This is a genomic window from Roseibium sp. AWQ4_254 (assembly GCF_056161025.1).
In genome coordinates, this window is record NZ_JBSWYH010000006.1 from 57135 (window position 1) to 171132 (window position 113998).

The 113998-nt window shown below is 60.2% G+C and carries 106 protein-coding genes and 2 pseudogenes (2 of these 108 only partly in view); 62 read left to right on the forward strand and 46 right to left on the reverse strand.

Annotated features, from left to right (window positions below):
* Positions 1 to 626: the end of a helix-turn-helix domain-containing protein gene (locus ACXAIC_RS06060; RefSeq protein WP_475174720.1), read on the forward strand. The gene continues 841 nt to the left of window position 1, outside the view; only the last 626 of its 1467 coding nucleotides appear in the window; its start codon lies off the left edge, out of view; its stop codon occupies positions 624 to 626.
* Between the two features lie 24 nt (positions 627 to 650).
* Here ACXAIC_RS06060 and ACXAIC_RS06065 read toward each other — a convergent pair whose 3' ends face one another.
* The 5 genes from ACXAIC_RS06065 to ACXAIC_RS06085 are packed head-to-tail and all read right to left on the reverse strand — an operon-like array spanning position 651 to position 5466.
* The gene (locus ACXAIC_RS06065) at positions 651 to 1337 is read right to left on the reverse strand and encodes an aspartate/glutamate racemase family protein (protein ID WP_475174722.1); all 687 of its coding nucleotides are present in this window, start codon (positions 1335 to 1337) and stop codon (positions 651 to 653) included.
* 1 nt (position 1338) lies between these two features.
* The gene (locus tag ACXAIC_RS06070; RefSeq protein WP_475174723.1) at positions 1339 to 2178 is read right to left on the reverse strand and encodes an ABC transporter permease; all 840 of its coding nucleotides are present in this window, start codon (positions 2176 to 2178) and stop codon (positions 1339 to 1341) included.
* Between the two features lie 2 nt (positions 2179 to 2180).
* Positions 2181 to 3128 carry an ABC transporter permease gene (locus tag ACXAIC_RS06075; RefSeq protein ID WP_475174726.1) on the reverse strand — a complete coding sequence of 316 codons (948 nt, stop codon included), beginning with the start codon at positions 3126 to 3128 and terminating at the stop codon, positions 2181 to 2183.
* Positions 3125 to 4417, reverse strand: a complete 1293-nt coding sequence (locus tag ACXAIC_RS06080; protein WP_475174727.1) for an ABC transporter substrate-binding protein — start codon at positions 4415 to 4417, stop codon at positions 3125 to 3127. The genes ACXAIC_RS06075 and ACXAIC_RS06080 overlap by 4 nt, the downstream gene beginning before the upstream one ends.
* A gap of 59 nt (positions 4418 to 4476) precedes the next feature.
* On the reverse strand, positions 4477 to 5466 hold the full coding sequence (locus tag ACXAIC_RS06085) for an ABC transporter ATP-binding protein (RefSeq protein WP_475174728.1): 990 nt from the start codon (positions 5464 to 5466) through the stop codon (positions 4477 to 4479).
* Positions 5467 to 5717: 251 nt separating this feature from the next.
* Here ACXAIC_RS06085 and ACXAIC_RS06090 point away from each other — a divergent pair, with 251 nt between their 5' ends.
* From ACXAIC_RS06090 to ACXAIC_RS06105, 4 genes are all read left to right on the forward strand, one after another.
* The gene (locus tag ACXAIC_RS06090) at positions 5718 to 6455 is read left to right on the forward strand and encodes a GntR family transcriptional regulator (RefSeq protein ID WP_475174731.1); all 738 of its coding nucleotides are present in this window, start codon (positions 5718 to 5720) and stop codon (positions 6453 to 6455) included.
* Between the two features lie 536 nt (positions 6456 to 6991).
* Positions 6992 to 7426, forward strand: a complete 435-nt coding sequence (locus tag ACXAIC_RS06095; protein ID WP_475174732.1) for a DUF3775 domain-containing protein — start codon at positions 6992 to 6994, stop codon at positions 7424 to 7426.
* Between the two features lie 757 nt (positions 7427 to 8183).
* Positions 8184 to 8309, forward strand: coding sequence for a hypothetical protein (locus ACXAIC_RS06100; protein ID WP_475174735.1), 126 nt, complete (start codon positions 8184 to 8186; stop codon positions 8307 to 8309).
* A 471-nt stretch (positions 8310 to 8780) separates the two neighbouring features.
* Positions 8781 to 9743, forward strand: coding sequence for a heparan-alpha-glucosaminide N-acetyltransferase (locus tag ACXAIC_RS06105; protein ID WP_475174737.1), 963 nt, complete (start codon positions 8781 to 8783; stop codon positions 9741 to 9743).
* A gap of 272 nt (positions 9744 to 10015) precedes the next feature.
* On the opposite strand, the gene ACXAIC_RS06110 is transcribed toward ACXAIC_RS06105, so the two are convergent.
* The gene (locus tag ACXAIC_RS06110) at positions 10016 to 10891 is read right to left on the reverse strand and encodes a phosphotransferase (RefSeq protein WP_475174739.1); all 876 of its coding nucleotides are present in this window, start codon (positions 10889 to 10891) and stop codon (positions 10016 to 10018) included.
* Between the two features lie 73 nt (positions 10892 to 10964).
* On the opposite strand from ACXAIC_RS06110, the gene ACXAIC_RS06115 reads away from it, so the two are divergent.
* Together ACXAIC_RS06115 and ACXAIC_RS06120 are read left to right on the forward strand one after the other, a co-directional pair.
* Entirely contained in the window at positions 10965 to 11258 is a 294-nt protein-coding gene (locus ACXAIC_RS06115; RefSeq protein WP_475174741.1) for an Rdx family protein, read from the forward strand.
* Between the two features lie 225 nt (positions 11259 to 11483).
* Positions 11484 to 13967, forward strand: a complete 2484-nt coding sequence (locus ACXAIC_RS06120) for a methyl-accepting chemotaxis protein (RefSeq protein WP_475174743.1) — start codon at positions 11484 to 11486, stop codon at positions 13965 to 13967.
* 213 nt (positions 13968 to 14180) lie between these two features.
* Here the strand turns inward: ACXAIC_RS06120 and ACXAIC_RS06125 are convergent, their stop codons facing one another.
* The 4 genes from ACXAIC_RS06125 to ACXAIC_RS06140 form a co-directional block, all read right to left on the reverse strand.
* Positions 14181 to 14804: a LysE family translocator gene (locus ACXAIC_RS06125; protein WP_475174745.1), complete on the reverse strand. Its 624-nt coding sequence runs from the start codon at positions 14802 to 14804 to the stop codon at positions 14181 to 14183.
* Positions 14805 to 15037: 233 nt separating this feature from the next.
* On the reverse strand, positions 15038 to 15454 hold the full coding sequence (locus ACXAIC_RS06130; protein ID WP_475174748.1) for a carboxymuconolactone decarboxylase family protein: 417 nt from the start codon (positions 15452 to 15454) through the stop codon (positions 15038 to 15040).
* Between the two features lie 2 nt (positions 15455 to 15456).
* A complete protein-coding gene (locus ACXAIC_RS06135) occupies positions 15457 to 15885 on the reverse strand; it encodes a MerR family transcriptional regulator (RefSeq protein WP_475174750.1) in 429 nt (142 codons plus the stop codon).
* Between the two features lie 102 nt (positions 15886 to 15987).
* Positions 15988 to 17562 (reverse strand): ABC transporter substrate-binding protein, encoded by a 1575-nt coding sequence (locus tag ACXAIC_RS06140; RefSeq protein WP_475174752.1) that lies wholly within the window; start codon positions 17560 to 17562, stop codon positions 15988 to 15990.
* 199 nt (positions 17563 to 17761) lie between these two features.
* On the opposite strand from ACXAIC_RS06140, the gene ACXAIC_RS06145 reads away from it, so the two are divergent.
* From ACXAIC_RS06145 to ACXAIC_RS06165, 5 genes are all read left to right on the forward strand, one after another.
* On the forward strand, positions 17762 to 19027 hold the full coding sequence (locus ACXAIC_RS06145; RefSeq protein ID WP_475174755.1) for a SulP family inorganic anion transporter: 1266 nt from the start codon (positions 17762 to 17764) through the stop codon (positions 19025 to 19027).
* Between the two features lie 178 nt (positions 19028 to 19205).
* Positions 19206 to 20765: a diguanylate cyclase domain-containing protein gene (locus ACXAIC_RS06150; protein ID WP_475174756.1), complete on the forward strand. Its 1560-nt coding sequence runs from the start codon at positions 19206 to 19208 to the stop codon at positions 20763 to 20765.
* Positions 20766 to 20851: 86 nt separating this feature from the next.
* The gene (locus tag ACXAIC_RS06155) at positions 20852 to 21754 is read left to right on the forward strand and encodes an HNH endonuclease (RefSeq protein WP_475174758.1); all 903 of its coding nucleotides are present in this window, start codon (positions 20852 to 20854) and stop codon (positions 21752 to 21754) included.
* 147 nt (positions 21755 to 21901) lie between these two features.
* Positions 21902 to 24889, forward strand: coding sequence for an excinuclease ABC subunit UvrB (gene uvrB / locus ACXAIC_RS06160; protein WP_475174992.1), 2988 nt, complete (start codon positions 21902 to 21904; stop codon positions 24887 to 24889).
* 666 nt (positions 24890 to 25555) lie between these two features.
* Positions 25556 to 27046: a hypothetical protein gene (locus ACXAIC_RS06165; RefSeq protein ID WP_475174760.1), complete on the forward strand. Its 1491-nt coding sequence runs from the start codon at positions 25556 to 25558 to the stop codon at positions 27044 to 27046.
* A gap of 316 nt (positions 27047 to 27362) precedes the next feature.
* Here the strand turns inward: ACXAIC_RS06165 and clpS are convergent, their stop codons facing one another.
* The gene (gene clpS / locus ACXAIC_RS06170) at positions 27363 to 27665 is read right to left on the reverse strand and encodes an ATP-dependent Clp protease adapter ClpS (protein WP_475174762.1); all 303 of its coding nucleotides are present in this window, start codon (positions 27663 to 27665) and stop codon (positions 27363 to 27365) included.
* 433 nt (positions 27666 to 28098) lie between these two features.
* Between clpS and ACXAIC_RS06175 the strand changes: the two genes are divergently transcribed.
* The 4 genes from ACXAIC_RS06175 to ACXAIC_RS06190 all read left to right on the forward strand — a co-directional run bounded on the left by ACXAIC_RS06175 (position 28099) and on the right by ACXAIC_RS06190 (position 31681).
* A complete protein-coding gene (locus tag ACXAIC_RS06175; RefSeq protein ID WP_475174764.1) occupies positions 28099 to 28662 on the forward strand; it encodes a chalcone isomerase family protein in 564 nt (187 codons plus the stop codon).
* Positions 28659 to 30008, forward strand: coding sequence for an MFS transporter (locus ACXAIC_RS06180; protein ID WP_475174766.1), 1350 nt, complete (start codon positions 28659 to 28661; stop codon positions 30006 to 30008). The genes ACXAIC_RS06175 and ACXAIC_RS06180 overlap by 4 nt, the downstream gene beginning before the upstream one ends.
* A gap of 70 nt (positions 30009 to 30078) precedes the next feature.
* Positions 30079 to 30435, forward strand: coding sequence for a DUF6665 family protein (locus tag ACXAIC_RS06185; RefSeq protein WP_475174768.1), 357 nt, complete (start codon positions 30079 to 30081; stop codon positions 30433 to 30435).
* 286 nt (positions 30436 to 30721) lie between these two features.
* Positions 30722 to 31681, forward strand: coding sequence for a DUF1402 family protein (locus ACXAIC_RS06190; protein WP_475174993.1), 960 nt, complete (start codon positions 30722 to 30724; stop codon positions 31679 to 31681).
* Positions 31682 to 31729: 48 nt separating this feature from the next.
* On the opposite strand, the gene ACXAIC_RS06195 is transcribed toward ACXAIC_RS06190, so the two are convergent.
* Positions 31730 to 32350, reverse strand: a complete 621-nt coding sequence (locus ACXAIC_RS06195) for an MBL fold metallo-hydrolase (RefSeq protein WP_475174995.1) — start codon at positions 32348 to 32350, stop codon at positions 31730 to 31732.
* Between the two features lie 221 nt (positions 32351 to 32571).
* Here ACXAIC_RS06195 and ACXAIC_RS06200 point away from each other — a divergent pair, with 221 nt between their 5' ends.
* The 7 genes from ACXAIC_RS06200 (at position 32572) to ACXAIC_RS06230 (ending at position 38368) form a co-directional block, all read left to right on the forward strand.
* Positions 32572 to 33669 (forward strand): DUF1176 domain-containing protein, encoded by a 1098-nt coding sequence (locus ACXAIC_RS06200; RefSeq protein ID WP_475174770.1) that lies wholly within the window; start codon positions 32572 to 32574, stop codon positions 33667 to 33669.
* A 758-nt stretch (positions 33670 to 34427) separates the two neighbouring features.
* Positions 34428 to 34706, forward strand: a complete 279-nt coding sequence (locus ACXAIC_RS06205) for a cold-shock protein (protein WP_475174997.1) — start codon at positions 34428 to 34430, stop codon at positions 34704 to 34706.
* A 164-nt stretch (positions 34707 to 34870) separates the two neighbouring features.
* Positions 34871 to 35380, forward strand: a complete 510-nt coding sequence (locus ACXAIC_RS06210) for a GNAT family N-acetyltransferase (protein ID WP_475174771.1) — start codon at positions 34871 to 34873, stop codon at positions 35378 to 35380.
* Complete coding sequence (locus ACXAIC_RS06215; RefSeq protein ID WP_475174772.1) at positions 35377 to 36225, forward strand: 23S rRNA (adenine(2030)-N(6))-methyltransferase RlmJ; 849 nt, start codon at positions 35377 to 35379, stop codon at positions 36223 to 36225. The genes ACXAIC_RS06210 and ACXAIC_RS06215 overlap by 4 nt, the downstream gene beginning before the upstream one ends.
* Positions 36226 to 36322: 97 nt before the next feature.
* Positions 36323 to 36769, forward strand: a complete 447-nt coding sequence (locus tag ACXAIC_RS06220; RefSeq protein ID WP_475174775.1) for a cytoplasmic protein — start codon at positions 36323 to 36325, stop codon at positions 36767 to 36769.
* Between the two features lie 12 nt (positions 36770 to 36781).
* Positions 36782 to 37483 carry a ribonuclease T2 family protein gene (locus ACXAIC_RS06225; protein WP_475174777.1) on the forward strand — a complete coding sequence of 234 codons (702 nt, stop codon included), beginning with the start codon at positions 36782 to 36784 and terminating at the stop codon, positions 37481 to 37483.
* Between the two features lie 231 nt (positions 37484 to 37714).
* On the forward strand, positions 37715 to 38368 hold the full coding sequence (locus ACXAIC_RS06230) for a glutathione S-transferase family protein (protein WP_475174778.1): 654 nt from the start codon (positions 37715 to 37717) through the stop codon (positions 38366 to 38368).
* Between the two features lie 4 nt (positions 38369 to 38372).
* On the opposite strand, the gene ACXAIC_RS06235 is transcribed toward ACXAIC_RS06230, so the two are convergent.
* From ACXAIC_RS06235 to ACXAIC_RS06245, 3 genes are all read right to left on the reverse strand, one after another.
* Positions 38373 to 41552, reverse strand: a complete 3180-nt coding sequence (locus ACXAIC_RS06235; protein ID WP_475174781.1) for an efflux RND transporter permease subunit — start codon at positions 41550 to 41552, stop codon at positions 38373 to 38375.
* 73 nt (positions 41553 to 41625) lie between these two features.
* Positions 41626 to 43179 (reverse strand): efflux RND transporter periplasmic adaptor subunit, encoded by a 1554-nt coding sequence (locus ACXAIC_RS06240; RefSeq protein WP_475174783.1) that lies wholly within the window; start codon positions 43177 to 43179, stop codon positions 41626 to 41628.
* 278 nt (positions 43180 to 43457) lie between these two features.
* Complete coding sequence (locus ACXAIC_RS06245) at positions 43458 to 44132, reverse strand: outer membrane protein (protein WP_475174786.1); 675 nt, start codon at positions 44130 to 44132, stop codon at positions 43458 to 43460.
* 345 nt (positions 44133 to 44477) lie between these two features.
* Here ACXAIC_RS06245 and ACXAIC_RS06250 point away from each other — a divergent pair, with 345 nt between their 5' ends.
* The 9 genes from ACXAIC_RS06250 to ACXAIC_RS06290 all read left to right on the forward strand — a co-directional run bounded on the left by ACXAIC_RS06250 (position 44478) and on the right by ACXAIC_RS06290 (position 53076).
* The gene (locus tag ACXAIC_RS06250; RefSeq protein WP_475174788.1) at positions 44478 to 45497 is read left to right on the forward strand and encodes a calcium/sodium antiporter; all 1020 of its coding nucleotides are present in this window, start codon (positions 44478 to 44480) and stop codon (positions 45495 to 45497) included.
* 66 nt (positions 45498 to 45563) lie between these two features.
* Entirely contained in the window at positions 45564 to 47603 is a 2040-nt protein-coding gene (gene uvrC, locus ACXAIC_RS06255) for an excinuclease ABC subunit UvrC (protein WP_475174790.1), read from the forward strand.
* A 130-nt stretch (positions 47604 to 47733) separates the two neighbouring features.
* Positions 47734 to 48843: an endonuclease/exonuclease/phosphatase family protein gene (locus ACXAIC_RS06260; protein ID WP_475174793.1), complete on the forward strand. Its 1110-nt coding sequence runs from the start codon at positions 47734 to 47736 to the stop codon at positions 48841 to 48843.
* Between the two features lie 220 nt (positions 48844 to 49063).
* Positions 49064 to 49642 carry a thymidine kinase gene (locus ACXAIC_RS06265; RefSeq protein ID WP_475174999.1) on the forward strand — a complete coding sequence of 193 codons (579 nt, stop codon included), beginning with the start codon at positions 49064 to 49066 and terminating at the stop codon, positions 49640 to 49642.
* Between the two features lie 243 nt (positions 49643 to 49885).
* A complete protein-coding gene (locus ACXAIC_RS06270; RefSeq protein WP_475174795.1) occupies positions 49886 to 50179 on the forward strand; it encodes an HlyU family transcriptional regulator in 294 nt (97 codons plus the stop codon).
* Between the two features lie 100 nt (positions 50180 to 50279).
* Positions 50280 to 50852, forward strand: coding sequence for a CDP-diacylglycerol--glycerol-3-phosphate 3-phosphatidyltransferase (gene pgsA / locus ACXAIC_RS06275; protein ID WP_475174798.1), 573 nt, complete (start codon positions 50280 to 50282; stop codon positions 50850 to 50852).
* Between the two features lie 59 nt (positions 50853 to 50911).
* Positions 50912 to 51163, forward strand: coding sequence for a molybdopterin converting factor subunit 1 (moaD, locus tag ACXAIC_RS06280; protein ID WP_475174799.1), 252 nt, complete (start codon positions 50912 to 50914; stop codon positions 51161 to 51163).
* Between the two features lie 3 nt (positions 51164 to 51166).
* Positions 51167 to 51655 (forward strand): molybdenum cofactor biosynthesis protein MoaE, encoded by a 489-nt coding sequence (locus ACXAIC_RS06285; protein WP_475174801.1) that lies wholly within the window; start codon positions 51167 to 51169, stop codon positions 51653 to 51655.
* Between the two features lie 107 nt (positions 51656 to 51762).
* Entirely contained in the window at positions 51763 to 53076 is a 1314-nt protein-coding gene (locus tag ACXAIC_RS06290) for a multidrug effflux MFS transporter (RefSeq protein WP_475174802.1), read from the forward strand.
* An 84-nt stretch (positions 53077 to 53160) separates the two neighbouring features.
* On the opposite strand, the gene ACXAIC_RS06295 is transcribed toward ACXAIC_RS06290, so the two are convergent.
* Positions 53161 to 54063 (reverse strand): branched-chain amino acid aminotransferase, encoded by a 903-nt coding sequence (locus tag ACXAIC_RS06295; RefSeq protein WP_475174804.1) that lies wholly within the window; start codon positions 54061 to 54063, stop codon positions 53161 to 53163.
* Between the two features lie 244 nt (positions 54064 to 54307).
* Between ACXAIC_RS06295 and ACXAIC_RS06300 the strand changes: the two genes are divergently transcribed.
* The 3 genes from ACXAIC_RS06300 to ACXAIC_RS06310 all read left to right on the forward strand — a co-directional run bounded on the left by ACXAIC_RS06300 (position 54308) and on the right by ACXAIC_RS06310 (position 57085).
* Positions 54308 to 54853 carry a MarR family winged helix-turn-helix transcriptional regulator gene (locus ACXAIC_RS06300; RefSeq protein WP_475174806.1) on the forward strand — a complete coding sequence of 182 codons (546 nt, stop codon included), beginning with the start codon at positions 54308 to 54310 and terminating at the stop codon, positions 54851 to 54853.
* A gap of 128 nt (positions 54854 to 54981) precedes the next feature.
* Positions 54982 to 55680: a response regulator gene (locus ACXAIC_RS06305; protein WP_475174809.1), complete on the forward strand. Its 699-nt coding sequence runs from the start codon at positions 54982 to 54984 to the stop codon at positions 55678 to 55680.
* 100 nt (positions 55681 to 55780) lie between these two features.
* Complete coding sequence (locus ACXAIC_RS06310) at positions 55781 to 57085, forward strand: ATP-binding protein (protein ID WP_475175002.1); 1305 nt, start codon at positions 55781 to 55783, stop codon at positions 57083 to 57085.
* Positions 57086 to 57207: 122 nt separating this feature from the next.
* Here ACXAIC_RS06310 and ACXAIC_RS06315 read toward each other — a convergent pair whose 3' ends face one another.
* The 5 genes from ACXAIC_RS06315 to ACXAIC_RS06335 all read right to left on the reverse strand — a co-directional run bounded on the left by ACXAIC_RS06315 (position 57208) and on the right by ACXAIC_RS06335 (position 60528).
* Positions 57208 to 57579, reverse strand: a complete 372-nt coding sequence (locus ACXAIC_RS06315) for a tRNA-binding protein (protein ID WP_475174811.1) — start codon at positions 57577 to 57579, stop codon at positions 57208 to 57210.
* A 140-nt stretch (positions 57580 to 57719) separates the two neighbouring features.
* Positions 57720 to 58409, reverse strand: a complete 690-nt coding sequence (locus ACXAIC_RS06320) for a TetR/AcrR family transcriptional regulator (protein WP_475174812.1) — start codon at positions 58407 to 58409, stop codon at positions 57720 to 57722.
* A gap of 185 nt (positions 58410 to 58594) precedes the next feature.
* Positions 58595 to 59416 carry a pyrroline-5-carboxylate reductase gene (gene proC, locus ACXAIC_RS06325; RefSeq protein WP_475174815.1) on the reverse strand — a complete coding sequence of 274 codons (822 nt, stop codon included), beginning with the start codon at positions 59414 to 59416 and terminating at the stop codon, positions 58595 to 58597.
* Positions 59413 to 59913 carry a type III secretion system chaperone family protein gene (locus ACXAIC_RS06330; RefSeq protein WP_475174817.1) on the reverse strand — a complete coding sequence of 167 codons (501 nt, stop codon included), beginning with the start codon at positions 59911 to 59913 and terminating at the stop codon, positions 59413 to 59415. The genes proC and ACXAIC_RS06330 overlap by 4 nt, the downstream gene beginning before the upstream one ends.
* Positions 59914 to 60261: 348 nt before the next feature.
* A complete protein-coding gene (locus tag ACXAIC_RS06335) occupies positions 60262 to 60528 on the reverse strand; it encodes an accessory factor UbiK family protein (protein WP_475174820.1) in 267 nt (88 codons plus the stop codon).
* A 205-nt stretch (positions 60529 to 60733) separates the two neighbouring features.
* Here ACXAIC_RS06335 and lgt point away from each other — a divergent pair, with 205 nt between their 5' ends.
* The 11 genes from lgt (at position 60734) to ACXAIC_RS06390 (ending at position 72856) form a co-directional block, all read left to right on the forward strand.
* Positions 60734 to 61567, forward strand: coding sequence for a prolipoprotein diacylglyceryl transferase (gene lgt, locus ACXAIC_RS06340; RefSeq protein WP_475174821.1), 834 nt, complete (start codon positions 60734 to 60736; stop codon positions 61565 to 61567).
* Positions 61564 to 62652 (forward strand): class I SAM-dependent methyltransferase, encoded by a 1089-nt coding sequence (locus tag ACXAIC_RS06345; protein WP_475174823.1) that lies wholly within the window; start codon positions 61564 to 61566, stop codon positions 62650 to 62652. The genes lgt and ACXAIC_RS06345 overlap by 4 nt, the downstream gene beginning before the upstream one ends.
* Before the next feature lie 79 nt (positions 62653 to 62731).
* A complete protein-coding gene (gene pgeF / locus ACXAIC_RS06350; protein ID WP_475174826.1) occupies positions 62732 to 63502 on the forward strand; it encodes a peptidoglycan editing factor PgeF in 771 nt (256 codons plus the stop codon).
* Positions 63503 to 63535: 33 nt separating this feature from the next.
* Positions 63536 to 64693, forward strand: a complete 1158-nt coding sequence (locus ACXAIC_RS06355; protein ID WP_475174827.1) for a M24 family metallopeptidase — start codon at positions 63536 to 63538, stop codon at positions 64691 to 64693.
* A gap of 93 nt (positions 64694 to 64786) precedes the next feature.
* Positions 64787 to 65311, forward strand: a complete 525-nt coding sequence (locus tag ACXAIC_RS06360) for a hypothetical protein (protein WP_475174828.1) — start codon at positions 64787 to 64789, stop codon at positions 65309 to 65311.
* Between the two features lie 229 nt (positions 65312 to 65540).
* Positions 65541 to 66473 (forward strand): ribose-phosphate pyrophosphokinase, encoded by a 933-nt coding sequence (locus ACXAIC_RS06365; protein WP_475174830.1) that lies wholly within the window; start codon positions 65541 to 65543, stop codon positions 66471 to 66473.
* A gap of 213 nt (positions 66474 to 66686) precedes the next feature.
* Positions 66687 to 67691 carry a BMP family protein gene (locus ACXAIC_RS06370; RefSeq protein ID WP_475174832.1) on the forward strand — a complete coding sequence of 335 codons (1005 nt, stop codon included), beginning with the start codon at positions 66687 to 66689 and terminating at the stop codon, positions 67689 to 67691.
* Between the two features lie 101 nt (positions 67692 to 67792).
* Positions 67793 to 69406 carry an ABC transporter ATP-binding protein gene (locus tag ACXAIC_RS06375; RefSeq protein ID WP_475174834.1) on the forward strand — a complete coding sequence of 538 codons (1614 nt, stop codon included), beginning with the start codon at positions 67793 to 67795 and terminating at the stop codon, positions 69404 to 69406.
* Positions 69403 to 70485: an ABC transporter permease gene (locus ACXAIC_RS06380; protein ID WP_475174837.1), complete on the forward strand. Its 1083-nt coding sequence runs from the start codon at positions 69403 to 69405 to the stop codon at positions 70483 to 70485. Before ACXAIC_RS06375 ends, ACXAIC_RS06380 begins: the two co-directional genes overlap by 4 nt.
* On the forward strand, positions 70482 to 71426 hold the full coding sequence (locus ACXAIC_RS06385) for an ABC transporter permease (RefSeq protein WP_475174840.1): 945 nt from the start codon (positions 70482 to 70484) through the stop codon (positions 71424 to 71426). Before ACXAIC_RS06380 ends, ACXAIC_RS06385 begins: the two co-directional genes overlap by 4 nt.
* A 137-nt stretch (positions 71427 to 71563) precedes the next feature.
* Positions 71564 to 72856: an amidohydrolase family protein gene (locus tag ACXAIC_RS06390; protein ID WP_475174843.1), complete on the forward strand. Its 1293-nt coding sequence runs from the start codon at positions 71564 to 71566 to the stop codon at positions 72854 to 72856.
* A gap of 81 nt (positions 72857 to 72937) precedes the next feature.
* Here the strand turns inward: ACXAIC_RS06390 and ACXAIC_RS06395 are convergent, their stop codons facing one another.
* Both ACXAIC_RS06395 and ACXAIC_RS06400 read right to left on the reverse strand, forming a co-directional pair.
* Complete coding sequence (locus tag ACXAIC_RS06395; RefSeq protein WP_475174845.1) at positions 72938 to 75064, reverse strand: methyl-accepting chemotaxis protein; 2127 nt, start codon at positions 75062 to 75064, stop codon at positions 72938 to 72940.
* Between the two features lie 152 nt (positions 75065 to 75216).
* On the reverse strand, positions 75217 to 75786 hold the full coding sequence (locus ACXAIC_RS06400; protein ID WP_475174848.1) for a hypothetical protein: 570 nt from the start codon (positions 75784 to 75786) through the stop codon (positions 75217 to 75219).
* Between the two features lie 352 nt (positions 75787 to 76138).
* Here ACXAIC_RS06400 and ACXAIC_RS06405 point away from each other — a divergent pair, with 352 nt between their 5' ends.
* The 4 genes from ACXAIC_RS06405 to ACXAIC_RS06420 all read left to right on the forward strand — a co-directional run bounded on the left by ACXAIC_RS06405 (position 76139) and on the right by ACXAIC_RS06420 (position 79745).
* Complete coding sequence (locus ACXAIC_RS06405) at positions 76139 to 76789, forward strand: MOSC domain-containing protein (protein ID WP_475174849.1); 651 nt, start codon at positions 76139 to 76141, stop codon at positions 76787 to 76789.
* A gap of 210 nt (positions 76790 to 76999) precedes the next feature.
* A complete protein-coding gene (locus ACXAIC_RS06410) occupies positions 77000 to 77623 on the forward strand; it encodes a 50S ribosomal protein L25/general stress protein Ctc (protein WP_475174852.1) in 624 nt (207 codons plus the stop codon).
* 106 nt (positions 77624 to 77729) lie between these two features.
* Entirely contained in the window at positions 77730 to 78488 is a 759-nt protein-coding gene (gene pth, locus ACXAIC_RS06415) for an aminoacyl-tRNA hydrolase (protein WP_475174853.1), read from the forward strand.
* A gap of 240 nt (positions 78489 to 78728) precedes the next feature.
* A complete protein-coding gene (locus tag ACXAIC_RS06420) occupies positions 78729 to 79745 on the forward strand; it encodes a ribonuclease T2 family protein (RefSeq protein WP_475174855.1) in 1017 nt (338 codons plus the stop codon).
* 54 nt (positions 79746 to 79799) lie between these two features.
* Here the strand turns inward: ACXAIC_RS06420 and ACXAIC_RS06425 are convergent, their stop codons facing one another.
* Both ACXAIC_RS06425 and ACXAIC_RS06430 read right to left on the reverse strand, forming a co-directional pair.
* Positions 79800 to 80420, reverse strand: coding sequence for an OmpA family protein (locus tag ACXAIC_RS06425; protein ID WP_475174858.1), 621 nt, complete (start codon positions 80418 to 80420; stop codon positions 79800 to 79802).
* A 20-nt stretch (positions 80421 to 80440) separates the two neighbouring features.
* A complete protein-coding gene (locus tag ACXAIC_RS06430; protein WP_475174859.1) occupies positions 80441 to 82081 on the reverse strand; it encodes a DUF4384 domain-containing protein in 1641 nt (546 codons plus the stop codon).
* A gap of 279 nt (positions 82082 to 82360) precedes the next feature.
* Between ACXAIC_RS06430 and ychF the strand changes: the two genes are divergently transcribed.
* From ychF to ACXAIC_RS06450, 4 genes are all read left to right on the forward strand, one after another.
* Positions 82361 to 83461 carry a redox-regulated ATPase YchF gene (gene ychF, locus ACXAIC_RS06435; RefSeq protein ID WP_475174862.1) on the forward strand — a complete coding sequence of 367 codons (1101 nt, stop codon included), beginning with the start codon at positions 82361 to 82363 and terminating at the stop codon, positions 83459 to 83461.
* Positions 83458 to 84141, forward strand: a complete 684-nt coding sequence (locus ACXAIC_RS06440; protein WP_475174864.1) for a fumarylacetoacetate hydrolase family protein — start codon at positions 83458 to 83460, stop codon at positions 84139 to 84141. Before ychF ends, ACXAIC_RS06440 begins: the two co-directional genes overlap by 4 nt.
* Positions 84142 to 84316: 175 nt before the next feature.
* Positions 84317 to 86092 carry an SLC13 family permease gene (locus ACXAIC_RS06445; protein WP_475174866.1) on the forward strand — a complete coding sequence of 592 codons (1776 nt, stop codon included), beginning with the start codon at positions 84317 to 84319 and terminating at the stop codon, positions 86090 to 86092.
* Between the two features lie 195 nt (positions 86093 to 86287).
* Positions 86288 to 87307 (forward strand): 1-aminocyclopropane-1-carboxylate deaminase, encoded by a 1020-nt coding sequence (locus ACXAIC_RS06450; RefSeq protein WP_475174867.1) that lies wholly within the window; start codon positions 86288 to 86290, stop codon positions 87305 to 87307.
* Between the two features lie 378 nt (positions 87308 to 87685).
* Here ACXAIC_RS06450 and ACXAIC_RS06455 read toward each other — a convergent pair whose 3' ends face one another.
* A complete protein-coding gene (locus tag ACXAIC_RS06455) occupies positions 87686 to 89011 on the reverse strand; it encodes a hypothetical protein (protein WP_475174868.1) in 1326 nt (441 codons plus the stop codon).
* Positions 89012 to 89133: 122 nt separating this feature from the next.
* Positions 89134 to 89312, reverse strand: a pseudogene (locus ACXAIC_RS06460) (integrase core domain-containing protein); the annotation flags it as partial.
* On the opposite strand from ACXAIC_RS06460, the pseudogene ACXAIC_RS06465 reads away from it, so the two are divergent.
* The 3 genes and pseudogenes from ACXAIC_RS06465 to ACXAIC_RS06475 form a co-directional block, all read left to right on the forward strand.
* A pseudogene (locus tag ACXAIC_RS06465) lies at positions 89304 to 89393 on the forward strand (NAD-dependent epimerase/dehydratase family protein); the annotation flags it as partial. The pseudogenes ACXAIC_RS06460 and ACXAIC_RS06465 overlap by 9 nt on opposite strands.
* 157 nt (positions 89394 to 89550) lie before the next feature.
* Positions 89551 to 90009, forward strand: coding sequence for a MaoC family dehydratase (locus tag ACXAIC_RS06470; protein ID WP_475174871.1), 459 nt, complete (start codon positions 89551 to 89553; stop codon positions 90007 to 90009).
* Positions 90006 to 90491, forward strand: coding sequence for a MaoC family dehydratase (locus ACXAIC_RS06475; protein ID WP_475174873.1), 486 nt, complete (start codon positions 90006 to 90008; stop codon positions 90489 to 90491). The genes ACXAIC_RS06470 and ACXAIC_RS06475 overlap by 4 nt, the downstream gene beginning before the upstream one ends.
* A gap of 38 nt (positions 90492 to 90529) precedes the next feature.
* Here ACXAIC_RS06475 and ACXAIC_RS06480 read toward each other — a convergent pair whose 3' ends face one another.
* The 14 genes from ACXAIC_RS06480 to ACXAIC_RS06545 all read right to left on the reverse strand — a co-directional run bounded on the left by ACXAIC_RS06480 (position 90530) and on the right by ACXAIC_RS06545 (position 105585).
* Entirely contained in the window at positions 90530 to 91009 is a 480-nt protein-coding gene (locus tag ACXAIC_RS06480; RefSeq protein WP_475174876.1) for a GNAT family N-acetyltransferase, read from the reverse strand.
* 9 nt (positions 91010 to 91018) lie between these two features.
* Positions 91019 to 91681 carry a 5,6-dimethylbenzimidazole synthase gene (gene bluB / locus ACXAIC_RS06485; protein ID WP_475174878.1) on the reverse strand — a complete coding sequence of 221 codons (663 nt, stop codon included), beginning with the start codon at positions 91679 to 91681 and terminating at the stop codon, positions 91019 to 91021.
* Between the two features lie 6 nt (positions 91682 to 91687).
* Positions 91688 to 92236, reverse strand: a complete 549-nt coding sequence (locus ACXAIC_RS06490; protein WP_475174880.1) for an adenine phosphoribosyltransferase — start codon at positions 92234 to 92236, stop codon at positions 91688 to 91690.
* Between the two features lie 128 nt (positions 92237 to 92364).
* The gene (locus ACXAIC_RS06495) at positions 92365 to 93246 is read right to left on the reverse strand and encodes an S-methyl-5'-thioadenosine phosphorylase (RefSeq protein ID WP_475174883.1); all 882 of its coding nucleotides are present in this window, start codon (positions 93244 to 93246) and stop codon (positions 92365 to 92367) included.
* A 127-nt stretch (positions 93247 to 93373) separates the two neighbouring features.
* A complete protein-coding gene (locus ACXAIC_RS06500; RefSeq protein WP_475174885.1) occupies positions 93374 to 94213 on the reverse strand; it encodes a cytochrome c1 in 840 nt (279 codons plus the stop codon).
* A 29-nt stretch (positions 94214 to 94242) separates the two neighbouring features.
* Entirely contained in the window at positions 94243 to 95508 is a 1266-nt protein-coding gene (locus ACXAIC_RS06505) for a cytochrome b (protein ID WP_475174888.1), read from the reverse strand.
* A 25-nt stretch (positions 95509 to 95533) separates the two neighbouring features.
* The gene (gene petA, locus ACXAIC_RS06510; protein WP_475174889.1) at positions 95534 to 96097 is read right to left on the reverse strand and encodes a ubiquinol-cytochrome c reductase iron-sulfur subunit; all 564 of its coding nucleotides are present in this window, start codon (positions 96095 to 96097) and stop codon (positions 95534 to 95536) included.
* Positions 96098 to 96565: 468 nt separating this feature from the next.
* Positions 96566 to 98404: an ABC transporter ATP-binding protein gene (locus ACXAIC_RS06515; RefSeq protein ID WP_475174891.1), complete on the reverse strand. Its 1839-nt coding sequence runs from the start codon at positions 98402 to 98404 to the stop codon at positions 96566 to 96568.
* A 2-nt stretch (positions 98405 to 98406) separates the two neighbouring features.
* Positions 98407 to 98835, reverse strand: coding sequence for a hypothetical protein (locus ACXAIC_RS06520; RefSeq protein ID WP_475174892.1), 429 nt, complete (start codon positions 98833 to 98835; stop codon positions 98407 to 98409).
* 384 nt (positions 98836 to 99219) lie between these two features.
* Entirely contained in the window at positions 99220 to 99951 is a 732-nt protein-coding gene (locus tag ACXAIC_RS06525) for an EAL domain-containing protein (RefSeq protein ID WP_475174894.1), read from the reverse strand.
* Positions 99952 to 99964: 13 nt separating this feature from the next.
* Positions 99965 to 101086, reverse strand: a complete 1122-nt coding sequence (locus ACXAIC_RS06530) for a diguanylate cyclase domain-containing protein (RefSeq protein ID WP_475174897.1) — start codon at positions 101084 to 101086, stop codon at positions 99965 to 99967.
* Between the two features lie 562 nt (positions 101087 to 101648).
* Positions 101649 to 102968 carry a methyl-accepting chemotaxis protein gene (locus ACXAIC_RS06535; RefSeq protein WP_475174900.1) on the reverse strand — a complete coding sequence of 440 codons (1320 nt, stop codon included), beginning with the start codon at positions 102966 to 102968 and terminating at the stop codon, positions 101649 to 101651.
* Positions 102969 to 103189: 221 nt separating this feature from the next.
* Positions 103190 to 103591: a DUF2177 family protein gene (locus ACXAIC_RS06540; RefSeq protein WP_475174903.1), complete on the reverse strand. Its 402-nt coding sequence runs from the start codon at positions 103589 to 103591 to the stop codon at positions 103190 to 103192.
* An 86-nt stretch (positions 103592 to 103677) separates the two neighbouring features.
* Positions 103678 to 105585 carry an ABC transporter ATP-binding protein gene (locus ACXAIC_RS06545; protein ID WP_475174906.1) on the reverse strand — a complete coding sequence of 636 codons (1908 nt, stop codon included), beginning with the start codon at positions 105583 to 105585 and terminating at the stop codon, positions 103678 to 103680.
* 109 nt (positions 105586 to 105694) lie between these two features.
* Between ACXAIC_RS06545 and ACXAIC_RS06550 the strand changes: the two genes are divergently transcribed.
* Both ACXAIC_RS06550 and hemF read left to right on the forward strand, forming a co-directional pair.
* Entirely contained in the window at positions 105695 to 106165 is a 471-nt protein-coding gene (locus ACXAIC_RS06550) for a tRNA (cytidine(34)-2'-O)-methyltransferase (RefSeq protein WP_475174908.1), read from the forward strand.
* A gap of 44 nt (positions 106166 to 106209) precedes the next feature.
* A complete protein-coding gene (hemF, locus tag ACXAIC_RS06555; protein ID WP_475174911.1) occupies positions 106210 to 107136 on the forward strand; it encodes an oxygen-dependent coproporphyrinogen oxidase in 927 nt (308 codons plus the stop codon).
* 12 nt (positions 107137 to 107148) lie between these two features.
* On the opposite strand, the gene ACXAIC_RS06560 is transcribed toward hemF, so the two are convergent.
* From ACXAIC_RS06560 to ACXAIC_RS06580, 5 genes are all read right to left on the reverse strand, one after another.
* The gene (locus tag ACXAIC_RS06560) at positions 107149 to 108153 is read right to left on the reverse strand and encodes an HD-GYP domain-containing protein (RefSeq protein WP_475174913.1); all 1005 of its coding nucleotides are present in this window, start codon (positions 108151 to 108153) and stop codon (positions 107149 to 107151) included.
* A 191-nt stretch (positions 108154 to 108344) separates the two neighbouring features.
* Positions 108345 to 109589 carry a CCA tRNA nucleotidyltransferase gene (locus ACXAIC_RS06565; protein ID WP_475174915.1) on the reverse strand — a complete coding sequence of 415 codons (1245 nt, stop codon included), beginning with the start codon at positions 109587 to 109589 and terminating at the stop codon, positions 108345 to 108347.
* Positions 109590 to 109592: 3 nt separating this feature from the next.
* Entirely contained in the window at positions 109593 to 109853 is a 261-nt protein-coding gene (locus tag ACXAIC_RS06570) for a DUF6111 family protein (RefSeq protein ID WP_475174917.1), read from the reverse strand.
* Positions 109853 to 110503, reverse strand: coding sequence for a CoA pyrophosphatase (locus ACXAIC_RS06575; RefSeq protein WP_475174918.1), 651 nt, complete (start codon positions 110501 to 110503; stop codon positions 109853 to 109855). Before ACXAIC_RS06575 ends, ACXAIC_RS06570 begins: the two co-directional genes overlap by 1 nt.
* Before the next feature lie 96 nt (positions 110504 to 110599).
* On the reverse strand, positions 110600 to 111199 hold the full coding sequence (locus ACXAIC_RS06580; RefSeq protein ID WP_475174921.1) for a DUF1285 domain-containing protein: 600 nt from the start codon (positions 111197 to 111199) through the stop codon (positions 110600 to 110602).
* A 273-nt stretch (positions 111200 to 111472) separates the two neighbouring features.
* Here ACXAIC_RS06580 and ACXAIC_RS06585 point away from each other — a divergent pair, with 273 nt between their 5' ends.
* The 3 genes in view from ACXAIC_RS06585 to ACXAIC_RS06595 are tightly spaced (at most 29 nt apart) and all read left to right on the forward strand, a layout consistent with a single transcriptional unit that may run on beyond the window.
* Entirely contained in the window at positions 111473 to 112492 is a 1020-nt protein-coding gene (locus ACXAIC_RS06585) for an AAA family ATPase (RefSeq protein ID WP_475174924.1), read from the forward strand.
* Positions 112493 to 112521: 29 nt separating this feature from the next.
* Positions 112522 to 113445 (forward strand): DUF58 domain-containing protein, encoded by a 924-nt coding sequence (locus ACXAIC_RS06590; RefSeq protein WP_475174927.1) that lies wholly within the window; start codon positions 112522 to 112524, stop codon positions 113443 to 113445.
* A 4-nt stretch (positions 113446 to 113449) separates the two neighbouring features.
* Positions 113450 to 113998, forward strand: the beginning of a protein-coding gene (locus ACXAIC_RS06595) for a DUF4159 domain-containing protein (RefSeq protein WP_475174930.1). 2265 nt of this gene lie beyond the right edge of the window; the window shows 549 of its 2814 coding nt (coding positions 1-549); its start codon is at positions 113450 to 113452; its stop codon lies off the right edge, out of view.

Below are 113998 nucleotides of genomic sequence, written 5' to 3' on the forward strand. Positions count from 1 at the left end.
CCTATGACGACTTCCTGCGCACAGCCACAAAATGCCGGCACGACATCCAGTTTCTCGCCAACCACATGGATGCCAGCATCGAGACCGTCTGCCACCGGCTATCGACCCTGCAGCGCCCCGGTGCAAAGGGACTGCCGTTCTATTTCGTCAAGATTGACCGGGCCGGAAATGTCGTCAAACGACACAGCGCCACACGCTTTCAATTCGCGCGGTTCGGCGGCTCCTGCCCGCGCTGGAACGTGCATCAGGCCTTTGAGCAGAATTCAGGAAAATTCACAGCCCAAGTCGCCCAGATGCCCGACGGCGTCGAATATCTCTCGATTGCCACCAGCATCACCAAACACCAGGCCGATTACCATACGGGCGAGCGCCGCTATGCCCTCGGGCTCGGCTGCGAGGTGAAATATGCCGATGCGATTGTCTATGCGGACGGGCTGGCGGTGACCGAAACGGCCTCGCCCGAGCCCATCGGCGTCAACTGCCGGATCTGCCCCAGAGATGACTGCGACCAACGCGCCTTTCCCGCGATCGGCAAGGAGCCCTTCATCGATCCCGCTCAGCGCGGTATCCTTCCTTACCGGGTGAAGGAAGCCGAGCAAAAAACACTCGGGAAAATGGACGGCTGAACGTCCTTGACCCAAACGGAGACTCTAGCGCACGTCTGCCGGAAGCATCACCTCTGCCAGACGGACCGCCGCCGAAACCCCATCGACAACCGGCACCCGAAATTCCCGGGACAGCGCGCCGGCCAGACCAGCCATGCCCGCACAGCCAAGGGCAATCGCCCCGGCGCCATCCTTTTCAACGGCTGCGGCGATTTCACCGCGCAATTTACCTAAGGTTGCCTCGCTGGCCTCTTCCAGTTCCAGGACCGGAATGTCGGAGGCCCGCACGCTTGCGCAGCGCGGGGCAAGGCCCTGGACCTGCAGATTGTGCGTCAGAACAGGCAAGGAGACCGAGAGGGTCGTCACAACGGAAAACCGCTCCGCCTGCAGCGCGGCCAGGTGATAGGCCGCCTCCCCGATCCCCAGAACCGGAATGGACAGCGACGCCTTGAGATCCCAGAGCCCGGTGTCATCGAAACAGGCAATCACCAGTGCATCATAGCGCTGGCCGGAGGCGAGCGCTTCCCCCACCAGCGCAAACAGTCCGGGCAATGCCGCAGCCCCATCTTCCGGACCCTGAATGGCGGCGGGTCCCGACGGCGGATTGATGGCCGTAATCCGCGTGCCTGGCCCCGCCGCCGCTCGGGCGGCCTCCCCGATCTTGCCGGTCATGGAAACCGTTGTGTTCGGGTTGATGATCAGGATGTGCCGGCTGCCAGGCGCCCCAACCATCTCAGACCAGCCCTTTGCCCGCATCCGATCCCTGGCGTGCCTGCCGCCGGCGCAACAGCGCAAAGCCGGTCAGGAACGACCCGATGATCAGAAGCGAAAACACGGTGGTCAGCGTGCCGAGCGCATAGAGAACAGGCGACGTGACATTGGTGGTCATGCCGTAGATCTCAAGCGGCAGCGTGTTGTAGGACCCGCTGGTCAGAAGCGTTCTGGCAAATTCATCATAGGACAGCGTGAAGCCGAACAGGGCGACCCCGATCAGCATGGGCGCGATGATCGGCAGCACCACATGCCGCACGGTCTGCCAGGAGCTGGCCCCAAGGTCGCGCGCGGCTTCCTCATAGGATTTGTTAAACCGGTTGAAGACGGCAAACATGATCAGCAAGCCAAAGGGCAGCGTCCAGGTCAGCTGCGCTCCGAAGCCGGAGGTCGCCCAGTGCACTTCCCAGTCCAAAATGTTGAAGATCAGACCCACCCCGAGCGAGACCAGAATGGAGGGAATGATCAGACTGGCCACGATAATGTAAAACAGCAGGCTGGATCCGCGGAACCGGTTGCGGAACGCCATGCCGCCCATCACCGAGACCACAACAGTGACCAGCATAACCATAAGCCCCAGTGCAAGGGAGCGCCGGAACGACCCCCAGATGTCGCCAACCGCCTGCTCCTGAAACAGGTCATAGAACCAGTGCAGCGACACCCCGTTCATGGGGAAGGTCAGCCCGCCATTCGGCCCCTGGAAGGACAGAATGCCGATGGTGACCACGGGCCCATAGAGAAACAGCAGGAACAGGGCAAAAAAGGCAGCGAGCACATAAAAGGAGCGGCTTCGTTTTTCCATTCTCACAGCTCCTTCCGAATGTCGACAAAGCGCATCATGATGCCGATCATCAGCAGCACGGTGCACAGGAGCACGACGGAAGACGCCGCTGCAGCCGGGTATTGCAGCAGAGAAATCTCGTTGGAAATGATCCGCCCTACCGATGCGCTCTGGCCGCCCGACATGTGCCGGACGGTGATGAAATCGCCCATAACCAGCGTGACCACAAAAATCGAGCCGATCATGATGCCCGGTTTTGCCAGCGGCAGGACCACATTCACAAGGATCTGAAATCCGCTTGCGCCCGCATCCCGCGCAGCTTCGATCAGGGATTTGTCGATGCGCATCATGGTGTTGAAGATCGGCACGACCATGAACAGCGCATAAAGATGCACAAAGGCCAGAACCACGGCAAAGTCGGAATAGAGCAGCCACTCCAGCGGCGCGTCGATCACTCCGAGTTCAAGCAAGGTGGAATTGGCAATGCCGTTGCGCCCCAGAAACGGGATCCAGGAAATCATCCGGATGATGTTGGAGGTCCAGAACGGTATCGTGCACAGCAAGAACAGCGCGATCTGCATGGGCAGGGTGCGCACATGAAAGGCCAGGAAATAGGCCACCGTGAAGCCGATGGCGGTGCAGAACACCCAGGTCAAAGCCATGAATTTCATGGTCTTCAGATAGGTTTTCCAGGTGACCGGGGATGTCAGGTGGAAGACATAGTTCTCGAAGATGAAGTCGGGAAAAAACGACCACTCGTTGTAGTTCCAGAAGCTGACCACAACGATGATCGCGATTGGCAGCAGCAGAAACAGCCCCAGAATGCCGACCAGCGGTGTGACCAGCAGCCAGCTCACACGCTCCGCCCGTTGTGCCGGATCAAGGCGGCGGCGGGCCGGTTTGGCCGGACCGGACGAGGGGGCCCCTGCCCGGCTGTCCGCCGGGCAGGTTTCGACATGCGCTTTTGTCATGCTGCGATGAACTCGTTCCATTTGCGGACCATGTATCGGTTTTCGTCCATGACCGCGTTCCAGCAGGCCACAGCACCCATGCGGTCGTAGAAGGAGCCGCCATCGCGCACGGCACCGGCTTTTTCCATGACATCTCCAAACGGGTTGACGATGTCCTCGGTCGCCGCCTTGCCCTCGAACCAAAAGCCCCATTCATTGTCGGACATGTAGTTCTTGGAGGTTTCCGGCACGGCGGAATAGTAGCCCTGACGCATCAGGAAGCCGCCGACCCAGCCGTCGAGATACCAGTTGATATATTCGTAGGCCGCCTCCAGCTCCAGGCCGGACAGGTTCTTGGACAGGCCCAAACCGCCGCCCCAGGACCGGTAGCCTTCCTTCAGGGGCTGATAGACACAGGGGATACCCTTGGAACGCACAGCGGTGATCGCCGGGGACCACATGGACTGGATAACCACTTCGCCGGACGCCATCAGGTTGACGCTTTCGTCAAACGACTTCCAGAACGCGCGGAACTGGCCATTCTTCTTGGCTTCGGTGAAGATCGCCATGGTCTTGTCGATCTCTTCGCGGGTCATGTTGCCCTTGTCGCCATATTTGATTTCACCCATGGCCTCACAGACCATAGCCGCATCCATGATACCGATGGAGGAAATGTCGAGAATGGACGCCTTGCCTTTGAATTCCGGGTTCAAAAGTTCCGTCCAGCTTTCAATCGGACGGCCGATCAGGTCCGGCCGGATGCCAAGCGTATCGGCGTTGTAGATGGTCGGGATCAGGGTCATCCAGCCGGTTTCTTCCGTGGCAAAGGTTTTGCCGTCCGGCCCATCGACGAAGCCGACCGTGTGCGGGGCCGTGCCCTGGGCGATGGTGGACTCAGGCGTCAGCTTGCCGTTTTTGAAAATGCCGACGATCTTGTCGTAATTCTTGATCTTGGACGTATCCATCGGCTGCAGGTTGCCCGCACCCCAGACCTTTTTGCAGATCCAGTATTCAATGTCGGCAATGTCGAAGCTTTTCGGCTGGGTGGCCGCCCGCTGGGTGACGCTGTCACTGTCGAGCGCGGTCATTTCCAGTGTGAAGCCGAGATCTTCCTTCACCTTCGTGGCGACTTCATTCAGGTTCGACACCCCGGTTCCGAACTGGCGCAGCGTGACGTCCTTGATATTCTGCGCCCAGATGGTCGGAAATCCTGTCATGGCTCCGGAGCCAAGCGCGGCGCCGGCAGCCGCCGCACCGCCCTTCAGGATGCTGCGGCGGCTGACGCCCTTCCCGTTTTTCATATCTGTCATGACTGTTACTCCTCGTCCCTTTGAAGGTTGTGCCCTTGTCCCGGGCAGTACGGCAGCGCTCAAGCCGCCAGATTGTGCGCATCTTCCGGCTTCCAGGAGAGGAAGACGGTCGCGCCAATTTCGATCGGATCGTTGAAAAAGATCTGGTCCGGCAGGGCTGCGGTCAGATCTCCCAGAGCGGGTGAGCTGACGGCCACATTCACCGAAGAGCCGAGATATTCCACATCGCGGACACTGGCCTCATAACTGCCACTTGCGCCTCTCGACGTTTCGACACTCAGACGGTCGGCACGGACGGCGACAGCCCCCCCGTCCACCTGGAGCACATTGTGCCCCCCGATGAAGCGTGCGACGAATTCCGTTTCCGGCGTATTGAAAACGTCCTTGGGCGGTCCGGCCTGCTCGATATGGCCACCATTCATGACGATGATATCATCTGCCAGCGCCAGGGCCTCATCCTGGGAATGGGTAACATGAATGAAGGAAATGCCGAGACCCCGCTGCAAGCGCTTCAACTCCAGCCGCATCCGGATGCGCAAAAATGGATCAAGCGCCGACAGGGGCTCATCCAGCAGCAGGACGGAGGGTTCGGTGATCAAGGCCCGCGCCAAAGCCACCCTCTGCTGCTGGCCGCCGGACAGCTGGGACGGCAGCCGCCCCGCATAATCCACCATGTCGACCAGCTCCAGGCGCTCCAGCGCCCGCGAGCGCCGGGTGGCCTTGTCCACGCCGCGCATTTTCAAGGAAAACGCCACATTATCGGCCACACTCAAATGGGGAAACAGGGCATAATTCTGGAACATCATCGCCGTACCGCGCTTGGCTGGCGGCAAATCCGTGATGTTCTGCGCTCCCAGCAGAATATCTCCGTCGCTGACATGTTCATGACCTGCAATCATGCGCAGGGTCGAGGACTTGCCGCAGCCGGACGGTCCAAGCAGGCAGGAATAAGTCGCCGCCTTGAACCGGTGATTGATCGCATCAACGGCAATGGTGCCGCCATAGCGCTTGGTTGTTGCAACAAGTTCGAGATTTTCAGTCTTGGCCATGAACACACTCTTGGAACCGCAGTATCCCGAGCGTGTTTGCACGTCGCGTGCCAATCTAAAAAAAACGCCGTTTCTTGCGATTTCGAACCTTTAGCGCCACCAGTGACCCCAATTTCGTGCGCAAAAAATAGTCAATTTACATACAGCCTGACCAAAAATTGTATACGATCTGATTTGCGATCGAACACAGTGACCTGTATAAATTTCTAGAATACCTTTCACCTGATCCTGTTCCACCCAATGATATTCAAATGGTCAGATCACTGACAGATCCTTCCGGCTTTGGAGCCGCTGCGACGGACGAGACCTTTCAGCTCCCGCCGGGCCGCACACTCGATATTTGCCTGAAACTGCATACGGCCATTCTGGAACACCGGCTTGCCCCGGGCATGAAACTGTCGGAGGACGAAGTCGGTGAGATTTACGGGGCCAGCCGGACCGTCGTGCGCGCAGCGCTGCAGGCGCTCGCCCATTCCGGCCTGGTGACGATTGCCCGTAACAGGGGCGCCTTTGTTTCCCGCCCCAGCATTCGCGAAGCCCAGGAAGTGTTCGAGGCCCGCGCCCTGATCGAGCCACGGATTGCCCGGCTTGCCGCCGAGGCGGTCAAGGCGCCGGATCTGAAAAAGCTGAAACAGCATATGGATGCGGAACATGCCGCACTGGCCTCCGGCGACAAGGGCAAGGCGCTTGCCCTTTCCGGCGCGTTTCATATTGCCATTACCGAGATCGCGGACCAGCAGGTTCTGTCACATATGGTGCGCTCTCTCATCTCCCGCTCGTCGCTGATCATCGCTCTTTACTGGCGCCGGGCCGACACAACGTGCGAGAGCCACGCCCACCATGCCCTGCTGAAAGCCTTTGCCGACAAGGACGGCGCTGCGGCGGAAGAGATCCAGAAAAGCCACATCATCGACCTGCATTCCGGCCTGGACCTGCGCGAAGCAAAACAGCCCAACTCCTCGCTCGCCGATGCGCTGAAAGCCGGCTGACATCCTGTGCCAGCACCCAAAGCGCCGGGCTCCGGTAAGGGGCCACGGCCAAGATTTATGGCCCAAAGTGTGTGGCCCCAGGGGCGAAGCCAAAAGGGCGCGGAGCGCAGCCCCCCGCGGGCTTAACGGCACGTCCAATCACGCAGCTTGAGTGGAAAAGAGGACCCGGGCCCACGCCTGTCGCGTGAGCACCGGGTCTGAAGTGCCCGGTCCGCCCCGGTAGCCGACATTCCTGTCTTTGCCCGCCCCAAAAAAAGCGCAAAACGCTTCCCCGTGAAACGTAAATACCTTAGGGGCCCGATAGGGTTTGATGCGGGTCAAGGACAGAAAAAATTTCGTCGGACAAGTAAAGCAAGAGCGGTATGCCCCTGCAAGAGACTTTGCCAGGGCGACGTTCACCTGTCCGTCAATTAACTCGATCCGAGTTTAAATATAAGAATTTCCGTGGATAACCTTGGGGAAAGTTTCGAGATGGCGAATGAAAAGGAAATCGCTTGATGACCATTGCCAACAGAGAAATCAGGACCGATAAAGAAATGGCAGGAATGTCGGAGGCGGCCATGGAACTGAACCTTTCTCTTTCGGCGGATACGATCCGCATGCTCGTACAGAAAACACGCGCGGCCGCATCTGTGATGCGCGACACATTCGAGGATGGCCATGAGGGCGAGGTTGAATTTGATGCCGAAACGCTTGAGGAAGGCCACAATCACGACGGCCTGGCCGAAGAAGAAAATGACGACCTGTCCGATGAGGAAGTGCGCGAGCTGATCGAAGACCTCAACGTGGATGAAGCTGCCGAACTGGTGGCGGTTGCCTGGATCGGCCGCGGCGATTTTGAGGCCGAAGATTTTGCCCAGGCCACCAACGAAGCCCGCGAACGCGCTGTCGGCTCGACCGCCACCTACCTGCTTGGGATTCCCCTTCTTGCCGACTATCTGGAAGCCGGGCTCGACGCTCTGGATCTCTAGAGTCCAGCCCTTGGGCTGGCAGAAGCGTTCGTCCGGACTGCAGTGAGAGACCGGCACTGGAGACAGAAGAAAGGTCTTGTCTTCCGGTACCTGCGTTAAAATACGGTCCCCGGCATCACATAGGTTGAAGTCAAGATCCGTTCCGCATGTCAGGAGCAGTCCTTTTTGTGGCGCTTCGAAAAGAAATGCCCCCCCATCACACTCAATGGCGCATTTCAGGTGGTCACCACCCGGTGCGCAAAACACATCGGTTTTCCGGGCCAGTCTCTTTCCTGGTGCAGGTCGTGACCTGGAAAAGCCACGGCATGAGAGCGTTCCGCGGTGTCGCGCGACCTGGACAATGCGCCACATCGCCCTGCGACACGCACCTTGCTGAACGCTCTCATGTCGCAGTCGAATAGGGCCTCATACCAACCTCAATAGATAGAAAGGGCTGGCGTCTGGCCCCTCCGTGGCTCGCCCTATATCTGCCCCCATCCGTGATGGAAACCCCACACCCCGGAACAAACCGCCCTGGCACACAAGCCTGCGGCCCGCAGAGAAGGAAAGCGGCCTCGGGCTGCCCCCTCCGAGCAGTAGATAACGCTCCGCATCCAATAGGTTGCAAAGGTCAACAGGCAAGACGTTGTTTTGTCGGATACTCCACACCTGAATGTTTTTCTTGGGAAAACAAAAGCGGAGACCATTTCTGATCTTTTCGAAGACCACAATTTGTCTCACTGTCGCCCCACTTCATGGTGGTAGGGAGTTGAGGGCAATGCTGCAAGATCCAGCGAACCGCGATGCGTTTACCGCACACCGTCCGTCTCCATGGCCCTATGTGGGCGCTATGATCGGGGCGACCGCTCTGATTACGGGCTTGGTCATGGCCTTTGGCAGCTGATACCGGGCACAGCATTTCAAGCGCCTGTTCCTGTAGCGCTCAAGCGCGGGGCAGCCCCGGCCCGGAGAAATGGGGAATGCCCATTCAGGCACCTTTTTGCTGCCGCCCGGGTTACGTCCCCAATACCCATCGCAACTGATAGGGTCCGTTCAGATGGGTCTCTATCACTTGAGTTGGGTATGTCCCCTGCTTTCATGCGGCCTTGAGTGCATGCCGCCCCGCCCAGAAGATAGCCTTTTTTCGCTGTTCGGGACCGGAAACCTGCCAGGGTTCCCGCACTCTCACGCCATGAAAAGACCCATTTCGTCTGCGACCTGACAGCGTGTTATAAATCCGTCCCTGAGAGCAAGGCGCATCGTATCGGGTTTGCCTTTCGCTGCCTGAAATCACAGGTTTCAACGCGAAAGACAAAACGGTTTGAATCCATATGAACGCGGCATGCTTGAGCCCACAGATCAGGAAAACCTGAATATGCCAACAACACGTTTGGCCGTGCCGGATCTGGCCCGCGGTCTCGCCGTCGTTGCCATGGTGATCTATCACCTGTCCTGGGATCTTTACTGGTTCGCCTTTGTCGACTGGCCGGTCGCGCAAGGGCCGGGCTGGCGCGCCTTTGCGGCCATGATTGCAGGCAGCTTCCTGTTTCTAGCCGGGTTCAGCCTTGATCTTGCTCATCACCGGTCTCTCCGCTGGCACGCCTTCTGGCGCCGTTTTGCAGTGATTGCGACGGCAGCCGCTGCCGTCTCGCTAGTCACCTCCTTTACATTCGGCAGTAGCTATGTCCGCTTCGGCATCCTGCATTGCATCGCCGCCAGCAGCCTCATCGCCTTGCCCTTTCTGCGCTGGCAGCTCCTGCCAGCGCTGGCAGGTGCCGTGTTCTTTCTGACCCTGCCTTTCTGGGCAAGCTCGTTTATATTCAATGGCCAGCTCTGGCTCTGGACCGGACTGGGCACTCCGGACTTTGGCAGTGTCGACTATGTGCCCCTTGCCCCCTGGACCGGTGTCTGCCTGTCCGGGCTGGCCGCCTCCAAAGCCTGCAGGCGCTTGGCTCTCTGGGACAAGATTTCAGCGCTCGCGTTTGAGGGCAAGGCGGGCCGCAGCATCCGCTTTCTCGGCCGGCATTCCCTGCCGATCTATCTGCTGCATCAGCCGCTGCTTTATGGCCTTGTCTGGAGCCTGTCCCTGCTCGCCCCGCACCATGACCGGGCCGCAGATGCTTTTGTGCAGAACTGCTCGGCCAGCTGCCAGGACACGCTGGGAGCGCCGGATATCTGCGAAGAGGCCTGCAGTTGCACCCTCTCCTTTCTGGAAGCCGACGGCACCTGGACCCTGCTGACATCAGACCCCGCCAATCAGAACCTCAGATCCCGCATGAACGAGCAGTACAAGGCCTGCCTGGCCGACCCCGCCATGCGGCCGCCCATTGTCGACTGATATCAACCTCAATAGATAGAAACCCATCTGATGGCGCTTGTCCGGATTGGCCGGCAAGGCGCGTTGCGCAGGACGGCCTGGTTGGCCGTTCAAGCGGCGCAACGCAGTCCGGCGGGCCGGAGCAGGCCACCGAGGCCGTGTTTGAGGACTGTTCAGCTGCGTCCCAGGTTTTGAACGATAAACCATATCGCCCTGCAACCGGCTCCTTGCCGAACAGTCCCCAAACACGGTCAGATCGGTTCCTATCTATTGAGGTTGGTATGAGCTGGGCTTTAAAAGGAGTCCAGATGCGACAGCGCCCGATCCCGCCGCAACCGCGCAAAGGTGCGGAAATCAGTCTTGGCACTGCCCTTCATGAGTTGCTCATAGGCCCAGAGCGCGGAGACCGTATCCGCCAGGGCCTTCATCAGGGTAAGTCCGAGTGGTGCCGGGACCTGCCCGCCGCCCGACCGGTACCCGGCCAGAAACCGTTGTTCCTCCGCTTCAGAAAAGCCATGCTCCAGAGCCGCATAGGCCAGGTCCCAGGCCGGGTCCGCCATTCCGGAGTACTCCCAGTCGATCAGCCACAGGGCCTTCCCGCTCGAAAGGCAGTTCCCCGGTGAAAGGTCTCCGTGACTAGGCACGAGGATCAGCCCACCGTCTTCTTCTCTTTTGTCTTCCGCTTTCAGGCGGACCTCCCGCAGCGCTCTGACAAGCGGAGCGATATCTGCCGATAAATCGGAGAATGGTGCAAGGCTCTCGATCTGCCGGTCTATGACGACATCGGGCGCCAGCCTGCCCTGGAACGGAACACCGGAGCCATGCAAACACGCCAGAACCGCCCCCAGCCGAACCGGCAGTTCAAGACCGGAAGCTTCCTGCGGCTCAATAGCCTGCGTCAGCAAAATTCCCGCTTCCGGACTGCAAAATAGCGGCGGCAAGGCAATCCCAAGAGCCACGGCCTGACAGATATTCTGCGCCTCAGCAAACCGGTCCACCATTCCGGCCGTTTCGGCCCGGGGCAAGCGCAAAAAGAACGCGCCCCTTTCCGACGTCAAACGGTAGACCCGGTTGCTCAATCCGGCCTGGGGCACTGCTGCTTCGACAAACCCGCATGTCTGCGCAAGCTCTGGATAGCTCTCAAACGCGGAAAGCAAAGCGGCAGACACACCGTCTGGTATTTTGGTATCGAAATATGGCACAAGCGCCGTGCTTCAATTCTTTACAAAAAGGTCAGACCCCGTGTCCGACAGTCTGAAACCCCATATCACCATCACCTATTGCCGCCAATGCAATTGGCTGCTGCGCTCCGCCTGGATGGCCCAGGAGATCCTGAGCACCTTCTCAGAGGAGGTGGGCGCCGTTTCACTTGTGCCGGGAACCGGTGGAATCTTTACAATCTCCTGCAACGGGGACCTCTTGTGGGAGCGCAAGGTGGATGGTGGCTTTCCCGAGGCCAAGGTCCTAAAGCAAAGGTTGCGGGACCGGCTCTGGCCCGACCGGGATCTGGGACACGCCGACCGGCCCTCAGACTGACAACTTGGAGGGCCGGATAGGCGCTGCCTCCCACGATCTGAGCAAAGGAACTCTCCACTCAGGGCTTCTCCTATCCGCAACCCGGAAGTGCAAAATTTTTCAGCGGCCCCTAGGTAATTTGCACAAAAACTCAACTCTTTAAGCAAAGATATTTGAGGTTTCTTCGGCTCTTGTTAAAGATTTAAGATAAGACTCCTTCGCGCCTCAGGAATTCGGAGCCGTTGAATGAAGTCCTCTCCAAACCTCTCTGCGACCACCGGACCGCAGAGGTTCTTTTTTGACTGGTCGATCAAGAAGCAACTGCAGATTGGCTTTGGCGCCCTGCTGATTTGTACCATCGGTGTTGGTACGAGCGGCCTCATTGCCGCGCTTAAGGTGCAGGACTCCGTAACCACCGCCAAGACCGCCAACGAGCTTCTTGGCCGGGTTCCCGAACTCTTGACCACCGCACAGTCCTTTGGCCGGTCTGGGGCCGGCGAAGACGCGGCTCAGGTCCGGTCCAAGATTGCGGACCTCTCCGGCGACGTGGACCGGTTGGCAGCCACCGGCCTTGGCGCGGCGGCCAATCTGGGGACAATTGTTGCTGAGCTGAAAGACAGTTTCCGGACCTTGGAGCAGAACCGGGACAGCCGGGACAAGGCCATCGACCAGCTCGGCTCGCTGACAGAGACACTCGTGGGGACCACGGGCGCTGCAATTGCCGACTACAAGGCACTGGCAACCTACCGGTCTTCAATTGCCATCACCAATGAGGGCAAAATCACCAAGTTGTCCCAGCTCTCACCCCGGCTGGCAAACATGCGCCTTGCGGCCAAAGTGCTGGAACAGGAAGCCGCGCTCTTTGCCAAAACGCCGAACAAACAGACCGCAAAGCTTCTGACCGATCATGTCAAGGGGCTGGAAAAGGATGCCAAGGCCGTCCGGCGTGCTGTAAAGACCAAAGACATCAAGGCCAATGTCAAAAAGCTGACCAAGCAGGCAAAGGCTTTTGAAAAGCAGATCAAGGCCCAGCTCAAGAAGGGCGCTGTCAGCGATGAAGCCTGGACACAGAACCTCAAGCCCGCCGTTGACGGTCTGGCGGCCCTGGCGTCCACAATCGTGGCAGCGACTGAACAGCCGATCAAGGACCTGACCCAGGAACTGCGCCAGTTTGAGCGCGCCAGCGCGGATCTCCGGTTGATGTCGGATCAGACCCAGAGCATCGCCGCCAGCATCCTGGGCCTCAAAAGTTCCTATCTCGACTATCTGAACAGCGGCTCGCAGACTGCGGCCGAGTCGTTTGACACCTATCTGTCCAGCGCCAGCAGCCAGTTGGAAACGCTGGCCAGGCTGATGAACACCAGCCTCAAGGACAGTCAGGACAAGCTTCAGGACGACCTTCTGAATGGCCCGCTGAAAACGCTGGTCAGTGCCGGGCAGGACAGCCTGCCGCTATTGCAGGAAAGCTTTGCCAACGTGGCTTTGGCAACCCAGGAGCTTCAGACCCGTCAGGACGCCTTTTCCAAAGCAGCCGGAAGCTTGACAAAGGAGGCAGAAACGATCAGTGCCTCGTCCGGTGGTACCGCGGTAAACGGCGCAAAGGCGGCCCAACTCCAGATCATCATCTCTCTGGCGCTGGCGCTTGTGCTCGGCATCGCCTTTGTTCTGCTCCTGTCCAGCGCCATCATCCGTCCGATCCGCTCTTTGACGTCAGCCATGCAGAAGCTGGAAAAGGGTGACACGGATCAGACCATTGCTGCCACCCACCGGAGCGACGATGTCGGCCACATGGCCCGGGCTGTTGCCACATTCTGTGAGCGGGAAAAGGAACGCATGCGCCTGGAGGCCGAGACCTCGGCGCGCCAGCAGGACGTTCAGAAGCGCCAGCAGCGGGTGGATGCTCTGGTCTCCGAATTCCGCCAGGATATCGAGGCCGCCCTGTCAACCGTATCCGGCAACATGGAGCAGCTTGACCAAAATGCGGAAATTCTGTCGGAAATCGCCCGCACCACCAGCGGCAAGAGCGAAGATGTCAGCTCCGCCGCCAGCCAGGCCAACGACAATGTCCAGACCATTGCTGCTGCAACAGAAGAACTGAGCACCTCGGTTCAGGAAGTCGGCCGCCAGGTGGAAGCCACCTTGAGCCAAGTTCAGAGCGTGACGGACGCCACCCGGACCTCCAACGAACAGGTCAAGGGCCTGACGGCGGCGGCCGAACGGATCGGCCATGTGGTTCAGCTGATCCAGGACATTGCCGAACAGACCAATCTTCTGGCCCTCAACGCCACCATCGAGGCTGCCCGGGCCGGAGAAGCAGGCAAGGGCTTTGCCGTGGTGGCCTCTGAAGTGAAGTCCCTCGCCGGTCAGACCGCCAAGGCCACCGATGAAATTTCCAGCCAGGTCTCCGAGATTCAGGGCTCGACCAGTGCGGCCGTCCAAGCCATCAGCTCCATCATGGGCATGATGGAAGACGTCAATGACACCGCTGCAGCCATGGCCGCTTCCGTCGAACAGCAGGCCTCAGCCACGGAGGAAATCTCAACGGGTGTCGGCCGCGCTGCCGCCCAGACCAGCAGCGTGACGCAGACAATTGGCGATCTGTCTCAGGGGTCCAGCGAAACCAGCCGCTCTGCGCGGGATGTGGAGGATATCAGCGGCTCGGCGACACGGCAGCTGTCAGACGTCACCCACCGGATTGAACAGTTCCTGCAGGACGTGGCCGCCGCCTAGCGCACGATGCTCTAAAACAGCAAACATTGGCACCAGGCGGCTCCGCGCCGCCTCCTCACCTGCCGTTAATACATAGCGTCATTCCGGCGGCCACTCTCCTGAGCCTATGCCGCAGAAACCGAGCCTATACACCTAGGGCAGCTCGGCACTCCCAAGAGAAAGTCAACCAGGCCTTCGAGGATATGGGCTGCTGCGGGCAGAGGCTGAGCGCCTTTACTGAAGCCGGGCCGTCGCGATTTTCAGGCCCGCTGCAGCGAAGCCGACAGCAAAGGCGCCTTCAAACGCACGGCGCAAGCGAATATAGAGCCGGGTCATCGGCGCGAAGGAAAACAGCAGCGCATAGCCGAAAAAGATGGCTGCACTCTGACAGCCGACGGCGGTAACAACGGTTGCCAGCATGGCGGGACTGGCATCCGCCGGAACACCGAGCGAATAAAGGGCGCCGAAAAACAAAATGGCCTTGGGGTTGGTAATGTGCAGCGCTGCACCGCGCAGGATCAGGGATCTGGCCTCCCCCGCAATGGCCTTGGCTTCGATGTCGCGGGAAGAAACCGCCGACCGAGCGGCCTTGAAGGCGAGATAGAACAGGTAAAGGACCCCTGCATAGCGGATCGTTTCCAGAACCCAGCCATGCGCCAGCATAAGAGCACTGAGGCCGAGAGCGGCGGCAATCGACCAGCTCAAGGATCCGAGCTGGATGCCCGAGGCCAGCAGAAGCCCTGCCTTGCGGCCGCGCCTCATGGACGTTCCTGCAATGGCAAGCGTGGCAGGCCCGGGGCTCGCCACAGCAACAAGCGCAGCAGCCATGATCAGTCCCAGGTTTAACGCGTCCGGCATGGCCCATCCCTCATTTTGCAAGAAATCGGATACCCGTCTCAACTGAGAAAAACCCATCAGATCGGTTTCTACCGGTTGAGCTTGGTTTGAGTAGACAGCCTTTTGCACCGCAATACAATGCCGCCTCAAATGTCGGTCCACGCCAGTAGGCAGCTGCCTTGCAGCGCGCTCGTGACGCGCCCCAAGGCACCGTTGCGGCTGAATTTGCTGAGGGTCTGAACAGACCCTTTGGCTTAGCCGCTCGCAGCCGCTGTGCGGTCAAACACCTCCTGGGCCACATTCAGGCCGTTGATGGCCGCTGGCAAGCCGCCATAGACCGCCATTTGCCAGATGACCTCGACAATTTCCTCCCGGCGCGCCCCGGCCGCAAGAGTATGCTCGATATTGACCGCAAGCTGGGGCCCGGTCTGGCCACCCAGCGCCGTCAAGGCCGCAAGAGTGCAGAGCTGCCGGGTCTTCAGATCGACGATGCCGCGGGCATAGTGCCGGCCATAACCCCATTCGATCAGGCTTTCCGTGAAGCCTGGAACGAGCTGGTCGTATCTGTCCGCCAGAACCGTTTCCAGCTCAGGATTCAGCTGACGCGCCACCTCCCGGCCTTTTTCCAGAACCAGGGAAGCAGAGGTCGCGGCTGCTGTGTCAAGTGTCATTGTCATGTCCTTTCCGGGACCTGGCGCGCGCCGTGTCCGGTCCGGGCACACTGTTCAAAGGAAGGATCAACGGGCTTTCCCGCCTCCATCTCTTTGTAAAGATAGATTTTTTCGTCCAGCACAGCCAGTGTTTCGGTGAGCTTGGCCAAGTCCAGACGCACCTTGTGCCGGTGCGCCTCCAGCATCTGCCGGCGCTCCCTCATGGACGCCGCTCCCATGGTCCTCAGGTCCGCATATTTCAGCCGATTTCTGATGCCCATGCCGGTTGACTTGAGCCGGTCCAGAAAGTCGATCCAGCGCAGGATCGTCTCGTCATAGACACGGCGCCCGCCCGAGTCGCGCAGCGCTTTGGGCAAGAGGCCGATTTTCTCGTAATACCTGAGAGTGTCCGTTGAAAGCCCGGACTTTCGGGCAAGATCACCAATTCGCATACCTGTCTCCGAACAGAACGATCTCAGTCAGATACAGGTTGGAGTGCGCTCCAGGTCAAGCCCGGAACGCACGATCTTTCAAAAAAGGCCTGACGGCGTGGTTCAGGCGAACCACCAGCGCTCGATCGCACGCAGCCCGTCCAAAGCCCAGTTGGCCCCGACCTGTTCAGGATGCTGAACCTTTTCGGAATGGGCCATCACATAGCTGGCGAACATCGGCACGATCACGCCGCCTTCCGTACGCACGAGGTTCTGCATGTCACCATACATCTGGCGGCGCTTGTCCTCGTCCAATTCGGAGCGGGCCGCCACAAGAAGCTCGTTGAACGGTTTGTTGTCCCAGTAGCTGTCATTCCAGGGAGCCCCGGCCGAATACCCTACCGTGAACATCCAGTCCTCGGTCGGGCGGCCGCCCCAATAAACGGCACAAAACGGCTTTTTCATCCACACATCGGACCAGTAGCCGTCATTGGGCTCGCGCACCGGCGTGATGGTGATCCCGGCCGCAGACGCGCTGTTGGCGTAAAGAACGGCCGCATCCACAGACCCCGCAAAAGCGGCTTCCGCAGCCGAAAGGCTGACATCGAGACTGTCCAGGCCAGCCTGTTTCAAATGGTATTTCGCCTTGTCCGGATCATAGGTCGTCTGCTCCAGATCCCCAGCATGGAACCGGTTCGACCGGCCGATCGGATGGTCGTTGCCGACCTCGCCATAGCCAAACAGGATCTTGTCGACCAGTTCCTGCCGGTTGATGCCGTATTTCAGGGCCAGACGGACATTGTTGTCATTGAAAGGCGCAGCGCGCGTATCCATCGCAAAGGTGTAGTGCTGGGTGCCGGTGGTCGACAGAATCGAGACATTGGGCGCGCGCTGGAAAAGGGACACGGTTTTCAGGTCGACCTGATCGATCACATCCACATTGCCGGTCAACAGTGCCGATTGGCGGGCCGCCGGATCGAGGATCGTGAGCAGATGAACACCATCGAAATGCGCCCGGCCCTCTTTCCAGTAATTCGGATGGCGCGTCATTTCAGCGATCACGCCCGGTTCATAGGAGACCACCTTGTAGGGGCCGCAGCCATCGCTGCTGGTCGGGTCCAGTTTGCCGTCCTTGGCCTTCATGATGGGCATGTGATAGTCGGTCACCACAAACGGGAAATCCGCATTGCCCGCCTCCAGCGTCACGACAACGCTGTCGCCTTCCGCTTTAAGATCGGTAATCGGCGCCACAAACGGCTTGATGGCCGACGTACTGTCCTCGCCCCGGTGATAGTTGATCGAGGCAACCACGTCCTCCGGGGTGACCGTGCCACCACTGTGATATTCAACGCCCTTGCGGATCTTGAAGGTCCAGACCCTGGCATCCGGCGAGGCTTCCCAGCTTTCTGCCACCTCGCCGATCAGCGAGCCGTCAGCAGCAACTTCCACGAGATACCCGTGGCGTGCGGTGGCAAACACCTGCACATAGACATTGTCCCAGGTGCCCGGATCATAATTCTCGCTGGTGTTGCCCGCTGCAATGCCGACACGCAAGGTGCCGCCCTTCTTTGGCTGCGCGGCCGCGGGCACGGCGCCGAGGGATCCGGCAAGGGCCGCAGCCCCGAAAGCCGCCGTCCCTTTCAACACGCCCCTGCGCGAAAGTCCGGAAAGAAGAGGGGGAACCTGAGAATGGCTCATCGGGCAATCCTTTTTCTATTGTCGATCACCGCGTTGTTTTTGCACATTAAATTTTTCAGTTCAAATCGCTCTTCCGGAGACAGTTCCCAGAACGCATCCTTTGAGCATCCCGAAAGCGGGTCCCTCATCTGCGGCGTTTTCTCAAAACCCGAAAAAAGCTCTTGCCCCCGGCACCCCGCTAGGCGCTATGGTTCCCGTTATGCGCCAGCCGAAACTTTTCACCACGCTTAAAACCTATTCCAGACGCCAGTTCATTGCAGACCTCACCGCCGGGGTGACGGTCGCCATGGTCGCCCTGCCGCTGAGCCTTGCCATCGCCATTGCCTCTGGCGCACCGCCAGAAAAAGGACTGGTCACAGCCGTTGTGGCCGGGTTCCTGATTTCCGCGCTGGGGGGCAGCCGGGTGCAGATCGGCGGGCCCACAGGGGCATTCATCGTTGTGGTCTTCGGAGTGATTGCCGGGCACGGCTATGACGGGCTGGTGCTGGCCACATTCATGGCCGGCCTCATGCTGCTGGTGGCCGGTTATTTTCGCGCGGGCAACCTGATCGCTCACATTCCGGAGGCGGTGATCAACGGCTTCACCATTGGCATAGCCCTCATCATAGCCACCAGTCAGATCAAGGATTTTCTGGGTTTGGATGTTGCGGCTGTTCCTGCCGCCTTTCTGGAAAAGATCCCGGTGCTATGGGATGCCCGTGCCAGCCTCAACATTTTTGCCATAGCGCTGGCCCTGTTCTCCGTTGCGGGGATTGTGATCCTGCGCCGGGCCGCCCCGCGTTTTCCGGGACTGATCGTTGCGGTCGGGCTTGCATCCGCTATTGCGGCCGCGTTTCATCTGCCCGTCGACACGATTGCCTCCCGCTTCGGTGACCTGCCGGGCAGCCTGCCCTGGCCCGCCCTGCCGGACTGGTCTCTGGAGCGATGTGTGGAGTTGTTTCCGTCCGCCCTGATCATAGCCTTTCTCGCGGGGGTGGAATCGCTGCTCTCAGCCATGGTCGCTGACCGGATGATTTCAGGCAATCACCGGCCGAATGCGGAACTGACGGCCCAGGGGGCCGCCAATATCGGCTCGGCCCTGTTCGCCGGTCTGCCCGCCACAGGTGCAATTGCGCGCACCGCGACGAACGTAAAAGCTGGCGGCAAGACCCCGGTTGCCGGAATTGTGCATGCAATGGTGGTGCTTTTGGTGGTCCTTGTTGCCGCGCCCCTGGCGGGCTATCTCGCCATGCCCGCCCTGTCTGCCCTTTTGCTGGTCACCGCCTGGACCATGAGCGAGCCCCATAAATGGGCCACCTATGCTCAACAGCCGCCCAGCGAACGGCTGCTGCTGGTCCTGACGCTCAGCCTGACAGTTCTCGTGGACCTGACCGTGGCAATCGGCGCCGGGGTCGCCCTCGGACTAGCCCTTCGGTTGAGCCGCAAAACGCCAAATGAAAGCGACTGGACCCCACCGGACAGGTGATTTCTCTTTCAGGCCAACCCCTTACCGCCGCTGCGGGAAATCCGGGCACCCAACAATCAATAACGCTGCGTTAACTTCATTTCCCGAAAGCCTGGCAAATCGTCCTCCTGCCAACAGGATGTTTAGAGCCCGGGGCCAAAGTCGCCAGAACAGCAGACGCGGGAAAACGGACAAAGGCATGGCGGCAGCCGCTCAGGACACCAGCTTCAACAAGATTGACACCAGCGGCAGCGGAACCGGCAGGAAGACGCCTCCCGGGCGCCGGGCGGGCCTGCGCCACCTGGCCTATGGATCCATTGCCCTTCTGATCGCTGGCGGCCTTGCCGCGATGGTCTATCTGTTCCTCAGCACCACCAAAGCGGCCGACACGCTGGCACTCCGCCATGAGCGCGCCCTGGTCTCCGAGGCCCTGACCCATCGGCTTGATCTGGAAGCCCGCAACCAGACCTTCGTGGCGGTGAACGACAAGAGCGCCCGGGAAGTCCAGGTGAACGACGCCATCGACCCACGATTTGCCCGGGAGATTGCCCGGCAGATGTGGCTGGACTTCAACCACGACTGGACCCTGATTGTCGACGGCCGCAACCGGCCGGTCCTCGTTGCCGCCGAGGAGGAGGTGGTACCACTGGACGCGGGCCTGCCAATCCTTGAAACCACACGGGATCTCATTGCCAAGGCCAGGATCGGCTATCAGACAGCCCGCCGCCCGTCTGCCGGGGGTTACAAGATCAGATATGTCGAAAAGGGCCAGCTTGCGCCGATCTATGCCACTGATATCCGCGAGATCAAGGGCCAACCCGCCCTGGTCAGCGCCATGGCCATCGTGCCGGAGAGCCCGCACGTGTCCCTGCCTGACGGCCCACCGGGAGTGATCCTGTCCATTTCCCTGATCGGCCCGGCGCTACTGGCGGATATCGGCACCACGCTGCTCCTGCAGAATTTTGCCTATCAGGCTGAGGCCAGCAGTTCCCCTGCGAGCGTGCCCGTCACAGCCCATGATCAGACCCCGCTCGGTGCCTTTACCTGGACCAGCGAAGCCCCGGGCAGCCGCATCCGTGCAGCCATTGGTCCGATTGCCCTCTGCCTGATGCTCGGATTTGCAGGGATCGGCATCCTGTTTGCCCGCCATCTGGCCCGGAAGTCCCATGCGCTGGAAGTGAGTGAAGAGCACAACAGGCGCTTGGCCACCCAGGACATTCTGACCGGCCTTGCCAATCGCTCATCCTTCCAGGAAACACTGGCCTCGGCGCTCCGGACCTGCGCCACCACGCCCTGTACGGTATTGGCCATTGACCTGGACCATTTCAAGCCGGTGAACGACACTTTCGGCCATGAGGCCGGGGACATGGTGATCCGGCAAGTGGCCCAGCGCATGCGCAAGGTTCTGTCCGGCAAGGCGGTGCTGGCGCGCACGGGCGGCGATGAGTTCATGGCTCTTATGGCGGGTCCCATGGATTCCCAAACCCTGCGCTGGCTGTGCGATGCCCTTGTGGAGGAAATCGCCCAGCCCATTCCTGTCTCCGGCGGCCTAGCCCGGATCGGGGTCAGTATCGGCTGGGCCTGTGCACCGGCCCATGCGGACGCTCCGGCCCATCTGCTCGCCCTGGCTGATCAAGCCCTCTACCGGGCCAAGGAAACCGGCCGTAACCGGGCTGTGAGCATTGAGGATCTTTACCGCTCTGCCAGCGGCGAAGTTCCCGATCAGCCGCAGCCGCACCGCCGGCTAATCCGGACGTAGGGCAGAAAGAAATCAGCGTTCTGGGTTTGACTGGCACAAGCAAACGGATAAACTGAAGCCAGCAGTCCAAAAAATCAAAAGATTGAATGTCTTACGCCGTTTTCTACTACAAAACAGACAGTCCCTATGACGATATCAAGGGTGTCAAACATCACTTCCCCAAGCAATATCTCAAGACGGTCGAGAGCGCTCTTAACGGATGGATCGTTTACTATGGTCCTTTATCAGGCAAGAAGAGCCGCTACTACACAGCGATTGCACGACCGAGAAATCTCGTTCAGGACCCTGACAAGGCAGGCCACTATTATGTCTACTTCGATCAATATTTAGACTTTGACCGGCCACTCAACTATTCGGAAGAGGGTGGATATGAGACAGGTCTTTTCAAACAAGATGGCAAACCGAATGGCGGCAAAATCATAAATGCCATTCGCCGTATCAGCGAAAGTGATTTCGAAAAGCTCATTCAAGCCGGATTGTCTGAAGAGGAGAACTGGCCAGCCCGGACGGATGAGACGGACATTGACGATACTCTCAGTGGCTTTGGAGAAGATGAACAAGCCCCTCTTGAGGGGCCATTTGGTGATCGGCCAATCAAAACATTGCTCGTGAATAAACCTTTTCGAAAAGCCAAATTCCGGCAGAACATTCGAAAAGCGTATGATAGAACATGCGCCTTTACTGGGCTTCGGCTCATAAATGGCAAAGGCCGCCCGGAAGTGGAGGCGGCACATATTATTCCTGTTGAAGATGGGGGAAATGATTCCATTCAAAACGGCATTGCTCTTTCAGGCACCGTTCATTGGATGTTCGACCGAGGTCTTCTAACGTTATCAAATAGCTACGAAATCGTCGCCTCGCGGCATCTCAACTATGACGTTTCGCATCTTTTGCACAAAGACATGAAGGCAAGGGTACCAGATGCTCCAGCCGACAGACCTCACCCGCATTACCTTGAATGGCATAGGCAAAATAAGTTCAAAACTTAAAACCTCCTGACACCTTCCTGTCAGGAGACGGACAGAGAGTTCGGGAAACCCGGCGGAAGCCCGTTCTGCCCCCTTTCCTCGCGCGCGCAACCGGACCATATTGCCGCCATGAGCAAGCGCCCGACCAAATCCCGATCCGATGACAACATGGCCAGCCCTGACGGGTTTGGCGAAGCCCCGCAACAGCCACTCTCCGGTACGCCCCTGTCCGGCTCCATCAGCGACTGGGCAGCGGAGATTGCCGAGGAAGCGGACACAGCTGCTCCCAGGACAAAAACAAAAATCAAGGCCCCGGCTGCGCCAGCGCAGCCCGTCCCCGGAGCGCCGGGAACAGTCAGCCGCACGGCGCGGACCTCCTCACGCGAACGCGAGCGCGCGGGCGGTGACGGAGCGGTTGCCAAAGACGTTCAGGAAGGCCGCAAGGCAAAACTGTCCCCCAAGGGCGCGAAGGCCGCGGGCAAGATCGAAAAACCAGCCAAATCCGCGCGGGGAACATCCATCGGAAAAGCCGACAGCGCGCGCGAACGGGCGGCGGGCGGGCTCAATCCGGTGGCCGGGCTCGACATGTCGCTGGAAGAGGCGGAACAGCTTGAGGCCAAGCTGAAGCAGCACAAGAAGGACAACAAGAAGAAATCGGCGGCGGATGGCCGCTATGGCGATCTCGGCGGCAATCAGGGCGCCACCGCCACCGTGGAGGCTTTGTCGGCCCTGATCGAATCCGGCAATCCCCTGCATAAAAATGGCGAATTGTGGGTGCCGCACCGACCCGAACGCCCGGCCAAGTCGGAAGGGGGCGTCGAAATTGTCCTGAAATCCGACTATGAGCCCCGGGGCGACCAGCCTACGGCCATAGCCGATCTGGTGGAAGGGATAGGCAGCGGCGAACAGACCCAGGTGCTGCTCGGCGTCACCGGGTCCGGCAAGACCTACACCATGGCCCAGGTGATTTCGCGCACCCAGCGCCCGGCCCTGATCCTGGCCCCTAACAAGACGCTTGCCGCCCAGCTATATGGCGAGTTCAAAGCTTTCTTTCCGGACAATGCGGTCGAATATTTCGTCTCCTATTACGACTATTACCAGCCGGAAGCCTATGTGCCGCGCACAGACACCTATATCGAGAAAGAAAGCTCGATCAACGAGCAGATCGACCGCATGCGCCACTCGGCCACCCGCGCCTTGCTGGAACGGGATGATGTGATCATCGTTGCTTCGGTGTCCTGCATTTACGGTATTGGCTCGGTGGAAACCTATACGGCCATGACCTTCGCCATTGAAGTGGGCGAGCGCATCGACCAGCGCCAGCTGATCGCCGATCTGGTGGCCCTGCAATATAAACGCAACGATGCCGCCTTCCAGCGCGGCGCGTTCCGGGTGCGCGGCGACACGATCGAATTGTTCCCGGCCCACTATGAGGACCGGGCCTGGCGCATTTCCCTGTTTGGCGACGAGATCGAGGCCATCACCGAATTCGATCCGCTCACGGGCCAGAAATCCGGCGAGCTGAAAAGCGTCAAGATCTACGCCAATTCCCACTATGTGACGCCCAAGCCGACCCTGAACCAGGCGGTGAAGTCGATCAAGGAAGAGCTGAAGCAACGCCTGGAGGAACTCAATGCCCATGGCCGCCTGCTGGAGGCCCAGCGGCTGGAACAGAGGACCATGTTCGACCTGGAAATGCTGGAGGCAACCGGCTCATGCGCAGGCATCGAAAACTATTCCCGCTACCTGACCGGCCGCAATCCGGGCGAACCGCCCCCCACATTGTTTGAATATCTTCCGGACAATGCCCTCGTCTTTGCCGATGAGAGCCATGTCACCATTCCCCAGATCGGCGCCATGTACCGGGGCGACTTCCGGCGCAAGGCGACACTGGCCGAATATGGCTTCCGCCTGCCCTCCTGCATGGACAACCGGCCCCTGCGCTTTGAGGAATGGAACGCCATGCGGCCGCAATCGGTTGCAGTCTCCGCCACCCCCGGCTCCTGGGAAATGGACCAGTCCGGCGGCGTGTTCGCCGAACAGGTGATCCGCCCGACCGGCCTGGTCGACCCGGTGATCGACATCCGCCCGGCGAGCTCCCAGGTGGATGATCTTCTGGGCGAGGTGCGCGAGATGGCCCAGAAGGGCTACCGCACCCTAGTCACCACCTTGACCAAGCGCATGGCGGAGGACCTCACTGAATATCTGCATGAAAACGGGGTGCGCGTGCGCTACATGCATTCCGACATCGACACGCTGGAAAGGATCGAGATCATCCGTGATCTTCGCCTGGGAGCGTTTGACGTTCTGGTGGGCATCAACCTGCTGCGTGAGGGCCTCGACATTCCCGAATGCGCTCTGGTGGCCATTTTGGATGCGGACAAGGAAGGCTTCCTGCGCTCCGAAACCTCGCTGATCCAGACCATCGGCCGCGCAGCCCGCAACGTGGATGGCAAGGTGATCCTCTATGCGGACAATATGACCGGCTCCATGGAGCGGGCCATTGCCGAGACCACCCGGCGCCGGGAAAAACAGCTCGCCTATAATACCGAACACGGCATCACCCCGGAAAGCGTCAAACGCAACATCGCTGACATTCTCGACAGTGTCTATGAGCAGGACCATGTCACTGTGGATGCGGGTTTTGCCGAGGAAGGTTCGCTGGTCGGGCACAATCTGGCGGCCCATATCGAGGACCTGGAAAAGCAGATGCGCGATGCGGCTGCCGATCTCGACTTCGAGACCGCCGCCCGCCTGCGCGACGAAATCAAGCGCCTGCAGGAAACGGAACTGGCCGTCGCCGACGACGCCATGGCCCGCCAGTCCGATGTCGACGGCAAGACCGGCGGCTTCAAGGGCGACCGCAAATTCGGCGCCGGAGGCACCAAGGCGGGCGCTTCTGGCAAGAAAAAAGAAACCGCCCGCGACCGGGCCCGCGCCGCCAGGGACAAAAGCGCCCTGCCCGCACCGAGCGCAAAGGTCCGCAAGAATTCCCTCGATGAGATGACCGTGGGCCGTACGGAAGTTCCACTCGGCTCAGACGATCCGGTCAAACCCGTGATGCGGGGGAAAATCGGTGCAGGATCTTATGAAGACCCCTCCGAGGAAAAACGACGCCGCGGGCGGCCGAAAAAAAGCGGGCGACCGGGGCAGTAAGACCATCGCACACGCTCTGGCAACGCGTGGTTCCCCGGTCACACCTGTAGGCCAATCCACCTCTCCAGGCGCCGCGGCATTCTTTGTCCTCCATACCCGCCAAACGGCTGCACGCCCCCCCCTTTTCGACCGGCATCCCCGATTATCTGGCTTGGCAGGGGCACTCGCTTCCTGAAACACCCGACAGCGCACGGGGACAGCAGGCGCGTGGCCCGGTGGCTGGCTTTCGGATCACGGCGCTTCTGTGCGGCAATGTCCAATTGACTTGCCCGCCCGCGCCATCATGCTGGCCGGGCGGCCCGGAGCACGGGATCACCGGCCCACCGGAGACCTGGCCGGTCTCCGGTCGCCTCAACAAGATGGGGACCTGACGAAACAGGAGACGGAACACAGTTCCTCACCACCCGCCCGGCTTATATTTCCGTATCGGCAAGTCTTGTCAGAAATTCCAGTGGCCCTGCAACCGCCAGCGCCCAATTCGTTAACCATAGGTTTAAAGGTGGCTTTCAACCGGGGATATTTCGCTTTTTGGGCTCACATATCCAGATATATTCTGGGTGACAGCCCTGCTGAGTCGTTGAATCAGCCCCCTAAAATGGGTTAATAAAGGGTTAAAGTTGCGTAATCCCGCCGGTGCGGCGCCAGCGGGACAATCAGGAGATGATCATGGGCATTTTCTCGAAATCCACGCGTCCCGGCGAAGAGGCGGAGCCAAGGATCGAGACCGGCGAAGAGGCAGCCGACGGCCTGGAGGACATACAGGCATCCGATCAGGGCGGAAATGTGGAGAAGCTGTCCCCTTTCGCGCTGAAAATGCAGGAAAAGATGAACCATCTGGACGGGCTGAAGTCCCGGGTTGGCGGACTGAACCAGATGTTTGATCAAATGGCGGCTTTCGCCTCCGAAAGCCAGACCAGCATCCGCATGATGGCCGAATATATCGAGACCTCCCGCCACAGCGTGGAGACCGAGGTCCGGCTCAAATCCGAAAATGCCAAAATCTCCACAGATCTTCTGGACGCGGAACACAAGGTCAAGTCGCTCACCACCCAGCTGGAAGACGCTCAGGCGGAAGTCCATTCCCTGCGCAAGCGCTCCACGGAAACCCGGACCGCTCTTGAGACGGCGCGTAACGACATCGTGTCGATCCGCGACAACAACAAGAAGATCAATGATGAATACCGGCTGCAAAGTGCCAAACTGGTGGAAGCCAACGCGCAGGTTGCCGAGCTGACCGGAAAGACCAACGATCTGACTGCCAAGCATGAAACCCTGGAAAAGCATGCCGAGAGCCTGAACGAGGATCTTGAGGCCCTGCGGCACCGGGAGAAGGAACTCCAGCAGAACCTGTCCGAAAGCGCCAAGCTGCTGGAAGATGAGGTCCGCAAGAACAACCAGGCGACGAGCGAACTGGAATCCGCCAAGCGCGAGCTGATTGAATTTCGAAACGACAATATCGATCTCAAATCCCATCTGGACGTGGCCAATCAGGAACTGGTCTACGCCAAATCCCGGCTGGAGGAAGAACAGCGCAAACATGACAACGAAGTCTATGCGCTGAATGCGGAAATCGAGAACTTGTCGTCCCAGCGCCGCATCGGCGCCCAGTCGCTGCAGGAAATGGCTCGCGAAAATTCCACGCTAAAAGAGCGTGGCCGCGATCTTCTCAAACGCATGCAGGAGATCGAGCATCTTCTGGACAGCGCCCAGAAGAACCACGAAAAGGACCGCAACGAGCTGATGGCGACCACCGCCAAGCTGAGGGAGGTCAACCTGCGATACAATTCGGCCCTGACAGACCTGAACCACCAGCGCAACCAGAACCAGAAATTCGCCGACAATCTGGAAGATCTGGTGGAAGAGAACAAGCGCCTGCAGCGCTACAAGATCCAGGTGGACACGGCCAACGAACAGATCGTGCAGTTGAAGGCGGTGATCGCCAATTACCAGATGGCCATGGAAGGCCGTGGACCGGCGGAAGAGCTCGGCCTGACCGGCGCCTACGATCCGGCCGCAGACCTTGGCATCACCGAACCACTGAAAAGCGATCCGGCACCGGTCAAGGTGGACACGGATGTGCTGGAAAGCGATGACAACGGGCCGGATGACGATGCCCCCCGCGGCGGTGACGACAAGATCGTCAAACTGCACGACTGATCCAGGGCCGCGCCCGCGCTCCTCTGAGAAAGTCAAAAAAAGACGGCTTGCACCCGCATTTTGCGGTGGTTTGGCTGTTGGAAGCGGGATCTGCGGAGGCTGACGGATCCCGTCGGCCTTCTTCGGGCACTTCATCCTCTTGTCAATCCCGCAAAAGCAGGCCCCGGTGCGCACGGACTGCCCCGGCTTCTCACACGCTGCCGCAAACTGGTTCCCGGCACCCGGCTGCGCTGCAGCCGCAATGGTAAGGAAGAGAGAGGCTGTTGCCGGAGGACGGGACCGCCTGCCAAAGGCTCACAAGATGCCTGCTGAGGCTCTATTCCGGTTCGACGGTGAATTGCAGCGGGTAGCCGAGCTGGCCGGCTGCATCAATCGCCCGGGTGGCCTTGGTCTCGGCGACGTCCTTGGGATAGACGGAGACGACACAGGCACCTTTCTGGTGCGCGGTCAGCATCACGACTTCGGCCTGGGCCATGTCCAGCCGGAACTCCGCCTTCAGGATCAGAACGACGAACTCCCGCGGCGTATAATCATCATTCACCAGAATGACCTTATAGAGCTTCGGCTTCTGAACCTTGGTCTTTCGCTGCAGTTTCGGTTTCAGATCACTGTCGCCCATCGCACTTGTCCAAACTCGCCGCCCGCCCGGTTGCGCGGGATTTTTTTGAAAACACCGTGGCCTGCGGGATCCGGCACGGTCCGGACCCTCAAACACCCCACTCACGCAGTCTCTTGCGTCCATCGGAAATCAGTTGGCGGGCCGCTGCCTTCTCAAAAAAGCAGCACGTCCCCAGGCGCACCTCTTCCGGGTGATGCCCGCATCCAGGTCTAAACACACCGGCGGTGATGGCTGGTCTCTCCTCCGTCCGCCGGGTCAAGGGCAGTATAATGCATCGCAAAATCGAAGAAAACATGACGGTGCCAGATCGGCGGATGACAGGCGCGCCCAAAACCGCTTCCCGGCAAGAAAGACGGCGGTGAGGCGATCCGGCATCGCCGCGCTTGCGTAAGGGTTGGAAAGCTCCACTCAGCCCCAGCCGGAGGGACACGTCATGGGACCGCAGAGCAGACCGATCCAAACACACTGGCCGTTTCTTGCCTTTTTCTGGAGCTTGCTGACCGCAGTCAGCCTGGCGCCCTTGCCTGCCAGCGCGGACCTCGGACCGGCCGCGCGCGTGGTGCCCGCGGCTGAGCTCGTTGGTCAGGGACGGATGACCTATCTGGGCTTCAAGGTGTTTGACGCAGAGCTTTATGCCCCCAACGGCGTCTACCGCGCCTCCGGCCCGTTCGCGCTGAAACTCACCTATCTGCGCAATTTCAAGGGCAAGGACATCACCCAAAGCTCGCTGAAGGAAATAAGGCGGCAGGGCGGTGCATCCAACGCCCAGCTTGCTGACTGGGACAAAAAGATGCGAACGATCTTTCCAGATGTGCGTGCCGGCCAGTCCATTACCGGGGTCCGCGGGCCCAAAGGCAGCACGGTGTTTTATCTCGGCAGCCGCAAGCTCGGCACGATCAGCGATCCGGCCTTCAGCAAACGGTTCTTTTCCATCTGGCTGGGACCAAACACCCGCAATCCGGCCCTGCGGGCCCGGCTGGTCGGGACCGGTTCGTGACAGCAGCGCCCGCAAAGACGGTGCGGGCACATGCCCCGGACCTGCAGGTGGAAACGGCGTCACACGCCAAAATTGGTGGCGTGTCCCTGGCAGCCTACAGCGCCATGGCCTTTCCCCTCGCCTTTGCCGGGCTGCCGATCTACCTGCATGCGCCTGACTTTTATGCTGTGATGCTGCAGGTGCCGCTGACCACCCTTGGCGCGGTTCTCCTTGCACAGCGCCTCGTGGATGCGGTTCAGGACCCACTGATCGGGCGGCTCAGCGACCAGTTCCATCACCAGCGCGGCGGCATCCTTGTCCTTGGGGCTGTACTGCTTGGAGCCGGGTTCTGGATGCTGTTTCACCCGCCCGGCTCTCTCCCGGTTTTGTGGTTCGCGGTCTCCGTCTTGATCTGCACCACCGGGTTTTCCATTGTATCGATCAACTTTCAGGCCCTGGGCGGGCTCTGGAAAACCACTTCTGAGTCCCGCACGAGGATCACGGCCGCACGGGAAGCGGCGGGCCTGATCGGCCTTCTGGTTGCCGCTGCCGCCCCGCCGCTGCTGGCCCGGGCCACCGCCCCCGCTACAGCCTTTCACTGGCTCACCCTCGCTTATCTGCCCCTGCTGGCGCTTTCATTGTGGCTGCTGATCCGGTGGATGCGCTCAGCCTCCCTCGAAACACCGGCCCAGAATGCCAAACCGGTTTCCTGGCGCGGTCTCTTCCGCAACCGGTGGCGGGCCTGTTTCTTCGCGCTGGTGTTCCTCAACACCTTTGCCAGCGCCATCCCCGCCGTGCTGGTGCTGTTCTTCATCCGCGACCGGCTGGGTGCCGAAGCCTATACCGGGCTCTTTCTGCTGATCTACTTTCTGGCAGGTGCCTTTTCCATGCCGATCTGGACCTTTCTGGCAAAGCGCGTTGGAAAGGTCCGTGCCTGGCAGCTGTCGCTGGCCGCCGCCATTGCCACTTTCTGCTGGGCCGCTTTGCTGCAGCAGGGGGATCTTGCCGCCTACGGGCTTGTCTGCGTCCTCTCCGGCCTGGCCCTTGGGGCCGATCTCGCTCTGCCCCCGGCAATGCTGGCCGACCATATTGACGCCGACGGCCGCCAGCAGGATGCATCCAGCCTGTTTTCGGTCATGGCGCTCCTGTCCAAATCTGCCCTCGCCGTCGCCACCGGTCTTGCCCTGCCGCTGCTCGGCCTGTTCGGCTACCATCCGGCGGTCCCGATGACAGCCCAGCTGAATCTTGTCTTGAGCATCAGCTATGCGGGACTGCCCTGCCTGTTCAAACTGATTGCCCTGATCGGCCTTTTGCACTTTGGGCGCAGCCTTGAGCTCCAAAAGTCCGCACCGATGATTGACAGATGACGGGCGGACGCTTTCAATCGCTGCGCCAGACCAGATTTTGACCAGGCCCCATGAGCGCAAGATCCGTCCTATGAGCGTAAGACCACCCCAATTCACCAGACCAGAGGACAAGGACCCTCTGGCTGCCGCCCTGGAACAGGAGATTTTCCGCGAAAAGGCCAGCACCCTGAACCGGCTGACCAAAAGGCTGGAACAAGCGCTGGAGCAGCTGCGCGCAGCCGAAGACGATCCGGACAGCCCGCCGGACCTGCGCCGGGATCGTCTCGCCCAGGCCGGTGAGGCCCTGTGGAACGTGACGATCCAGCGGGAGCTGTGCGGTCTGCGCCGCCACCGGGAGTTCAATGACCATATGGGCGTTCCGGCAGCAGTCAGGGCCTCGATGGGCCCGGCAAACGCTATGAACAAGACCTCAAACAAGAAAATGTGAACCCGGCTTGAGTGTCGGGACACAGCCATCCTGTGACACAGGTCACTTCCTTGTTGATGGAGACTGCCGTAAGGAACAGAAGCAGTTGCATCTTGATTGCGACGGTGCTTTTACAAGGTCTTATCAATTCATGTGTTATTTACTGTTGTGTTCAGTGGACTATCTAAAATCGCCTAGATTGGCGGGCATGAAGGGCACCGCCCGGCTTCCCGCCAAACGATAATGCCAGGCGATGACCAAATAGTATGTGCAGGAAAGCGGCCCCGTGAGACTTTTGCCGATTTTGATGTCCGTCTGTCTTCTTTTGGGGCTGATACTGGCTCCCGCCGGGCTGGACCTTGGCGTGACCCAGCCGGCATTTGCCCAGAAAATCCGCGTGGTTCCGGAAGGCAACCGCTACAAGTCCCAGCCGAAAATTCCCTATGCCTCGGCCCGCCGCACGTCCTCGTCCAAATCGACTTATGATGCAAAGTTCAACAAGGTTCTGGCCGTCCTGAAACGGGACCGGCGGCTGATGGGCTCCATCAAACGGGTAGCCGCCCAATACAGCATTGATCCGATCCATATCGTCGGCGCAATTGTGGGCGAACACACCTATAATTACGACACGCTGGACAGCGCCCAATCCTATTATGTAAAGGCGCTCGCCTATGCCGGGATCAACATTCAGTTCGAACTTAACGGCGAGCATGTGGACGCATTCGTTCAACGGCCACAATTCGACAGCTGCCGCAAGGACCATATCCAGAAAAGCAGCGACCGGCGCTGGACCTGCTATGAAAACGTCTGGAACAGCAAGTTCCGAGGCCGGCGTGTTGACGGTGTCCGCTATCCGAAAAAGAACTTCAACGAGGCCTTTTTCCAGCCGCTCTATGCGGGCCAGAGCTTTGGGCTCGGCCAGTTGAGCCCGCTCACCGTCCTCAAGATGACGGACCGGGTCGCACGCCAGAGCCGGAACCGCAAACTGAGTGCAGCCAACGCCGAGGCGGTCTACAAGGCCACAATGGACCCGAATATTTCACTGCACTACATGGCTGCGATCATTCAGGACGCTATTGCCGCCTACAAGTCCGTCGGCAAGGTGGATATTTCCAGGAACCCGGGACTGACGGCAACGCTTTACAATCTGGGCAATCCCTGGAGCCGCGCTGCCAAGTTCCGCCGCACCGGCAGAGCCTGGCCCCGGGAGAACTACTATGGCTGGCTGGTCAACGACCGGATCGATCAGCTGCGCGCCCTGCTCTGAGCAAAGGGCGCGCCTCGCAGAACCGCCATCCCGCACACCATCATATCCTCAGGTCAGAAACGGGTTTGTCTCCCGCTCGTGACCAAGGCTGGACGCCTGGCCATGGCCCGGCAGGAAGGACACATCATCTCCCAGCGGAAGAAGTTTCTCCTTGATGGAGCGGATCAAGGTTTCATGATCGCCACCGGGCAAGTCGGTACGCCCGATCGATCCGGCAAACAGCACATCCCCCGAAATCGCAAAGCGCAGCTCCTTGGAGAAGTACACCAGATGCCCCGGAGAATGGCCCGGACAATGCAGAACGTCGAAACTGTGCCCGGCGATGTCCAGCACGTCCCCGTCCGCCATCCAGCAGTCCGGGCTCACCGGCTTCACATTGGCAACGCCAAACTGAGCCGCCTGATCCGCCACCCGTTCAATCAGGGGCTTGTCCGCCTCATGGGGGCCTTCCACGGGAACCTTCAGCGCGGCCGCCAGATCAGCCGCCCCGCCCACATGGTCCAAATGGCCATGGGTCAGCACGATCTTTTCAACCGTCACACCGTGTTTTTGGATGGCGTCCTGAATGCGCTCAATGTCGCCGCCCGGATCAACCACAGCCCCGCGCAGGGTCTTCGGGTCCCAGATCAGGGAACAGTTTTGCTGGAAAGGCGTGACGACAATGACCATCACTTGAACGGGCGGCAAGTCTTCCCTGCCAGATTGTGTGGTTTCTTCAGTCACAATCCTCTCCTTCCACACCAACACACCTATTTTGATAACAATTTCGGCACAAAAAAGGGTCGGTATCGTGTTTCTGTATCTTAGCGGCTTCACCTTGCCGCCTGCTTTTCGTACAAGAAGTGTACGCCTCTGAGAAGATGGCACTCGAAATCGGGTCACCGGAGATAATGAAGCTAAAACTGCTTTCCTTTCTGAGTATCGCTGCCGCAGCGCTGTTGCAGATGAGCACGGCCCAGGCGCAACCGGGCCGCAGTTCTCCGGTGTTCCGGGACTGGAGCGTTGACTGCGTCAACACCGGCGCCTGTTACACCTCCTCCTTCACCCGCAGCCAATCTGTCTGGGTCGATGTCAGGATCGTGCGCGACTGGCAGGCCGAAGCCCAGCCGCTGATCCGCCTGACCACCAACACCGAATTGCCGCAGGACGGCACGCTGCGCTTTGATGTGGACGGCACACCGGTGGAAGAATTGCCAATCGAGCAGCTGCGCGAGATGCAGCCCGGCGTTACGGCCCCGGCCGGATTCCGTCCACTCGGCGGGGAAGGCTTCTGGTACCCCTCCGGTCCGGCCTCCGCCACCTTGCTGAAAGCCATGCAGGAAGGCAATGTTCTGACCATCACCCTGCCGGCCGTCGGCGGGTCGAAGCCGATTGCCGTTCCCATTCCGCTGCTCGGCCTGACCGCAAGCCTGCGCTGGCTCGACAACCGGCAAGAGCGCGCCGGCACGGTGGCCGCCATCATCTCCCCCGGCACGGACCCTGCCAAAGATGCGCCCCATGCCCTGCCCATCGTGAGTTCCGACCAGCTGCCGCCGGAAGTCGCCGCCATCTGGTCCGCCAACCGGCTGTGCTCGGAAATCGACCCGGCCATTTTCGCCAGTCTGAATGCGGTCCGGGTCCCCGTGGCCGACAACGCGTCGCTCTATATCATCCCCTGCGGGGCCCCAACCGCCTATAACAGCCCTTACGTCGCCATCCTGTCCGGACAGGATGGAGCTGCCCGTCAGATCCATGTGGCCCGCATGTCCGACAAGGGGCCAATCGCCTCAGACCTGATCTACAACGCCAGATGGTATCCAGCCGACCAGCATCTGGTCAGCTACTTCAAGGGCTCTGGTGTCGGCGAGTGCGGGCTGTGGAACCGCTGGGTCTGGAATGGCAACGGTCTGGTGCTTCTGGAAGAGGCCACACGCAAGACCTGCGACGCTACGGAACCTGACTTGTCCAATTGGTCAAACACCTGGCCTTTAAAAAACGCCGTCGATTAGGCCGCCGCCCAAGGAATTTCTTGCGATTTTGTGCATCCCGCCCTTATGATAGAGCCGCAGCGGCTGGTGCGGGATGCGGCAATTCTGTTTCAACCCGGCCCCAGAATGTTGAGCAGGCGTACAGGGTGCGCCTGGCTGGAAGAGCTCGGCTGTTAAGACGGGTGAGATTGGCGGAGATGTGCCGGAGGGGCACAGAAATTTAGGGTGATTCAGTAATGCACGATGGCGATTCGGACCGGAGGTCGCGTGGTCGGCGCGGCGGCAAGCGCGAGTTTGGCGGTCCGCAAGACTTCGGCAGTGACTTTGGCGGAAGCGATTTCGGTGGTGATTTTGGCGGTGGCCGTGATGGTGGCTACCGGGGCGGACGCGACAACGATTTTGGTGGTGGCTACGGCCGCGACGACAGAGATGGCGGACGTGGCGGCTATGGCGGCGGCGGACGCGGCGGCTATGGTGACCGCGACGGCGGCGGCCGGGATGGTGGACGCGGCGGCTATGGCGGCGGTGGCGGCCGGGACGGCGGGTATGGCGGCGGCGGTGGCCGTGGCGGCTATGGCGGCGGCGGACGGGACGGCGGTTATGGCGGCGGCGGCCGTGGTGGCTATGGCGGCGGCGGACGGGACGGCGGTTATGGCGGCGGCGGTGGCCGGGACGGCGGTTATGGCGGCGGCGGTGGCCGGGACGGCGGTTATGGCGGCGGCGGCGGCGGAGATGGCGACGGGTTCCGGCAGAGTCGGCCGCGCCGCGACGGCCCGCCTGTGGAACGCGGCCCGCGCCAGAACGGCACCGTGAAATTCTTCAAGACGGACAAGGGCTTCGGCTTCATCACCCCGGATGAGGGAGATGCGGATGTGTTTGTGCATATCTCTGCGGTGGAACGCTCCGGCATGGCCTCTCTCGACAGTGGCCAGCGGATCTCGTTCGAGACCGAACCGGACCGCCGGGGCAAAGGTCCCAAGGCGGTCAACCTGCAGGTGATCGAGGATGACGGCAGCGCCCCTGCCGAAGACAGCGCTCCGGCCCCCGAAGACGATTGATCCCTTGCGGAAGAGACCGGCCCGTGCCGGACCGGCAAGATTACAATCCGGACGCGGCGTGGCCGCGCCCGGGCCCCTCCTGAAGCCCGCTTGTGTTTCCCTCCCTTTTCAAGCGCGGTTCCTCTAACTATAAGGTGGGCCTTCCTTCCAATCAGGTGCCTGCCATGTCCTCTGCCTCCGTCCATATCCGCCCCTTTGAACCCGGCGATCTCGGAGACCTTGTGCATTTAAACAATGCAGCTGTTCCCGCCGTGAGCGGCTTGAGCGCCGAAACCATGCTGGACCTGATCAACCAGGCGCTGATCGCCCTTGTGGCCGAGGTTGACGGGTCTCCCGCCGGGTTGCTGCTGTGCCTTGGCGAGGGCGCCGACTATGACAGCCCCAACTATGCTTGGCTGAGCGCGCGCGTCCCGCATTTCGCCTATACTGACCGGATCTTTGTCAGCGAAACGCAGCGCGGGCTGAAAGTCGGTGAGGCCCTTTATGCGGCTCTCTTCCGCCACTTTGCAGGATCGGACCGCAGCTTCCTGTGCGAAGTGAATGAACGCCCGGCCAATCCGGGCTCTCTACGCTTTCACAAGCGCCTGGGCTTTGAAGAGATCGGACGGGCCGACAATGGCGACAAGGCCGTCGTCTACCTGCAACGCACCGCCGAACCTGCCGGCGCCTCATGAACTACCGGCACGCCTATCATGTCGGTAATATCGGAGACGTGCTCAAACACGCGGTCCTCTCCCGGCTGATCGTTTATTTCCAGAAGAAGAACAAGGCATTCCGCCTTCTGGACACCCATGCGGGAATCGGCCGCTACGACCTGACCTCCGAAGCTGCCCTGAAGACCGGCGAATGGCAGAATGGCATCGCCAAGATCCTGGACGCGGCAATGCCGGACGAGGTGGCCGAGCTGCTCTCGCCCTGGCTCTCTGTTCTGCGGGATCTCAACCCGGACGGGAAGCTGTCCGTCTATCCGGGGTCGCCCTGGCTGGCCCGCAAGCTCCTGCGCCCGAATGACCGCCTGACATTGACCGAACTGCATCCGGAGGACGTCAGGACGCTCTCAGATCTGTTTGCCGGTGACCATCAGGTCAAGACCATTCACCTGGACGGCTGGCTGGCTCTGGGCAGTTTTCTGCCCCCCAAGGAAAAGCGCGGCCTTGTCCTGATCGATCCGGCCTTTGAGGCACTGGACGATTTTGAGCGCATGACTGCTGCCGTTCTGACCGGCTGGAAGAAATGGCCCAGCGGCACCTATGCGCTTTGGTATCCCCTTAAGGACATGAAAGCCGTCACGCGCATGCATGGCGCTTTCAAGGAGGCAGGCCTGCGCGATCTTCTGTCTTTGGAACTGCGTGCCGGCAAAAGCGGCCCCGATACAAAAATGTTCGGTTCTGGCATGACCTTGATCAATCCTCCCTACACGCTCGCGGCGGAGATGCACTGCCTGCTTCCTTGGTTCAGCGCCGTGTTGCACCAGGGCCCTGGTTCCGGATGGGCGGTGACGCAGGTGATTGAGGAATAACTGCCCGCCATAGTCATTTTTGACGGAGAGAGTTCTTGACCTTCCGGCCTCGCTCCCCCATCGTCTGTCCCAAAGTTTGCCTCTCGGAGACCATACCGTGCTGATTGCCCGTTTTGCCCGCCTGACCCTGTCCGCATTCGCCGTTGCGGCAGTTCTTGCCACTCCGGCTGCGTCGGAAGAATTCAAGCCGTATTTTTCGTTCAGCGGCAAAAAACGCCTGCCTGATTGCACCGCCTCTTCCGTGACCGGGGCCGTGACCGGGACCGTTTCCCGCGCCCAGAAGTCCTACAATGATGGTATCCGGATTGTCGGAATCGACAATATTCAGGAAGTTGCCTATCAGGCCAACGGCGTGAGCCCGATTGCCCGCCGCTACTGCAACGGCAAGGCCAGCCTCTCAGATGGCAGCTTGCAGCAGGTGCACTACATGCTGGAAGAAAATGCCGGATTTGCCGGTGTCAGCTGGCGCGTGGAAGCCTGCCTGTCGCCGCTCGACAAATGGCATGTCTATGGCGGCGATTGCAGCACCACCCGTCCACATTAAGGCCAGGGCACCATGGCGGTCTCCCGCCGGCAGACTGGTATGAGGGGGCTGCGGCGTTTTGCAAGAAATATCCAGCCCGGAGCCATCCGGGCCGCCATGGTCCTTTTTGCGGGGCTGGCGTGTCCGGGCCTGACCGCCGCAGCAGAGCCCGGCGACTTCGACTTCTATGTCCTCTCCCTGTCCTGGTCCCCAACCTATTGCAAGCAGGAAGGACAACATGCCAACCCGCATCAATGTGATGTGAGCGCACCCCATCGGTTCGTGGTCCATGGTCTTTGGCCGCAATATGAAAAGGGCTATCCGGACAGCTGCCGTGGCCCTCAGCGGATCGGCAAACAGATTGCGATTGGCATGGAAGACATCATGCCCAGCCACGGCCTGGTGTTTCACCAATGGCGCAAACACGGCACCTGCTCGGGGCTCAGCCCGCAGGCCTATTTCGACCTGACCCGGAAGGCCTTTGACAAGATCAGAATCCCCGGCGCCTTCACCTCGCTCACCAAACGGGCCAAGGCCGCGCCCGAGACGGTGGAAAAAGCCTTCCGACTTGCCAATCCGGGCCTGACAAACGCGGCCATGGCCGTCACCTGCTCAAAGGGCGAGCTGGACGAAGTCCGGATCTGCCTGACCAAGGACATCGACTTCCGGTCCTGCAAAACCGTGGACCGGTCCGGCTGCCGCGCCACCAGCCTCTCCGTTCCCCCGCCGTTCTAGGGCAAATTACAATTGAGCGGATTTGACTTTGGCTGCCTGACGACAAAGATCTCAAACGCAAGTGACAAAACGATTTGAAACCGGATCAACGCGGCACGCGCTCATTCCCACCCGCCATCCAGTCAGGGGCCTTGCAAACCGGCCCTGAAAGATCCGCTTCACCATCTGCCGCCAGACGCAGCCTTTAAGAACACACTGCTTCGCGAAACGATACAAATAGGAGGAAAGTCCATGCTCACTCTTCGCTCATCCCTCGCCTCACCTTTCGGTCGGAAGGTGAAGCTCGCCGCTTCCATTCTTGGGCTGAAAGACCGGATCGACATTCAGGACACAGATACCACCGATCCATCAGACAGCATCCGCTCCCAGAACCCGCTCGGGAAAATTCCGGCCCTGGTCCTGGAAAACGCCGAGGTGCTTTATGACAGCGCCGTGATTCTGAGCTACCTGGATTTTCTGGCCGGTGGCAGCAAGATTTTCCCGGCTGGGGAAGCCCGGTTTCCGGTGCTGAGGGACCAAGCGCTGGCCGATGGCATCATGGATGCGGCCCTCCTGCGCGTTTATGAAAAACGCTTTCGGGAGCCATCCTACCGGCACCCGGGCTGGGACAGCTATCAGGCCGAAAAGGTCAAACGGGGCCTTGACCATTTTGAAGCCAATCTTCCGTCAGCCCCGGCAACCGCCGCAGACATCGACGCAGCGGCGATCAGCCTTGCCTGCGCTCTTGGCTATCTGGACCTGCGTTTTGAAGGCAGCTGGCGGACCAGCTACCCGAAGCTTGTGGCGTGGCTGGAGGTCTTTGAAAAGGCCGTCCCGGCCTACGCGGCTTCCAGACAGGAGCCGGCTCCGGTTTCGGACACCGCGCCCGTTATGGAGCTGAAATAGGCCGTCAGGAGCCACCTCCCGGCAAGGAGGCGCGCCCCCGCGCCTTCAACAAGCGCCGCCCGCTGGACACTGCCTGCCCGACATCCCTCTGGACAGCCAACAGCGCAGGTACCAGCAGGATCACCAGAAACAGGCCCACCCCGAGCCCATAGGACAGGGTGATCACGGTAGGTTTCAAAAACTGGGCCTGGCGGCTGGTTTCAAACAGAAGCGGCGCCAGGCCGAACACCGTCGTCGCCGTTGTCAGGACCACCGCCCGCAACCGGTCGCACACGCCGTTGACCAGCGCTTGCCGGAACGGTTGTTTGCGGGCGTATTCATCGATGGTCGTGACCAGAACGATGCTGTCATTGATGATGATGCCCGCCATGCCGATGAAGCCAACCACGGAGAACATGGACAGCGGCACGCCGTGCAGATAATGCCCCCACAACATGCCGATCGAACCGAACGGGATGATGAGCATGATCATCAGGGGCCGGGTCCAGGATTCAAAGATCCAGCACAAGGTCAGGTAAATGCCGGCGAGACAAAGCGCAAACCCGAGCGTAGCATCTGACAGGAACGAGCGCTCCTGTTCCGCCAGCCCGCTCAATTCGCTTTCCACGTCAAACTCGGCCGCAAGCTGCGGCAACAGCTCGTTTTCCAGAAGCGCCGTTACCCGGGCGGCGGCTTCCGGGTCGTCCTCCGAGACATCGCCGCTCACCTGGAGCGTCCGTAGGCCGTCACTGCGCCGCACGGAGGCAAAGCCGTAGCTGCTGTCCACCTTGACGATCTCGCTCAAAGAAACGTAGGCCCCATCCTTGGTGCGGATCCGGGTCGTGGTCAGAAAAGCGGCGTCCGTTTCTTCATCCGGCATCAGCACCTTGACCTTTGCCGTTCTCCGGCCGACCGGGAACTCGGCCACCTCAATGCCTTCCAGCCGGTTGCGCAGGATCCGGGCGACATCATCGGTCGTGAAGCCGAGCGCCTCGCCGCGCGGGGTCAGGGTCAGGTTCAACTCTGGCTTGTCATAGGCAAGTGTATCCTCCAGCGCGCTCACCCCTTCCAGCGGTGCCAGCGCCTGTTTCAGACTTTCCGCAGCCGCTTTCAGGTTCTCCGTCGACGTGCCGTAGAGCCGCACATCAATCGCGTCTCCGCCCGGGCCGGAGCGCTCACCCCGCACCGCCAGCGTTTCCAGAAGCGGCGGGCGGCGGACTTCCTTGCGCCAGTCACCGATGAATTTGAACGCCGAATAGGGCCTGAGATCCGGGTCGATGAGTTCGATGGAAATACCGCCGAGCTGGTCGACATCCTTGGTGTCCGCTCCGGCCAGCCCCCGGCCCGCCGTGCCGCCGACCGTCGACAGGGCAAAGGATACCGGCGCCGTGCCATAGGCCTTTTCATAGCGCTGATTGACCACATCCAGGGCCCGCTCCAGCTCTGCGATCATCGCCTTGGTGTCGCCGCGCTGCGCGCCCGGCATCATGGCAATGCTTGCCGATACGACCGAGCGTTCCGGCGCATTGAAGAACCGCCAGCGCACGCTCCCATCGGCGAAAAGCGACAGGGACAACAACAGAACCATGACCCCAAAACCCAGAACCGGGTATCTCACGGTCAGAATCCAGTTGATGAAACGGCGGAACACGGTTTCCCGGAACCGGACAAAACCCCTGTTGAACAACCGGTTCGGCAGATCGTACCAGCGCGGTTTCCGGCTTGCTGAAAGGGCATGGTTCATATGGGCCGGCAGGATCAGGAAAGATTCCACCAGGCTCGCGATCAGCACCACGGCCACGGTAAAGGGAATGTCGGCGATCAGTGTGCCGAAGCGGCCGCCAATGGCCGTCAGTCCGACAAACGCGATCAGTGTGGTGATCGAGGCGCTGAAGACCGGGGCGGTCATCCGGCGCGCCGCCAGACTGGCCGCCTCGGCTGGCGGATAGCCGCGCCGGTCCAGGAAATCCGCGTGCTCGCCCACAACGATGGCATCATCCACCACGATCCCGAGACAGATGATCAGGGCAAAGACCGAAACCATGTTGAGGGTCAGCCCGAATGCATACATGAGGCCGATGGTTGCGGCCATGGCCACCGGGATGCCCGCCGCCACCCAGAAGGCCGTGCGCGAGGACAGGAACAGGAACAGGAAGGCCAGCACAAGACCGAGGCCGAACAGGCCGTTCTCGATCAGGATGTTCATCCGGTCTATGATGTTCTGCGACCGTGTTCTGGTCAGTTTCACCACCACACCGTCGGGAAGGGTCTTTTGAAACGCCGCCGTCAGCCGCTCAACCTCGCGCTGGATCGAAATCGTATCCCCTTGCGCGCTGCGGTCCACCCGCAAGAGCACTGCAGGCATGCCCTTGTGAGAATAGGCCCGGCCGCTTTCCACACCTTCAGTCACAATATCGGCCACGGAGCGCAGCTGCAGTTTTTCCCCCTGGCTCGGCGCTTTCAGCACAATCGCGCCAAGTTCCTGTTCGCTTCTGCGGGTCTGGCCCGTGCGCAGCCGGGCTCCGCTGCCGCTTACATCCCCGGCCGGGGTCGTTTCCATTTCCGCCGACACCACATCGGCAATCTCGCGCAAGGTCAGATCATGCTTCACCAGCATGGTCTCGCCCACATTGACGCGGATGATCGGATTGGACAGGCCCCGGATCGAGACCCGCGTCACTCCATCCCGGAACAGGATCGTCTGCAAGTCCTCGGCAAACCGGGCCAGCTGATCGATATCAACCGGACCAAAAAGGACGATATCCGTTACCCTGTCCCGGTAGACACTGCGGCTGACCACCGGCTCCTCAATGCCGTCCGGCAGGCTTGAGCGGGCCTGATCGACGGCGGCTTTCACCTCGTCGGTGGCCTGGCCCATATCCCAGCCGTCCTCAAATTCCAGATTGATGGTGGCGCTGCCCTCCCGGGAAACGGACGTGGCCTCATCCACACCGTTGATCGCCAGCATCTGCGGCCCGAGGATTTCCACCACCGAGCGGTCCAGATCCTCCGGTCCCGCCCCCGGCCAGGAGACTTTGACATCCACCTCTTCGCGCACAAAATCCGGAAAGAACTGTGTTCTGATCTGCGTGCCTGCAGCGGCACCCGCCAGCAGCATGAGCACAAGCAGCAGATTCGCGGCCGTCCGGTGCCGCACCATGTAATCCAGAAAAGAGGCAAATCGCGGCCCGCCGGGCGAACGCATTCCACTTCACTCCTCTTGCAAGCTCCCGCAACCGGCCCAACTGCCGGGCAGTGCGGGCACGGGCTGGCCCCGCTCAACCCTTGCTGCCGGACCGCTGTTCCAGCCGCTCAACCAGCTCCTTCGGCACGCGCGGCGCACTCAACAGTGCCAGCAGGCGTGCCTTGCGGGCCTCCGGCAGGGCTGACTGGTTCAGCTGCGCGATGAGCGCCGCCCGCCGCTGCGGGTCCAGTGTCACCAGCTCTCCAGTCTCCTGATCCCCGGCCTCTTGTTCAGCGGTCCGTTTGCCTTCAGGCCTGTCTATGCCGGGCTGTCGCCCTGTGGCTTCGGCACTCTTGGAAGAACCGGCCGGATTTTGGGAATGGCCGCTGCGGCGCGGCGTCACCTTCAGCCCCTTGCCAAGCTGGGGAAGGCGCTCGCGCACATAATCCGAGCCAAAGGGCACATCCGCCAGCACCACATCATTGCCGGTGCGGCGCAGAACCGTGGCGCGGATTTCCTCAACCCGCTCCCCTTCCCCAATGATCAGCAGCCGCCCGTCCTCGGTGACCGCCGCCGCCGGGACAATGGCAACCCCGGACAATTCCGGTTCTTCAACCGCCACTTTCACAAAGTCGCCCGGGCGCAGAACCGTTCCGGTTTGCAGATCCAGTGCAGCAAAAAGGGTCCGTCCCGCTTCCCCATCCGTTACGATGGCCGCAGCCCGGTCGACCTGACCGGATACGTCCACGGACCGGTTGCCCAATTGGAGGGTCACGGTCACCGGCGCCTTGATCAAAGCCCCGTTTGCATCCAGAAGCCGCGAGAACTCCGACGTGGACAAAGAGAATTTCACTTCCAGCGCGGACGGATCAATCAGCAGCGCTAGGGTTTCGGAGGGGCTCACACGCCGTCCCAGGGTCGCATTCACCTCCGAGAGATAGCCGTAAAACGGCGCTGTCAGCGTGGTCTCGTCCAGCACCCGCCGGGAATCATCCAGGGCGAGCCTTGCCCGCCGGACACTCAGATCCATTCGCTCAATGCGTTTGCGCGCGGAAATGACCGATTGCAGCCGGTTGTTCAAGGCCTGCTCCAGGGAGGCCACCGCCAGTTCTTCGGTTTCCACCTGAACGGCGGTCGAATACCCTTTGTCGCGCAACTGCTGCTGCCGGTCGAGGGCCTGTCGCCGCAGGCCAAGCTGGCGCCGGGCCGCCTCAAGTTCCTGTTCAGCCACACCAATGGCTTCTTCGGCTTCCGCCTTTTGCGCTTCGGCATCCGAAAGCGCCGCTTCGGCGTCAAGCACCTGGAACTCCGCATTGGCCGGGTCAATGCGCAGCAGCAATTCCCCTTCAGCCACCGCCGCCCCGTCCCGGAACTTGGCTGCCACATCCACAAGGCGCCCTTCGGAACTGGCACGCAGCTGCAAGGTCCGCCAGCTTTCCACCTGGCCATAAGCAGTGGTGACAGGCTGAATGGATACAGGGGTCAGCTCGGCTACATTGACGGTGTAGCTGCGTTCGCGCGCGGGGCGCTGGCGTACGGTTTCTTCCGCAGTCAGCGCGTCATAGAACCGATAGGCGCCAAAACCGGCAAAGCCGATCATCACCGCCATCAATGCCAGACCGGCCAGTCCGCGCATCAAAAACCGCATACACCTCTCCCACTCAACCATACCCCGGCCGACCCCGGACGGGCTGACAGGTCATCTAGGGCACCGGGCGCTTATGTGAACGCACCAAGATGCCCGATGCCGTGACGCTGCTCCTTCGGTCAAGAACCGCCTGCGGCGGCCTGAACACCGGCTGATCTAGCACCAGAGCAATGATTTATCATGGAACCGGAGCAATTATCAGAAAAGGTTGTAAGCAGTTGTAACAAAAAACCGGCCCCAGAGGGGGCCGGTCTTTTTGAGATCAGATGGGGCGCTGATCAGAATTTGTAGCCGACACCAAAGCGGACTTGCTGGTTGCTGAAGTCGGACGTGACGCCCGTTCCATTCAGATTGAAGTCCTGATCGCCGAAATCCTGATAGGCATAGTCCAGACGGGCTGTGACATTGTTCGTGACCGCAGCTTCGCCGCCGACCCCCAGTGTCCAGCCAACGGCTGTCTTGCTGTCCTTGTCGCCATTGCCGGACACTTCCAGATCCGCAAGCGCCAGACCACCGGCACCATAGACCAGGTAACGGTTGAAGTTGTAACCGACACGGGCGCGGATATTTGAGTTCCAGTCCGACTTGGACTGCAGCGTCACACCGCCTCCGGATTTGGTTTCTTCCAAATCGGTGAGCGTAAAGTCGGCTTCCGCACCCAGAACCACATTCGGAGTGACCTGGAAATTGTAGCCCGTGTAGAGACCACCGGAGACACCATTTGCATCCGTGTCCAGAGACGCACCGGCTGTGCGGTTGTCGAATTTGCCGAAGGCCCAGCCGAGATTGCCACCAACATAAAGGCCGGTCCAGTCAATGCTCTGTTGAGCAGCCGGAACCGCCTCATATGCGGGAGCCGGGGCCGGCGCCTGTGGAAGATCCGCCGCCCACACCGACTCCGTTCCAACTGTCGCGGCAGTTGCCGCCAGGCCTGCAAGTGCAAGACGTTTCATCAAAGATACTCCAGATCCTCATTGTTCCTACTGAGCTGGCCAAACGGATTGGCCTGAAGAGAAGGACGGTTAAGCCGCGCCCTCACTCTCCCCCGTTCGCAGATATGGAAGCTCTTTGTGGCGGATCGGAAATGAGAATTAGGAGTTTTGGTGACAAAAGCGGGCAACTTTCTGTCCTGGTAAATTGGCTCTTAAGGCTTTTGCAATTTGCAACCCGACACATGCAAAGATGCTTGTCCCCGGGTTTCCCCAACCCAATCTATTGCGTATAAGGCGCGCAACTGACGTGCGCGCCCCCGCCAAACGTTGTACGAGCCGTCGCGAACCCCGAACCGGAACTCTTAGATGCTGTTTGACTATATTAGCCTCGCAGGCGGACTGGTTGTGCTTATTATTGCCGGCGACGTCCTGGTCAGGGGCTCCGTCGGCGTGGCCCAGCGTCTCGGGATTCCCAATCTGGTCATCGGCCTTACCATTGTTGCCTTCGGCACCTCGGCACCCGAACTGGTCATTTCCCTGAAAGCGGCCATGGACAATGCCGCCGGGATCGCAATCGGCAATGTGATCGGATCCAACATTGCCAATGTACTACTGGTGCTCGGCATGCCCGCCCTGATCGCCGCCACCCCGTGCGGGGAAGAGGGCGCAACCCGCAATGCTCTGTTCATGGTCGCGGTCACTGTGGTCTTCATTGCCATGTGTTTTTATCCCCCGATCGGCCTTGGCGACGGCCTCATGCTGCTGGCGCTGCTCGCGCTCTTTCTGGGGGCCTCCACCCTTGTCGCCCGGCGCCACCGGCGGGAACAGAAAAGCATCGCGGCGGCGGCAGCCGGTGCGGCCGTGGCCGACTTTGATTCGGACGACGATGAAGAGGACGCGCTGGACGATGTGGAAGACATTCCAGAATCCGTGTGGATCGCCCTGGTCTATATCGGCCTCGGGCTGGTCGGCCTGCCGCTCGGCGCCCATTTCACCATTTCAGGCGCCACTTCCATTGCAACGGACTGGGGTGTCAGCGACGCCGTGATTGGACTGACCATTATCGCGCTCGGCACGTCGTTGCCGGAACTGGCCACCACCGTTATGGCCGCCATCCGTCAGCAGGGCGCCGTTGCCATCGGCAATGTCATCGGATCAAACATCTTCAATCTTCTGGCCATTATCGGCATCACTGCGGTGGTGATCCCGATTGACGTAACGTCCGAGGTCTTGAAGCTGGATGTCTGGGTGATGCTGGCCTGCGCGGTTCTTCTCACCGTTCTCGCCGGTTGCCGCATCTGCCTCAACAGATTAGCAGGCCTTGCCATGACTGGCGCCTACGCGCTTTATATTGCCATTGTTTATCTGGTCGGCAATATCAGCTGACAGACTGGTGTCACCAGCCGGGATCAAACGCTTCAGAATAGCTGCCTGATGCACTAAATACCTGTCATGCAGGACACATCCGATTCTCCAGACGCGCCCAAAGCTGTTTCCCCTGAAAGCAACGGGGTTCCTGACAGCACCGGGACCCATGACAGCAAGGAAACGCCAAAGGCGAAGCTCAAGGGCGTTGAGGTGATTGCCAATGAGGTCAAGCGTCTGCCCAACGGGCCCGGCGTCTACCGGATGATGGACGAGGCCGGGGACGTGCTCTATGTGGGCAAGGCCCGGAGCCTGAAAAAACGGGTGACCAGCTACACCCGGCTTCAGGGTCAGTCCAACCGGATCATGCGCATGATCCTGTCGACTGCGGCCATGGAATTTGTCGTTACCCGCACAGAACCGGAAGCCCTGCTTCTGGAAGCCAACCTGATCAAACGGCTGCGCCCCCGGTTCAATGTACTGCTGCGCGACGACAAGTCGTTTCCCTATATTCTCGTCACCGGGGACCACGAGGCTGCCGCAATCGTCAAGCACCGGGGCGCCAGAAAGCGCAAGGGCGACTATTTCGGCCCGTTTGCTTCTGCCGGAGCGGTAGACCGGACCATCAACGCGCTGCAAAAGGCCTTCCTGATCCGGACCTGTTCGGACAGCTACTACGAGAACCGCTCCCGCCCTTGCCTGCAATACCAGATCAAACGCTGTGCAGGCCCCTGCACCGGAGAAATCGATCCGCAGGACTATGCCGGGCTTGTGTCGGAAGCCAAGGCGTTCCTGTCCGGACGCAGCCAGCTGATCAAGACCCAGCTGGCCGAACAGATGGAAAAGGCCTCTGCGGATCTGGAATTCGAACGCGCCGCAATCTACCGGGACAGGCTCGCCGCCCTGTCCCATGTTCAGTCCCACCAGGGCATCAACCCCCAGTCGGTCCAGGAGGCGGATGTCTTTGCGATCCACCAGGAGGGCGGCCAGACCTGCGTTCAGGTGTTCTTCTTCCGCACGGGCCAGAACTGGGGCAACCGGGCCTATTTTCCAAAGGCCGACAAATCACTTGAAGAAGCGGAGGTCCTGGAGAGCTTTCTGGCCCAGTTCTACGATGACAAGCCTGCCCCGAAACAGATCCTGCTGACCCATGCCCTTGCCGAACAGGACCTTCTGGCCGAAGCCTTGAGCGAACGCACCGGGCACAAGGTGGAGGTCGCCGTGCCCCGGCGCGGCGAAAAAAAGGATCTGGTGGCCCACGCCCTGACCAATGCCCGCGAGGCGCTTGGCCGCCGTCTTGCGGAGACTTCCAGCCAGGCCCGGCTGTTGAAAGGGGTTGCCGACGCCTTTGACCTGTCCTTCCCGCCCCGCCGGATCGAGGTCTACGACAACTCGCACATCATGGGCACCAATGCGGTTGGCGGCATGATCGTTGCCGGCCCGGAAGGCTTTACCAAAGGCCAGTACCGCAAGTTCAACATCAAGTCGGAAGATCTTGTGCCCGGCGATGACTACGGCATGATGCGCGAAGTGCTGACCCGGCGGTTTTCAAGGCTGCTGAAGGACCACGCACGGGAGGCCGCTCCCACCGCCAGCCCGGAGGCACCCGGAAGAGGGGAAGACACACCGGAGAACGCCTCCGCCCAGGACACGGCACCAGATCTTTCCACTGACATGCCCGCCTGGCCGGATCTGGTGCTGATCGATGGCGGCCTGGGCCAGTTGAGCGCGGCCAGGGAAACCCTTGAAGCCCTCGGCATCACCGACATACCACTGGTCGGCATTGCCAAGGGGCCGGACCGGGATGCGGGCCGGGAAAAATTCGTCATCCCCGGCAGGCAGTCCTTCATGCTGCCGGAGCGCGATCCGGTGCTCTATTTTGTCCAGCGCCTGCGTGATGAGGCCCACCGCTTTGCCATTGGCAGCCACCGGGCCCGGCGCAAGAAGGATATTGTCCGCAATCCTCTGGACGAGATCTCCGGAATTGGCCCCACACGCAAGAAAGCTCTCCTGCGCCATTTCGGCACCGCCAAAGCCGTGTCCAAGGCAGGCCTTGAGGATCTGGCCGCTGTTCCTGGTATTTCCGAAGCCATTGCCCGTCTGGTTTATGACCACTTCCATGAGTAAATTTTAGGCGTTAAGCGCCCCAAACCTGTTTGATGCCGACAGAATCCGGCATCTGTGTTAGGGACGGCTCCAACGTTTATGCCTTCCGGCGTCTCTTGAAAACGCCACAGTTCTCCTGATTGATCCCGCTATGTCTTCTTCCGCCCCTTCGCTCCGCCGGTCACTCCTTGCCCTTTTGGCCAGTCTTGTCTGCTGGGCAGCCCTGTTCGGCGCTGTTGTTTTCAGCGTTCTCGGCCTTGCCGCCTTTGTGGCGCCGGACAACTGGTTTGCGGACAATATGAGCTTCTTTCTGCGCCAGTTCCTCGGCCTTGGCCTTGCGGGCTGTGCCACAGGGCTTGCAGGGCTGTGGCTGCCACACCGCTTCCCAAGGCTTTACCGGGCCGCCTTTGCGCTCACCGTTCTGGTCTTTGCAGCTCTGGCCGGCCTGACAGGCCTGCGCACTCTTGACAACACAGCACGCCTGGAACCGGCCCGGGACGGCGGCAAGCCGATCAAGATCGTCTCGATGAATATTGAGCGCAAGTTCCTGGGCGACAAGGAAGTCACGTCCCTTCTGGAGCGGGAGAAGCCCGATATTGTCGTGATTCAGGAAGCCATGTGGTATCTGCAGAAACGGCGCTGGAACAAGCTTGATCTTGAGGTCGGCAGCGTCGGCAAGAACGGCTTTCCAGGTTACCTGAAGGTCGGAGCCTCGGAAGACCTGGTCATCTACTCCCGGTTTCCCATTCTCAAATCCGCATCACGCATCGTCAAAGGGAAACTGCATGCGGGCGCCAGCGTCATCCATGAGGCTGACCGGGAGCTGCTGCATGTGGTTCTCGACACGGGCTCCGACGCCCTGCATCTGATCGCAGTCCACCCGGACAGTCCGCGCAATCCGGTCCGCTGGGAAAACCGGCGGCTTTATCTGGAAGAAGCGGATATGCTGGTGCAGGACATTCAGGACCAGGGGGCCGATCCTCTGGTGATCATCGGCGACTGGAACACCGCCCCTTGGTCCAGCCGCTTTCAGGATCTTCTGGCCGGCAATAACCTGAAGACCGCCTATCCGGGCGGCTGGCCGCAGACTACCCGGTTCTTCTTCGACTACCGGCTGCACTGGATTCTGGGCGCCCCCGTCGACCAGTTTGCGGTCTCCCAAAACGTGACTGTGCAGAGTGTTGCCGTGGGCCCGGACATCGGGTCGGACCATGTGCCCCTGATTGTCGACCTGGACCTTCCCGCGCAAGGCAAGATTTAGAACATCGGGCGGCAAGCCCTGAAAAAACGGCCCCAGCTGTGGTTTACCGCGGAAAGTATTTGAGCATGGCGCGCGGATTGGGAAAACTGCCCCGGATGTGAAACCGATTCCCAAAGGCAGCGGGCGGCTCTTTGACCGCCGGCAAAAGCCCGACCACTTGAAAGGCACCTCAGCCGGGACCCATGCGAAAGCCGCCCCGGCTGACCCGGAACGCGCATATATGGCCAAACTCTATTTCAACTATTCCTCCATGAATGCCGGCAAGTCGACGGTGCTGCTGCAGGCCGCGTATAACTACAAGGAGCGGGGCATGACCACGCTCCTGCTCATTGCCGCCTTTGACGAGCGGGCCGGAAAGGGGCGGATCGCATCGCGGATCGGGCTGGCAGCGGATGCGGATATCTTTGCCAGCAGCGACGATATTCTGGAACATGTGAAGCGTGCCCATGCGGCCCGGAGTGTGGACGCTGTTTTCGTGGACGAAGCCCAGTTTCTGACCGAGCGCCAGGTCTGGCAGCTGGCGGATGTGTCTGATCAGCTGCGCATTCCGGTCATGTGTTTCGGCCTGCGCACGGATTTTCAGGGGAAGCTCTTTCCCGGCAGCGCCGCCCTTCTGGCCATTGCCGACAATCTGAAGGAAATCAAGACGATCTGCTGGTGCGGCCGCAAGGCGACCATGGTTGCCCGCCTCGACAGCGACGGCCGGATCGTTGAAGAAGGCGATCAGGTCGTGATCGGTGGCAACGAAACCTATGTGTCCCTGTGCCGTCATCATTGGCGGCAGCGGCAGCTCGGGTAACCGCCAGCCTCCTTGGGCTCCCCCGCGGCCCCATGCGGCTTTCTCTTCAGAGCAAATCACGGGTCAGTGGATTTGCGTGCCGCTGCCTGACATCAGGTATTTCAACGCAAACAACAAGACGGTTCGAATCCCCAGAAACGCGGTGCGCTCCTGCCAACCGCCCGGTTCCAAACATGTCTTTGCCCCTTGAAGCGGCCCGCACACGCCCGTAAAAGGGGGCAAATGCAATGGGAGTGGGCGGCAATGCTCGGCAAGATGTTCAAGACGCTGTTCGGGGCGTCCTCAGACAGCGCGGCCAAGGCCGCCTCAAAGACAACCACGGTTGAGCATGACGGCTTCCGGATCATCGCCGAGCCCATGTCCTCCGGCGGCCAGTGGCAAGTTGCCGGCCGGATCGAAAAGGATGTGGACGGGGAGACCAAGAGCCACCGTTTCATCCGCGCAGATGTGATGCCTGGAGAAACAGATGCGGCCAATGAAATGATCCGCAAAGCCAAAATGATGATTGACCAGCAGGGCGATACCCTGTTCGATTGAACGAGGGCCGGAACGTCCGGCAAGGCGGACGGCCCCGACCCCGTCTGCATATCCTACGGCAGCCTGCCCGGCCGGGCCCATTCCACGCTTGAAAGCCGACATGAAACGAAACGTTGCTCTGAGCCTGCCCAATCTCCTGACTTATGGGCGCATCCTGGCGGTTCCCGCTGTTGCCGCCTGTTTTTACTTTGAGGGCGCAACCCCGCGCTGGATCGCGCTCGGCCTGTTTGTGATCGCCGCCATTACAGACTTCTTTGACGGCTATCTGGCCCGGGCATGGCAGCAGCAATCCGCCCTCGGGCGAATGCTGGACCCCATTGCAGACAAACTGCTCGTCTCCGTCTGCCTGCTCATGCTGGCTGCAGATGGCACCATCGGCAACTGGTCGCTGGTGGCCGCCATCATCATCCTGTGCCGGGAAATCCTCGTGTCGGGCCTGCGGGAGTTCCTGGCCGAACTGCAGGTCAGCGTGCCTGTGACCAAGCTTGCCAAATGGAAGACCACCGTACAGCTGATCGCCATTGCCTTTCTGCTGGCTGGTCCCGCCGGAGACACAGTCTTTGCCTATACAACCCTTACCGGCCTGATCGCGCTCTGGCTCGCCGCAACTTTGACCCTATATACGGGCTACGACTATTTCCGGGCCGGGATCGGCCATCTTATCACCGAATAGGCCCGGTCTGCGGCACCGGCCCCCGGTGTCCAGCCACGGCCATGGCCTGAAGGACGCTTATGATTATCCGCTATTTCGCCTGGGTTCGTGAACGGGTTGGCCTTGAGGAAGAGCAGCTTGACCTTCCCGCCAACCTTCAGACCGTTGCCGACCTGATTGCCCATCTCAAAGGCCTGGATGCCTCCCATGAAGCCGCCTTTGAAGACGAAGAGGCCATCCGCGTGGCGCTGGACCAGGAACATGTGGAGCTGGATGCCCCGCTCGGCAGCGCCCGCGAGATCGCGTTCTTTCCGCCCATGACCGGCGGCTGAGCCATGACGGCTGGGGCTCCCGCACACGCCGGCTCGATCACGCCGCTCGTCCGTGTTCAGGCACAGGATTTCAGCGCTGAGGACGAAGCCCGGCGACTGACCGCAGGACGCAAGGATGTGGGCGCTCTGGTGACATTCACTGGGCTCTGCCGGGATGAGGCCGGAACGCTGGAAGCGCTGGAACTGGAACATTATCCGGGCATGGCCGAAGCGGAACTGGAGCGCATCGCGCAAGAGGCGGCGACCCGCTGGCCGCTGACCGGCCTGACCGTGCTGCACCGCTATGGCCGGATTCCGCCGGGCGAAAACATTGTGCTCGTGATAGCGGCCTCCGCCCACCGCCGGGCCGCCTTTGAGGCGGCCAATTTCCTGATGGATTTCCTGAAGACCCGCGCCCCGTTCTGGAAAAAGGAACATCTGGCCGGCGACGGCACAAGCAACTGGGTTGAGGCCAAGCAAAGCGATGACAAGGACGCCGCGCGCTGGACGTGAGCAGCACCACCAAGTATACTCCTGATCGTTGATTGCACCCAAGAAATTTGTGCATTCCTCCCAACAGTTGGCTTGCCCTTCCGCCACCCTGAACTGGTTCCGGCCCCGTGAAACACGAATTGAATTCTTCCGATGCTGCCGCTGACGGACAGCAGACGGTGTCCCCGTCCCAGGCTTCTGCAGAACCTGAAGTGCTGCGCGATCCGGGCATCCCCTTTGCCGAGTTTGTTACCATTATCGCCATGATCATGGCCCTGAATGCCATGGCCATCGATGTGATGCTGCCCGCGCTTCCGGCCATTGGCGAAGCTTTGAACATTGTTGAAGAGAACAATCGTCAGCTTGTGCTCCTGTCCTATCTTGCCGGATTCGGCGGTGCCCAATTCTTCTTTGGCCCGGTGACCGATGCCTTTGGCCGCCGCAGGGTTCTGGTTGGCGGTTTGGCCCTTTACAGCTTGGCCAGTGTGGCGGCGATCTTCGCCAATGACCTGGGCACCCTGCTTGCCTCCCGCACCCTGCAAGGGGTCGGCTGCGCGGCAGCCCGGGTCGCGGTTCTGTCCGTGGTCCGGGACTGTTACACCGGCCGGCGCATGGGCAAGGTGATGTCGCTGGTGATGATGGTATTCATGGCGGTGCCCGTGGTGGCCCCCTCCATCGGACAGGCCGTTCTGCTGGTGGCCGGCTGGCACTGGATCTTCGCCCTTCTCCTGGCTTCGGGTGTCATCATGATGGTCTGGTCTGCGGTCCGGATGCCGGAGACCCTGGCTTCGGAAAAGCGCCGCCCCATGGTTCTGCCGGCCATTCTCAGCGCCTATGCCACCGCCCTCACCCTGCGCGTCAGCCTGGGCTATACGGTCGGAATGGCCTTCATTTTTGGGGGCCTGTTCTCGTTTCTGGCCATGTCCCAGCAGATCTTTGTCGAGATCTACGGCCTTGGCACCTTGTTCCCGCTGGTCTTCGCGGCCATCGCGATAACCATGGCCGTCTCGTCTTTTACCAATGCGCAGCTTGTGGAGGCCCTCGGTATGCGCCGCCTGTCCCACGGCGCGACAGTCGTCTACACAGCCCTCGGGTTTCTCCTGTGGCTGTGTGCAGCCCTCGGACTGGACACGTTCTGGGTGTTTCTTGTGCTCGTGACCCTGACCATGACCAGCTTCGGCTTCATCGGCGCCAATTTCAACGCCATGGCCATGGAACCTCTCGGCGAGATTGCCGGCACCGCCTCTTCCGTGATCGGCACGGTCAGCACCCTGGGCGGTGCTATTCTCGGCTATATTATGGGCCAGTTCTTCAACGGCACAACCCAGCCTCTCAGCCTTGCCTTTTGCCTTTACGGCCTGTGCGCTATGGGCTGTATCCTGTTTGCCGAACGGGGACGGATGTTCCACGCGCTCCATGAGGACCCTGCCCGGCAAGCCTGAAAGACAAAAGGCGGCGCCCCTGATGGGAACACCGCCTTTGACTGCGCGTCTTGCTTTGCTCTTTCGGGAAAACCAGCTTGAAGCTCAGCCAGCAGCCGCCTTGAGTTCAGGCGCATTCGGGCGCACTGCAGCGTCATAATCTTCCATCAAGGTCTTGATGATGTCGCCCACCTGGAAAGAGGTCCCGGCAATCTCGGAGACCGGCGTGACTTCCGCAGCCGTTCCGGTGACGAAACACTGTTCAAAACCGGGCAATTCATCCGGCAGGATGGTCCGCTCGACCACCTCGATTCCCCGGTCGCGGGCCAGAGCGATCACCGTGCGCCGGGTGATGCCATCCAGAAAACAGTCCGGCACCGGCGTGTGGATCTTGCCCTCCTTGACGAAGAACACATTCGCCCCGGTGCATTCCGCCACCTGCCCCCGCCAGTCCAGCATCAGCGCATCCGCGTAGCCCTTGGCCTCGGCCGCATGTTTGGAAATGGTGCAGATCATGTAAAGACCCGCCGCCTTGGCTTTGTAGGGAGCGGTCTTGGGATCCGGACGGCGGTACTCCGCCATGTCCAGCCGGATGCCCTTCAGGCGCTCTTCCGGCTTGAAATAGCTCGGCCATTCCCAGGCGGCGATGGCCAGATGAATGGTGTTGCTCTGGGCGGAAATGCCCATCATCTCACTACCGCGCCAGGCCACCGGGCGGATATAGGCATCGCTGAGTTGCATGCGCTGAAGGGTGTCTTCCTTGGCCGCGTTGATCTCATCCGCGCTCCAGGGGATCTCGAAGCCCAAGGTCCGTGCAGATTCCAGCAGACGCTCTGTATGGTCCTCAGATTTGAAAATCTGGCCGCCATAGGCCCGTTCGCCTTCAAACACGCTGCTTCCGTAATGCAGTCCGTGGCTCAGCACATGAAGCTTCGCATCCGACCAGGGCACAAACACCCCGTCGTACCAGATATCACCACTGAGCTGATCAAAAGGCGTTCCTGCCATGTTTCATCTCCCGCCCGCTCACTGAGCGCTTATTGTTTTCTTGCAACAGACGCAAATAACGCCAAAGGCTTGCGTCAGTTTTGCTGCCGTATCTTTTGCACAGCACGCCAACTATCGGTATCCTGATGGCCGCCGAAACGGTGAACGGATTCGTTTAGCATCAGATGCTTAAAAAAGCATCTTTGAGACCGATCATTTCGTTCGCGGCTGCTGACAAGTAACAATCGACCAGAATTAAGTCAATATGGCTGACGTAAATTTCAAACCGGCCCCGCAGGACACTGACAGCCCGCCGGCCAGCCCGGACCGGACCGGTGACTGCACAGCCCTGCCCCATGACCTGATCGAGCTGCTGTTCTTCGCCTACAAGGATTTTACCGGCGATCCGGATGAAGTTCTGGCCGGGTTCGAATTCGGCCGGGCCCATCACCGCGTGCTGCATTTTGTCAGCCGCAATCCGGGCATCATGGTCACCGATCTTCTGGCCATCCTGCGCATTACCAAGCAGAGCCTTGGCCGGGTTCTCAAACAGCTCGTCGATGAAGGCATGATCGAGCAGCGCGCAGGTCTCAATGACCGCCGTCAACGGCTCCTCTACACCACGGACCGGGGTTTTGAACTGGCGGAAAGCCTGATCCGCCTGCAGCAAAAACGCCTTGAACGTGCCCTAATTGGCTTGCCAGATGGCAGCGAGGAAATCGTGCGGCAATTCCTGCTGCAGATGATTGATCCGGATGCGCGCGCGGACATTCTGAAGCTTGTCAGAAGCCCGTTCCCGCTCAAGGATTGAGCGCCATTCTCCTGCGCAACTGGCTCCGGACCAGTACGCAAAGGGGGCTGCGCAATAAAATGGGCGAGCTTCTTTGTGCGGTTAAAATACCGCTTGAGGCTCAAGCAGATAAGGACGTACCGGCCACCATGAAAGACCCCGTGCCCGACGACAATGCCAACCATATTCTTCTGGTCGATGACGACAAGCGTATCCGGGACCTTCTGTCCCGTCTCCTGAAAGAAAACGGGTATCGGGTCTCCTCAGCGGCCAATGCCGCCGAAGCCCGGACCTGCCTCTCAGGCCTGGAATTCGACCTGATCATTCTGGATGTGATGATGCCTGGGGAAACCGGCCTGGAACTGGCTGCGGACCTGCGCCGGGACAATACGGTGCCGATCCTGATGCTCACCGCCCGGTCCGAGGCCAATGACAGGATCGCCGGGCTGGAGGCGGGCGTGGACGACTATCTACCCAAACCTTTCGAGCCGCGGGAGCTTCTCTTGCGGATTGCCGCGATCCTGCGGCGCGGAAATGCCCAGCCCTCGACGGCAACAGAGGAGATCCGCTTCGGCCCATTTTCCTTCAATGCCTCCCGGGGAGAACTCAAGAACGGCGATGATCCGGTTCGCTTGACCGACCGGGAAAAGCAGATTCTGTCCATCTTTGCCGAACAGCCTGGAGCCACCGTACCGCGCCACAAGATTGTCGGCGGCGACAGTGGTCTTGGCGAGCGGACGGTGGATGTGCAGATCAACCGGCTGAGGCGCAAGATCGAGGCCGACCCCGGCAACCCCATCTATCTTCAGACCGTCCGGGGCATCGGCTACCGGCTGGCCTGCGACTGACCCGCAGGATATGCTCAAACCACCTCCTCTTTTGCGCAAACTTGTCCGGTCCACACCCATCCGGTTACTGCTGCGCGCCTATCGTGCCCTGTCCCGGTTCATGTACCGGATCATGCCCAAGGGGCTCTATACCCGGACCTTCCTGATCATCGTTGCGCCCATCGTGATCCTGCAATCCGTGCTGGTCTTTGTCTTCATGGAGCGCCATTACCAGCTCGTCTCCCGGCGCATGTCGGAGGCGGTGGTGCGGGAGATTGCGGCCATCGTCTATGTTCTGGAGGCCTATCCCCAGGATCCGGACTACGCCAAGATCGAGCAGATGGCGTCCCGGGCCCTTGGCATGTCGACCACCATTCTGCCGCTGGAACCCCTGCCGCCACCTGCCCCGAAACCCTTTTTTGATGTCATCGACAAAGAACTCAGCCTCGCCATCAGCAAGAAGATCGGCAAACCCTTCTGGATCGACACGGTGGGACGCTCACGTTTTGTGGAGATCCGCATCCAGCTGAAGGATTCCATCCTAAGGGTGTTTACGCGGCGCAGTCAGACCTTTGCCTCCAACTCCCATATTTTCCTGGTCTGGATGTTTTCCACCTCCCTGGTCCTGCTGATCATTGCGCTTTTGTTCCTGCGCAACCAGATCCGGCCGATCATCCGCCTTGCCGATGCCGCAGAGGCCTTCGGCAAAGGCCGCACGGTGGACAATTTCCGGGCGACCGGCGCCCGGGAAGTGCGCCGCGCCAGCAGGGCCTTCATCGACATGCGCAGGCGCATCGAGCGCCAGATCGAACAGCGCACCACGATGCTGGCCGGGGTCAGCCATGATCTGCGCACCATCCTGACCCGCATGCGCCTGCAGCTTGCCTTCCTGTCAGACACACCGGAGCGGGACGCCATGCGCAAGGATGTGGACGAGATGAGCCACATGCTGGAGGACTATCTGGCCTTTGCCAGCGGGGATGCGGATGAAGACACACAAACCGCCGACATGGCCCTGCTTCTGGAAGAGCTGGAAGAGGAAGCGGAGATCTCGGGCCACAATGTCAGCACAAGGTTCGAAGGCACATCAGAGGCCGAGGTCAAGCGCCTGTCCATGAAACGCTGCCTGTCGAACCTTGTCACCAATGGCTGCAAATACGGCAACCGGGTCGAGGTTGACGGCCGGATCGAGCGCGGCTGGCTGACAGTCTGTGTGGATGATGACGGCCCCGGCATTCCGGAAGAGGAACGCGAGATTGCATTCCGGGCATTTCACCGGCTGGATCTGGCCCGCAATCAGAACGAGACCGGCAGCGGTCTCGGCCTTGCAATTGCAAGGGACATTGCCCGGGCCCATGGCGGCGATCTTTATCTGGAAGAAAGCCCCATGGGGGGCCTAAGGGCCCGGCTGCGGGTGCCGGCTTAGGCAAATCGCACTTCATCGGATTTGCCTTTCGCTGGCCGACACCGGAGATCACAGCGCAAAGTCAAACAAATTGACCCCACCGGAACGCGGTGCACTCCTGCAATCAGCCGCGTTCTGCATGCTCAGAAAAGCCGCCCGCCGATGGGCACATCCTTGTCTGGGGCCATCAGAACAACCTCCCCGTCCGCGTCCGGCACCCCAAGGGTCAACACCTCGGACATGAGCGGCCCGATCTGGCGCGGCGGGAAGTTCACGACGGCCATCACAAGCTTGCCAACTAGCGTTTCCGGTGTGTAGTGCTTTGTGATCTGGGCGGAGGTTTTCTTGATGCCGAGATCCGGGCCGAAGTCGATCCGCATCTTGTAGGCGGGTTTCCGCGCTTCGGGAAAAACCTCTGCTTCCACAATGCGTCCAACCCGGACATCCACTTTCATAAAATCGTCAAAACTGATCTGCTCGCTCACGGTCTGTCCTCTTTCTTTGAGCCAAACCATGCCCGGACCGTCTTTGAGGTGCAAGGGAGAACCCGGACCAAACCGTTCCGTGGAGATTGCATAGGCCAGGATCAAGCGAGTTTGGCCCAGCCCATCATACCAAGCTCAGTTGATCATGCCCCATTTGACCGCGTTTGGTATTACGCAGGGGCTTCTTCGCCATAGTCGGTGTCGGACGTTTCCTCCTGCCTGTGCCTGCGGCGGCGGCGGCCTGAAGATGCCCGCTTCAGGAACGAGCGCACCCCGCCGGCCAGCCTGTCCAACCCATTCAGGCGCCGCATGAAGGCGGAGCCCTTGTCCAGCTCCTTGTCCAGCTTTGCCATGGTGCGCGGCATGCCTTCATCCGCTTCGTCCAGCCAAACCTCGACGACCCTCGCAAAGGCAATGGCAAGCCCCTGGGAGGCCGCCGCCGCCTTCAGGCCGGACAGCTGCATGCCAGCAGCCATCAGCATCCATTTCTGGGAGCGCACTTCCAGGCGGTTGAACTCCAGCGACAGGGCTGGGTCCCGGCGCGCCGCCCGGTGCAGGGCCCGCACGGCGTCTTTGTGGCCAGCCAGCGCATCTATACGGGTCATCAACACATCAAACAGCCGGTCCCGGGGCGGCTGGTCGTCCATATCCTGATCAAAGTCTTCCAGAACCTTGGTGTCGATCAGATCCGTGAAGGCCATCACAAGGTCGAGCTTGGAGGCAAAGGCAGCACGCATGTCGGCCAGCTTGACCTGAGCCGTGTCAGCCACCAGCGGCAGCGACACGTCCTCATAGGGGTGGTCTTTGAGAAGATCCAGAAAGGTTTGAAAAATCTTCTGTTTGGTCTTTGCGGTTACCATGGGCTGCCTTCCTATGACTTTGTCCCTGAACATAGGAGACAAGACGGCGCGCGGAAAGGGTGACGCTGCGCCGCAGCCCGGCAAAGACTGTGCACTCCGGCGGCATTTTCCGTGCACATCATAAATTAGGCCACTCCCAGACGGCCAGAGAGGCCAGCCGGGAGGAACGCCAGTCAAAGAAGGACCTACTCCTCCGCTAGTTCCCGCGCCCGTTTCACGGCAGCAGCAACGGCTTGGGTCATGACCGGTTGAAGTCCGTCCGGATGCATCAGAACATCGAGCGCTGCGGCCGTTGTGCCATTCGGGCTGGTGACGTTCTGCCTGAGGATGGCCGGATTTTCTCCGGACTGATACATCAGTTCGCCCGCCCCACAAATTGTGGCAACCGCCAGCTCATGGGCAATCTCGCCAGGAAGCCCGGCGGCCTTGCCCGCCTCGCTCAAGGCTTCAGTGAGATAAAACACATAGGCCGGCCCGGACCCGCTGACACCGGTGACAAGATCAATCTGGTCTTCGCTGTCGAGCCAGACCACCTTGCCAACGGCCGACAGCAGTTTGGTTACGTCCTGCTTCTGCGCCTCAGAGACATTTTCCGTCGGGTAGACCGCCGTGATGCCACGCTTGACCATGGCAGGCGTGTTGGGCATGCACCGGCACACCGGAACGTCCCCAAAGGCCGACACAAAGGTGGACACAGGCGTTCCGGCTGCCACCGACATGACCAGCGTGTCCTCCAGCACCGCACTGGCCAGGCTAGGCAGCACCGCCTCCATCATCTGCGGTTTGACTGCCAACAGCAGCGTTCCTGCTTTCAGATCATCCGGGAGGGACGTCACATGGCGGACACCATGGGCTTTCAACAGCGTGTCCATCTCATCGGACAGGCCAGGATCACAGATGACGACGGCGGCCGGGTCAATCCCATCCGCCATCCATCCCGACAGCATCGCTCCTCCCATTTTGCCGGCTCCGACAAGAACAAAAGGACGGTCTTTGGAAAAACTCATGCTTCCCCTGCGGTTTCAAACAAGGCCGAATTCATAGCCTCTGTGGCGGAGTGACCCGCCCAGACGACGAACTGGAAGGCTTGATAGAAACGCTCGCAGTTTTCAAGTGCATTTGTCAGCATGGCTTCAATCTGGGCTGAAGACGCTTCCGCCCCCCCGCTCAAAAGCAGAGACTGGCGGAACATGATGACGTTCTCTTTGTGCCAGAGATCAAAATGCCCCATCCAGAGCTGTTCATTGATCAGGGCAAGAAGGCGCACGATTTCGGTCTTGCGCGGCTCCGTCACTTTCAGATCAAAAGCACAGGCCAGATGCAGCGCCTCGACATCTTCCATCCAGGAGAAGGAGACATGATAGTCGCACCAGCTTCCTCCGAGGGAGATGGTGATCTCGTCCTCGTCCGAGCGTTCGAAAGCCCAGTCGTTCAAGGCAGCTACGGTCTCTATGGTGTCGACGGGATTGCCAGGTCGCTCGAATTCGATCTCGATGAGGCTCATGATGCCTTCTCCCCTTTCGAGCCGGGGCCGAATACCCGATCAGGATAACCGGGTGGGCCGCCGGGATAAGTCCCATGCCGGAGGAGCAAAACGTCCTATGCTGGCTCTTCAAGGTCGCGAACCGGTTCCGTCTTGCTCCGACGAATCCCTGTTAACTTCGAGTATAGGATCAGGAATGTTTTAAGGGATACACATCACTTCGAACAAAAAAGCCAAAACTTGTGGACGACTCGGCCTGTTTTTTCAGCATTCAGCTTAAAAACTTTGCGTTTCCGCCGCGTTTGCCCGTCTTATTTCTGTCATCAACAATCAACAGTTTCCTGTCACACCGCCGTAACAGAACCAGTTTCAAGCCTCTCCGTCCGCAGCAGGAGCCCCCGCTTCCAGCTTTTCAAGCCTTGATTCGAGCTCTTCAATCCGGTCCAGAGCCCGCACGGCCATCTCCTTTACGGCCTCATGCTCTTCCCGGGACACCATGTCCATATCGGACAGGAAGCGTTCGGCCTGCGCCCGGAAGGCGGTTTCCACTTCGCGCCGGGCGCCCTGTGCCACACCGGCGGCATCGGTCATCAGCTTGGCGAAATCATCAAGAAGGCGGTTCGGGCCCTGGGTCATGCAACCCTCCTGTGCGCAAAAGGTTTGTGTTGTGTCAGAGGTATGGGGGAATGGCCGCAACTTCAAGAGCCAATTCCGCCGCAGGCACCGAAGGTCCGCACGCCTGACCCGCGCCGCGCTTGACGGACGCAGCAAGATGGCGCAAGCGTTGCGCCGACCGTTTCCGGCCAGGCTGATCAAGCGGGCCGATTGCAAAGGACCTGCCGTGCCGACTGTTTTTGTTCTGCCCTATCCGGCCATTGATCCCGTCCTCATCGAATTCGGGCCTTTTGCGCTGCGTTGGTATGCGCTGGCCTATATCGCCGGCATCCTGCTGGCCTGGCGCTACATGCGCGCCCTGGTGCTGAACGACAGGCTTTGGGCCGGCGTCAAACGGCCGACCCCGCTCGATCTCGACGACTTTGTTCTGTGGGGAACGCTTGGCATTATCCTGGGTGGGCGGATCGGCTATGTCTTGTTTTACAATCCCGCCTATTACCTGGCCAATCCGCTGGAAGCCTTCGCGGTCTGGAGCGGCGGCATGTCCTTCCATGGCGGTTTTACCGGAACAGTGATTGCCATGCTGCTGTTTGCCTGGCGGCGGGGCTTGTCGGTCTGGACCCTGTTTGACCTGGCCGGCTGCGCTGCCCCCATCGGGCTTTTTTTCGGCCGTATCGCCAACTTCATCAATGGTGAGCTATGGGGCCGCCCGGCCGATGTGCCCTGGGCCATGGTGTTTCCGGGCGCCGGACCGGATCCCCGCCACCCCAGCCAGCTCTATGAGGCCGCTCTTGAAGGGGTTTTTCTGTTTCTGGTGCTGCGCCTTTTGAGCGCCCGGTTTAAATTGCTGCAAAAGCCGGGGTTCATGGCCGGAGCCTTTGCCTGCGGCTATGGAATTGGCCGGTCGGTTGCCGAGCTCTACCGGGTCCCGGACGCCCAGATCGGCTATCTGGCCGGTTTTCTCACCATGGGCATGCTCCTGTCCCTGCCAATGATTCTGGCCGGTCTGGCCGCCATGATCTGGGCCGCCCGCAAGCCTTCCGGGGACCGCACCTCTTGACCGCCCTTGGCGACAGGATCAAGACCCAGATCCGGGCGGATGGACCCATGTCCGTTGCCCGGTTCATGGCGCTCTGCCTGGGAGATCCCAGGTCCGGCTATTACACGGCACGTGAGCCGTTCGGCCGGGCAGGCGATTTCATCACTGCCCCGGAGGTGAGCCAGATGTTTGGCGAGCTGGTCGGCGCAGCCTGCCTGTCCGCCTATGCCAGCATGGGAACCCCGGACACGGTGCGTCTGGTGGAACTGGGCCCGGGCCGGGGCACGCTGATGGCGGACCTCCTGCGGGTCGCAAAGCTCCGGCCGGGCTTTTTGAATGCCGCAACGCTTCACCTTGTGGAAACCAGCCCGCGCCTGCGCGCGCAGCAGCACACGGCACTGGCCAGCGCCCCCCTGCGCCCCGAATTTCATGACACTCTCGACACGCTTCCCGGCGGGCCGGTCCTGCTGGTGGCCAATGAATTTTTCGATGCCCTGCCGATCCATCAGTTCCTCAGGACACAAGACGGCTGGCACGAACGGGTGATCGGCCTCTCCGCCGATGGAGACCTGGCCTTTGGCACCGGCCCGGCCCGTCTTGCCGATGAGCAGATCCCGGCGGCGGCCGCAGACAGTCCGCAAGGCACCATCCTGGAAACCCAGCCGGCGGCCAACGCGATTGCCCAGTCCCTGGGCCAACGGCTGGCCGACCAGGGCGGCGCCGCGCTGATCATCGATTATGGCTATGTGAAAACCGCACCGGGCGACACATTGCAGGCCCTTTTCCGCCATGCTTTTGATGACATTCTTGCCCATCCTGGGGAGGCTGATCTGACGGCCCATGTGAATTTCGAAGGCTTGGCGCAAGCAGCTGAGTGCGGAGGCGCGACGGCGCACCCGCCGCTGACCCAAGCCGATTTTCTGCTGCGCTCCGGGCTTCTGGAACGGGCCGGGCAGCTTGGCGCCGGAAAGTCCCACCAGGAACAGGAGGCCATCCGCGATGCTGTGGAACGCCTTGCCGCCCCCGATCAGATGGGAGAGCTTTTCAAGGTGCTGGCCATCAGTGGCGGGCCTGAGGCTTTCCCTCCGTTTGACAGCACCCCATGATGCCTTCAAGGATCTCAGCCAAGAGACCCGATTCCCCCAAGCCCGCAGCCTGTCGGGGCTTCACTCAGGACCGGTTGACATGATCGAAGCAGAAGGATTGAAACTGGACGGCCTCCGGCACGGCTTCTTTACCCGGGAAGGCGGCGTGTCAGGCGGGATCTACAAAAGCCTGAACATCGGCCTGGGCTCGGGTGACCAGCGCACCAAGGTCCTTGAGAACCGGAGCCGGGTTGCCGGCGCCCTTGGCGTGACCGCCGACTGTCTCGTCTCCCCCCACCAGATCCACTCACCCGATGTCATCATTGTGGAACGGCCCTGGCAAGACGGGGATGACCGGCAGGCGGATGCCCTGGTCACGAACACGCCGGGGCTGGCCATCGGCGTTGCGACGGCTGATTGCGGCCCGGTCCTGTTCGCCGACCCGGAAGCCAGGGTCATCGGCGCCGCCCATTCGGGCTGGAAGGGTGCGATTTCAGGGGTTCTGCAAAATACGGTTGCTGCCATGACCAGCCTTGGCGCGACCCCGCAAAACATCATCGCGGTTCTGGGACCGACCATCTCGCAATCCGCCTATGAAGTTGGCCCGGAGTTCCACATCCGCTTTCTGGAAGTGTTCGAGGGCCATGGGCGCTACTTCAAGCCGTCCGGGCGGGACGGCCATTTCCTGTTCGATCTGCCGGCTTTCATCACCGGCTGTCTGCACGACCTTGACCTTGCCAGCGTCGAGAACCTGAACCTGTGCACCTATGCTCACGAAACCAGGTTCTTTTCCTACCGGCGCACAACCCACCGCAAGGAACCGGACTATGGCCGCCAGATCAGCGCCATCAGCCTGGAAACCGCCCCTTGAACACTGCCCCTTTTCCCATCCGTGAGGACACCCATGGCCCTGCATTTTTCCGATGCCGAATTCGAGACCCGCTTTGACCGGCTGAAAGCCGCCATGGACGCGGAAAAACTGGATGCGATGCTGCTGTTCGCCCAGGAAAGCATGTACTGGCTGACCGGCTACGACACGTTCGGTTTCTGCTTTTTCCAATGCCTTGTGGTCACACGGGACGGGCGCAAAGTGCTGCTGACCCGGTCCGCCGACCAGCGGCAGGCCCGGCACACCTCCAACATCTCCGACATCCGCATCTGGATCGACCGGGGCGCCGCCAGCCCCGTCGGCCAGCTCAAGGATATGCTGTTCGACATGGACCTGCTCGGCAGCCGGATTGGCATCGAATATGACACCCATGGCATGACGGGAAAAACGGCGCTCCAGCTCAATGCCGAACTCACCAGCTTTGCCGATATCGGCGATGCCTCGCAGCTGATCCCGGACCTGCGGGCCATCAAGAGCGCCGAGGAGATCACCTATGTGCGCAGGGCGGCAGACCTGGCGGATCAGGCCTACCACGCCGCCATGGACGAAATCCGTCCCGGTGCAGATGAAGGCCGGATTCTGGCCGCCATGCAGGGCGCGATTTTCGAAGGCGGCGGCGATTATCCCGGCAATGAATTCATAATCGGCTCCGGCCATGACGCCCTGCTGTGCCGCTACAAGGCAGGACGGCGGATCCTGTCCGCGCAGGACCAGATCACCCTGGAATGGGCCGGCAGCTACCGGCACTATCACGCTGCGGTAATGCGCACCGTTGTCGTCGGCACCCCGACCGACCGGCACCAGGAAATGTATGTTGCGGCCCGCGAAGCCCTGGCGGCTGTTGAAACCCAGCTTGTACCGGGCAAGACCTTCGGCGACATTTTCGATGCCCATGCGGAGCGCGTGGATGCCCACGGCCTGATGCAGCACCGGCTGAATGCCTGCGGCTATTCGCTCGGAGCGCGGTTTACCCCGAGCTGGATGGACGCGCCGATGGCCTACCGCGCCAATCCGGCCGAGGTGAAACCCAATATGGTCATCTTCATGCATATGATCTTGATGGATTCGACCACTGACACCGCCATGACGCTCGGTCAGACCTACCTGACCGGTGATGGCGCCCCGGAATGCCTGTCAAAGCTGCCTCTCGACCTGCCGGTCAAGTCAGGCTAAACCAAGATCACTTCTGCGCTCCGACGGCCTGATTTCGCAAGGCTGACGGGGACGCGGCCGACCAGATACCGACGAAGAGAGCCCGATCCTTTCATGCTCGCATACACCAGCAAGACATTTTTTCCGGTCCTGCGCCCTTTGGCAGGCCTTGTTCTTCTCGGGGCTCTTGCCGCCTGTCAGTCCTCCCCCCAGCCGCCCGCACCCGTGTCCGGGCAGGTGTCCACCCCGTCCATTGCCGCGCCCCAGACCGCGGAAGACGGAGTGACCTTTGCATTTGAACCCTTTACCGGGGCGCCCGGCAATATCGCCGACCAATTGTCCGAAATGATCGGACGTGAAGCCCGTTCCAGGAACATCCAGCTGGTCCGCCGGGTTGGTGCCACGGCCACCTACCGGGTCAACGGCTATCTGGCGGCCACCGGGCAGCCTTCAAACGGCACCCTTTTCTATGTCTTTGATGTTGTTGACGCCAATGGCCGCCGCGTGAAACGAATCTCCGGCACCGAAGAGACAGGCGGCGCGTCCGGCGATCCCTGGCAAGCGGTCGGCAACGGCACCTTGTCCCGCATTGCCGCACGCTCCTTGATTGAATTGGAGGCTTGGCTCAACCGTCAATGATATATTTGCCGGTTAAATACCGGCCCGCGTCATGAAAATTCAAAAAAACAGCCGCACAGAGCCTATCTCCTGTTGTGGTCCGGTTGCTTGATTGTTACAACGCCGCCGCCTGCTGGGGGTTGCACGCGACTCTCCGCTTCCGGCACTCGACACGACCTAGGCCTTTTCCGCGTGTTTGCAGCGCCTCTTGCCTGCACACCGGCGTCGCACCAGAAGGGACTTGCGGCTCATGAAGATCGTCGCGGGCAATTCCAACCGAGCCCTGGCTGAGGAAATTTCCAATTATCTGGATGTTCCACTGGCCAAATGCCAGGTCCGGCGGTTCGCCGACCAGGAAATCTTCGTAGAGATTCAGGAGAACGTGCGCGGCGAAGATGTTTTCGTTGTGCAGCCGACCAGCTATCCGGCAAACGACCACCTGATGGAACTGCTGATCATAATCGACGCGTTGCGGCGGTCTTCCGCCCGCCGCATCACGGCCGTCATCCCCTATTTCGGCTATGCCCGCCAAGACCGGCGTGCCTCCGGCCGGACCCCGATTTCCGCCAAACTGGTAGCCAATCTGATCACCGAGGCCGGAGCCGACCGAATCCTGACGCTCGACCTTCATGCCGGTCAGATTCAGGGTTTTTTCGACATTCCGACGGACAATCTGTTCGCCGCCCCGGTCATGACCCGCGACATCAAGGAACGCTATGCGACCGACAATGTGATGGTTGTCTCCCCGGATGTGGGCGGTGTGGTTCGGGCAAGGGCCCTGGCCAAGCGGATCGACGCCCCCCTCTCCATTGTCGACAAACGCCGTGACAAGCCTGGAGAATCGGAAGTCATGAACATCATCGGGGATGTGAACGGCTTCGACTGTATTCTGGTTGATGACATTGTCGACAGCGGCGGCACTCTCTGCAATGCCGCCGAGGCGCTGCTGGCTAAAGGCGCTGAATCGGTGACAGCCTATATCACCCACGGCGTTCTGTCCGGCGGGGCCGTGGCCCGGGTCACCTCTTCCAAGCTGAAGGAACTCGTGATCACGAATTCCATCGAGCCGACCGCAGCAATCACCGCCGCAACCAACATCCGCGCAATTTCCATCGCCCCGCTGATGGGCGAGGCGATCAACCGCACAGCTCTGGAAAAATCGGTTTCGAGCCTGTTCAACTGATCCTGGCATGGTCTCATGGAAACGCCGGAGCTTCCGGCGTTTCCAGATCCCTTGCAGCGCGGCGCACAGCTCTTGCCCGCCGGTTCCTGGACAACTCCTGTCCAGATTTTTCCCAATTGTTCAAAAAACCGCACCCGAGACCCCATGCCCATCTTGTGGGCATGCGTATTATGTGATCAAATTTTGATGCATAACTTGTTCCAGGGGACTCAGATGCTCAATTCAAAACCGTTTTCCGGGCTCCGCAGGGCCCTGCTGTCGGCCGCACTGGCTGTCACAGTCACCACAGGCCTGTCGCTGACACCGGCCACCGCAGAGCCGCTCAAGGTCGCAGCCATCTACACCGTTCCGGTCGAACAGCAATGGGTCAGCCGGATCGACAAGGCGCTCAAAACCGCCCAGGAGCGCGGCGACATCACCTACACCTTCTCTGAAAATGTCGCCAATACCGACTATGAACGGGTGATGCGCGAATATGCCGAACAGGGCATGGACCTGATTGTCGGCGAAGCCTTTGCCGTGGAGCGCGCGGCCCGCAAGGTGGCCGCCGAATATCCTGACACCGCTTTCCTGATGGGCTCATCATTCGGACCGGCCAAGCCGAATTTTTCCGTCTTTGACAACTGGATTCACGAGCCGAGCTATCTCTCCGGCATGATTGCCGGGGCCAGCACCAAGTCCAATGTGATCGGCATGGTCGGCGGCTACGCGATCCCGGAAGTCAACCGGCTGATGAATGCGTTCATGGACGGGGCCACCGCCGTCAATCCGGATGTGAAGTTCCTCGTGACCTTCATCAACTCCTGGTACGACCCGCCCAAGGCCAAGGAAGCCGCCTTTGCCATGATCGACAAGGGCGCCGACATTCTCTACGCGGAACGGTTCGGCGTCTCTGATGCGGCCAAGGAAAAAGGCATTCTGGCCATCGGCAACGTCATCGACACCTCCGCCGACTATCCAGGCACCATCCTGTCCTCCGCATTGTGGCACATGGAGCCGACCATTGACCGGGCCATAGCCGCCGTTCAGGACAAGTCCTTCGAACCGGCCGATTTCGGTCCTTTCAGCTTCATGTCCTATGGCGGCGGCAGCTTTGTTGTCGATGAGACCCTGGCTCCGGCAGACGCGGTGTCCGCAGCGAAGACCAAGGAGCAGGAAATCCTGGATGGCCTTTTCCGCGTCAACGTGAATGACAGCGAACCGAAGTCGACCATGTAAATTCGGGCCCGGCCCGGCACTCCGGCGGCTGACCCTCTCAGCCGCCGGACCGTTTTTTTCCGCCGCCTCAAGCGGCGCTCCGAACCTTTCTGGAGGTCCGCATGACGGGACCCGACACAACCGGCGCCCAAGCGGATGCGGGTGCCCCTCACAAAACGTCCCACGCCCAAGCGAACTCCCGCGGCGATGCGGAGACCGTTCTGAAGCTGGACGGCATCACAAAACGTTTCGGCGCCCTAACGGCCAATGGCGATGTGACCCTAACCCTGAAGCGCGGAGAGATCCTGGCACTCCTGGGGGAAAACGGCGCCGGCAAAACCACCTTGATGAACATACTCTTCGGCCATTACGTGGCCGATGAAGGCCGGGTTCTGGTCGCCCCCGGTGCCGGTGGCCTGAGCGAACTTGAGCCGGGCTCGCCCCATGCTGCGCTGGCAGCCGGGATCGGCATGGTGCACCAGCATTTCACGCTTGCCGAAAACCTCAGCGCCCTCGACAATATTCTTCTGGGCACGGAGCGCCTGTCCGCCCTCACCTCCGCCCGATCCCCTGCCCGCCGCAAGCTGGAAAACCTGATGACCCGCTCGGGCCTCGCCGTGCCGCTGGACGCCCGGATCTCCGAGCTTTCCGTTGGCGAGAAACAGAGGGTGGAAATCCTCAAAGCCCTTTACCGGGAGGCCAAGGTGCTGGTTCTGGACGAACCCACAGCTGTCTTGACGCCTCAAGAATCGGACACCCTGTTCCAGACCCTGACCAAGCTGGCCGCAGATGGCCTTGGTATCATTTTCATCTCACACAAGCTCGCCGAGGTGATGGCCTCCTCCCACCGCGTCGCGGTTCTGCGCGGCGGCCGGAAAGTGGCCGACCTACCCACCGCCGAGTGCGACCTCAGAAAACTGGCCGAACTCATGGTGGGCCACGCAATCGTGGAAACTGTGCGCGAGCCCGGCGCCCCCGGGGCGCCGCTGCTTGTGCTCGACAAGGTGTGTGCCGGGAGCGGCCGCGATGCGCTGCAAGCGATAGATCTGAACCTTCATGCTGGCGAAATTCTCGGTATTGCCGGGGTCTCCGGCAACGGCCAGACCACTTTGGCACGGGTGCTGTCAGGACTGGAACCGGTCACCTCCGGCACGATGACACTGGACGGCACCTCAAGGACCGGAGCCAATGCCCGTACGATGATCGACTGTGGCCTCGCCCGCATTCCCGAAGACCGCCACCATGACGGCATTGTCGGCGCCATGAGCGTGTCGGAGAACCTGGCGATTGAAGCCTTGCGCAAGCCGGAGACCCAGCGCTTTGGCCTGTTGCGCTTTGCCACCATGCGCGCCCGCGCCCGGCGCCTGATCGAGGCCTATGACATCCGCTGTCAGGGGGAAGACAGCCCCGCCCGGCTACTGTCCGGCGGCAATATCCAGAAAATCGTGCTGGCGCGGACCCTGGACCGGGACCCCCTGGTGGTTTTGGCCGCCCAGCCTTCCCGGGGCCTCGATGTCGGCGCGACCTCCGATGTCCACAAACGCCTTCTGGCCGCCCGCAAACGCGGCGCCGGGATCCTGCTGATTTCTGAAGATCTCGACGAACTCATGCGCCTGTCAGACCGTATCGCCGTCATTCACCGGGGCCGCCTCTCCCCGGCAGACACCACCGAAACCCTGGACCGCGGCACGCTCGGGCTGCGCATGGCCGGGCAGAATGGAAGGGACGCCGCATGATCCGGTTCGAACCCAGAGGCCCGGTTCCCGTCTCCCGCATGCTGCTGGTCTCGCTTGCCGCTGCTCTGGCCGCGCTGGTGCTGGCCGCCATTCCAATGGCCTTTGCGGGCCTCTCAGTGGTTAGTGCCTATGGCCTGATGGTCACTGGCGCCTTCGGCTCGCTCTTTGCTTTCACCGAGATGCTGACCCGGGCCACCCCGCTGATCCTGACCGGCCTTGCCGCAGCCGTCGCCTTCCGGGCCAGATTGTGGAATATCGGTGCTGAGGGCCAGCTCTATGCCGGGGCCCTGGCCGCTGTCGCAGTTGGCACTGGTCTGGTATCCGGCCCGTCCTATGTGCTGATCCCGCTCGTTGTTCTGGCCGGGGCTCTGGCGGGCGGGCTGGTGATGCTCGGCCCGACACTTTTGAAAACCCGGCTCGGCGTTGATGAGGTCGTCACGACGCTGCTGCTGAACTTTGTGATCCTTCTATTTGTGCAGATGATGCTGGAAGGTCCCATGAAAGACCCGATGGGCATGGGCTGGCCGCAATCGGAACCGATCCTGGATCAGGCGGCGCTGCCCAAACTCATGGACCGCATGCGCATTCATGCCGGACTGCTGATTGCGCTGGCCGCATCGCTCGGTGTCTATTTTCTACTCAAACGCACGGTTTGGGGCTTTGAAATCCGGGCCGTCGGCGAGAATGCACCTGCCGCACGCCATGCGGGCCTACCCGTCACGGCCACCTTCATCCGTGTGGGGCTCCTGTCCGGGGCGCTTGCCGGACTGGCCGGTGTCGGCGAGGTCGCAGGGCTCAAAGGGTATCTTACGGCAGATCTGTCCCCCGGCTTCGGCTATTCAGGCATTGTGGTCGCCATGCTGGCGGGTCTGTCCCCCATCGGAGTGGTGTTCGCCGCCCTCTTCATTGCCAGCATTTTTGTCGGCGCCGATTCCATGTCCCGCGCCACGGGCGTCTCCAACTATCTAGCAGACCTGATCGTCGCCATGGCGCTCCTGTGTGTGCTCGTCTCCGGCCTGTTCTTGAGGTTCAAGATCCGCATTGTCGGAGCGCCCGGAGCAAAAGGAGCTGCCCAATGACCGAGATCCTCGACATTCTCCTGTCCGCGAATTTCTGGGCGGCAGCCCTGCGCATTGCCACACCGCTGATCTTCGGCGTTATCGGCGCCCTGATCTGCGAACGTGCCGGGGTGCTTAATCTTGGCATTGAGGGCATTTTCACCGCCGGCGCCATGGCGGGCTGGATGGCAGTCTGGCTCGGCGCCGGGCTGTGGGGCGGCGTTCTGGTGGCCGCCTGCGCCGGTGGGCTGTTCGGTCTGATCCATGCGATCCTGACCGTACCGCTTGGCCTGTCCCAGCATGTGTCCGGCATCGGCGTAACGCTGCTTGCCACATCGGCGAGCTATTTCATCTACCGCACGGCCCTGCCGGATGTGTCCTCCCCGCCCCGGATCGAGGCTTTCCAGCCGCTGGACATTCCCGTTCTAAGCGATCTGCCCTTTCTCGGCCCGGCCCTGTTCCAGCAAACGCCCCTCACCTTTCTGGCCCTCGCCCTGGTGCTGGCCGCCGCCTATGTGCTCTACCGCACGCCCCTTGGCCTCGCCATTCAGGCGGTTGGCGACAATCCGGCTGCCGTGGCCTCCCAGGGCCTGTCCGTCTATGCCCTCCGCATGGGCGCGGTGGTGGCGGGATCCGCGATCATGGCTCTGGGTGGCGCATTCCTGACCATGTCCGCCTTTGACGCGTTCTTTTTCGGCATGGTCAATGGCCGGGGCTGGATCTGCATCGCCCTGACGGTGTTTGCCTCCTGGCGGCCGGGCAAGGCTCTGATTGGCGCGATCCTTTTCGGGGCCTTCGACGCCTTTCAGGTCCGTCTCCAGACCGAGATCGGCAGCGTTATCCCCGGGCAGGTGTTCCTGATGATGCCCTATCTTCTGTCCATCGCGGCCCTTATTGTCGTTGCCCGCCGGGCGGACTATCCGCGCGCGCTGCTGGTGCCCTATTTCAAGGGACAGCGCTAGAGGAATTCCACCCAAGGAGAACACCGGCCTTGCGCTGGAACTTGCATGAAAACAACCCGTTGCAACATGTCTCTGTCCAGGCTCGCACCGGACTTATCCAACCCTCCGGCTTTGGAGCTGTTTAGAAAGAGGGCTTTATGAGCTTTGATCTGATTGTCAAAAACGCAACTCTGCCCGATGGCCGGACCGGCATCGACATTGCCTGCCGGAACGGTCGGATCGAGGCCGCCGAGGCCGGAATTACGGCCGAAGCCGGGACACGGATCGACGCTGGCGGCCAACTGGTGTCACCGCCCTTTGTCGATAGCCATTTCCACATGGATGCAACGCTTTCCCTTGGCCTGCCGCGCATGAACACAAGCGGCACCCTGCTGGAGGGCATAGCCCTTTGGGGCGAGCTGAAGGACATCCTGACGGTCGAGGCGGTCGTGGAGCGGGCGCTGAGATATTGCGACCTGGCTGTTTCCCAGGGGCTTCTCGCCATCCGCAGCCATGTGGATGTCTGTGACGACCGGTTGACCGGCGTCAAGGGCCTTCTGGAAGTGCGTGACCAGGTCAAGGACTATATCGACCTGCAACTGGTCGCCTTCCCCCAGGATGGGCTCTACCGTTCGCCGAACGCGGAAAAGAACCTTCTGACCGCCCTCGATATGGGTGTCGATATTGTCGGCGGCATTCCCCATTTCGAGCGCACCATGGAAGACGGGGCCCGGTCGGTCGCCAGGCTGTGCGAAATTGCCGCCGAACGCGGCCTCAGGGTCGACATGCATTGCGACGAGACGGACGATCCTATGTCGCGCCACATCGAGACCCTTGCCTATCACACCCGGCGTCTCGGCCTGGAGGACCGCGTGGCCGGCTCGCACCTGACCTCCATGCATTCCATGGACAATTACTATGTGTCCAAACTGCTGCCGCTGATTGCCGAAGCCGGCATTCATGCCATTGCCAACCCCTTGATCAACATCACGCTGCAAGGGCGCCACGACACCTATCCCAAGCGCCGGGGCCAGACCCGGGTACCGGAACTGCGCGCCTATGGCATCAATGTCGCTTTTGGCCACGATTGCATGATGGACCCCTGGTATTCTATGGGCTCCGGCGACATGCTGGACGTCGCCTCCATGGGCCTTCACGTGGCGCAAATGACTAGCCGCGCCGAGATCCGCTACTGCTATGACTGCGTGACGGCCAACCCGGCAAAGGCCATGGGGCTGGAGGGCTATGGCCTCGCAAAAGGCTGCAAGGCCGACTTCGTTTTGCTGCAGGCCCGCAATACGATCGAAGCCATCCGCCTGAAAGCCACGCGGCTGAGCGTCGTCAAGGCGGGCAAGGTGATCGCAAAGGCGCCTCCCAGGCAGACCCGGCTGGCCCTGGAGGGAAGGCCTGCGAGCGTCGATCCCAGCAGCTACGCCCCCAACGAAGGCTGACACCTGCCATCAACCGGGCGCAAAAAAGGGCAGCGGCTGAACCGCTGCCCTTATATTCCGGTATCTTCTGATCCCTTGCCGTCAGGCGCTGGCCACAGCGTTCAGGAACCGGTCGACACGTTCCCGCAATTCCGTGGTCCGCTCATTCACATCCGTCGAAGCATCAAGGACCTGAGTGGCCGAGGAGCTGGTGACCCGCGCTTTTTCAGAGATTGAAACAATCGTCTGTGCCACGCTTTGCGTGCCCCTGGCCGCTTCCTGAACATTGCCGGAAATCTCGTTTGTTGCCGCGCCCTGCTGTTCGACCGCCGCGGCGATGGTTCCGGTATATTGATCCACTTGGCTCATGGTTTCGGTGATACCGGCAATCGCGTTCACCGCCTCTTTGGTGGCTGACTGAACCTCAGAGATCTGACTTTCGATCTCTTCGGTCGCCTTGGCGGTCTGTGTCGCCAGCTCCTTGACTTCCGAAGCCACAACCGCGAACCCGCGTCCGGCTTCTCCGGCCCTGGCCGCCTCAATGGTTGCGTTCAAGGCCAGCAGGTTGGTCTGCTCGGCAATGGCGGAAATCATGCTGACCACATCACCGATCTGCTGGGCCGCTTCCGCCAGCCCTTCGATCTTGGCATTGGTCTGCTGCGCCGCTTCGCTGCCGCTGCGCACGATCTCCGTGGTCGCATCCACCTGCCGCCGGATCTCATGGATCGAGGCAGACAGTTCTTCAGACGCCGACGCCACAGTCTGAACATTGGTGGAGGCGGTGCCGGAGGCATCGGATGCACTGGTCGCTTCGCCCGCCGTCTCATCCGCAACGCTGTTGAGATCCTGCGCAGCTTCCCGCATCTGTTCGCTGTTCGAATAGACCGCATCCAGCATCTGGGTGACTTCCTGCCGGAAGTCGGCAATCAACGCAGTGACGGCTTCGGCTTGCTGCTCCTGCGTCAAAGCGGCTTCCCGCTGCTCCTGTTCCAGCCGCTCCCGCTCCACCGCATTGTCGCGGAACACACTGACAGAGGCTGCCATTTCGGTGATCTCATCCTTGCCGGACTGCTCTTCAAGCTCGACACTGGTATCACCACTGGCAAGCACATTCATGACCTGGCTCAAGGTCGAAATCCGCCCGGACAGGTTCCGCGCCATCAGCAGGCCGAACAGGCAGGCGACAATGGCGCACACAATCGCAATGAAAAAGATCCAGAACCGCAAGGAGGCGAGCGGCGCCAGCACCTCTGCGGCATCCTGAACCACCACCATGACATATTGGTTGCCAAGCGCGGCGAGCGGCACGATGGCCGCGAACACATCACGGCCCTTGAAATCCGCAAGGCGCGTGAAGGTTTTGCTGCCTCCGAGGGCCGCCGTGACTTCCGGCCCTGTATATTGATCGCTCAGGAGCTCAGAGGTGTCCGCCGTGCGCAAACTGTCATTTTGAACCAGTCCTTTCTGGTTGATCAGAAAGCTGTCTCCGGTCTCTCCAAGGCCTGCAAACTTGCCAAGCAATGTCGTGATCTGGTCCGTAGGGGCTTCATAAACCACCATGCCGATGGTCTTTTTCCCGACCAGGATCGGCGCTGCGAGAAAGCCTGTCGGCTGGCCGTTCTTGGCCGCATAGGGCACCGGATCATAAGACAGGACTGTTGCGTCCTGACCGGCCACAATCTTGTCATAGGCCAGTCCGAGCGGCGTTTGCTGCCAGGTAGCTTCTTTCAGATTGACCCCGAAGTCCCCCATCTTCCGGGCCGTATAGATGACGTCCCCGTCCAGATTCACCAGGAGCAGGTCGGGAAGGCCATTGGCATCTGCAAAGTCGCGCAGAGGTGTGTGATGTTTCGCATGGGCCTTGTCATAAGGCTTGCGGCCCGCTTTCACGAGCTGATCCCGCTCCGCTTCGGGATGCGGGTTGTCGGTGACATAGATCTTCGTCAGCGTTGCTGACGCCTTGTCCTTGTATTTCTTCCAGGCTGAGTCGAACGCGCTGTAGGCTGCCCGCAGCGTCTTGCCCTGGCCATGTCCTTCAAGCGTTTTCAGTTTACCTTGATAAAAATCGATCAGGCTGTCCCTGCGGCTTTCCGCAAGCGCCATCAGCCGTTGTTCCGCCTGCCCGCGAACAGTGTTCGCCCCGGACACATAACTGGCAACCCCCACGCCAGCTGAACACAAAAGCGCTATGCCAAGCACAAGCGCAGGAAGTTTCGCCGCAACTTTCACAGCCGTCTCCTGATGAGACCAACGGATGTTCAACCGGATCCGGTTGACCACCATCTCGTTGATCAAGTTCAAAATGGTAGACAATTTTCGGTGCGCATGACCGCACCACGCGTCAGAGCGGGAAGGCGCGCCTCCTTCCCGCCCGGGCGCTCTCAGAGGTTTTCGACGTTTACACCGAACGTGACCGCCCCGATAGCTTCCCCGCTGTCCGGGTCAACAACCGGAACACTGACCTGGCTTTGCAAGGTCTGGCTGCTCTCATCTTCTTCCAGGTCGCTCACATGAACCGAGCCTTTGCCGACAGAATAGGTTTTCTGCCACTTGGCTTCATCGCCCTGCCAGTAGTCGGAAGTTACGTCACTCTGGCCCACATTCAGCCCCTTGCCATCCATGACAAAGATTTCCGTGAACAGACCGTCGCTGCCTTCCTGAATGTCAGCAAGGTAAACCGAAAGTGGCTTTTCCAGAATGGCATCGATCATCGGCTGATCGACCGCTTCTGCTTCCGCGCGCCACGCCTTGTCCAGCTCGTCGATCTTCGCCTGATCATAAGAGCCGGTTTCACCATTTTGTGCTTTCACAGCAGCAACCACTTCTGCAGAAGAAGCGATTTCGGCAATGCGCTCTGATGCAAGTGTCTTCAGCTCGGCTTCAAACTCATTTGCTGATGCTGCACCGGCAAACAAGAGAACCGCTGCAGTAGTGTAAAAAAAGCGTTTCATTCCTTACTCCCAAGTTTCTCCTCGACAACAGTGGACAAATCCAATTAAAATTATATGTATAAGAAAATAATTAAGTGATATATCTATATTTTTTTGCATGCATAGATTGAAAATATTGTTATTTTTTACAACAGAAATCAAATTTATACTTCTATTAATCAGAAATTCCGCATTGCAATAGGACAGTCCCTAGCCAAAATTTGTTGCATGACGCCTCGATTTTGCGGTATTTCGAATTCAGCTGCGAAGGCAAATGCTTGGCGCTCTTAGGCCTGCACGGCACAGAAGAAGCACAAGGGCCTGTCCGGCACATTTTCCGCCGCCCGCTCCCGGATAGGCAAGGACACCTAAATTGACCGCAACCGCCCACATTCTTGATCTTTATCGAGGCACACCGGAACACCGCTGGGCGGACAAGGCTCCGTCAGCAATCCGCAAGAGCCGCGTTCCGGGGACGGTGGCTCTGTCCCGGGAAGGATTGGAAGGCGACCGTCAAGCTGATCTTGAAGTTCATGGCGGCCCGGACAAAGCTCTGCACTTATATGCTTCGGAGCATTATGAAGACTGGCGCAAGGCCTTTCCCGGTTTTGCGGACATCTTCCAGCCAGGCGGTTTCGGGGAGAACCTGTCGCTCAGCGGAGCAACGGAAGGCAGCTTTTGTATTGGCGACATCCTGGCAGCCGGCCCGGTCCGCCTGCAGATTTCCCAGGGGCGACAGCCTTGCTGGAAACTCAACCTGCACACCGGCAATCCGGCCATGGCGGCCGCGTTTCAAAAAACCGGCAAAACCGGCTGGTATGTCCGCATCCTTGAAACCGGTCGGCTCCAGGCCGGAGACACACTGGAACTTGTCGAGCGCCCCTGCCCCTGCTGGCCTCTTGACGAGGTAATCCTGGCGAGGTTCAATCCCAAACTGGATGTTGCAACCGCAAAGGCCCTTGCCGGTCTCGATGTACTGGCAGAACCCTGGCGTGCTTCCTTTGCCAAGAAGGCCAGGCTCTGACAGGCCACCGCCCGCTGACAGATATCCCCCCTCGCCCCACCCCGCACAGTCAAAAACGGGCGGACGCTTGCATCCCCGGGGCTTTTCAGGTATACGCGCGCTCGCGCCTGCACCCCTGGAGGAGGCGCTTCTGGACCGATCCCGGACACTTTGCATCGCTTTAAGACGCTGGTTCGCCGGTCCGTTACCATACACTCAAGGAGTTTTGCCATGGCTGCCAGCTATGAGCTGAAGGCGTCGGCACGGGACCGGGTGGGCAAGGGGGCCGCACGGGCACTGCGTCGCGAAGGCCTTCTTCCTGCCGTGATCTACGGCGACAAGAAACCCGCTTTGCCGATCACCATTCCGGTGAAGGAAACCACCATCACCCTGCATAAGGGCGGCTTCCTGACCCATATCGGCGTGATCGATGTCGACGGTGAAAAACACCAGGTCATCGCCAAGGACTTCCAGCTGCACCCGGTGCGCGATGATGTCCTGCATGTCGATTTCCTGCGCGTTGCCAAAGGCGCGACGCTCACCCTCGAAGTTCCGGTGCACTTCCTCAACGAAGAAACCTGCCCGGGCATCAAGAAGGGCGGCGTTCTGAACGTTGTGCGCCACACGGTTGAAATGACCGTTCCGGCCGACAACATCCCGGAAGCTCTCGAGCTTGACCTTGCGAAGGCACAGCCGGGCGACAGCCTGCACATTTCCGCTGTGAAACTGCCGGAAGGCTGCCAGCCGACGATCACGGACCGCGACTTCACCATCGCGACCATCGCGGCCCCGGCCGGCATGAAGGACACCGACGACGAAGCGTCCGAAGACGGCGAAGAAGCAGCCAGCGAATAAGCTCTGCTGTTTCCGACACTCTGATTGGAGGCGGCCGACGCCTCCAGTCCCGAGCAGCCGGTTCCGGCTGCTTTTTCATATCCGGTGGTGAGAAGAAGGGTGTGCCATGAAACTGATCGTCGGCCTTGGAAACCCGGGCGCGAAATACGAAGGCAACCGGCATAATATCGGCTTCATGGCCGTCGATGAGATCCACCGGCGCCATTCCTCCTTCCAGCCCTGGCGGGCCCGGTTTCAGGGTCAGGTTTCCGAAGGCCGGCTGGGCAGCGGGAAAGTGCTGCTGCTCAAACCCTCCACCTATATGAACGAGTCCGGCCGCGCGGTCGGCGAAGCGCAGCGGTTCTACAAGCTGGAGCCGGAAGACATTATCGTTCTCTATGACGAACTGGACCTGCCGCCTGCCAAATTCCGCATGAAAAAGGGCGGCGGCCATGGCGGCCACAATGGCCTGCGCTCCATGACCGACCATATCGGCGCAGACTACCGCCGCCTGCGTCTTGGCATCGGCCATCCTGGGGACAAGAAGGTCGTCGCAAATTATGTGCTCGGCGACTTTGCCAAGGCAGACCGGGACTGGCTGGACCCGCTGCTCACCCAGATTGCGGACCATGCGGAGCTTCTGGCCGATGGCAAGGACAGCCAGTTCGCCAACAAACTGACTCTGGCCCTGGATCCGGGCAAAGCGCAGCGCAAGGACAAGCCCCCTGCCCACAAGGACAGGCAAGCTGTGGCGAAAGCAGACAAACCGGCCTCCAAGCCCAAGGGTCAAAGCCATATCCGCCAGGCCCGGCAATCGAAAACAGCCAAACTGCCCAAATCCGGCCCCATGGCCGATATGCTCAAAAAGCTTCTGGGCGGTGACTAAAGCCTGACGTGTTCATGTGATTTCAAACCAGTGTGTGTTGAGCATTGAAGTCTTTGATTTCAGGCCGAGAAAGGCACATCCTGAACGACACAATCTGCTCAGAGGCGCAAGCGCCAGCGGAGCTCCGCCTCAACCAAAACACAATCTAGGCACGAATAATTAGCCTGGCTCGCGTCATAAAATCGTCATCCCGTGGCGTCACGGTTGGACCGTCTCCCTCTTTCTCTGGAGAGAAAACTGATGCGCTTTTTTCTTTTTTCCTTCTTTGTTTCAATGTCTTTCACCTATCCAGCCGCTGCATTTGTCAAGCTGGAGGGCTATTTCATCGCCGAAGACACCTGCGAGGCCTATCAAAGCAAGAACCGGCAGACCAACCCCGGCAGCATCACCACCGTGCCACACAGGGCCTATCCGATGCTCGGCATCAATAAGGAGGGCGGGGATTATTTCCAGGTGCTGATCGAAGACGCTCCGGTCACCACATCCCGCTGGGTCTCCACCGCCTGTGGCCTGCACGCAGTCGCAGCCGGCACTGGAGAGGGACGACAGCCTCCTCCGACGGACGACCTTGTCGAGCAGGACGGGCCGGAATCGGTCGACAATCTTCTCACCTTGAGCTGGCAGCCCGCCTTTTGTGAAATACGCTCTGGCAAGACCGAATGCCGGAACCTGAACAACGGCCTTCTGCCCCACACAACCGGCCAGCTGTCCATCCACGGCCTGTGGCCCCAGCCCAGGAACAAAGCCTATTGCGGTGTGCCGGACAGCGTGAAACAGCTGGACACGCCGGACAGCTGGCAGCAATTGCCTGCGCCGGAGATCGACACGGAGACCGCCGACGCACTCAGCGCCGCCATGCCCGGGACCGCCAGCTTTCTGCATCACCATGAGTGGATCAAACACGGCACCTGCTATCTCGGTGAGGGCGGCGCCGACGAATATTATGATGACACGCTCTATCTCACCCGGCTGGTGAACGAGTCGGATGTGGGCGATCTCTTCTTCAACAATGTGGGGGAGGAAATCACCGGCGAGGAGATCCGGGCCGCTTTTGATGCGTCTTTTGGCGCAGGAACCGGCGAACGGGTTGAAATCAAGTGCAGCCGCGATGGCAACCGCACGCTTGTCAACGAGATCTGGATCAGCCTGAAAGGCAAGATCACGCCCCAGTCCGAACTAGGTGATTTGCTGATGGCCGCGACCCCGAAAAAGATGGGCTGCAAGCGCGGCATTGTTGATCCTGCCGGGCTGCAATAGCCAGCCCGGCCTCCAAGGCCCCGGCCCGGTCAGGCGGCGGCAGGCGTGACGCCGTCAAGACAGCGGCTGAACGTTGATGATCTCTACACGCCGGTTGCGGCCACTGGCCGGATTGTAAGGGTCCACCGGTCGGCTTTCGCCATAGCCGACCGGGAACAGCTGCTGCGGCGCAATCCCGTAAAAGGCGGCCAGGAAATCGGCCACGGTCCGTGCCCGCCGCAAGGACAGGTCGAGATTATACTGGGCCGAGCCCCTCAGATCCGTGTGACCTGCAACCTGGAACCGCATGTTCCTGAGCCGCGGATCCTGTAGCGCGACGCCGAGCGCCTGAAGGGTCAGGATACCGTCATTGGTCAGGGATGCGGAATCAAATTCAAAATTGACCGTCAGATTGATCCGGGGCAACTCCACTTCCGGCGGCAATTCGCCCTCGACGCTGATCCCCCGGTAAGGATGAGGCTCTGGCTCTTTGCGGCGGAAGGACCGGACAGCCGGTTCTGCGGATTTGGGCAGCAGGGCTTCGACAATCTGCTCGCTGGTGACAGTCTGCGCCGCCAGCTCTGAAGAGGTGGAAACAACTGCCAGTCCTCCCGCCACCAGAAGGGTGCAAAGCCAGCCCCTCAGGCTTGACGGCAAGGCCGCTGTCCTGATCTTCCCCGTCAAGAGTTTGCCCATAAGTCTCCCCTTTGCCCGGATCATTCTTCAATCGTCACATGCAAGACCGCCGCCGACATGTCCCTGGGCAGGCTCTGCCTGTCCGGCTGCTCGGCCATTCCGGCCCTCAAAGCCGTCAGGAAAACGCGGTCATCGGCGCCACCGTCTGCGCCTTGCGCACCGGCGGGCAGTTGAAACTGGCCGCCATTTAGGTCTTCAAGGTCTTCCAGCTGGCGGAGCGGACTGCGCGCCGCAATCACCACAATTGCTTCGGTTCCGGCCGGCGGACTGACGGTAAACTTGCGCCGGCCCTGGCGCCCGTCCCCGTAAAGAAACGCTTCACCGGCCCTGGCCTGCTCCCGGAGCGGCCCCCGCCTTGGCAACAGATTAACCACCGTGCCATCGGCCTGCAGATAGACGATATAGAGGAAGGACGCATAGCCGGGCGCCGTCACCCGGAAGGCCAGCGAATCCCCATAGCGCAGGCGTGTATTGCCACCCAGCATGCGGATCTCCGGCCGGGACGGCGCCGCCAGCAGCGGGTCGAGGGTTTTCAGAACCTCACAGACCGGCCAGGGGCGTATGTCGATTTCACTGGTGATGCGCGCATCAAGCTTTTCTGTCAGAGCCGCCAGTGCCGCCGGACTGCTGACAAATCCGGCCAGCAGCGGCACCCCTCCGGCCGCAGTACCCTTCACATAGACCTTGCTGCAGGTGTCTCCGGGCACGGCCACATCGCTCTCCCGGCCGGTCCGCCCCATGCCCGGCACGGGCCTTGGCGGCTGGAACCGGGTGCGCATCACATAGGCATTGCGCATGTCCTGCCTTGCCGCCTGATAGCTGATCCAGCCGCGGCCGTCCCCGGCCCAGAACGGGCCCCAGGAATTCTGCACCAGAAAGGCCTGGCGGCGTTCGTCATAGCCGATAAAGACCATCTGGTGATTGCCGACACTCGGACCATGCGGCGCCAGTGAGCCCTGATAGATTTCACCCGACTGCAAATATTGCAGTCCGGACCCGCTCTGGCCGGACGCGGTTGACCCGGCCGCGTAGAGTTCGAACCCCGCCGTGACCGGATGGCCCGCCGCAAGTTGCTGCTTGATGGCATCCAGATGCCTGCTGGTTGCGCGGCGTTTGTAAAGCAGCACCTCATAAAGCGCATCGAAGCGGTTGATGCGGAAGCGTCCGGCCATGGGCTGCGCCTGTTCCGCCGCCCCGGTACACATGGCCTGTTCGGGTACGGTCTGCCGGTCCGGCACGCTGGCATTCACAAAATACTTTAAAGCGTGAAACGGATGACTACCGCTGTTTTCACAGCGGTCCGCCCTGTTGCGGATGCGCGAATGCAGAAAAGCCGGGCTCGGCGTGTGATTGACATGGCCAGGCGCGCTGCCGCTTTCCAGCGCCGCATAATAGCCTCTGAGCGCATAGCCAATGGCATAGGACACGCAGCTGCCATGGATCTGCTGCAAAGGCGGCGGCATCAAAGGCGACAGATCAATCGCATCGGGAATATAGGCCCGGGTGACCTGACGGGTGCTGAGCCCGCCCAGCAAAGCCGGATCGATGCTGTCGAGACCGTAGAGTCCGGTCAGCTCGCTTGGGTCGAAGTCCTGCGCGGCCCCTCTTTCTATCGTCGCAAACAGGATTATCAAAGGCAGCAGGAACAGCGCTTTTTTCATCTGCCCCGCGCTCCGGAAAGATTTCAAGGCAGATTGCAGACCCCGTTCACGCCCCATGCCATCCTCAAATTGTCTAAACACATCTTCTCAAGCAACCTGACCATAGTGCACGATTTTCCGCAGAAATACAGATGCAACCTGCCGTGGCAGCTCTCACAAGCAGGCGCCGATGCCCAAGGCCATCTCAACAAGAGTTTCGCTGCACCAAACCTTGACCTTGGTCCCGGCCTCGGGCATGTAGCGCCAACAGTTTCAGATACAAACCGAAAGCGAACGCCCATGGGTTTCCAGTGCGGTATTGTCGGCCTGCCGAATGTCGGCAAGTCCACGCTCTTCAACGCGCTCACCAAGACGGCTGCGGCACAGGCCGCCAACTATCCGTTCTGCACCATTGAACCGAATACCGGTGAAGTCGCTGTTCCCGATCCGCGCCTTTACGCCATCCGGGACGTGGCCCAGTCCAAGGAAGTCATTCCGACCCGGATCACCTTTGTTGACATTGCCGGACTGGTACGCGGCGCCTCCAAGGGCGAAGGCCTCGGCAACCAGTTCCTGGCCAATATCCGCGAAGTCGACGCGATTGCCCATGTGCTGCGCTGCTTTGAAGATGACGATATCACCCATGTGGACGGGGCCATTGACCCGCTGGCCGATGCGGAAACCGTCGAGACCGAGCTGATGGTCGCCGACATGGAAAGCCTGGAGCGCCGGATTGCGCCCTTGAAGAAAAAGGCCACCGGCGGCGACAAGGAAGCCAAGGTGCTGCTGCCGATCATGGAAGCCGCCCTGGCCCTTCTGCAGGACGGCAAACCGGCGCGAATGCTGGAGGTGGCCGACGCGGAAGAAGCCAAGCTTCTCAAGGGCCTCAATCTCCTGACCTCCAAACCCGTCCTTTATGTCTGCAACGTGGATGAAGCCTCGGCTGCCGACGGCAATGCCCTGTCGGCCAAGGTGGCCGAACGGGCCAAGGCGGAAGGCGCGGTCGCCGCGGTCATTTCCGCAGCCATCGAAGCGGAAATCTCCCAGCTCGACAAGGAAGAGCAGGACGAGTTTCTGGAGACCATCGGCCTGGAAGAACCCGGCCTCGACCGGATGATCCGTGCCGGCTATGACCTTCTGGGCCTGATCACCTATTTCACCGCCGGTCCGAAGGAAACCCGTGCCTGGACAATCACTGACGGCACCAAGGCGCCAGGCGCAGCCGGGGTGATCCACACGGATTTCGAACGGGGCTTCATCCGGGCCCAGACGATTGCCTATGACGATTATGTGTCCCTGGGCGGTGAAACTGGAGCCAAGGAAGCTGGCAAGGCTCGCGATGAAGGCAAGGAGTATGTGGTCAAAGATGGCGACGTGCTGCTGTTCAAGTTCAACACATGACCTACGTCATCCCGCAGCCGAAAACCCCCGCCCTTCCGGTCTCCGGCACTGAAGATCTTTTTCCCGTGCGCCGGGTCTATTGCATTGGCCGCAATTACGCGGCTCATGCGGTGGAAATGGGCCATGACCCGGACCGGGAGCCGCCGTTCTTCTTCCAGAAGAACCCGGACAATCTGGACGCTTCAGGCATCTTCCCCTATCCGCCTCAAACAGCGGATGTGCACCATGAGGTGGAACTGGCGGTCGCCTTGAAATCCGGCGGGACAGATATTTCAGTCACTACGGCGCTTGACCATGTCTTTGGCTACGGAACGGCTCTCGACATGACCCGCCGCGACCTTCAGGCAACGGCCAAAAAGATGGGGCGCCCATGGGAAATCGCGAAGGCCTTCGAAGCCTCCGCCCCGATCTCCCCGCTGGTGCCTGTGGCCAGCTGCGGCCACCTGGACAGCGGCAAGGTCACGCTGAGCGTCAATGAGACCCTGCGCCAGCAAGGCGACCTCAACCAGATGATCTGGAAGGTCCCGGAAATGATCGCATATCTCTCCAGCTATTTCGCGCTGGCCGCAGGCGACGTCATCCTGACCGGCACACCTGCCGGGGTTGGCCCCGTGCAGCGCGGCGACACAATGGTGGCCCGTGTGGCCGGACTGCCGCCGCTCACCGTGACAATTGCCTGACAGCTCCTCTCATCCCTTTTGAACACAGCCAAGTCCCCGAAGCGCGCCCTTCGGGGCTTGCTTGACCTGACAGGCCAGTTGATCGCCATCAGCTTGCCTTGAGATCAAACCTTGGCCATGGTCCCCTGGGACGGCGGTGTTTGTTCCACCGCCCGGACCTGGAGCTTTTCAAACCGTGACTTTTGACCAGATTGCCTTGTTTATTCTGTTCGGGATCGTTTTTGCCCTTCTCGTCTGGGGCCGGATCCGGTTCGACCTTGTGGCCTTTGCGGCCCTGATCTTCGGGGCCTTGCTGGGCCTTGTGCCTTCGGATGAAATTTTTTCCGGCTTCGGCCACCCGGCGGTCATCATCATTGCGCTGGTGCTGATCGTCTCCAAGGGGCTGATGAATTCGGGCGCCGTGGAATTGATTGCCAGCCGGCTTCTATCCGCCTCGCGGGGCCTGCCGGGACATATCTCGCTGATGTCGGTTGCCGGCGCCGGGCTGTCGGGCATCATCAACAATGTGGCCGCGCTGGCCCTGCTCATGCCGCTGGATCTGGAAGCGGCCCGGAAAGCGGAAAGGTCCCCGGGCCTCTCCCTGATGCCACTGTCCTTCGCCACAATTCTTGGCGGCATGATCACCCTGATCGGTACGCCGCCCAATATCGTGATTGCGCAATACCGCTCAGACGCGCTTGGCAGCCCCTTCACCATGTTCGATTTTGCGCCCGTCGGGCTGACGGTTGCCATCTTCGGGATTGCCTTTGTTGCCCTGTTCGGCTGGCGCCTCCTGCCCGCCCATTTCCGCAGCAAACCGAAACAGGAAGGCTTTGCGGAAAGCCTTTATTCTGCGGAACTGAAAGTCGGCAAGGTCAATCCGGACATGCCGGTCACGGTCGGCGATCTTTATCCCGTTGCCGATGAAAAGGATGTCACGATTATCGGCCTCATCCGAAACGGCCGCCGGATCAGGGGGTTTGCCCGGCGCGAACCGGTCAAGGCGGATGATTTTCTGGTGGTGGAAGGCGACCCCAAGGCCATTGAAAGCTTCATGGGCGCCGCCAAACTGGACTTCGCCGGATCAGAGCAGCACAAGGGCAAGCTCGGCGGCTCCGCCCTGTCCCTGGCCGAGGCCATTGTCCCCGACAGCGCCCGCATCAGCGGCACCTCTGCCTTCAACCTGCGTCTTCTCTACGGCCACGGGGTCACCCTGCTCGGCATTTCCCGGCAGGGGCGGCGCATCCAGAAACGGGTGCGCCACGAGACTATCCGCCCCGGCGATGTGCTGCTTCTGATCGGCACCGACGAGCGTCTGGAAAACGCCTTTTCCTGGCTGGGCGTGCTGCCGCTGGAAGGGCGCCAGACCGGCATGATCCAGCGCAACAAGGCCTGGCTTGCCATTGCAGGGTTTGTGCTGGCGATTGTTGCCGCCGTTGCGGGCCTTGCCTATCTGCCGGTCGCGCTCGCCGCCTGTGTGATCCTGTATGCGGCGGCTGGCCTTGTCAGCGGCTCAGAAGTCTACAGCGCTGTGGAATGGAAAGTGATCGTGTTGCTCGGCTCGCTCATCCCCCTCGGCAAGGCCTTTGAGACCTCCGGCAATGCCCAGGTGATTGCGGACGGGATCGTCGCAGGAACGTCCGGCGCACCGGCCTGGGTCACGCTCGCAGTCCTGATGATTGTGACCATGACGCTCTCCGACTTTCTGAACAACGTGGCCACCTGCCTGATCGCCGCGCCCATCTCGGTCCAGATCGCCGAACGGCTCGGGGTCAGTTCCGATCCCTTCCTGATGGCCGTCGCCGTTGCCGCCTCCTGCGCCTTTCTCACCCCGATCGGCCACAAGAACAACACCATCATCATGGGCCCGGGCGGCTACCGCTTCGGTGATTACTGGCGCATGGGCCTGCCGCTGGAGCTGCTGGTGCTCGTGGTCGCCCTTCCGGCCATTCTCGTCTTCTGGCCCCTGTGAAGACCGACCGGAAGCCAAAGACAACCGCCGAAAACAAAAGGATGAAAGATAATTTCATATAAAACGTCTGAATGAAGAAAAACAACAAAATAGCTCCTCTTCACTCATACAAAACGACATAAGAATACGGATTTAGTAAGCACCTTTCACGACCCTCCTGCTAGGCTTGACCGCAAGACAACAGGAGAACCACCAATGTCCTTGCTGACAAGATTTGAACGCTACCCGCTCACCTTTGGCCCAACCCACATTGAACATCTTCCAAGGCTGACGGAAGCCCTTGGCGGCAAGGTGGATATCTACGCCAAACGGGAAGACTGCAATTCCGGCCTTGCCTTTGGCGGCAACAAGCTGCGCAAGCTGGAATATATTGTGCCGGATGCGATTGCCTCAGGCGCCGACACACTGGTGTCCATCGGCGGGGTCCAGTCCAATCACACGCGCATGGTGGCGGCCACCGCCGCCAAGATCGGCATGAAATGTGTCGTGATCCAGGAAAAATGGGTTCCTCACTATGATGCGGTTTATGACCGGGTCGGCAATATTCTGCTCACGCGGCTGATGGGCGCCGACAGCCGTCTGGTGGAGGACGGGTTTGATATCGGTATCCGCAAAAGCTGGGAAGATGCGATCAAGTCGGTGGAAGAGGCTGGCGGCAAGCCCTATCCGATCCCGGCCGGGGCCTCGGTCCATAAATATGGCGCGCTTGGCTATATCGGCTTTGCCGAAGAAGTGGCGCAACAGGAAGAAGAACTGGGCTTCACGTTTGACTATATCGTTGTGTGCGTCGTGACCGGTTCAACACAGGCCGGCATGATTGTCGGCTTTGCAGCCCAGGACAGGGCGGACCGGGTGATCGGCATCGATGCCTCTGGCACCCTGGATCAGACCCGTGCCCAGGTGCGCTCCATCGTGGACAATACGGCCGAACTGGTCGGACTTGGCCGGGCTGTACGCGAGGACGAGATCCATATCAATCCGGACTATGCCTACCCGGCCTATGGGGTGCCGTCGGAAGAAACCAATGACGCGATCCGCCTCGCCGCCAAGACCGAAGCCATGATGACCGACCCGGTCTATGAGGGCAAATCCATGCAGGGCATGATCGATCTCACCCGCAAGGGCTTTTTCCCGGAAGGGTCAAAGGTTCTCTATGCCCATCTGGGCGGCGCACCGGCCCTGAACGGCTACAGCTATTATTACAAGGACGGCTAATACATAGCGTCATTCCGGCAGCCACTCTCCTAAGCCTATGATGCGGGGTCGTAGCACACGCCAATCTAGCTTAACGGCCCAGAAATCGCCGCGCCTTGTGCTTGAAGCACCTTCAACCTGCCGAAGCTGCGATACCAGTCTCTTCCGGCTTTGGCCGTTTGATCGCATCTCTGGTCCTCCATTTTGCGGGACAATATATCCAAGTTGGTGGACCATTCGATGGGGACTTCTCCATCATCAATGTTGCGCAAAACCCATCCATTGAAGCCCTCAAAGGTGTAATTAACTTTCAAATCTTCCGTGCTGACTCTGGCGCATCTTCATCCAGAAAATCGTAGGATTGCATTGCCAGAACTGCATACTCTGAAATCTGCGACGTCATTCTTTCCATCCTTTGGCAACCGGATCACCCGACGTTGCGGAGATAATTTTGTTTTGAAATACGAGAAACTCGTCGAGTTCCCGCACATAGACTGGCGCGTATGTGGGCAAGAAGCGCGCATAAAGGCGCTCACCCGCGATTTCGTAGCGAAAAGAAGGTGTCGGTTCACTCGAATGATCGATCTTGAAAGGCTCATCGGCTTCGATACGATTTCGCTGTATCAGCAGAAATTCGCACCCCATGAAGCCTTGGCGCTGCAGGTCAACGTACGTCCCTTGATCAGTGCTGATTGCCGGATTGATCGCATCGAATGTTTCAAACCGGTCGATACCGACACCAGGCTCAGGTTCAACAGGAACAAGGCCTGGTGTGTCTCTGATACCGTCCAGCATGTCGGTAAATGCCCCCCAATTGGGCACGGCAATTCGGTAAGCACGCCCATCGCTCGGCAGGCTTGCAACCCACTCTTCAAGCCCGGGCACTTGGGACCACTCCGACCGTGGCACCCGCCACGCGGCGAAGCATTCCGGGTAGACACCACCGCTAAATTGCTTTCGAAATCGCTTTTTGTAGAGAGATGTTTCTTCCGCCAGTCTCCTGTCTTCCGGGCGGAAGAAAGGCGTTAGATCCGGGCTTGCCGCTGCTGCCCGTTTTTCAGAGGATTTAAATTCAACCTCTCCAACAATTTCCGGCGGATAAGCGCGCAAGAATTCCACACGGCTATCAATGCCCGACAACGCCCGCCCGCTGACGTAGTATTCCATTTTGTCAAACGTCTGATCGTCACTTACCCAAAGGACGGGTAGCATCGAACTGGGGGGGAGATACTCATTCTGGTCCGTGAAGGGAGGATCCAATACACGCGCCTGATTCTTAGCATCTTCTTCACGCTCCTCGGATGTCGCCGATGCCCATCGGCAGGCGCTGATGACCGGAACGTAGACGGCTTCATCGGACCCAGGCACATAGGCACCAACAATAGGAGGACTTAAATAGGTCCTACCAGTTTTGACACCTGGAGCATAACTGGAACCGGTCACCAGTGTTCCCGTACACTTGATCACCCGCTCAACCCGAACGGGTTTGCCGTCAACCTTCAAATCCACTATGTACCGATAGTAAGCTGGATAACGCGGGTCAGATTCGACGCAACCCGACAGCGTCAAAATCATCAATGCCGACAAGACACAGAACCAAGCCTGCAGACTCGTGCACTTGAGACCACCTTTCAATATTTTTTTCATATTGCCTGAACACAACATGCCACCACTCATTCTGACAGGCTCAGAATGAGATACTGGACAAGAAACAGTCTTCAACATCAGTTATTTGTTCTCTCTAGCTCAACGGCTCGCAGAGTTCTTCGCTTCCAAAATTTCAAGCGCGTCGAAAGCTTTGCTCAAGAGGTGATGGCGGGGCACCATCAAGTGGTCCAGTTTAATCGTTAGTGCATCGTGGGTCTCCGGTCCATCGGAACGATGCTTTCCGGCGCAGGCGGGCGGTAGCCCGGAGCGCTATGCGGTCTGAGAGTGTGTAGTGGACGCGCTATTGTTCGATCAGGATTTGTGCCTCCGGTAGGTTGTAGAATATCTCACCGTTGAGCAACTCATCACGGAACCGGGCGAGCAGGAAGCCCTCTTTTCCAACCGCAAGATACGCGAGGTCCTGGGGTTCAAGGAAAACCACAACTGGCGCTCCTATGTGACGCCCTGCCCCCTCTTGTCCAGATGGCCGGAGGCCAGGCTCTGGCCACCCTATTTTTCCCGTGCTACGTCCCCCTGCAGAACCTTTTCACAGCAGCAAGCTGCCGCCTCCCGATCCTCTCCCTGGCGGCGGCTTTGCCGGGAGCCTCTTTCTTTTCATGACCACACCCACCCATTTTGAAGACTTCGCTGCCGGGCAGTCGTTTGATCTTGGATCCATCGAGGTGAGCCGGGACGATGTCATTACCTTTGCTTCAGAGTTCGATCCCCAGCCCTTTCACCTGGACGAAGAGGCCGGCAAGGCCTCGCTGCTGGGCGGTCTTGCCGCCTCCGGCTGGCATACCGGCAGCCTGATCATGCGCCTTCTGGCGGTCAACCTGTTCAACAAGAGCACGGGAAGAGGCTCGCCCGGCATTACCAGCCTGAAATGGCGTCAGCCGGTTTTCCCCGGTGACACGCTGTCAGCCCGCGTGGAGATCACCGGCACCAAGCTGCTGCGCTCCAAACCGGATCTCGGCCTGGTTTTCCTGCGCGTATCGGCCGCCAATCAAAACGGCGCTGAGGTGATTGAATGGGAGAACCCGGTTCTCTTTGAACGGCGGGAGCCCGGCGCATGATTGAGTTTTTCAACGACATCGCCGCCGGGCAGGTCACTGAGCTTGGCAGTTACACCTTCACGGCAGAGGAGATCATCCGCTTTGCCGAAAAATATGATCCCCAGCCCTTTCATCTGAGCGAAGACGCCGCTGCGCAAACCCATTTCGGACGGCTCTGCGCCTCCGGCTGGCACACGGCATCGATCTTCATGAAGCTGCAGGTGGCCAAGACGGCGGCTCTTCGGACTGAGGCGGAAGCTGCGGGCAAACCGGCCGCGAGGATCGGCCCCTCTCCCGGCTTTGAAGACCTGAAATGGCTCAAGCCGGTCTTCGCCGGAGACACGCTCACCTATTGGCGCACGGTGACCGGCAAGACCGAAAGCCGCAGCCGGCCGGACTGGGGCCTTGTCCACGCAGACATGACCGCCCGCAATCAGGACGGTGTTCTGGTGTTTTCCTTCAAGGCGACTGTGTTTGTGGAGCGGCGGCCGGACGCAGCGTAGCGCGCTGTCAAGCCAGATGGCAACGCGACGAAAGCATCTCAAAGCGCCCTCGCAAACAGAACTTCGTCGCGGATCTCAATGCCGTAATCGCCGCGCAGGGGAATTTCCGGCCTTTTCTCCCGCTCCGCATCAATCACACCTTGTGCGACCCGCTCCATGCGGAAGCCCCGGCGCTGGTAGAAGCGGAAAGCGTCGAGATTGTCGTTGGAGGTCCGGACCGTCAGACGGGGCACGCCTTTTGAGCGGGCCTCGCTCACAACCGCGTCCAGAAGCTGGCTGCCAACGCCGCCCCAGCGGTTGAGGGAATCGAGCGTGAGGATTTCCCATTCCCCGTCCCGCTGAATCAGGGTCACCAGCCCGACAAGCACCTCGCCATCAAAAGCGACGTAGCCCGGCAGGCGCGAGGCGTCAATCAGCTCGCCATCCAGCAGCATTTCCGGGCCCGCCCAACGCTCCCGCAACAGCTGATAGACGTCAGCATGATCCTTGTCTTCCGTTGCACGAATGATCGCGGGCATGGTTTGCTCCTAGCGGTGAAACAACCGGGTTTTCAGGGGGCTGCGCGCCTGCCAGCCTGCCCGTTCCAGCTCCGGATCCACATGATCTTCTTCCGGATAGCCAACGCATAGATAAGCCACGAGCCGCCAGCTGCCGTCAACCTGCAGGATTTCACGAACTTCGACCGGATCCAGGATCGACACCCAGCCAACCCCGATCCCTTCAGCCCGCGCTGCCAGCCAGAAGGTATGGATCATACTCACCGTGGAATAGGCCAGCGTCTCGGGCATGGTCGCCCGGCCAAGGCCACTGCCCTGCTCCGGCTGCTCCTCACAGAAAACCGCCAGATGCACCGGAGCGTCTTTCAGACCGGCCAGTTTCAGCGCCCGGTAATGCCGGGCTCTTTCCGGTTCATAGGCGTCTGCCGCTTTCTGATTTTCCGCTTCGAACTGGGCCGTGATCCGTTTGCGCGTGTCATGACTGTCGACCATCACGATCCGCCAGGGCTGGCTGTTGCCAACAGATGGAGCCAGATCGGCCAGCTGCAGCAGATGCTGCAGTTTGCCCTCCGCCAGCGGCTCGCTGCGGAACCGGCGCACATCGCGCCGCCATTTTAAAAGGGTTTCAAAGTCCTGCTGGAACCGGCTGGAAAACCTTGGGGGGCTCTCCCCGCTCTGGTCGCCGCCGTTCATAAACGCTCAGTGCCCCGGAAATTCCACCAGGGTGCGCACCGGCACATTCAGCTCTTCCAGCTTCTTGCGCCCGCCAAGATCCGGCAAGTCAACAATGAAGCAGGCCGCCTCGATATTCGCGCCCATGGATTTGAGCAGCTTGCAGGCCGCTTCCGCCGTGCCGCCAGTCGCAATCAGATCATCCACCAGGATCACCCGGTCGCCCGGCTTGATCGCATCCTTGTGCATTTCCATTTCGTCCAGACCATATTCCAAGGAATAGGCAATCCGCACGGTCTCATGGGGCAGCTTGCCCTTCTTGCGGATGGGCACGAACCCGGCCGAAAGCTGATGGGCCACCGCCCCGCCCAGAATGAAGCCCCGCGCCTCGATCCCGGCAATCTGGTCGACCTTGGAGCCCGCCCAGGGCTGCACAAGCGCATCGACCGCCCGGCGGAAAGCCCGCGCATTGCCGAGCAGCGTGGTGATATCCCGGAACAGAATACCCTCTTTGGGATAGTCCTTGATCGTGCGGATCGCATTGATCAATTCATCCTGGATTGTCTGGTCACTCATCGAGACGTCTTTCTTCAAACTGTTCGGTTCGGCACATGCCCCAACGGACGCTTATATCAAGTTTGCGCGCCCGGTCGAAGCGATTTCAGCCGGGTTTTGATGGATCAGAACGGCCGGGGCGGTTCCGGTCAGGAGGTCTTGGTCAGCACCCGTCCGGCCACCGCATCCAGCTTGGCCACCAGCTCCGGGTCCCGTTTATCCGGCGCCGTCATCAGAGCATATTCCAGAGCGGTGTCAGATCCGGCCGGGCAGGCCTGATGCTCTCTGGGCAGATCCCGCGCCACCCGGCCCACCAGCCGCTGCGCATTTTCAGCGTTGTCATGCAGCACCTTGATGATGGCCTGGATATCCACTTCCCCATGATCCGGATGCCAGCTGTCATAGTCGGTCACCATGGCGACGGTGGCGTAACAGATCTCCGCCTCCCGGGCGAGCTTGGCTTCGGGCATGTTGGTCATGCCGATCACGTCACAGCCCCAGGACCGGTAGAGCTGGCTTTCGGCAAGCGAAGAGAATTGCGGGCCTTCCATCGCCAGATAGGTGCCGCCTTTGGAACAGGCCAGGCCTTCGGCCTCTGCAGCCGCCGCAACAGCGTCCACCAGTTTCGGGCTGACCGGCACGGCCATGGAGACATGGGCCACACAGCCCGTACCGAAGAAGCTCTTCTCCCGGGCAATGGTGCGGTCAATGAACTGGTCCACCAGCACAAAGGTGCCCGGCGCGTGCTCTTCTTTCAAGGACCCGCAGGCGGACACGGACAAAAGGTCGGTGACACCGCAGCGCTTCATCACGTCAATATTGGCGCGGTAATTGATTGTCGTTGGGGAATAGACATGACCCCGGCCGTGGCGGGGCAGGAAGACGACCTTCAACCCGTCAATCTGGCCGATCCGCACATGGTCGGACGGCGTGCCCCAGGGGCTTTTCACTTCAACCCATTCGGACTGTTCCAGTCCGGGCAGATCGTAAATGCCGGACCCACCGATAATGCCAAGCACTGCGTCAGCCATTCTTCATCTCCTGCGAGAAACCCATCCGGCTCGCTGAGTATCAAGCGGCTCCGCCGTTGAACAGGGCAAAAACGAAAAAAGGCGGGCTCTCTGCCCGCCTTTCTGAAGCTCCTGGGTCCTGCCAGCCTTAATGCGCCACGTTGCGCCAAAGCTGTTTCTTGGTGAAATACAAGAGCCCGGCAAAGACAATCAGGAACACCATCACCCGGAAGCCGATCTTCTTGCGCTGCTCCAGATGGGGTTCTGCCGCCCACATCATGAACGCGGCCACATCCTTGGCGTACTGGTCCACCGTCATGGGCGTGCCGTCGGTATATTCCACCGCCTCATCATAAAGCGGCGGAGCCATGGAAATGAAATGACCGGCCAGGAAGGAGTGGTTGTAGTACTGCCCGTCGGGCACTTCAACGCCTTCCGGCGGGTCCACATAGCCCGTCATCAGCGAGTAGATATAATCCGGCCCGTTCTCCTGATACTGGGTGAAGATGTCGAACACAAAGCCCGGGAACCCGCGCTGGGCCGCACGCGCTTTTGCCAGCAGGGAGAAGTCCGGCGGATAGGCGCCGTTATTGGCAGCACGCGCCGCCTGCTCGTTCGGAAACGGCGACGGAAAGCGGTCGGCCAGAATGGCAGGACGCTCAAACATGTCGCCGTAGTCATCCGGTCCGTCGATCACGGTGTATTCCGCCGCAATCGCCTTGGCCTGGTCTTCCGTGAACCCCGGCCCGCCCTCTTGCGCCAGATTGCGGAAGGCAACGAATTTCAGCCCGTGACAGGCTGAACAATTCTCGCGGTAGATCTTGAAGCCGCGTTGCAACTGCCCCCGGTCATAGAAACCGAAGGGGCCTGAAAAAGACCATCTCTGATAGTCGATCTCAACCTTTCCGCCAGCAGCCAGGGCCGGGGACGCGATAGCAAGAGCGGCAACAGCTGCAAGGGAACGAACCATTTTGATCATGGTGCTCATGTCTCAATTAACTCCTGATCCGGTTCGCGTTACTTCGTTTCCGGTGCGGCGGGCGCACCGGCTGGGGTGCCGGAGCCGCCCTTCAACACCGCTTCTGAAATCGACGCCGGGAGCGGCCGCGGCTTCTCAAGGAAACCGAGCATCGGCAGGATGATCAGGAAGTGGGCGAAATAATAGGCGGTGAAGATCCGGGAGAAGATCACATACCAGCCTTCCGCCGGCATCGCACCGAGATAGCCCAACGCCACACAATTGGCTGCAAAGATCCAGAAGAACTGCTTGAACAGCGGCCGGTAAGTCCCGGAACGGACCTTGGACGTGTCGAGCCAGGGCAGCACAAACAGGATCGCAATGGCGCCGAACATCAACACAACACCGCCCAGCTTGTCGGGCACCGCCCGCAGGATCGCGTAGAAGGGCAGGAAGTACCATTCCGGCACGATATGGGATGGCGTCACCAGCGGGTTTGCTTCGATATAATTGTCCGCATGGCCAAGATAGTTCGGCAAATAGAAGGCGAACCACGAGAAGAAGATCATGAACACGATAATCGCGAACAGATCCTTGATCGTGTAATAGGGGTGGAACGGCAGCGTGTCCTGTTTGGTCTTCGGCTGCACCCCGGTCGGATTGTTGTTGCCCGTTGTGTGGAACGCCCACACATGCAGGATCACCACGCCGAATATCATGAATGGCAGCAGATAGTGCAGGGAGAAGAACCGGTTCAGCGTCGGATTGTCGACCGCGAACCCGCCCCAGAGCCAGGTCTTGATGGCTTCACCGACAAGCGGGATGGCCGAGAACAGGTTGGTGATCACGGTCGCGCCCCAGAAGGACATCTGACCCCAGGGCAGCACGTAGCCCATGAAGGCGGTGCCCATCATGATCAGGAAGATGATCACACCCAGTATCCACGAGATTTCCCGCGGGGCCTTGTAGGAGCCGTAGTAAAGCCCCCGGAAAATGTGAATATAGACGGCGATGAAGAACATCGACGCGCCGTTGGCATGCAGGTAGCGCAGCATCCAGCCGAAATTCACATCGCGCATGATGTGTTCGACGCTGCTGAAAGCGGCTTCCGTGCTGGGTGTATAGTGCATTACCAGCACGATGCCGGTGAGGATCTGGGCGATCAGCACGAAGAAAAGAATGCCCCCGAAGGTCCACCAGTAGTTCAGGTTTTTCGGGGTCGGGAAGTCCACAAAGGATCCACGCACGAGCGAAATGACCGGCAGGCGGCTTTCAAGCCACTTGGCTGCAGCGCTCTGCGGGACGTAGTTTGAATGTCCAGCCATGACTGTCTCCTGGAAAGATGTGCCGTTAACCGATCTTGATCGTCGAGTCGCTGACGAACTCGAGCGGCGGAATCAGCAGATTTTCGGGAGCCGGGCCCTTACGGATGCGGCCGGCAGTGTCATAGTGGGACCCGTGGCAGGGACAGAACCAGCCACCGAAATCGCCGGAATCGCCAATGGGAACGCAGCCAAGATGGGTGCAGATGCCCACCTGAACGAGCCAGTTTTCCTTGTCTTTCACACCCCGGTTCGGGTCCGTTGCCTCGGCATCGGGCGGCAGATTGGAGTTCCGGGCCAGCTTGTCCGGCAGATCGGCCAGCGGCACCTCTTTGGCCTCTGTAATTTCCGTTTCGGTCCGATTGCGGATAAAGACCGGTTTTCCGCGCCATTTGACCGTAATTGACTGCCCTTCTTCAACAGCAGACACATCCACCTCAATCGAAGCCAGTGCCAGCGCCGATGCATCCGGGTTCATCTGATCGATAAAGGGCCAAGCCAGTGCCCCTGCACCAACCACGCCCATTGCCCCAGTCGCGATATAGAGAAAATCACGGCGGTTCGGTTCTACCGCATCCGTGTTATGTTCCAAGGTCGCGTCCCCTCTCCATTTTACCTGTGCCGAAAGCCCGCCTCATATCCGGTCCTTCGCTCCTTCCAAAGGATAGCCGGAATGACTGCGGGCTCAACGGTTGCCGGGTGCGGCAAGTTTCCGCACCATACAAGCGGAGGCGATTGTGCACCCTTCGAAACGCTTGTCCAGATAAACTGACGCAAGGGTATACATATGTCGCAGGTGGAACAAACGCCCTGCGGCATTTTTGGACCAGTTTTGAAAGGAGATGCAAGACCGGAAAAGGACGTAGTCCCGCCTTGCATCCTTGAGGGAATTCTCCGGGTCGACGGCAGCCGGCCGACTTTGCCCGTCACGGGCAGACGTCAACATTTTCAAAGCGTTGGCCAACCGGGTGAAGCCATTCTAATCATGGCATATTCTGGCGCGCTCGATGCTCACCCGCATGCGGGTGAGCATCTCTCAGCCGATCTTTTCAACGAGCCCTCAGGCCGCCTGGACGGGCGCTAGAAACCCGCCGGACTGATGCTGCCAGAGCTGGGCATAAAGACCGCTCTGCTCCAGCAACTCCTGATGGGTGCCTTCCTCGATGATTCGGCCCTTGTCCATGACGATCAGCCGGTCCATGGCCGCAATGGTCGACAGGCGATGGGCAATCGCAATCACGGTCTTGCCTTTCATCAGGTCGAACAGGCTTTCCTGGATCGCGATCTCCACTTCCGAATCGAGCGCAGACGTCGCCTCGTCCAGCGCCAGGATCGGCGCATCCTTCAAAAGGACACGGGCAATGGCAATGCGCTGGCGCTGTCCGCCGGAGAGTTTAACCCCGCGTTCCCCGACATGGGCGTCCAGCCCCTTGCGCCCTTCCATGTCGGTCAGACCATCCACGAAGGTATGCGCATGGGCCTTTTCAAGGGCGGCTGCCACCTCCTCGCGCGTCGCATCCGGTTTGCCATAGGCGACGTTTTCAAAGATCGAGCGGTGCAGAAGCGACGTGTCCTGGGTGACCACACCAACATTGGCCCGGATGTCATCCTGCTGCACTCTGGAAATGTCCTGGCCGTCAATCGTAACCTTGCCGCCTTCCAGGTCGTAAAAGCGCAGGAGCAGATTGACGAGCGTGGACTTGCCCGCCCCGGAGCGGCCGATCAAGCCGATCTTTTCCCCCGGCTGGATGGTGAGGCTGAGATCTTCCAGCACTCCAGCTTTCTTGCCATAGTGGAAGTGGATCTTGTCGAAGCGGATTTCGCCTTTGTCGACCACAAGGGGCTTAGCCCCCGGAACGTCCATCACTTCCCGTTCGCGGGAAATGGTGGTGATGCCATCCTGAACCGTGCCGATATTTTCAAACAGGCCGGCAAGTTCCCATAAGATCCAGTGAGACATGCCCTGAAGCCTCAGAACAAAGGCGACCGCGATGGTGACATCTCCAATCGAGACCGTACCGGTCTGCCACAACATCACGGCGAGCGTGCCGATCGCAGTCAGCAAAAGCATGTTGATGAACACCAGCACGATGTTCAGCCCCGTCACCAGACGCATCTGAAGAAAAACGGTCTTCAGAAACCCCATCATCGAGCCTCTGGCATAGGCCTCTTCACGGTCCGCATGGGAAAACAGCTTCACCGTTGTGATGTTGGTATAGGCATCCACAACGTGACCGGTCATCAAGGAACGGGCATCGGCCTGCGCCTTGGAGACATCCCGCAGCTTCGGAATGAAGAAGCGGATGGTCAGCAGATAGGCCGCAATCCAGACCAGGAACGGCAGGCCCAGCCACAAATTGGCATCGGCCACCACAAAGACCGCCGCAACGAAATAGACGGCCACATAGACCAGAATATCGGCAATGCGCGAAATCACCTCGCGCACGCCGAGCGCCGTCTGCATCAGCTTGGTCGCAATCCGCCCCGCAAAGTCGTTCTGATAGAAGGAAACGCTTTGGCGCAGCAGATAACGATGCACCCGCCAGCGGATGGACATGGGATAATTGCCCATCAGACCCTGGTGGAAAAACAGCTGCCAAACCACTTCCAGCCCAGGCCTTAGCACCAGCAGCACAACCAGCATGAACAGCAGCGTGGCCCAGTTCTCATTCAGGAACGTAGCCGGGTCCGACTTTTCCAGCCAGGTGACCAGATCGCCCAAGAAGGTGAAGATATAGACCTCTGCGAGGGCAACCAGCGTGCCAAACAGCGACACACAGGCCAGGATGGGCCAGACCGGTTTGGTATAGTACCAGCAGAAAGCCCAGAACCCTTTGGGCGGAACGTCAAGCTCTGTCTTTTCAAAAGGATCAACGAGCTTTTCGAAACGATCAAACATGACTACCTCTCAGAGCCGATCAAGCGCAACATAGCCAGATGCAGGAGGACATCCTGCTTGCTATCGGAAGACGGCCTCGGACGGATTGTGGGGCCGGCAGCCATGTAGCGGGCGCCGGCAATGAAACTTGTAAAGGCAAGCGCGACAATAGACGAGCCCCAGAAGAGAGCGCCAATCTGGCGGACAAATTCGGCAGCCGGAACCTGCGTCCCGGCAATGTCCAGGGCCTCGATCCGGCTGAGATTGAACGCCAGAACAGGCACAAAAAGAAGGGCGGCCATCAGAAAGGTCACGCCTGAAAAAACGGCCACGACTGTGGCAGAACGCCGAAGACGGGCAGGAAAGGTCCTGTCCTGTTGAGGGGCCGGTGGCACCTCGATATCCTGACGGTCTGCGAGCACAGACAGGTCCTGCGAAGAACACGGAAACATCGCAATGACTCCGAAACGGGAACTGAATCACTGGTGACGGCGGACACGCGTCATTGCGCGTGCAGCTGAGACGAACGGCTTGAGCCGGTCACCGCAAGGCTATGGGAAAGTCAGAAATGGACCTGCGCTCAGCGCTGCAGGTGAGAGCCCATCAGGACACCTGGACGGGCAGACATGATATGGATCGTGCTGTGATCTGTCATCTAAACCCCTCCTGGTTGCGCGACCGGGCGGCCGCTGGGACAAAGTCTGTCTAGGTGAAACACCAGACTGCGGTGTTGGTAACCGCTTTTGACTTGCTTGAAAAGAGGCAACGTGAGGAGGCCGGACATGAAAATCACAACTGTTGCCCTGTCGCCACACACCCCCATTTGGAATCCGCGCTTAGAGCCGTAGTTCCTGCCCTGCGCGGGCCTGGAGGAAAATTTCTGCTTCCCGTGGCGATACGCGGCCTGAGATGATCCCACCCTGAACAAAAGCGCAGCCCAGGTCTTTGAGGATCTCAAGCTGCTCTTTTCGATCGACACCAACCGCTGCCACTTTCAAACCGAACTTCTCTGCAACATCTATGATAGAGCGGGCGAGATATTGTTTCTTGACCTGTGTTTCCAGATCTTCGGTCAACCAGGAGCTGATTTTCAGACTGCTGGCCCGGATCCGGACGATCTGCCCGGCCCCGCCGCCCTGGCCGCTGCCAACCCCGTCCAGGGCAATCCGGCAGCCAAGGTCTTCCAGACTGTCAATCGCTTCCAGCATCCGCCCGTCTTCATCAAAGCGGATGAGCTGCTGCTCCAGATCAATCGTAAGATCGTGAAGCGCAATTTGAACCTCGTCACACAGCCTGCGCAAACGATCCTTGAACCCTGCCGCCACCAGAGAGGCTTCACTCAGATTGACGGACATGGCAAGTGACTGGCCAACTGCATCCCGCAAGCGCTTGACCGCCTGCAAGCCCTGCTCCAGCGCAAAAGCTTCAATCTGGGCAACCCGTTTGAAGTCCTCTTCAAGGGACAGAAAGCGGACCGGGTCCACAAGCCCCTCCGAGGGGTGCAGCCAGTGCGCGAACACTTCAAAGCCTGTGACACGCTGTTCATCAAGCCCGAAATACGGCTCCATGAGGAGCGAGAGACTACCTGTCTCCAGATCCTGATCCAGCTGCGCCCATGCTCATGCGCCGGTGCCGGTGCGCGGCCCCAAGGGCATCCGTATACCAGGCAAACCGGCCCCGCCCTGCCCGTTTGGCCGCATAAAGCGCCATGTCAGCCCGGTTGATGAGTTCCGTCACGCCGATCTTGGCCGCCGCGGCCAGAACGAGCCCCATACTGCCAGCCACCCGGATTTTGTGGGTATCAATCAGAGCCGGTTCGTGAAGCTTTGTCAGGATCTCGTGGCCAAGCTCTTCCATCTCCTTAGAACCTTCGGGCTGTGAGACCGTAACGAGAAACTCATCCCCGCCAATACGCGCCACCAGTCCCTTGTCACCGACAACCGACTGCAGGATGCCTGCGACATGGCAGAGCACGGCATCCCCCGTGCTGTGGCCATGCCCGTCATTCACATCCTTGAAATTGTCCATGTCAAAGAGAATAACGCCGACATTCCCACCCGTGTCCGCCGCTGCCGCAAGACGGGCCTGAAGAACCTCTTTTATCTTCGCCCGGCTCGCCAGTCCGGTCAGGTCATCATGTTCGGCCTGATGCTTGAGCCGCTTGCGCGCCTCCTCCAGCTCGGACACCCGGCCCACCTCCTGGGTCACATCCTGGCAGATCAGAATCATCCGGGTGGTTTCCGGCGTATCCCCGGCAACCTGCGCGAAGGTCAGCTGGTTCCAGAAATATTCGCCATTCTTCCGGCGGTTCAGGATCAGCTCCTTGAAGCCGGGCTCGAATGTCCTGAGATCGTAGCGGAAATTTTTGAGTTCTTCAGGATCAAGCTGCCTGTCTGGAGGCAGCAGCAATTCCTGCGGGCGCCGCCCAAGCAACTCCTCAGCTGAATAGCCTGTAATCCGGCTGTAGGCCGGATTGGACCACTGTATCCGGCCGCAGATGTCCTGCATGATCAGACCTTCATGCACATGTTCAACAACCGTTTTCAGAATAGCCGCATCATCCCTTGAAGCAGCCTTTGCCCGCCTCTCGGCACTTCCCTTACGAAAATGCCCAACAAGAACTCCGCAGCAGAAGAGTATTCCTCCCACCACAAAGGCAAGGAAAAAAGGCAACCAAGGCCAATTATAAGAAAAATCTTGCATGCTTCTTCGTCAATAAAGCGTCCACCCATAGACATGGTAGCAGCAGACGTTAAATAAACAATAAAACTGAGATTAGGAAAACCAATTACCGTTAGAATTGCAACGTATTTATCAGAATATAACTTTAAGGTATGGGGTCATAAAACTGTATTTTCGCCCAACCTGAAACAATGAGATCGAAAAAGCTTTCCTTGAAGCGCCAAGCCGGACGACATCAAAGACAAAGACGTTTCAAAACGTTCAGCGGACCAAGGTACGAGCCCATATGAACGCGGCAACCCTGATACCACCGTCACCAAACAAGACCCTACCGGATGGTTTTTTCCGGTTCGCCGGCAAGGAAAGGCGGGTAGACCGGCCTAGACCTGCGGCACGCTCCTCGCCGAAGGCTCTCATGTCACGGTCGAATAGGGTCCAGGTTGTTGAGGTTTGCAGCAGCGGCAAGTCCATCAAGAGGTGACGAAAGAAAGCGCCCTTGCCTGGCCAGCGCGAATGCAAAACAGGGGCCCGAAGAGCCCCTGAATGCGTTTCGTTTCCATAGAACAGTCCCTGACCCGTGCTGTCAGGCTGCACGGACACTTTGCAGGAATTGGCGGACCTGGGATTGGAGAGAATTGGACAGGCTGCCGAGTTCGGCGGAGGCCCCGAGCATTTCGTCGGTCGCCGAGCGGCTGGTCTCCATGACCTCGCTTAACGTACCGACATTGCTGGCAACCTGGCTGGAACTGGCATGGGCGGCATTGGCGCTGTGGCTGATTTCCTGCGTTGCGCTCGTCTGCTCTTCCACCCGGTCCCGGATCTTCGAAGAAATCTCGCTCACCTTACCGATGGTTTCGGCAATGGAGCGGATCGCCACTTCGGACAATTCGGCAACATTTTGCACCGATGCCACCTGCGCGGAAATGTCATCGGTTGCCTTGGTGGTCTGTTCCGCGAGCGCCTTGACTTCATTGGCCACAACCGCAAAGCCGCGCCCGGCCTCTCCGGCCCTGGCCGCCTCGATGGTGGCATTCAGGGCCAGAAGATTGGTCTGGCTGGCAATCTGGCTGATCAGTTCAACAATTTCGCCGATGGCCCGGCCGGTCTCCGACAGCTGGCCAACGATCTCATCCGTTTTGCGGGCCTCTTCCACGGCCACGCGGGCAATTTCGGTGGCCTCATCAACATCCTCGCGCACCCGGATCAGCGATCCGGTCAGCTGCTCCGCAGAGGCGGTCACTGTTTCAACGGATTCATTGGCGTTTTCAGTTGCCTGGTGAACTTCACTCACCGCATGCAGGGACGAGCCAACCGCCTCATTGAGCTGGCCGGAATTGCGTTCCACGCTGCCCGCTGCTTCTGTCAGGGCGGATACAACACCGATCACTGACTTTTCAAAGTCGTCAGCCACGTCCTGCATCAAGGCCTTGCGCTCTTCACTCAAGGCTTCCTGATGGGCCAGTTCCTGACGCGCCTGCTCGGACGCCCGATGCGCAAGGTTTTCCCGGAAGGCTGTCACCGAGCGGGCAATCTCCCCGATCTCGTCTCCCCGTTCATTGCCCTTGATTTCAATCTCAAGGCTTCCTTCAGACAGCTGGTCGAGACCGTCCTGAAGCCGGGCCAGAGGCCGTGCAATGCCTATGGCAAGAACGAGAGCCATTCCCAGAAAGGCGACGCCCACGGGAGACACCGTCAGACCGATGGAGATCATCTGGTCGAAGATCAGCTGATCGATATTGCCCGCGATGTTGCCGCTTAAAAACGCCTGCGCGCCCGCGTCGGTGCCGATTTTTTCCAGCAAGGCCTGCCGGAACGAATAAAAGGCAAATGCTGTCCCCGCCATCATGATGGCAGAGGCCATCAGTACCATGGCAACAAAACGGCCCTTGATCGAAAGTGTCACTACGCAACCCCGAAGCGATTCCCAAACTCCCGTGCCCTGGACAAACGTCAACAGAGCCCTTACGCCGTTAAGGATACCTTCAAGCCCGTAAAAAATCTGTAACTGCATCGGGACAGAATTTAAATTTAAGATTGTATTCCAAGCTTCTACGCAAATTCACGCAACCTGAAATACAACCTTCCCCTTCGTTTGCAGAGGCTTGCACCTACCCTAATCCGTTCTCAGGACACAAGACGGGTGAGCGTATACCCCATGCCTGCGGAGAATGCCGACAGGGCTGTGCCCCAGCCCACATCGACAATGGCCACGATCACCGGCCAGTTTCTCAGCGTTGCGTAATTGGTGACATCGTAGGTGGCATAGGTGAAAAACCCGAACATCGCACCGTAGAGCACAGCGGTCACAACACTTTCCGACCTGAGGGCCGGTGCAACAGCAAAAACGACGATGCCGACCACGTAGATAATATAAAAGGCCCCTGCGGCCGCCATGTTGGGTTTGTCCATCAGAAGATGCCCGATCCGGTCGAAATAGAACCGGGTTGCCACCTGTGACAACCAAACATAGTCAACCGCAAGAAAAACAATCGCGGTTGCGACATAGGCGGTGGAATATTGTATCATGAGATCCTCAACTGACTGACAGACCTGATACGCTTGCGCTCTTGCCCCGGATCAGCAAAGACAGCGCTGCGTGCGGTGTTTAACACTCAACCGGCGAGAGCTGCGGTCTTGAGGAACCCGCCGGACTGCCTGTGCCAGAGCTGGGCATAAAGCCCGTCCGTTTCTGTCAGAAGATCCGCATGGGCGCCTTGCTGCACGATGCGGCCCTTGTCCATCACCACGAGACGGTCCATGGCCGCGATGGTCGACAGGCGGTGGGCAATGGCAATCACGGTCTTGCCGGACATCAGCCCTTCAAGGTTCTCCTGAATCGCGGCCTCCACTTCTGAATCGAGCGCTGAGGTCGCCTCATCGAGCACCAGGATCGGCGCGTCTTTCAAAAGCACCCTTGCGATGGCAATACGCTGACGCTGCCCGCCTGAAAGCTTGACCCCTCTTTCGCCCACATAGGCGTCAAAGCCCTTGCGGCCCTTGCGGTCCTCCAGGGTCTGAATGAAGTCAAAGGAATGGGATTTGCGCGCGGCCTCGATCAAAGCCTCTTCCCCGGCATCCGGACGGCCATAGAGAATGTTCTCACGGATGGACCGGTGCAGCAGAGACGTATCCTGGGTCACCATGCCGATGGACCGGCGCAGGGTTTCCTGGCTGACATCGCGCAGATCCTGGCCATCCAGACGGATGCCGCCCGCCTCCACGTCGTAAAAGCGCAACAGCAGACTGACCAGCGTGGTCTTGCCTGCCCCGGACGGCCCCACCAGCCCGACACGTTCGCCCGGCGCAATCTCCAGATTGAGATCTTCCAGAACCCCGCCTTCCCGGCCGTAGTGAAACCGGACATGATCGAACACAATCCGGCCGCCGGAGACGCTCAAATCCTGCGCCTGCGGCTTGTCTGCCAGGGTGATGGGCTTGACGATGGTCTCCACACTGTCCTGAAGCGTCCCGAAGTTCCGGAACAACCCGTTGAGCTGGTTGAACAGACGGTTCAAAAGAACATTGAGCCGCAGAACAAGACTGAGGGCAAAGGCCACATGGCCCGTGCTGATCCCCCCTTCCTGCCAGACGAACAGCGCGGTGGCGGCAATCGCAACGATCATGATCCCATTGATGAGGCTCATGGTGATGCGCACGGTGGACAGCAGCCTGGTGAACACCTGGATCTTTTCAATCAGGGCTTCGAACGCACCCCGGGCGGCCCGGTTCTCCTCAAGCGCAGATCCGAACAGCTTGACCGACTGAATGTTTGTATAGGTGTCGACCAGACGGCCGGAGACACCGGAATAGGCATGGGAAAAGGATTTTGCTGCCGCGCGGACCCGGGGCACAAACTGCCAGGCAGTGACGGCAAACAGCCCCAGCCAAAGCCCGACCAAAAGCCCCAGGCGCCAATCGAGATCGCCCACAAGGATCAGCGTCGACAGGGCATAGACCACGATATACCAGGCCACCTGCAGCAGATTGACCATGAAGTCGCCCGCAGCCAGGCCCGATTGCAGCACCTTCTGGGACAGCCGTCCGGCCAAATCATCATGAAAATAGCTCAGGCTTTGTTTCATGACGCGCTGATGGCCCTGCCAGCGCACGAGCTGAAAGAAGCTCGGCACGATGGTTTGCTCCTCCATCAGCGCCCCCAGAGCATTGACAAGCGTGCGCACAAACAGCACAACCACGGCCATCCACAGCAGCGTCCAGCCATGGGTTGCAAAGAAGGCCTCCCGGTTCCCGTCTTTCAATAGATCGACCAGGCTGCCGAGGAAGCTGGCAATGGCCACTTCCACCAGCGCCATCGCCCCGCCAACCACAAGCAACAGCGCAAATGGCCAGCGGACCTGACCAACGAAATAAACAAGATAGGCCAGAGCGCCCGTGGGCAGATCCCGGGCGGGCGGTGCTCTGAAGGGATCGATCCAGGACTCGAACAGGCGGAAGATTGGGGACACGAAGCGTCTCCATGAGTGGTATGGAAAGAATGGCGAGGTGAGTCTTCGCCACATCCTACGCGTTTACGTGCGGCTTGGCTCACGCAATTTGCCTCCACACGTGTCTTGAGGGTTCCCAAAGCCCCTTCTGTGGCCAAAGGGCCACCCTTTCGAGAGGACCGCCATGCCGGACATTGCCCTTTACCAGCCTGATATCCCGCAAAACACCGGAACGATCCTGCGCCTGGCCGCCTGTCTCAACGTGCGGGTCCATCTGATCGAACCGGCCGGGTTTCCGATCTCGGATACGGCGCTGAAGCGGGCCGGAATGGACTATCTGGAAAGGGCAGCCATGACCCGGCACATCTCCTTTGACGCGTTTGAGGACTGGCGCAGCACCCATCGCGGCAGGCTCATCCTGATGACAACCAAGTCCAGCTCGCCCTATACCGGCTTCCGGTTTCAGGCTGACGATATTCTGCTCTTCGGCCGGGAAAGCACCGGCGCTCCCGGGAATGTGCATGACCTTGCCGATGCCCGGCTGACCATTCCGCTTGCCGACGGCATGCGCTCCTTGAATGTCGCGGTGTCGGCCGGCATGGCACTGGGCGAAGCCTTGCGGCAAACCGGGACATTTCCTAAAAGCGCTTCTTGAAGGCTGCCAACTGCGCATCAACCCCAAACAGCGAGGCCAGTTCCATGAACGCCCCTTCCCCGGAAAACCGCGGGGGTCCGATCCCCGACCAAATCGAGGACAAAAAGACGCGCGCACCCGTTTGGTTCGAGAGTCTGCGCGACCGGATCTGTCAGGCGTTTGAGGATCTGGAAGACGAGATTGCCTCCGTGTCCGGCCCGATGTCAGATCAGCCCGCCGGACGGTTCGAGCGCACCCCCTGGGAGCGGACGGACAGCAGCGGTGCCAAGGGTGGCGGGGGCGTCATGTCGATGATGCATGGCCGCGTCTTTGAAAAGGTCGGGGTTCATGTTTCCACCGTGCATGGTGAATTCTCACCGGAATTCCGCGGCCAGATCCCCGGCGCCAACGAAGACCCGCGCTTCTGGGCCTCCGGCATCAGCCTGATTGCCCATTTGCACAATCCCCATGTACCGGCCGTGCATATGAACACGCGCATGGTGGTCACCACCCGCCAGTGGTTTGGCGGCGGTGCGGATCTGACCCCGGTGCTGGAGGCACGGCGGACCCAGGACGATCCGGACACGGTGGCCTTTCACAAGGCCATGCAAACCGCCTGCAATGCCCATGAAGTGGCCGATTACGAAGCCTACAAAGCATGGTGCGACGAGTATTTCTTTCTAAAACACCGCAATGAAGCGCGCGGCATAGGCGGAATATTCTACGACTACCTGAACAGCGGCAACTGGGACACCGACTTCGCCTTCACCCAGGCGGTCGGGGAAGCCTTCCTGTCCATCTATCCTGAGCTGGTCCGGCGCAATTTTGAAAAGACCTGGACAGAAGGAGAGCGCGAAGAACAATTGATCCGGCGCGGGCGCTATGTGGAATACAATCTGCTCTATGACAGGGGCACGATTTTCGGGCTGAAGACCGGCGGCAATGTCGCCTCGATCCTGTCATCCATGCCACCTGTTGTGAAGTGGCCGTAAGGCGGGGACAGGTCAGGCGGCCGGTGCCGCCCGGGTGACTGCGCCGAAATCCCGTCCGAACAGCATTTCGTCCAGCTTCTCAACCATAGCCTGATCCAGCTTGGGGCCCATCTCCTTGAGCATGGCAACAGCCGTGCGGGCCGGGAAGCTTTTCTTGTAGGACCGCTCTTCAGTCAGGGCAACATAGATATCGCAGATGGTCATAAGCCGGACTTTGGGCACGAGCTGATCGCCTGAAAGACCGCGCGGATAGCCCGAGCCATCCAGCATTTCATGATGCTGGACCGCCATACGCTTGATATCGGCCGAAATCTCCGGCCTTGTTTTCAGGATTTCCTGACCAAATGCAGGGTGCTTGTCGACCAAGTCCCGTTCTTGCTGCGTGAGCTTGCCTGCCTTGTCGAGGATTGTCAGGGGAATGCGGGTCTTGCCAATATCATGGACCAGCCCGCCGGCAATGAGTTCCTTGCAGTCTGCGTCACCCCAACCCAGGTGCTTGGCCAGCATTCCGGCCAGCCCGGCCACCTGAAGGGAGTGGCAATACGTGCCGCTGTGGTGGGTCGCAACGGTGCTCAGCCAGCAAGACAGGCCATCCGTCTTCAGCGCGGTCAGCATTTCTTCCGCGCTTTCATTCATCAGTTCGGTGCAGATCCTGGTGCCTTCGACAGCCGAAAAACATAAGGAATCCAGAAACGTGCTGCCTTTCATATAGGCCACTTTCGTGCACTCGGGGCAACACTTGGGCAAAGCTTTCAGCACATCGCCGTCGATAAGATCTTTCACCTGTTTCAGCAACAGGGAAAACGGGACTTCACGGTCCATCCGCTCCGTGCGCCCCAGCGCCCCGGCCTGTATCATTTCCCGGCGGTTCTTGGGCGCCGCAATGCAAATGACGGGAATGGCTGCGATGCAATCCCAAGACGCTTTGAGAGCGGTCAGCCCCGCATCCGTTGATCCAGATAGTTCGATGATCGCGACCTTCGCGCACCCAACCGTGGACGGGGACACTTTGTCCATCGCAACCAGGCGGGTAGCAAAGAAAAACGGGAGTTTCCGTAAGGGAGACTCCATCGGCAACGAACCGTCAGAAATCAGAACTATTTCCATCTACCGACACATCCACATTCCCCAACGACAGGGATTTAAATATTCCTAAACTTACCAAACGGAAATTTCGTCGATCTTGAAATCAATGACTTAAAAAAGCCCTAAGATTCCATCTGAGATTTTGCCAGCAAATGGCTTTTGCTTAACGAAAAGCCGCTGTCCTGCCATGCGCCCTCAAGCTCTTTCAATAGCGCACCCAACTTAGGGCCCGGAGCATGCCCCTGGGCAATGAGATCCGCTCCTTTCAAGGGAAATTCCGGAACGTCCTGCGCCCGGAGCCCGGAAAGGGCCGTCTTAAACGTGTCCAGGTCCGCCACATTGGCGGCTATGCCTTTCGCCCAGGCAGCCAACAGCCCATCCACCCCGGCTTGCCGTCCGAACTGATAAACCATGGCCGCCGCGCCGGGCAAATCACCGGATTGAAGATACTGCTTCTTGGCCGCCCAGGCCCTTTGCATCCGCTTGCCTTGCGCATTGGAAAGCCGGAGCCGCTCACAAATCCGGTCCAGATCCTCATGAACAAAGCCACTCAGCACCACCAGTCCCAGCTCGGGGTCGCGGGTTTCAGGAGCGATGGCATCCAATCGGCGCAAGGCTGCATAGTCTTCCACAAGCGCTATGCCGCCGGTCGCAATCTCCCAAAGACCCGCCTCATTCATGCACCGGACCGCCATGGGTGCCAAGGGGGCCTGTAACAGACGCCGGATCTCATGCCCGATCCGCTCAGCCGACAGGTGCCTCAAGCCGTCCCGCTGGCGCAAGCAAGCGCCCAGCCCGTCCGGATCCAGGTCACCGGACCCGTAGGCCGCATGAATGCGGAAGAACCGCAAAATTCTCAAATAGTCTTCCCGAAGACGGTCGTCCGGATTTCCGATGAAACGCACCCGCCCGTCCAGGCAATCCTGAAGCCCCCCGAGCGGGTCGTGCAGGCATCCGCTGCGATCCACATAAAGGGCATTCATGGTGAAGTCCCGGCGCCATGCATCCTTGGACCAGTCCCGCCCGAACACCACCCGGGCCTGACGCCCGAACGTCTCCACATCCTCGCGCAAGGTTGTGACTTCGTAAGGATAGCCATCGCTGATGACCGTAACCGTGCCATGATCCAGGCCGGTCCCGATCGGCTTCAACCCAGCCGCTTCCGCGCGCCGCATCACCTCGTCAGGAGGCGCGGTTGTGGCAATATCGATGTCGGGAACAGGATGGCCCAGCAAGGTGTTCCGCACAGCGCCGCCAACCGCCCGCGCTGCATCACCCTTTTGCTCCAGGGCGGAAAAGACAGCCTGAATACCGGATGTTGCAAGCCAGTCCGCCGCCCGGAGCCTGTCTTGAGCTGCTGCCGTCATGGCCTATTCGAACCCTCCCGGCACAAAGACACCGTCTTTCATCTGCGTTGGCCGGTAATTCGTGCCTTCCGGGCCCCGGTTCAGCGTGGACATGACAACGAAGCCGGCGATCACCAACCCAAGACCGCTGACGGTCAGCCAGGCCAGCGGCCCTTTTGCCCAGCGCTCCGGATGCCCGCTGCGCTTGGTGAGCCAGAGCCACAGGGCGTAACAGAAGAACGGCAGCAGAAAGAGAATGAGATGAGTAAGCGCAACACGCAGCATCAGCGATAGACCGTTTCATAAAAGGACCGGATGATCCCGGCAGTGACACCCCAGATATGGTATTCCCCAAAGGGCATTGCATAAAAATAGCGCGGCTTGCCCTCCCACTCCCGGCTTTGCTTCAGATGGTTGGCCGGATCCATCAAAAACCGGAAGGGCACTTCGAACACATCGGCCACCTCTTCCGGATTGGGGTGATAGTCAGCAACCTGATGCACCACCCCAACCACCGGAACGACCCGGTAGCCGGACCCGGTGAGGTAGGGTGGCAAAGTCCCCAGCGGCTCGACCTGGGCGGGCGGGAGCCCGATTTCCTCTTCCGCTTCCCGCAGAGCCGCCTCGACAGGCCCCTTGTCCGTTGGATCGATCTTTCCGCCTGGAAACGCGACCTGCCCCGCATGGGAGCTGAGATGCACGGTCCGCTGGGTCAGCACCACGCAGGGACCGCTGTCCCTTTGCACCAGACCAATCAGAACGGCAGCGTCCCGGGGCGGCCCGTCCCATTTTGCGTAAGGGCCAAGGTCCGGGTTGAGCACATGATCCCCGGTCTCCGGCGCAGCTCGGTCCGCCTGGATCTCCCCCAGCCGGGTCCGGAGCCGGGTGACCCAGTCCTGGTCATGTCCGGTCTCGACGAAAGATGAGACAGTCATTCAGCCCGCACGTCCTTTAGCCCTTCAAACCAGGTCATGCCCATGAAGGCATACCCATTCATATGTACCCATCCCGCCGGATCCGCCCCACCGGCCTCATGCCAGACACTCAGGCGCAATTGGGTAGAAGCTGCCTTTGCTCCAAATGCCCATTTGCGTCCCTTCCGGACCGGACCGGTCCACGATCAGATCGGCAAGCTGATACATGAGCGCCCGTGTGAACAGCGCCTCCAGCCTGCCTCTGACGAGAACATAGGGTTTCAAACCGCCACTGTCCGGTTCTTTTTCGAACCGAAGCGGGTGGTCCGCGCCGACGACCACCAAGTCTCCAACATTGGTCCGAAGCGTCAGCTCCTGGGCCTCCCCCTCTCCGGCCACAGCCATTTCCACGGCCAGAAACGGCGCGTCCTCAACCGTAATGCCGATCTTTTCGACCGGTGTGACCAGATAATGCCGGTCATCCGCATCCCTGCGCAGAACGGAGGCAAAGAGTTTCACCAGGGCCTGACGGCCGATGGGCGAGCCCAGATAGAACCAGGTCCCGTCACGGGCAATCCTGATGTCCAGATCCCCGCAAAACGGTGGGTTCCATTTCTCTACCGGCGGCGGTTTCCTGTCCCCGCCCCCGGCCCGGCTGATCAGGGCTTTCAGCCCCTCCGGCATGATGTCCTTGCTAGGCGCGTGTGCCTCGGCCATGACTTTCAACGTCCTTTTCCACCGCCCGGAACCTTCGAAATTCTACCTAGACCGGGCTCAAGCTGCGTGCCGGGGGCCCGCATGTCCTGCGCGCAGTCCCGGTCTTTTTCCCAACGCGTGGAAAGAATCTTGGACCTTTCCACTGTATGCCGCACAATAGCGCCTTATCTACTGACTTATATGGTGTCAGACTGAACGAGTCGTAGCAAAAACAGACAAGGTCCCAAACAGACCGGCCGGACAGGTTCCAGGACAAGACGGGAAAGGTGATTAATGAGCGTTGTTTCCCCCTCCAGCCCGAGCGAGGAAGATCTCGCAGCCGTTGCGGAAAACGCGGAACGCGCCGTCGCCCGGATTCAGGATGCCAGGGCGGATATCGCCCGGATCATCTTTGGTCAGGAAACGGTGGTTGAACAGACCCTGGTCACTATTCTGGCAGGTGGCCACGGCCTGCTGGTCGGGGTGCCCGGACTTGCAAAGACCAAGCTGGTTGAAACTCTCGGCACGGTTCTGGGGCTGGACGCCCGCCGCATCCAGTTCACTCCCGATCTGATGCCCTCAGACATTCTCGGCGCGGAAGTCATGGAGCAGAGCGCCGAGGGCGGCCGCTCGTTCCGCTTCATTCCCGGCCCGGTCTTTTCCCAGCTGCTCATGGCCGACGAGATTAACCGCGCCAGCCCGCGTACCCAGTCCGCGCTGCTGCAGGCCATGCAGGAATATCACGTGACGGTTGCGGGCCACCCCCATGACCTGCCCCGCCCGTTCCACGTGCTGGCCACCCAGAACCCGCTGGAGCAGGAAGGCACCTATCCGCTGCCCGAAGCCCAGCTGGACAGGTTCCTGATGCAGATCGACGTGCATTATCCGGATCTGGACGCCGAGCGGCGCATTCTGCTGGAGACCACCGGTGCAGATCAGGCCGAAGCCCAGGTCGCCATGCGCGCCGAAGAACTGATGGACTATCAGCAGCTGGTCCGGCGCATGCCCGTCGGAGAATCGGTGGTTGAAGCGATATTGAAACTGGTGCGCTCCGCCCGGCCAGGAGACCCGGCCACAACAAATGACGTCACCAGCCTGATTGCCTGGGGTCCGGGCCCCCGCGCCAGTCAGGCGCTGATGCTGACCGTGCGCGCCCGAGCCCTGGTGGATGGGCGGCTTGCCCCTTCCATCGATGATGTGCTTGCCCTTGCCGAGCCGATTTTGCAGCACCGCATGGCGCTGACATTCGCGGCCCGGGCCGATGGGCACACGGTGAGAGACGTCATTCAGCGCGTCAAAGAGACAATCGCCTGACCCAAGGTCTTTTGCAGGAGCGCGCGTCTATGGTTTCCCGCAGCCCACAGACTGGCATTGATCAGGCGTCCTGGCCAAATGTGATCGGCGAGGCCCGGTCCGTCGCCGACGCCCTGCCGGATCTGCTGGTGGAAGCAAGCCATGTGGCGGGTTCCATCATTGCCGGTTGGCATGGTCGCCGCCGGGCGGGGCCAGGGGAAAGCTTCTGGCAGTTCCGTCCCTTCAACATGGGTGAACCGGCCAAACGCATCGACTGGCGCCGTTCGGCCCGGGACGATCATCTTTACGTGCGCGAGCGCGAATGGGAGGCGGCCCACACCGTGTGGCTCTGGGCGGATCTGTCCTCGTCCATGGTGTTCCGCTCAAAGCTTTCCGAGGTCAGCAAGAGAGACCGGTCCATCGTCTTGATGCTTGCGCTGGCCGACATGCTGGCCGAGACCGGGGAACGTGTGGGATTGCCAGGCCTGACCCGAGCCTTCTCCGACCGCAGGGCCGCCGAGCGTGTTGCCGATGCCCTGACCCACCTGTCCCGGCCCATTGCCTTGCCGGACACGACCGCCGTCAACCGGTTTGCAGATATCGTTCTGATCTCGGACTTTCTGGACCCGCTTGAAGATATCGCCGCCTGGGTCGCCCGGGTGGCAGGCACCGGCGCCCGCGGTCATCTGGTTCAAGTGCTTGACCCGATTGAGGAAACATTTCCCTTTGACGGACGGGTAGAATTCACGGACCCGGAACGGGGCCTGCGCCTGACCGCCGGGCGCGCAGAACAATGGCGCGAGGACTACAAAACCCGCCTGGAAGCCCACCGGGCCGAAGTCCGGGACATAGCCCGCCGCGCGGGCTGGACCTTCATCTTGCACCATACGGACCGGCCAGCCTCCGAGCCGCTGCTGGTCCTGCACAGTGCACTGTCCGGTGCCCAGGATGTCCTGACCAGGGGAGGCATGTGAGCTGATGTTTGCCGGCCTGACCTTTACAGCCCCCTGGATCCTGACAGCGCTCGCCCTGCTGCCCGTGATCTGGTGGCTGCTGCGCCTCACCCCGCCCCGCCCGAGGGAGGTGGCCTTTCCGCCCACCCGTCTGCTGCTGGATATCGACCAGCATGAGGAAACCCCGCAGCGCAGCCCGTGGTGGCTGACCCTTCTGCGTCTTCTTCTGGCCGCCCTTTTGATCATCGCCCTGGCCGGTCCCATCTGGCGCACCGCCGATACGGTGGAAACCGGCAAAGGGGTTCTGTGGGTTCTGATCGACAATGGCTGGACCTCCGCAAAGGGCTGGGACAGTCAGGTCGCGGCCGCCGAGCATCTTTTGACCACAGCGGAACAGGAAGGCCAGCCGGTCCTTTTTGCGGCCACCGCCGACGGCCCCTCCCAGAATTTTGCACCGGAATCCGCTGCAGCTGCGCTTGAGAAATTGCGTGCGCTCGAGCCCCGCCCCTTCCCGCCTGTGCGCAGCGAATTAAGTCTCGGACTGCGCAAAGCGGCCCAGGCGGCGCCCCCCGGT

Excerpts from the sequence above, each read along its gene's own strand:
- ACXAIC_RS06330 (WP_475174817.1), bottom strand. The coding sequence starts at position 59,913 with ATGAGCCTCATCGAGATCGAATTCGAGCGACCTGGCAATCCCGTCGAC.
- ACXAIC_RS06265 (WP_475174999.1), top strand. The coding sequence starts at position 49,064 with ATGGCCAAACTCTATTTCAACTATTCCTCCATGAATGCCGGCAAGTCG.
- ACXAIC_RS06580 (WP_475174921.1), bottom strand. The coding sequence starts at position 111,199 with ATGGCCGAGGCACACGCGCCTAGCAAGGACATCATGCCGGAGGGGCTG.
- ACXAIC_RS06430 (WP_475174859.1), bottom strand. The coding sequence starts at position 82,081 with ATGAAAAAAGCGCTGTTCCTGCTGCCTTTGATAATCCTGTTTGCGACG.
- ACXAIC_RS06300 (WP_475174806.1), top strand. The coding sequence starts at position 54,308 with ATGGCTGACGTAAATTTCAAACCGGCCCCGCAGGACACTGACAGCCCG.
- ACXAIC_RS06100 (WP_475174735.1), top strand. The coding sequence starts at position 8,184 with ATGCTGCAAGATCCAGCGAACCGCGATGCGTTTACCGCACACCGTCCG.
- ACXAIC_RS06095 (WP_475174732.1), top strand. The coding sequence starts at position 6,992 with ATGGCAGGAATGTCGGAGGCGGCCATGGAACTGAACCTTTCTCTTTCG.
- ACXAIC_RS06575 (WP_475174918.1), bottom strand. The coding sequence starts at position 110,503 with ATGACTGTCTCATCTTTCGTCGAGACCGGACATGACCAGGACTGGGTC.
- ACXAIC_RS06550 (WP_475174908.1), top strand. The coding sequence starts at position 105,695 with ATGCCGGACATTGCCCTTTACCAGCCTGATATCCCGCAAAACACCGGA.
- ACXAIC_RS06235 (WP_475174781.1), bottom strand. The coding sequence starts at position 41,552 with ATGCGTTCGCCCGGCGGGCCGCGATTTGCCTCTTTTCTGGATTACATG.
- ACXAIC_RS06070 (WP_475174723.1), bottom strand. The coding sequence starts at position 2,178 with ATGGAAAAACGAAGCCGCTCCTTTTATGTGCTCGCTGCCTTTTTTGCC.
- ACXAIC_RS06140 (WP_475174752.1), bottom strand. The coding sequence starts at position 17,562 with ATGAGCCATTCTCAGGTTCCCCCTCTTCTTTCCGGACTTTCGCGCAGG.
- ACXAIC_RS06225 (WP_475174777.1), top strand. The coding sequence starts at position 36,782 with ATGGCGGTCTCCCGCCGGCAGACTGGTATGAGGGGGCTGCGGCGTTTT.
- ACXAIC_RS06590 (WP_475174927.1), top strand. The coding sequence starts at position 112,522 with ATGGTTTCCCGCAGCCCACAGACTGGCATTGATCAGGCGTCCTGGCCA.
- proC (WP_475174815.1), bottom strand. The coding sequence starts at position 59,416 with ATGAGTTTTTCCAAAGACCGTCCTTTTGTTCTTGTCGGAGCCGGCAAA.
- ACXAIC_RS06385 (WP_475174840.1), top strand. The coding sequence starts at position 70,482 with ATGACCGAGATCCTCGACATTCTCCTGTCCGCGAATTTCTGGGCGGCA.
- ACXAIC_RS06090 (WP_475174731.1), top strand. The coding sequence starts at position 5,718 with ATGGTCAGATCACTGACAGATCCTTCCGGCTTTGGAGCCGCTGCGACG.
- ACXAIC_RS06120 (WP_475174743.1), top strand. The coding sequence starts at position 11,484 with ATGAAGTCCTCTCCAAACCTCTCTGCGACCACCGGACCGCAGAGGTTC.
- ACXAIC_RS06545 (WP_475174906.1), bottom strand. The coding sequence starts at position 105,585 with ATGTGGCGAAGACTCACCTCGCCATTCTTTCCATACCACTCATGGAGA.
- ACXAIC_RS06260 (WP_475174793.1), top strand. The coding sequence starts at position 47,734 with ATGTCTTCTTCCGCCCCTTCGCTCCGCCGGTCACTCCTTGCCCTTTTG.
- hemF (WP_475174911.1), top strand. The coding sequence starts at position 106,210 with ATGAACGCCCCTTCCCCGGAAAACCGCGGGGGTCCGATCCCCGACCAA.
- ACXAIC_RS06530 (WP_475174897.1), bottom strand. The coding sequence starts at position 101,086 with ATGCAAGATTTTTCTTATAATTGGCCTTGGTTGCCTTTTTTCCTTGCC.
- ACXAIC_RS06075 (WP_475174726.1), bottom strand. The coding sequence starts at position 3,128 with ATGACAAAAGCGCATGTCGAAACCTGCCCGGCGGACAGCCGGGCAGGG.
- pgsA (WP_475174798.1), top strand. The coding sequence starts at position 50,280 with ATGAAACGAAACGTTGCTCTGAGCCTGCCCAATCTCCTGACTTATGGG.
- ACXAIC_RS06285 (WP_475174801.1), top strand. The coding sequence starts at position 51,167 with ATGACGGCTGGGGCTCCCGCACACGCCGGCTCGATCACGCCGCTCGTC.
- ychF (WP_475174862.1), top strand. The coding sequence starts at position 82,361 with ATGGGTTTCCAGTGCGGTATTGTCGGCCTGCCGAATGTCGGCAAGTCC.
- pgeF (WP_475174826.1), top strand. The coding sequence starts at position 62,732 with ATGATCGAAGCAGAAGGATTGAAACTGGACGGCCTCCGGCACGGCTTC.
- ACXAIC_RS06570 (WP_475174917.1), bottom strand. The coding sequence starts at position 109,853 with ATGCTGCGTGTTGCGCTTACTCATCTCATTCTCTTTCTGCTGCCGTTC.
- ACXAIC_RS06500 (WP_475174885.1), bottom strand. The coding sequence starts at position 94,213 with ATGAGCACCATGATCAAAATGGTTCGTTCCCTTGCAGCTGTTGCCGCT.
- ACXAIC_RS06175 (WP_475174764.1), top strand. The coding sequence starts at position 28,099 with ATGGGACCGCAGAGCAGACCGATCCAAACACACTGGCCGTTTCTTGCC.
- ACXAIC_RS06470 (WP_475174871.1), top strand. The coding sequence starts at position 89,551 with ATGACCACACCCACCCATTTTGAAGACTTCGCTGCCGGGCAGTCGTTT.
- ACXAIC_RS06185 (WP_475174768.1), top strand. The coding sequence starts at position 30,079 with ATGAGCGTAAGACCACCCCAATTCACCAGACCAGAGGACAAGGACCCT.
- ACXAIC_RS06105 (WP_475174737.1), top strand. The coding sequence starts at position 8,781 with ATGCCAACAACACGTTTGGCCGTGCCGGATCTGGCCCGCGGTCTCGCC.
- ACXAIC_RS06315 (WP_475174811.1), bottom strand. The coding sequence starts at position 57,579 with ATGGTTTGGCTCAAAGAAAGAGGACAGACCGTGAGCGAGCAGATCAGT.
- ACXAIC_RS06250 (WP_475174788.1), top strand. The coding sequence starts at position 44,478 with ATGCTGTTTGACTATATTAGCCTCGCAGGCGGACTGGTTGTGCTTATT.
- ACXAIC_RS06245 (WP_475174786.1), bottom strand. The coding sequence starts at position 44,132 with ATGAAACGTCTTGCACTTGCAGGCCTGGCGGCAACTGCCGCGACAGTT.
- ACXAIC_RS06585 (WP_475174924.1), top strand. The coding sequence starts at position 111,473 with ATGAGCGTTGTTTCCCCCTCCAGCCCGAGCGAGGAAGATCTCGCAGCC.
- ACXAIC_RS06490 (WP_475174880.1), bottom strand. The coding sequence starts at position 92,236 with ATGAGTGACCAGACAATCCAGGATGAATTGATCAATGCGATCCGCACG.
- ACXAIC_RS06365 (WP_475174830.1), top strand. The coding sequence starts at position 65,541 with ATGAAGATCGTCGCGGGCAATTCCAACCGAGCCCTGGCTGAGGAAATT.
- ACXAIC_RS06080 (WP_475174727.1), bottom strand. The coding sequence starts at position 4,417 with ATGACAGATATGAAAAACGGGAAGGGCGTCAGCCGCCGCAGCATCCTG.
- ACXAIC_RS06195 (WP_475174995.1), bottom strand. The coding sequence starts at position 32,350 with ATGGTCATTGTCGTCACGCCTTTCCAGCAAAACTGTTCCCTGATCTGG.
- ACXAIC_RS06065 (WP_475174722.1), bottom strand. The coding sequence starts at position 1,337 with ATGGTTGGGGCGCCTGGCAGCCGGCACATCCTGATCATCAACCCGAAC.
- ACXAIC_RS06525 (WP_475174894.1), bottom strand. The coding sequence starts at position 99,951 with ATGGAGCCGTATTTCGGGCTTGATGAACAGCGTGTCACAGGCTTTGAA.
- ACXAIC_RS06475 (WP_475174873.1), top strand. The coding sequence starts at position 90,006 with ATGATTGAGTTTTTCAACGACATCGCCGCCGGGCAGGTCACTGAGCTT.
- ACXAIC_RS06390 (WP_475174843.1), top strand. The coding sequence starts at position 71,564 with ATGAGCTTTGATCTGATTGTCAAAAACGCAACTCTGCCCGATGGCCGG.
- ACXAIC_RS06540 (WP_475174903.1), bottom strand. The coding sequence starts at position 103,591 with ATGATACAATATTCCACCGCCTATGTCGCAACCGCGATTGTTTTTCTT.
- ACXAIC_RS06135 (WP_475174750.1), bottom strand. The coding sequence starts at position 15,885 with ATGCGAATTGGTGATCTTGCCCGAAAGTCCGGGCTTTCAACGGACACT.
- ACXAIC_RS06190 (WP_475174993.1), top strand. The coding sequence starts at position 30,722 with ATGTCCGTCTGTCTTCTTTTGGGGCTGATACTGGCTCCCGCCGGGCTG.
- uvrC (WP_475174790.1), top strand. The coding sequence starts at position 45,564 with ATGCAGGACACATCCGATTCTCCAGACGCGCCCAAAGCTGTTTCCCCT.
- ACXAIC_RS06145 (WP_475174755.1), top strand. The coding sequence starts at position 17,762 with ATGCGCCAGCCGAAACTTTTCACCACGCTTAAAACCTATTCCAGACGC.
- ACXAIC_RS06130 (WP_475174748.1), bottom strand. The coding sequence starts at position 15,454 with ATGACACTTGACACAGCAGCCGCGACCTCTGCTTCCCTGGTTCTGGAA.
- ACXAIC_RS06565 (WP_475174915.1), bottom strand. The coding sequence starts at position 109,589 with ATGACGGCAGCAGCTCAAGACAGGCTCCGGGCGGCGGACTGGCTTGCA.
- ACXAIC_RS06305 (WP_475174809.1), top strand. The coding sequence starts at position 54,982 with ATGAAAGACCCCGTGCCCGACGACAATGCCAACCATATTCTTCTGGTC.
- uvrB (WP_475174992.1), top strand. The coding sequence starts at position 21,902 with ATGGCCAGCCCTGACGGGTTTGGCGAAGCCCCGCAACAGCCACTCTCC.
- ACXAIC_RS06295 (WP_475174804.1), bottom strand. The coding sequence starts at position 54,063 with ATGGCAGGAACGCCTTTTGATCAGCTCAGTGGTGATATCTGGTACGAC.
- bluB (WP_475174878.1), bottom strand. The coding sequence starts at position 91,681 with ATGAACGGCGGCGACCAGAGCGGGGAGAGCCCCCCAAGGTTTTCCAGC.
- ACXAIC_RS06240 (WP_475174783.1), bottom strand. The coding sequence starts at position 43,179 with ATGCGGTTTTTGATGCGCGGACTGGCCGGTCTGGCATTGATGGCGGTG.
- clpS (WP_475174762.1), bottom strand. The coding sequence starts at position 27,665 with ATGGGCGACAGTGATCTGAAACCGAAACTGCAGCGAAAGACCAAGGTT.
- ACXAIC_RS06335 (WP_475174820.1), bottom strand. The coding sequence starts at position 60,528 with ATGACCCAGGGCCCGAACCGCCTTCTTGATGATTTCGCCAAGCTGATG.
- pth (WP_475174853.1), top strand. The coding sequence starts at position 77,730 with ATGAAACTGATCGTCGGCCTTGGAAACCCGGGCGCGAAATACGAAGGC.
- ACXAIC_RS06505 (WP_475174888.1), bottom strand. The coding sequence starts at position 95,508 with ATGGCTGGACATTCAAACTACGTCCCGCAGAGCGCTGCAGCCAAGTGG.
- ACXAIC_RS06360 (WP_475174828.1), top strand. The coding sequence starts at position 64,787 with ATGCTCGCATACACCAGCAAGACATTTTTTCCGGTCCTGCGCCCTTTG.
- ACXAIC_RS06455 (WP_475174868.1), bottom strand. The coding sequence starts at position 89,011 with ATGTTGAAGACTGTTTCTTGTCCAGTATCTCATTCTGAGCCTGTCAGA.
- ACXAIC_RS06520 (WP_475174892.1), bottom strand. The coding sequence starts at position 98,835 with ATGTTTCCGTGTTCTTCGCAGGACCTGTCTGTGCTCGCAGACCGTCAG.
- ACXAIC_RS06380 (WP_475174837.1), top strand. The coding sequence starts at position 69,403 with ATGATCCGGTTCGAACCCAGAGGCCCGGTTCCCGTCTCCCGCATGCTG.
- ACXAIC_RS06480 (WP_475174876.1), bottom strand. The coding sequence starts at position 91,009 with ATGCCCGCGATCATTCGTGCAACGGAAGACAAGGATCATGCTGACGTC.
- ACXAIC_RS06320 (WP_475174812.1), bottom strand. The coding sequence starts at position 58,409 with ATGGTAACCGCAAAGACCAAACAGAAGATTTTTCAAACCTTTCTGGAT.
- moaD (WP_475174799.1), top strand. The coding sequence starts at position 50,912 with ATGATTATCCGCTATTTCGCCTGGGTTCGTGAACGGGTTGGCCTTGAG.
- ACXAIC_RS06355 (WP_475174827.1), top strand. The coding sequence starts at position 63,536 with ATGGCCCTGCATTTTTCCGATGCCGAATTCGAGACCCGCTTTGACCGG.
- ACXAIC_RS06210 (WP_475174771.1), top strand. The coding sequence starts at position 34,871 with ATGTCCTCTGCCTCCGTCCATATCCGCCCCTTTGAACCCGGCGATCTC.
- ACXAIC_RS06215 (WP_475174772.1), top strand. The coding sequence starts at position 35,377 with ATGAACTACCGGCACGCCTATCATGTCGGTAATATCGGAGACGTGCTC.
- ACXAIC_RS06425 (WP_475174858.1), bottom strand. The coding sequence starts at position 80,420 with ATGGGCAAACTCTTGACGGGGAAGATCAGGACAGCGGCCTTGCCGTCA.
- ACXAIC_RS06410 (WP_475174852.1), top strand. The coding sequence starts at position 77,000 with ATGGCTGCCAGCTATGAGCTGAAGGCGTCGGCACGGGACCGGGTGGGC.
- ACXAIC_RS06150 (WP_475174756.1), top strand. The coding sequence starts at position 19,206 with ATGGCGGCAGCCGCTCAGGACACCAGCTTCAACAAGATTGACACCAGC.
- ACXAIC_RS06450 (WP_475174867.1), top strand. The coding sequence starts at position 86,288 with ATGTCCTTGCTGACAAGATTTGAACGCTACCCGCTCACCTTTGGCCCA.
- ACXAIC_RS06155 (WP_475174758.1), top strand. The coding sequence starts at position 20,852 with ATGTCTTACGCCGTTTTCTACTACAAAACAGACAGTCCCTATGACGAT.
- ACXAIC_RS06310 (WP_475175002.1), top strand. The coding sequence starts at position 55,781 with ATGTACCGGATCATGCCCAAGGGGCTCTATACCCGGACCTTCCTGATC.
- ACXAIC_RS06375 (WP_475174834.1), top strand. The coding sequence starts at position 67,793 with ATGACGGGACCCGACACAACCGGCGCCCAAGCGGATGCGGGTGCCCCT.
- ACXAIC_RS06125 (WP_475174745.1), bottom strand. The coding sequence starts at position 14,804 with ATGCCGGACGCGTTAAACCTGGGACTGATCATGGCTGCTGCGCTTGTT.
- ACXAIC_RS06400 (WP_475174848.1), bottom strand. The coding sequence starts at position 75,786 with ATGAAACGCTTTTTTTACACTACTGCAGCGGTTCTCTTGTTTGCCGGT.
- ACXAIC_RS06515 (WP_475174891.1), bottom strand. The coding sequence starts at position 98,404 with ATGTTTGATCGTTTCGAAAAGCTCGTTGATCCTTTTGAAAAGACAGAG.
- ACXAIC_RS06165 (WP_475174760.1), top strand. The coding sequence starts at position 25,556 with ATGGGCATTTTCTCGAAATCCACGCGTCCCGGCGAAGAGGCGGAGCCA.
- ACXAIC_RS06270 (WP_475174795.1), top strand. The coding sequence starts at position 49,886 with ATGCTCGGCAAGATGTTCAAGACGCTGTTCGGGGCGTCCTCAGACAGC.
- ACXAIC_RS06370 (WP_475174832.1), top strand. The coding sequence starts at position 66,687 with ATGCTCAATTCAAAACCGTTTTCCGGGCTCCGCAGGGCCCTGCTGTCG.
- ACXAIC_RS06420 (WP_475174855.1), top strand. The coding sequence starts at position 78,729 with ATGCGCTTTTTTCTTTTTTCCTTCTTTGTTTCAATGTCTTTCACCTAT.
- ACXAIC_RS06495 (WP_475174883.1), bottom strand. The coding sequence starts at position 93,246 with ATGGCTGACGCAGTGCTTGGCATTATCGGTGGGTCCGGCATTTACGAT.
- ACXAIC_RS06085 (WP_475174728.1), bottom strand. The coding sequence starts at position 5,466 with ATGGCCAAGACTGAAAATCTCGAACTTGTTGCAACAACCAAGCGCTAT.
- ACXAIC_RS06200 (WP_475174770.1), top strand. The coding sequence starts at position 32,572 with ATGAAGCTAAAACTGCTTTCCTTTCTGAGTATCGCTGCCGCAGCGCTG.
- ACXAIC_RS06560 (WP_475174913.1), bottom strand. The coding sequence starts at position 108,153 with ATGGACAAAGTGTCCCCGTCCACGGTTGGGTGCGCGAAGGTCGCGATC.
- ACXAIC_RS06440 (WP_475174864.1), top strand. The coding sequence starts at position 83,458 with ATGACCTACGTCATCCCGCAGCCGAAAACCCCCGCCCTTCCGGTCTCC.
- ACXAIC_RS06230 (WP_475174778.1), top strand. The coding sequence starts at position 37,715 with ATGCTCACTCTTCGCTCATCCCTCGCCTCACCTTTCGGTCGGAAGGTG.